This window comes from Acinetobacter sp. ANC_7511, assembly GCF_056779975.1.
Genome location: NZ_JBWYIY010000007.1, coordinates 1 through 115,343 on the forward strand (window position 1 = coordinate 1; position 115,343 = coordinate 115,343).

General features: G+C 39.5%; 99 protein-coding genes, 8 tRNA genes and 2 pseudogenes. 70 read left to right on the forward strand and 39 right to left on the reverse strand.

The annotated features are described in order from the left end of the window. Positions 1-3,181: BapA/Bap/LapF family large adhesin (locus AC1M9L_RS05870; RefSeq protein ID WP_481591591.1), on the forward strand; the 3,181-nt coding region annotated here is incomplete at its 5' end. A 110-nt stretch (positions 3,182-3,291) separates the two neighbouring features. On the opposite strand, the gene AC1M9L_RS05875 is transcribed toward AC1M9L_RS05870, so the two are convergent. The 4 genes from AC1M9L_RS05875 to AC1M9L_RS05890 all read right to left on the reverse strand — a co-directional run bounded on the left by AC1M9L_RS05875 (position 3,292) and on the right by AC1M9L_RS05890 (position 8,793). After that, the gene (locus AC1M9L_RS05875) at positions 3,292-3,990 is read right to left on the reverse strand and encodes a hypothetical protein (RefSeq protein ID WP_481591592.1); all 699 of its coding nucleotides are present in this window, start codon (positions 3,988-3,990) and stop codon (positions 3,292-3,294) included. A 46-nt stretch (positions 3,991-4,036) separates the two neighbouring features. Continuing rightward, positions 4,037-5,320 carry a ribonucleotide-diphosphate reductase subunit beta gene (locus tag AC1M9L_RS05880; RefSeq protein ID WP_035267248.1) on the reverse strand — a complete coding sequence of 428 codons (1,284 nt, stop codon included), beginning with the start codon at positions 5,318-5,320 and terminating at the stop codon, positions 4,037-4,039. A gap of 145 nt (positions 5,321-5,465) precedes the next feature. Further along, positions 5,466-5,597: a preprotein translocase subunit YajC gene (locus AC1M9L_RS05885; RefSeq protein WP_481587302.1), complete on the reverse strand. Its 132-nt coding sequence runs from the start codon at positions 5,595-5,597 to the stop codon at positions 5,466-5,468. A gap of 370 nt (positions 5,598-5,967) precedes the next feature. Beyond that, positions 5,968-8,793: a ribonucleoside-diphosphate reductase subunit alpha gene (locus tag AC1M9L_RS05890; protein WP_481589064.1), complete on the reverse strand. Its 2,826-nt coding sequence runs from the start codon at positions 8,791-8,793 to the stop codon at positions 5,968-5,970. Between the two features lie 603 nt (positions 8,794-9,396). Between AC1M9L_RS05890 and bfmR the strand changes: the two genes are divergently transcribed. Beyond that, positions 9,397-10,113: a response regulator transcription factor BfmR gene (bfmR, locus tag AC1M9L_RS05895; RefSeq protein ID WP_035267251.1), complete on the forward strand. Its 717-nt coding sequence runs from the start codon at positions 9,397-9,399 to the stop codon at positions 10,111-10,113. Between the two features lie 47 nt (positions 10,114-10,160). Further along, a complete protein-coding gene (bfmS, locus tag AC1M9L_RS05900) occupies positions 10,161-11,810 on the forward strand; it encodes a sensor histidine kinase BfmS (RefSeq protein WP_481591593.1) in 1,650 nt (549 codons plus the stop codon). Positions 11,811-11,867: 57 nt separating this feature from the next. On the opposite strand, the gene AC1M9L_RS05905 is transcribed toward bfmS, so the two are convergent. Further along, entirely contained in the window at positions 11,868-12,224 is a 357-nt protein-coding gene (locus AC1M9L_RS05905) for a hypothetical protein (protein WP_035267254.1), read from the reverse strand. A gap of 469 nt (positions 12,225-12,693) precedes the next feature. Between AC1M9L_RS05905 and ndhC the strand changes: the two genes are divergently transcribed. The 15 genes from ndhC (at position 12,694) to AC1M9L_RS05980 (ending at position 29,695) form a co-directional block, all read left to right on the forward strand. Beyond that, positions 12,694-13,242 carry an NADH-quinone oxidoreductase subunit A gene (gene ndhC, locus AC1M9L_RS05910; protein ID WP_035267255.1) on the forward strand — a complete coding sequence of 183 codons (549 nt, stop codon included), beginning with the start codon at positions 12,694-12,696 and terminating at the stop codon, positions 13,240-13,242. Positions 13,243-13,248: 6 nt separating this feature from the next. Further along, positions 13,249-13,929 carry a NuoB/complex I 20 kDa subunit family protein gene (locus tag AC1M9L_RS05915; RefSeq protein WP_035267257.1) on the forward strand — a complete coding sequence of 227 codons (681 nt, stop codon included), beginning with the start codon at positions 13,249-13,251 and terminating at the stop codon, positions 13,927-13,929. 88 nt (positions 13,930-14,017) lie between these two features. After that, positions 14,018-15,805, forward strand: a complete 1,788-nt coding sequence (gene nuoC, locus AC1M9L_RS05920; protein ID WP_035267259.1) for an NADH-quinone oxidoreductase subunit C/D — start codon at positions 14,018-14,020, stop codon at positions 15,803-15,805. 12 nt (positions 15,806-15,817) lie between these two features. Further along, entirely contained in the window at positions 15,818-16,327 is a 510-nt protein-coding gene (gene nuoE / locus AC1M9L_RS05925; protein ID WP_035267260.1) for an NADH-quinone oxidoreductase subunit NuoE, read from the forward strand. Beyond that, a complete protein-coding gene (nuoF, locus tag AC1M9L_RS05930; RefSeq protein ID WP_035267262.1) occupies positions 16,324-17,655 on the forward strand; it encodes an NADH-quinone oxidoreductase subunit NuoF in 1,332 nt (443 codons plus the stop codon). The genes nuoE and nuoF overlap by 4 nt, the downstream gene beginning before the upstream one ends. An 11-nt stretch (positions 17,656-17,666) precedes the next feature. Next, positions 17,667-20,345 (forward strand): NADH-quinone oxidoreductase subunit NuoG, encoded by a 2,679-nt coding sequence (gene nuoG, locus AC1M9L_RS05935; protein ID WP_481591594.1) that lies wholly within the window; start codon positions 17,667-17,669, stop codon positions 20,343-20,345. Between the two features lie 3 nt (positions 20,346-20,348). Next, the gene (nuoH, locus tag AC1M9L_RS05940; protein ID WP_035267266.1) at positions 20,349-21,359 is read left to right on the forward strand and encodes an NADH-quinone oxidoreductase subunit NuoH; all 1,011 of its coding nucleotides are present in this window, start codon (positions 20,349-20,351) and stop codon (positions 21,357-21,359) included. A gap of 18 nt (positions 21,360-21,377) precedes the next feature. Beyond that, positions 21,378-21,920, forward strand: a complete 543-nt coding sequence (gene nuoI, locus AC1M9L_RS05945; RefSeq protein ID WP_035267267.1) for an NADH-quinone oxidoreductase subunit NuoI — start codon at positions 21,378-21,380, stop codon at positions 21,918-21,920. Then, a complete protein-coding gene (gene nuoJ / locus AC1M9L_RS05950; protein ID WP_171076777.1) occupies positions 21,920-22,438 on the forward strand; it encodes an NADH-quinone oxidoreductase subunit J in 519 nt (172 codons plus the stop codon). Before nuoI ends, nuoJ begins: the two co-directional genes overlap by 1 nt. Further along, complete coding sequence (gene nuoK / locus AC1M9L_RS05955) at positions 22,438-22,746, forward strand: NADH-quinone oxidoreductase subunit NuoK (protein ID WP_004695395.1); 309 nt, start codon at positions 22,438-22,440, stop codon at positions 22,744-22,746. The genes nuoJ and nuoK overlap by 1 nt, the downstream gene beginning before the upstream one ends. After that, complete coding sequence (gene nuoL, locus AC1M9L_RS05960; protein WP_092766949.1) at positions 22,743-24,638, forward strand: NADH-quinone oxidoreductase subunit L; 1,896 nt, start codon at positions 22,743-22,745, stop codon at positions 24,636-24,638. Before nuoK ends, nuoL begins: the two co-directional genes overlap by 4 nt. 1 nt (position 24,639) lies before the next feature. Then, positions 24,640-26,259: an NADH-quinone oxidoreductase subunit M gene (nuoM, locus tag AC1M9L_RS05965; protein ID WP_092766950.1), complete on the forward strand. Its 1,620-nt coding sequence runs from the start codon at positions 24,640-24,642 to the stop codon at positions 26,257-26,259. A 3-nt stretch (positions 26,260-26,262) separates the two neighbouring features. Then, complete coding sequence (nuoN, locus tag AC1M9L_RS05970) at positions 26,263-27,819, forward strand: NADH-quinone oxidoreductase subunit NuoN (protein WP_035267275.1); 1,557 nt, start codon at positions 26,263-26,265, stop codon at positions 27,817-27,819. 132 nt (positions 27,820-27,951) lie between these two features. After that, a complete protein-coding gene (upp, locus tag AC1M9L_RS05975) occupies positions 27,952-28,587 on the forward strand; it encodes a uracil phosphoribosyltransferase (RefSeq protein ID WP_035267277.1) in 636 nt (211 codons plus the stop codon). A 118-nt stretch (positions 28,588-28,705) separates the two neighbouring features. Beyond that, entirely contained in the window at positions 28,706-29,695 is a 990-nt protein-coding gene (locus AC1M9L_RS05980; protein ID WP_481591595.1) for a hypothetical protein, read from the forward strand. 28 nt (positions 29,696-29,723) lie between these two features. Here the strand turns inward: AC1M9L_RS05980 and gigC are convergent, their stop codons facing one another. Beyond that, positions 29,724-30,602, reverse strand: coding sequence for a LysR family transcriptional regulator GigC (gene gigC, locus AC1M9L_RS05985; RefSeq protein ID WP_180028048.1), 879 nt, complete (start codon positions 30,600-30,602; stop codon positions 29,724-29,726). An 84-nt stretch (positions 30,603-30,686) separates the two neighbouring features. On the opposite strand from gigC, the gene AC1M9L_RS05990 reads away from it, so the two are divergent. Next, positions 30,687-31,448 (forward strand): ferredoxin--NADP reductase, encoded by a 762-nt coding sequence (locus AC1M9L_RS05990; protein WP_481591596.1) that lies wholly within the window; start codon positions 30,687-30,689, stop codon positions 31,446-31,448. Between the two features lie 99 nt (positions 31,449-31,547). Here AC1M9L_RS05990 and AC1M9L_RS05995 read toward each other — a convergent pair whose 3' ends face one another. After that, complete coding sequence (locus AC1M9L_RS05995) at positions 31,548-31,970, reverse strand: hypothetical protein (RefSeq protein ID WP_481591597.1); 423 nt, start codon at positions 31,968-31,970, stop codon at positions 31,548-31,550. A gap of 158 nt (positions 31,971-32,128) precedes the next feature. Here AC1M9L_RS05995 and AC1M9L_RS06000 point away from each other — a divergent pair, with 158 nt between their 5' ends. From AC1M9L_RS06000 to AC1M9L_RS06010, 3 genes are all read left to right on the forward strand, one after another. Beyond that, positions 32,129-32,380 carry a hypothetical protein gene (locus AC1M9L_RS06000; protein ID WP_035267289.1) on the forward strand — a complete coding sequence of 84 codons (252 nt, stop codon included), beginning with the start codon at positions 32,129-32,131 and terminating at the stop codon, positions 32,378-32,380. Positions 32,381-32,581: 201 nt separating this feature from the next. Continuing rightward, complete coding sequence (locus tag AC1M9L_RS06005; protein WP_481591598.1) at positions 32,582-34,261, forward strand: mechanosensitive ion channel; 1,680 nt, start codon at positions 32,582-32,584, stop codon at positions 34,259-34,261. A gap of 66 nt (positions 34,262-34,327) precedes the next feature. Next, the gene (locus tag AC1M9L_RS06010; protein ID WP_481591599.1) at positions 34,328-34,537 is read left to right on the forward strand and encodes a hypothetical protein; all 210 of its coding nucleotides are present in this window, start codon (positions 34,328-34,330) and stop codon (positions 34,535-34,537) included. 120 nt (positions 34,538-34,657) lie between these two features. Here AC1M9L_RS06010 and AC1M9L_RS06015 read toward each other — a convergent pair whose 3' ends face one another. Then, complete coding sequence (locus AC1M9L_RS06015) at positions 34,658-35,857, reverse strand: BaiN/RdsA family NAD(P)/FAD-dependent oxidoreductase (protein ID WP_481591600.1); 1,200 nt, start codon at positions 35,855-35,857, stop codon at positions 34,658-34,660. 102 nt (positions 35,858-35,959) lie between these two features. Next, a complete protein-coding gene (locus AC1M9L_RS06020; protein WP_481591601.1) occupies positions 35,960-36,820 on the reverse strand; it encodes a 1-aminocyclopropane-1-carboxylate deaminase/D-cysteine desulfhydrase in 861 nt (286 codons plus the stop codon). A 144-nt stretch (positions 36,821-36,964) separates the two neighbouring features. On the opposite strand from AC1M9L_RS06020, the gene AC1M9L_RS06025 reads away from it, so the two are divergent. The 3 genes from AC1M9L_RS06025 to AC1M9L_RS06035 all read left to right on the forward strand — a co-directional run bounded on the left by AC1M9L_RS06025 (position 36,965) and on the right by AC1M9L_RS06035 (position 39,222). Then, the gene (locus AC1M9L_RS06025; RefSeq protein WP_035267295.1) at positions 36,965-37,159 is read left to right on the forward strand and encodes an NF038215 family lipoprotein; all 195 of its coding nucleotides are present in this window, start codon (positions 36,965-36,967) and stop codon (positions 37,157-37,159) included. Between the two features lie 187 nt (positions 37,160-37,346). Then, positions 37,347-37,970, forward strand: a complete 624-nt coding sequence (locus AC1M9L_RS06030) for a LysE family translocator (RefSeq protein ID WP_481591602.1) — start codon at positions 37,347-37,349, stop codon at positions 37,968-37,970. 133 nt (positions 37,971-38,103) lie between these two features. Beyond that, positions 38,104-39,222, forward strand: a complete 1,119-nt coding sequence (locus AC1M9L_RS06035) for a DUF6670 family protein (protein WP_092766961.1) — start codon at positions 38,104-38,106, stop codon at positions 39,220-39,222. A gap of 61 nt (positions 39,223-39,283) precedes the next feature. On the opposite strand, the gene AC1M9L_RS06040 is transcribed toward AC1M9L_RS06035, so the two are convergent. Continuing rightward, positions 39,284-39,640 carry a hypothetical protein gene (locus AC1M9L_RS06040; protein ID WP_481591603.1) on the reverse strand — a complete coding sequence of 119 codons (357 nt, stop codon included), beginning with the start codon at positions 39,638-39,640 and terminating at the stop codon, positions 39,284-39,286. A 74-nt stretch (positions 39,641-39,714) separates the two neighbouring features. After that, the gene (locus AC1M9L_RS06045) at positions 39,715-40,683 is read right to left on the reverse strand and encodes an MBL fold metallo-hydrolase (RefSeq protein WP_481591604.1); all 969 of its coding nucleotides are present in this window, start codon (positions 40,681-40,683) and stop codon (positions 39,715-39,717) included. Between the two features lie 195 nt (positions 40,684-40,878). Here AC1M9L_RS06045 and AC1M9L_RS06050 point away from each other — a divergent pair, with 195 nt between their 5' ends. Beyond that, the gene (locus tag AC1M9L_RS06050; RefSeq protein ID WP_481591605.1) at positions 40,879-41,961 is read left to right on the forward strand and encodes a zinc-dependent alcohol dehydrogenase family protein; all 1,083 of its coding nucleotides are present in this window, start codon (positions 40,879-40,881) and stop codon (positions 41,959-41,961) included. Between the two features lie 82 nt (positions 41,962-42,043). Here the strand turns inward: AC1M9L_RS06050 and AC1M9L_RS06055 are convergent, their stop codons facing one another. Together AC1M9L_RS06055 and metG are read right to left on the reverse strand one after the other, a co-directional pair. Next, positions 42,044-43,021 carry a DUF4238 domain-containing protein gene (locus AC1M9L_RS06055; protein WP_481591606.1) on the reverse strand — a complete coding sequence of 326 codons (978 nt, stop codon included), beginning with the start codon at positions 43,019-43,021 and terminating at the stop codon, positions 42,044-42,046. Between the two features lie 60 nt (positions 43,022-43,081). Beyond that, positions 43,082-45,139, reverse strand: a complete 2,058-nt coding sequence (gene metG, locus AC1M9L_RS06060; protein ID WP_481591607.1) for a methionine--tRNA ligase — start codon at positions 45,137-45,139, stop codon at positions 43,082-43,084. Between the two features lie 184 nt (positions 45,140-45,323). Here metG and AC1M9L_RS06065 point away from each other — a divergent pair, with 184 nt between their 5' ends. Then, positions 45,324-46,130, forward strand: coding sequence for a hypothetical protein (locus AC1M9L_RS06065; protein WP_481591608.1), 807 nt, complete (start codon positions 45,324-45,326; stop codon positions 46,128-46,130). Positions 46,131-46,278: 148 nt separating this feature from the next. Next, positions 46,279-46,629, forward strand: coding sequence for a hypothetical protein (locus tag AC1M9L_RS06070; RefSeq protein WP_481591609.1), 351 nt, complete (start codon positions 46,279-46,281; stop codon positions 46,627-46,629). 39 nt (positions 46,630-46,668) lie between these two features. Here the strand turns inward: AC1M9L_RS06070 and AC1M9L_RS06075 are convergent, their stop codons facing one another. Beyond that, on the reverse strand, positions 46,669-47,007 hold the full coding sequence (locus AC1M9L_RS06075; RefSeq protein WP_481591610.1) for a hypothetical protein: 339 nt from the start codon (positions 47,005-47,007) through the stop codon (positions 46,669-46,671). 315 nt (positions 47,008-47,322) lie between these two features. On the opposite strand from AC1M9L_RS06075, the gene apbC reads away from it, so the two are divergent. The 8 genes and pseudogenes from apbC to AC1M9L_RS06115 all read left to right on the forward strand — a co-directional run bounded on the left by apbC (position 47,323) and on the right by AC1M9L_RS06115 (position 56,364). Next, positions 47,323-48,606: an iron-sulfur cluster carrier protein ApbC gene (gene apbC / locus AC1M9L_RS06080; RefSeq protein WP_481591611.1), complete on the forward strand. Its 1,284-nt coding sequence runs from the start codon at positions 47,323-47,325 to the stop codon at positions 48,604-48,606. Positions 48,607-48,748: 142 nt separating this feature from the next. Beyond that, positions 48,749-48,904, forward strand: a complete 156-nt coding sequence (locus AC1M9L_RS06085; protein ID WP_481591612.1) for a hypothetical protein — start codon at positions 48,749-48,751, stop codon at positions 48,902-48,904. A 272-nt stretch (positions 48,905-49,176) separates the two neighbouring features. Continuing rightward, positions 49,177-49,770 carry a LysE family translocator gene (locus AC1M9L_RS06090; RefSeq protein ID WP_035269555.1) on the forward strand — a complete coding sequence of 198 codons (594 nt, stop codon included), beginning with the start codon at positions 49,177-49,179 and terminating at the stop codon, positions 49,768-49,770. Between the two features lie 114 nt (positions 49,771-49,884). Then, on the forward strand, positions 49,885-50,454 hold the full coding sequence (dcd, locus tag AC1M9L_RS06095; RefSeq protein ID WP_004694514.1) for a dCTP deaminase: 570 nt from the start codon (positions 49,885-49,887) through the stop codon (positions 50,452-50,454). A gap of 218 nt (positions 50,455-50,672) precedes the next feature. Beyond that, a pseudogene (locus tag AC1M9L_RS06100) lies at positions 50,673-52,082 on the forward strand (hypothetical protein); the annotation flags it as partial. Positions 52,083-52,188: 106 nt separating this feature from the next. Then, positions 52,189-52,878, forward strand: coding sequence for a hypothetical protein (locus AC1M9L_RS06105; protein ID WP_481591613.1), 690 nt, complete (start codon positions 52,189-52,191; stop codon positions 52,876-52,878). A 25-nt stretch (positions 52,879-52,903) separates the two neighbouring features. Then, positions 52,904-55,372 (forward strand): DUF6160 family protein, encoded by a 2,469-nt coding sequence (locus AC1M9L_RS06110; RefSeq protein WP_481591614.1) that lies wholly within the window; start codon positions 52,904-52,906, stop codon positions 55,370-55,372. Positions 55,373-55,404: 32 nt separating this feature from the next. Next, the gene (locus AC1M9L_RS06115) at positions 55,405-56,364 is read left to right on the forward strand and encodes a DUF6160 family protein (RefSeq protein WP_481591615.1); all 960 of its coding nucleotides are present in this window, start codon (positions 55,405-55,407) and stop codon (positions 56,362-56,364) included. A gap of 36 nt (positions 56,365-56,400) precedes the next feature. Here AC1M9L_RS06115 and AC1M9L_RS06120 read toward each other — a convergent pair whose 3' ends face one another. From AC1M9L_RS06120 to AC1M9L_RS06135, 4 genes are all read right to left on the reverse strand, one after another. Then, entirely contained in the window at positions 56,401-58,116 is a 1,716-nt protein-coding gene (locus AC1M9L_RS06120) for a proline--tRNA ligase (RefSeq protein ID WP_481591616.1), read from the reverse strand. 94 nt (positions 58,117-58,210) lie between these two features. Beyond that, entirely contained in the window at positions 58,211-61,315 is a 3,105-nt protein-coding gene (locus AC1M9L_RS06125; protein WP_481591617.1) for an efflux RND transporter permease subunit, read from the reverse strand. Positions 61,316-61,330: 15 nt separating this feature from the next. Continuing rightward, positions 61,331-62,452 carry an efflux RND transporter periplasmic adaptor subunit gene (locus AC1M9L_RS06130; RefSeq protein ID WP_481591618.1) on the reverse strand — a complete coding sequence of 374 codons (1,122 nt, stop codon included), beginning with the start codon at positions 62,450-62,452 and terminating at the stop codon, positions 61,331-61,333. A 34-nt stretch (positions 62,453-62,486) separates the two neighbouring features. Further along, positions 62,487-63,059, reverse strand: coding sequence for a hypothetical protein (locus AC1M9L_RS06135; protein WP_481591663.1), 573 nt, complete (start codon positions 63,057-63,059; stop codon positions 62,487-62,489). 348 nt (positions 63,060-63,407) lie between these two features. On the opposite strand from AC1M9L_RS06135, the gene pilG reads away from it, so the two are divergent. The 5 genes and pseudogenes from pilG (at position 63,408) to AC1M9L_RS06160 (ending at position 70,458) form a co-directional block, all read left to right on the forward strand. Further along, positions 63,408-63,794 (forward strand): twitching motility response regulator PilG, encoded by a 387-nt coding sequence (gene pilG, locus AC1M9L_RS06140; protein WP_035269072.1) that lies wholly within the window; start codon positions 63,408-63,410, stop codon positions 63,792-63,794. Between the two features lie 18 nt (positions 63,795-63,812). Next, a complete protein-coding gene (locus tag AC1M9L_RS06145) occupies positions 63,813-64,187 on the forward strand; it encodes a response regulator (RefSeq protein WP_035269071.1) in 375 nt (124 codons plus the stop codon). Beyond that, positions 64,184-64,738 carry a chemotaxis protein CheW gene (locus AC1M9L_RS06150; protein ID WP_481591619.1) on the forward strand — a complete coding sequence of 185 codons (555 nt, stop codon included), beginning with the start codon at positions 64,184-64,186 and terminating at the stop codon, positions 64,736-64,738. The genes AC1M9L_RS06145 and AC1M9L_RS06150 overlap by 4 nt, the downstream gene beginning before the upstream one ends. Positions 64,739-65,267: 529 nt before the next feature. Beyond that, positions 65,268-66,392: pseudogene (locus AC1M9L_RS06155) on the forward strand (methyl-accepting chemotaxis protein); the annotation flags it as partial. A gap of 7 nt (positions 66,393-66,399) precedes the next feature. Continuing rightward, positions 66,400-70,458: a hybrid sensor histidine kinase/response regulator gene (locus tag AC1M9L_RS06160; RefSeq protein WP_481591620.1), complete on the forward strand. Its 4,059-nt coding sequence runs from the start codon at positions 66,400-66,402 to the stop codon at positions 70,456-70,458. A 72-nt stretch (positions 70,459-70,530) separates the two neighbouring features. Here AC1M9L_RS06160 and dapE read toward each other — a convergent pair whose 3' ends face one another. The 3 genes from dapE to AC1M9L_RS06175 all read right to left on the reverse strand — a co-directional run bounded on the left by dapE (position 70,531) and on the right by AC1M9L_RS06175 (position 72,930). Then, a complete protein-coding gene (dapE, locus tag AC1M9L_RS06165) occupies positions 70,531-71,664 on the reverse strand; it encodes a succinyl-diaminopimelate desuccinylase (protein ID WP_035269063.1) in 1,134 nt (377 codons plus the stop codon). A 138-nt stretch (positions 71,665-71,802) separates the two neighbouring features. After that, on the reverse strand, positions 71,803-71,955 hold the full coding sequence (locus AC1M9L_RS06170) for an entericidin A/B family lipoprotein (protein WP_092766976.1): 153 nt from the start codon (positions 71,953-71,955) through the stop codon (positions 71,803-71,805). Positions 71,956-72,081: 126 nt separating this feature from the next. Further along, positions 72,082-72,930 (reverse strand): DUF1853 family protein, encoded by an 849-nt coding sequence (locus tag AC1M9L_RS06175; protein WP_481591621.1) that lies wholly within the window; start codon positions 72,928-72,930, stop codon positions 72,082-72,084. A 96-nt stretch (positions 72,931-73,026) separates the two neighbouring features. Here AC1M9L_RS06175 and AC1M9L_RS06180 point away from each other — a divergent pair, with 96 nt between their 5' ends. The 11 genes from AC1M9L_RS06180 (at position 73,027) to AC1M9L_RS06230 (ending at position 75,602) form a co-directional block, all read left to right on the forward strand. After that, complete coding sequence (locus AC1M9L_RS06180; RefSeq protein ID WP_035269059.1) at positions 73,027-73,395, forward strand: YbaN family protein; 369 nt, start codon at positions 73,027-73,029, stop codon at positions 73,393-73,395. A gap of 36 nt (positions 73,396-73,431) precedes the next feature. Next, positions 73,432-73,959, forward strand: coding sequence for a cell wall-recycling L,D-carboxypeptidase ElsL (elsL, locus tag AC1M9L_RS06185; protein WP_035269058.1), 528 nt, complete (start codon positions 73,432-73,434; stop codon positions 73,957-73,959). Positions 73,960-74,171: 212 nt separating this feature from the next. Continuing rightward, positions 74,172-74,247: transfer RNA gene (locus tag AC1M9L_RS06190), tRNA-Val, on the forward strand. A gap of 22 nt (positions 74,248-74,269) precedes the next feature. Then, a tRNA-Asp gene (locus AC1M9L_RS06195) sits at positions 74,270-74,346 on the forward strand. Positions 74,347-74,395: 49 nt separating this feature from the next. Beyond that, positions 74,396-74,472: transfer RNA gene (locus AC1M9L_RS06200), tRNA-Asp, on the forward strand. Between the two features lie 22 nt (positions 74,473-74,494). After that, positions 74,495-74,570, forward strand: a tRNA-Val gene (locus tag AC1M9L_RS06205). A gap of 13 nt (positions 74,571-74,583) precedes the next feature. Then, positions 74,584-74,660, forward strand: a tRNA-Asp gene (locus AC1M9L_RS06210). 23 nt (positions 74,661-74,683) lie between these two features. Then, a tRNA-Val gene (locus AC1M9L_RS06215) sits at positions 74,684-74,759 on the forward strand. A 51-nt stretch (positions 74,760-74,810) separates the two neighbouring features. Continuing rightward, positions 74,811-74,887 (forward strand) — tRNA-Asp (locus AC1M9L_RS06220). Between the two features lie 92 nt (positions 74,888-74,979). After that, positions 74,980-75,055: transfer RNA gene (locus AC1M9L_RS06225), tRNA-Val, on the forward strand. Between the two features lie 76 nt (positions 75,056-75,131). Further along, positions 75,132-75,602 carry a DUF2750 domain-containing protein gene (locus AC1M9L_RS06230; RefSeq protein WP_035268330.1) on the forward strand — a complete coding sequence of 157 codons (471 nt, stop codon included), beginning with the start codon at positions 75,132-75,134 and terminating at the stop codon, positions 75,600-75,602. A gap of 5 nt (positions 75,603-75,607) precedes the next feature. Here AC1M9L_RS06230 and AC1M9L_RS06235 read toward each other — a convergent pair whose 3' ends face one another. From AC1M9L_RS06235 to AC1M9L_RS06255, 5 genes are all read right to left on the reverse strand, one after another. Further along, positions 75,608-76,348 (reverse strand): YdcF family protein, encoded by a 741-nt coding sequence (locus AC1M9L_RS06235; protein ID WP_481591622.1) that lies wholly within the window; start codon positions 76,346-76,348, stop codon positions 75,608-75,610. A 142-nt stretch (positions 76,349-76,490) separates the two neighbouring features. Beyond that, entirely contained in the window at positions 76,491-79,079 is a 2,589-nt protein-coding gene (locus AC1M9L_RS06240) for a PepSY domain-containing protein (protein ID WP_481591623.1), read from the reverse strand. 155 nt (positions 79,080-79,234) lie between these two features. Continuing rightward, positions 79,235-79,795, reverse strand: coding sequence for a YcxB family protein (locus AC1M9L_RS06245; protein ID WP_035268336.1), 561 nt, complete (start codon positions 79,793-79,795; stop codon positions 79,235-79,237). Between the two features lie 101 nt (positions 79,796-79,896). Beyond that, positions 79,897-82,071, reverse strand: coding sequence for a YccS family putative transporter (gene yccS, locus AC1M9L_RS06250; protein WP_481591624.1), 2,175 nt, complete (start codon positions 82,069-82,071; stop codon positions 79,897-79,899). A gap of 146 nt (positions 82,072-82,217) precedes the next feature. Continuing rightward, entirely contained in the window at positions 82,218-82,925 is a 708-nt protein-coding gene (locus AC1M9L_RS06255; protein ID WP_481591625.1) for a nitroreductase, read from the reverse strand. Between the two features lie 376 nt (positions 82,926-83,301). Here AC1M9L_RS06255 and AC1M9L_RS06260 point away from each other — a divergent pair, with 376 nt between their 5' ends. The 5 genes from AC1M9L_RS06260 (at position 83,302) to AC1M9L_RS06280 (ending at position 88,508) form a co-directional block, all read left to right on the forward strand. Next, positions 83,302-84,603, forward strand: coding sequence for a DcaP family trimeric outer membrane transporter (locus AC1M9L_RS06260; protein ID WP_481591626.1), 1,302 nt, complete (start codon positions 83,302-83,304; stop codon positions 84,601-84,603). A 511-nt stretch (positions 84,604-85,114) separates the two neighbouring features. Continuing rightward, entirely contained in the window at positions 85,115-86,362 is a 1,248-nt protein-coding gene (gene gltS, locus AC1M9L_RS06265) for a sodium/glutamate symporter (protein WP_481591664.1), read from the forward strand. 131 nt (positions 86,363-86,493) lie between these two features. After that, positions 86,494-87,489 (forward strand): patatin-like phospholipase family protein, encoded by a 996-nt coding sequence (locus tag AC1M9L_RS06270; protein ID WP_481591627.1) that lies wholly within the window; start codon positions 86,494-86,496, stop codon positions 87,487-87,489. Positions 87,490-87,642: 153 nt separating this feature from the next. Then, on the forward strand, positions 87,643-87,822 hold the full coding sequence (locus tag AC1M9L_RS06275; RefSeq protein ID WP_481591628.1) for a hypothetical protein: 180 nt from the start codon (positions 87,643-87,645) through the stop codon (positions 87,820-87,822). A gap of 170 nt (positions 87,823-87,992) precedes the next feature. Beyond that, positions 87,993-88,508, forward strand: coding sequence for an acyl-CoA thioesterase (locus AC1M9L_RS06280; protein ID WP_179998589.1), 516 nt, complete (start codon positions 87,993-87,995; stop codon positions 88,506-88,508). A 31-nt stretch (positions 88,509-88,539) separates the two neighbouring features. Here AC1M9L_RS06280 and AC1M9L_RS06285 read toward each other — a convergent pair whose 3' ends face one another. Then, positions 88,540-88,890: a hypothetical protein gene (locus AC1M9L_RS06285; RefSeq protein WP_228133271.1), complete on the reverse strand. Its 351-nt coding sequence runs from the start codon at positions 88,888-88,890 to the stop codon at positions 88,540-88,542. Positions 88,891-89,117: 227 nt separating this feature from the next. After that, positions 89,118-89,348, reverse strand: a complete 231-nt coding sequence (locus AC1M9L_RS06290; protein WP_481591629.1) for a hypothetical protein — start codon at positions 89,346-89,348, stop codon at positions 89,118-89,120. Between the two features lie 587 nt (positions 89,349-89,935). On the opposite strand from AC1M9L_RS06290, the gene AC1M9L_RS06295 reads away from it, so the two are divergent. The 4 genes from AC1M9L_RS06295 to sbmA all read left to right on the forward strand — a co-directional run bounded on the left by AC1M9L_RS06295 (position 89,936) and on the right by sbmA (position 93,312). After that, positions 89,936-90,937 carry a CobW family GTP-binding protein gene (locus tag AC1M9L_RS06295; RefSeq protein WP_481591630.1) on the forward strand — a complete coding sequence of 334 codons (1,002 nt, stop codon included), beginning with the start codon at positions 89,936-89,938 and terminating at the stop codon, positions 90,935-90,937. Positions 90,938-91,039: 102 nt separating this feature from the next. Further along, a complete protein-coding gene (locus AC1M9L_RS06300; RefSeq protein ID WP_035268360.1) occupies positions 91,040-91,570 on the forward strand; it encodes a YaeQ family protein in 531 nt (176 codons plus the stop codon). A 38-nt stretch (positions 91,571-91,608) separates the two neighbouring features. Further along, the gene (locus AC1M9L_RS06305; RefSeq protein ID WP_035268363.1) at positions 91,609-91,947 is read left to right on the forward strand and encodes an FKBP-type peptidyl-prolyl cis-trans isomerase; all 339 of its coding nucleotides are present in this window, start codon (positions 91,609-91,611) and stop codon (positions 91,945-91,947) included. A 165-nt stretch (positions 91,948-92,112) separates the two neighbouring features. Beyond that, positions 92,113-93,312, forward strand: coding sequence for a peptide antibiotic transporter SbmA (gene sbmA, locus AC1M9L_RS06310; RefSeq protein ID WP_481589098.1), 1,200 nt, complete (start codon positions 92,113-92,115; stop codon positions 93,310-93,312). A 71-nt stretch (positions 93,313-93,383) separates the two neighbouring features. Here sbmA and AC1M9L_RS06315 read toward each other — a convergent pair whose 3' ends face one another. The 3 genes from AC1M9L_RS06315 to salA form a co-directional block, all read right to left on the reverse strand. Further along, complete coding sequence (locus AC1M9L_RS06315) at positions 93,384-94,274, reverse strand: LysR family transcriptional regulator (RefSeq protein ID WP_481591665.1); 891 nt, start codon at positions 94,272-94,274, stop codon at positions 93,384-93,386. Positions 94,275-94,397: 123 nt separating this feature from the next. Beyond that, complete coding sequence (locus AC1M9L_RS06320; RefSeq protein WP_481591631.1) at positions 94,398-95,762, reverse strand: aromatic acid/H+ symport family MFS transporter; 1,365 nt, start codon at positions 95,760-95,762, stop codon at positions 94,398-94,400. Positions 95,763-95,820: 58 nt separating this feature from the next. Continuing rightward, on the reverse strand, positions 95,821-97,128 hold the full coding sequence (gene salA / locus AC1M9L_RS06325) for a salicylate 1-monooxygenase (protein WP_481591632.1): 1,308 nt from the start codon (positions 97,126-97,128) through the stop codon (positions 95,821-95,823). Positions 97,129-97,435: 307 nt separating this feature from the next. On the opposite strand from salA, the gene AC1M9L_RS06330 reads away from it, so the two are divergent. Further along, on the forward strand, positions 97,436-97,921 hold the full coding sequence (locus AC1M9L_RS06330) for a hypothetical protein (protein WP_257227585.1): 486 nt from the start codon (positions 97,436-97,438) through the stop codon (positions 97,919-97,921). Between the two features lie 137 nt (positions 97,922-98,058). On the opposite strand, the gene AC1M9L_RS06335 is transcribed toward AC1M9L_RS06330, so the two are convergent. Then, complete coding sequence (locus tag AC1M9L_RS06335; protein WP_481591633.1) at positions 98,059-98,958, reverse strand: NADP-dependent oxidoreductase; 900 nt, start codon at positions 98,956-98,958, stop codon at positions 98,059-98,061. 454 nt (positions 98,959-99,412) lie between these two features. On the opposite strand from AC1M9L_RS06335, the gene AC1M9L_RS06340 reads away from it, so the two are divergent. After that, positions 99,413-100,708 carry a hypothetical protein gene (locus AC1M9L_RS06340; protein ID WP_481591634.1) on the forward strand — a complete coding sequence of 432 codons (1,296 nt, stop codon included), beginning with the start codon at positions 99,413-99,415 and terminating at the stop codon, positions 100,706-100,708. Positions 100,709-100,754: 46 nt separating this feature from the next. Here AC1M9L_RS06340 and gatB read toward each other — a convergent pair whose 3' ends face one another. The 3 genes from gatB to gatC are packed head-to-tail and all read right to left on the reverse strand — an operon-like array spanning position 100,755 to position 104,068. Beyond that, the gene (gatB, locus tag AC1M9L_RS06345; RefSeq protein ID WP_481591635.1) at positions 100,755-102,230 is read right to left on the reverse strand and encodes an Asp-tRNA(Asn)/Glu-tRNA(Gln) amidotransferase subunit GatB; all 1,476 of its coding nucleotides are present in this window, start codon (positions 102,228-102,230) and stop codon (positions 100,755-100,757) included. Beyond that, positions 102,230-103,708, reverse strand: coding sequence for an Asp-tRNA(Asn)/Glu-tRNA(Gln) amidotransferase subunit GatA (gatA, locus tag AC1M9L_RS06350; RefSeq protein WP_481591636.1), 1,479 nt, complete (start codon positions 103,706-103,708; stop codon positions 102,230-102,232). Before gatA ends, gatB begins: the two co-directional genes overlap by 1 nt. A gap of 45 nt (positions 103,709-103,753) precedes the next feature. After that, the gene (gene gatC, locus AC1M9L_RS06355; protein ID WP_035269791.1) at positions 103,754-104,068 is read right to left on the reverse strand and encodes an Asp-tRNA(Asn)/Glu-tRNA(Gln) amidotransferase subunit GatC; all 315 of its coding nucleotides are present in this window, start codon (positions 104,066-104,068) and stop codon (positions 103,754-103,756) included. A gap of 133 nt (positions 104,069-104,201) precedes the next feature. Here gatC and AC1M9L_RS06360 point away from each other — a divergent pair, with 133 nt between their 5' ends. From AC1M9L_RS06360 to AC1M9L_RS06385, 6 genes are all read left to right on the forward strand, one after another. Then, positions 104,202-105,248, forward strand: a complete 1,047-nt coding sequence (locus tag AC1M9L_RS06360; RefSeq protein ID WP_035269793.1) for a rod shape-determining protein — start codon at positions 104,202-104,204, stop codon at positions 105,246-105,248. Positions 105,249-105,278: 30 nt separating this feature from the next. Continuing rightward, entirely contained in the window at positions 105,279-106,136 is an 858-nt protein-coding gene (gene mreC, locus AC1M9L_RS06365) for a rod shape-determining protein MreC (RefSeq protein WP_035269796.1), read from the forward strand. Then, entirely contained in the window at positions 106,123-106,617 is a 495-nt protein-coding gene (gene mreD / locus AC1M9L_RS06370) for a rod shape-determining protein MreD (protein WP_481591637.1), read from the forward strand. Before mreC ends, mreD begins: the two co-directional genes overlap by 14 nt. Continuing rightward, positions 106,605-107,171: a Maf family nucleotide pyrophosphatase gene (locus AC1M9L_RS06375; protein ID WP_481591638.1), complete on the forward strand. Its 567-nt coding sequence runs from the start codon at positions 106,605-106,607 to the stop codon at positions 107,169-107,171. The genes mreD and AC1M9L_RS06375 overlap by 13 nt, the downstream gene beginning before the upstream one ends. Before the next feature lie 51 nt (positions 107,172-107,222). Then, on the forward strand, positions 107,223-108,677 hold the full coding sequence (rng, locus tag AC1M9L_RS06380; protein WP_035269804.1) for a ribonuclease G: 1,455 nt from the start codon (positions 107,223-107,225) through the stop codon (positions 108,675-108,677). Between the two features lie 136 nt (positions 108,678-108,813). After that, entirely contained in the window at positions 108,814-108,981 is a 168-nt protein-coding gene (locus tag AC1M9L_RS06385; protein WP_171076802.1) for a PA1571 family protein, read from the forward strand. Positions 108,982-109,033: 52 nt separating this feature from the next. Here the strand turns inward: AC1M9L_RS06385 and AC1M9L_RS06390 are convergent, their stop codons facing one another. Both AC1M9L_RS06390 and AC1M9L_RS06395 read right to left on the reverse strand, forming a co-directional pair. Next, positions 109,034-110,488, reverse strand: coding sequence for a WS/DGAT/MGAT family O-acyltransferase (locus tag AC1M9L_RS06390; protein ID WP_481591639.1), 1,455 nt, complete (start codon positions 110,486-110,488; stop codon positions 109,034-109,036). A 166-nt stretch (positions 110,489-110,654) separates the two neighbouring features. Further along, positions 110,655-111,389: a phosphoadenylyl-sulfate reductase gene (locus AC1M9L_RS06395; RefSeq protein ID WP_481591640.1), complete on the reverse strand. Its 735-nt coding sequence runs from the start codon at positions 111,387-111,389 to the stop codon at positions 110,655-110,657. Positions 111,390-111,587: 198 nt separating this feature from the next. Here AC1M9L_RS06395 and thrH point away from each other — a divergent pair, with 198 nt between their 5' ends. Beyond that, the gene (gene thrH / locus AC1M9L_RS06400) at positions 111,588-112,205 is read left to right on the forward strand and encodes a bifunctional phosphoserine phosphatase/homoserine phosphotransferase ThrH (protein ID WP_035269809.1); all 618 of its coding nucleotides are present in this window, start codon (positions 111,588-111,590) and stop codon (positions 112,203-112,205) included. Positions 112,206-112,256: 51 nt separating this feature from the next. On the opposite strand, the gene AC1M9L_RS06405 is transcribed toward thrH, so the two are convergent. Then, positions 112,257-113,444 (reverse strand): OmpP1/FadL family transporter, encoded by a 1,188-nt coding sequence (locus AC1M9L_RS06405; RefSeq protein WP_481591641.1) that lies wholly within the window; start codon positions 113,442-113,444, stop codon positions 112,257-112,259. A gap of 294 nt (positions 113,445-113,738) precedes the next feature. Then, positions 113,739-115,085, reverse strand: a complete 1,347-nt coding sequence (locus AC1M9L_RS06410; RefSeq protein ID WP_481591642.1) for an OmpP1/FadL family transporter — start codon at positions 115,083-115,085, stop codon at positions 113,739-113,741. Between the last annotated feature and the right edge of the window lie 258 nt (positions 115,086-115,343).

The window sequence follows — 115,343 nt, forward strand, 5'->3', positions numbered from 1 at the left end:
TGATGCTGCAGCAGGTCTTGTACAAGAAGCGATTGATCTTAGAAATGAGAAACAAGCAGATCTAGAAGCCCTTGCAGATTCAGATGGAGATGACAAAGTTTCCCAAGAAGAATACGAAGCAGCATTAGCGGCGTTAGATGCCGCGCAAGCAGCAGTCGATGCTGCAATTGCAGAAGCACAAACAGCAATCGATAACTTAGAAGATGAGGCAGCACAAGCCGAGCTACAAGCACAGTTAGATGGTATTGAACCTTTAGTAGTACCTCTTATTACTGAAACGATAGTGCTTGCAGATAATATTGTAGAGGCTGATATTGTAATTGATCGAGGACAAGGTAGTCCTAATAACCCAGAAGCTCTAAATAGCACTGGTTTCTCAGTTGCAGCAGCAAGTTTGGATCCTGTTGTAAGTGCTGGGGTATTGGAGGGATTAATTAACTCTGAAGCAATTATTACTGTGGGTTCTAATCAAGAAAGAGATATTGAGTTCTATGCCGATGCGGGTGGAGTGTTCGCAGGGACAATGGATCTTTATGTATATAAACAAAATCCTACAACAATGGTTTGGGAACAATATGAATATATTCCGAATTGGTATGGAGGATTTGTTTTTGCGACCTCTAAGACAGAACAATATACGTTAGATGAAGGGAACTGGGCATTTGTTTTAGGCACAGGTACAGGGCTTGCGGTAACAGTTGGTTATACGCTTAGATTCACTAAAGATGTAATTTATGATTTATCTGAATTTGTGGCAAAGTCTGGGCAAGTGTCTGGTAATGTTATTCTTGATGATGATCTGTCATATGGACAAGATGTTATTCCAGAAGGCGCTGTATTAGAAAAAGTGACTTATGGAAGCGATGATTATGTATTTGGTGAGAGTGACACCATATTGATCACTACAGCTTCTGGAACAATAGAATTCAATAAGGATGGATCTTATGAGTTTAAATTAATAGAGGGGTTTAATAATTTTGGTGAAGAAGAAAAATTTACTTATCATGTAATTACTCAAAATGGTAATAAAGATTCGGCTGATCTAATCATTAAATTAAATTTAGAAAAATCAGAAGTACCATTGCAGATTGACAATACTGTAATTGTTAATGTCCAACCTCAAGAATCAAATCCAATTTATCCATCTGAGTCAGATTCTAATTACAACGCAATTGGTTTTAGTCTGATTGATTTAACATTAGGTATTCCTGATGTACTCGATGCAAGTTTACTCAGTGGCGAAGGAGTTTATGATTTCGAAGTTGAAGATAATCAAGTTAGAGAACTAAGTTTCTTTAGTAGTACAGTTGGTTTAGCTGCAGGAGTAGACTTAACTTTAGTGGTTTATAAACTAGATGAGGTGACTGGGCAATATGTCCAGGTGCATATAGAGGAAGATTGGTACAGTGTTATTTTTGGTGCTTCAGATTCAGGACGTTCAGAAAATGATTGGCTGAAGCTTACTTTTGGTGAAGGAGTGTATAAAGCAACACTTATTCCAGACGCTGCATTGGCTGTGGGTACCTTCACTGGATTATATGTCAAAAAAGATGTTGTCCTAGACTATAACAGTCCAAACGCATTTGAAGGAATAGTTTCTGGAGATGCGACTGAAGGTACTGTAGTGAGTGTGGATGATGTTGAAATTATTGAAGGACAAGAATCTGTAATCTATGGTGAGTATGGTGCATTAACGATTAGCAGTGATGGTTCATACTCTTATGAGTTAATAATTCCAGATAATACAACTGATTGGACTCCACCATATGGTCAATTCGAACGCTTTAATGTCGTCATCAAAAATGCCGATGGAAAATTAGCCATTGATGTTCTTACCATTGAAATCGCTACGCACAAAGCATCAGATGACAGCGCCCAAGTTCAGTTTGAACAATCCCATCAATTTGAAGAGTTTAATTATGCTAAATCTTCAAATACAGTTGGAGTAGGAAATTCTACACTAACAGATTCAATAGCATTTACTGTTGAGGATAATACGCTAACGGTTAACTCACTCATTAATTTTGCAGTGACGAGTTCGTCAGTTAATGGGCCAGTTACGATTACATATACGATTCTTAAAGATGGCACTCCGACTGGTGTTAAAGGCACGGTGACCGCAGGAGAATCAGGCTTAATCAGCGGTTCATCTGGAACTCCTTTATTGAGTGAAAGTCTCGAACTTGTGCCAGGTGACTATACTGTACAGTTAACAATTAACAAACCTAGTTCATCGCTAGTAAGTTGGAATGCTAGTGTAAGTGGTGTAACAATTTATCAAGATAAATTTACTGATCAATACTCTGTTAGTGATGCTGGTTCACTTTTAGAAAATGATCAAGGTAAAGATCTTGTGCAGACAATCAACATAGGTGCTTATGAGCTTTATGTAAATGATTTAAATAAGGGATCAGATAGAATCGCTGTTGAGGGCTTGTATGGAACGCTGATAGTAAATAGAGATGGAACATATTTCTACATAGCAAATGGCACAGGTATTGGCGAAGATATATTTACCTATACAACAACGTCAGTTACTGGTGCGGAAGAGACAGCTACTATCTCTATAGATGTTTCTAATCTTCAAAATGATTTAGATTTCTCAAATGTTATTCAGGCAACTACGGGTACAACACAAGGTACAGAAGAGAATAATATTATTTCCGGAACAGCAAATGATGACACGATCAATGGTAATGGTGGGAATGATGTTGTTGTTGGTGGGGCGGGTAGCGATAAATTGTATGGCGGAGATGGAAATGACACACTAATTGGTGGAATCGGTGATGATGAATTATATGGTGACACTGGTAATGACATGCTAATCGGTGGAGCTGGTAATGATAAATTATATGGTGGTTCAGGTGCCGATCTCGCTATCTTTAATGTCTTGAATCAGAATAACGGCAATGGCGGAAATGGAGTTGATACGTGGATGGATTTTGATGTATCACAGGGAGACAAGATTGATATTTCAGCCTTATTAGAAGGGCAAAATATTAACTCAGATAATCCAATAAGTAATTATATTTCATTAGTTCAAAATGGAGCAGATACATTAGTTCGAATAGATCGAGATGCTTCAGGTCTTACTTATAGCCGTACTGATTTAATTATACTTAAAGACACGGACAGCTCAACACTAGTCCTTGATGATATTCTTAAATATAATCCAATTTAGTCTGTAAAAATAAATAAAAAGGTCTCATAATGGGGCCTTTTTATATTTCATAGATTAGCATTTGAATTAAAATACTATAATTTTAGAAACACATATCAGCTAATTTAATTTCAATCATTTTTAAAATTAGTTTTTGCATTAATTGTAAATTTAATTATTTTGATTTTAAGGCGCAAATATTCAGTTTGTTCATTCATATAAAATCCTAGAATATTAAATACTATAACGATTAAAACTACTAACCAAATGATATGTAATATCCAATTTTGCTCTGAAAGTTCTAAAAGATCAGGTTTGTAAATGAGTATAAGAAGTGCCAATATTGTTGGAAATAAACCAACTTTATCTATTTGGCCGATTAAAAGCCCTATTCTTTTATCTAAACTTTCAAGTTTAGATTGGAGTCTTTCTTCAACATACTTAAGTTCAATTTCGCTATAAGCATTTAATTGATCGATTACACTTACATGATTATCAACTTCATACTCAAGTGGTTTGATGATTTCTAATTGTGGATTTTCAAAAAGTTTTTTTAATTCCTTAGATTCGTAAAATAATGTGAGTAATTGGCCAAGTATGATCGCAATTTGAGCAGATATAATAAGGATATACATGCTTATTTTGAGAATTTCTGTTTTATGGAGAAAATTAAAAATAAATCCAATACAAAAAGCGAGCATAATTAGAATAAGCCCTAAATAGATGAAGGCTTGATTGATGTTCAGTTGGGATTTTTGTATTTTTTCATGTTTTTTGAAAGATATTATTTTAAAAATTTCTTTAATTCTTTCTTTATCAAAGTTTTTCATTTTTTTCTCAAAAAAAACCCTCCGAAGAGGGTTTCATAGTAATCTATTACCAGCTTAACGCACCACCAGTTTGATAGTCTGTTACGCGAGTTTCGAAGAAATTCTTCTCTTTACGTAAGTCCATCATTTCTGACATCCACTGGAATGGATTGTTCACACCAGCAAATTGCTCAGGTAAACCTAATTGAGCTAAACGACGGTTTGCGATGAACTTCAAGTATTCTTCCATCATTGCAGCATTCATACCTAATACACCGCGTGGCATTGTGTCACGTGCATATTCGATTTCAAGCATTGTACCTTCAAGAATCATCTGAATGATTTCTTCTTGGAACTCAGCAGTCCACAAATGTGGGTTCTCAATCTTGATTTGGTTAATCATATCGATACCAAAGTTCAAGTGCATTGACTCATCACGTAAGATGTACTGGAATTGCTCAGCAACACCATTCATCTTGTTACGACGACCCATTGACAAGATTTGAGAGAAACCACAGTAGAAGAAAATACCTTCAAGAACACAGTAGAATGCGATCAAGTTGCGAAGCAAGATTTGATCTGTTTCAGGTGTGCCTGTTTTGAATGTTGGATCACTTAATTCTTGAGTGTACTTCAAGCCCCATGCAGCTTTACGCGCAACTGATGGAACTTCGCGGTACATGTTGAAGACTTCGCCTTCATCCATACCTAAAGATTCGATGCAGTATTGGTAAGCATGCGTGTGAATCGCTTCTTCAAATGATTGACGCAAGATGTACTGACGGCATTCAGGGTTAGTAATGTGTCGGTAAATCGCAAGAACCAAATTATTCGCAACCAACGAATCGGCAGTAGAGAAGAAGCCTAAAGAACGCATCACGATGGTACGCTCATCTTCAGTTAAGCCATCTTCTGACTTCCAAAGTGCGATATCGTGGTTCATGTTAACTTCTTGTGGCATCCAGTGGTTTGCACAACCATCTAGATATTTTTGCCAAGCCCATTCGTATTTGAATGGTACAAGTTGGTTCAAGTCAGCGCGACAGTTGATCATTGCTTTATCATCAACTTGAACACGTTGAGCGCCCATTTCTAACTCTTCAAGACCTGGAGCAACGTCCAAATGTTCTAAGGCGTTAGATGCTCTTGCCAACGGATCGGCTGAATTTGTTGTTCCGTTTGAACTGGTTCGAGCGGGTTGTGCAGCTGCCACACGCGTCGGTTCGTTGCGTGCATCAGATACCACTTGTGGATTAGGCGCTTTTTGCGGTTCGATGGGCGCAGACTGCTGTGCTTGTGCAGTTTGTTTCGGTTCATCATCTTCGAAATCGTCCCAACTGAGGATAGACATATCAATTCTCTCTACGTTGCTTATATCTTTTATTCAGACATCTCAACGTGAGACATCCTACTATACGCTTATATTGTGTAAGCAAAATTAAGTTTTGCCGATGTATGTACTCAATTTGTTCGTTTGAGTAGATTGAATTTCTGCACTACTTATTTTGCTTACGCTTCTGTTGTTTGCGAATGGCTAAAAAGGCATAGACCATCGGGGTGTAGAAAAAAATAAAGGCAAAGACCAGTACCGCAAGTCCTAACATATAGTTATGGGTCATATGGTGCATGGTCTTTTCCTTATACGTTTATCTATTTTTGTGCTCAGTTTCGTAATAGTGATTATGGTTAATATTGTAAGTGACATTCTGGACAGAAGAATGGCCTAAGCTATTTGAGCCATTTTTTGTGTTCTGTACCAGAGAGTCATTGCTAATATTTTTGGTTTGGGAGTTTGATAAGTAAAATCCTCCACCAATTCCAGTTAATCCTAAAACAAGACTGAAAATAGATGTTCTTAATCTATTCATTTGCTTTCTCTAAAGAAAGCATGCTGAAAGTCATTACATCTAAACCAATACAACTATTCAGACATCTGACTCAAAACATGCTGTCATGTTGATTATCATCTTTATCTCAATGTAGCTGTATAAGCTTAAATTACTGACAAGCTTCACAATCAGGATTGTCAATTGAACATGCCATTGGCACTGGCGCTGCTTGTTCGAAGCCTTCTTCTGACGCTGCTGCTTCAGGTTTAGCTTCTTGAGCAACCGCTGCCACTGGCGCTGCAACTGTCGCAGGTTTAACTGCGTTTAATGCACCTGTATTAATCGTAGATTTCTCAGCAGATGTCGCACCCAATGCACGAAGGTAATAAGTCGTCTTAAGACCACGTAACCATGCCATCTTATACGTGATGTCCAATTTCTTACCGTTTGCACCAGAGATGTAAAGGTTAAGAGATTGTGCTTGGTCGATCCATTTTTGACGACGTGATGCAGCATCAACAATCCAACGTGCTTCAACTTCAAATGCTGTCGCGAAAATTGCTTTTAACTCTTCAGGAATACGCGCAATTTTTTGTACTGAACCTTCGAAATGTTTCAGGTCATTGACCATTACAGAATCCCAAAGACCACGTTCTTTTAATGCACGAACGAGGTAAGGGTTGATGACAGTGAACTCGCCAGACAAGTTCGATTTCACATACAAGTTTTGGAATGTTGGCTCAATAGATTGAGATACACCACAAATATTTGAAATGGTTGCAGTCGGTGCAATTGCCATCACGTTCGAGTTACGCATACCATCTTTTTGGACTTTGGCACGTAACGTGTCCCAATCCAAACGTTGTGTGCGATCGACTTCAAACATGCGTTCTGGGCGAGATTTCGCAACCAGCTCAAGAGAGTCAATTGGTAAAATACCTTGATCCCACAATGAGCCTTTAAATGTTTCATACGTACCACGTTCAACCGCCAAATCACTTGAAGTTTGGATCGCGTAGTAAGAAATCACTTCCATAGACTCATCCGCAAACTCAACCGCAGCATCAGAACCGTAAGCAATTTTCATTTCGTATAGTGCATCTTGGAAGCCCATGATACCCATACCCACTGGACGGTGCTTCAAGTTTGAATTACGCGCTTGTGGAACTGCATAGTAGTTAATGTCGATAACGTTATCGAGCATACGAACCGCAGTTTTAATCGTGCGAGCAAGTTTCTCACGGTCTAATTGACCACCTTGAACGTGTTGAACAAGGTTGATTGAACCTAAGTTACATACCGCAATTTCATCCTTGCTTGTGTTCAACGTAATTTCAGTACACAAGTTAGAAGAGTGCACCACACCTACGTGTTGTTGCGGTGAACGTAAGTTACATACGTCTTTAAATGTGATCCACGGGTGACCTGTTTCAAATAACATTGATAACATTTTGCGCCATAAGTCTTTCGCACGGACTTTCTTATGAAGCATGTCTGTTTCTTTCGCAATGCTTTCGTAGTAAGCATAACGTTCTGCGAATTCAGCACCCGTTAAATCGTGAAGATCTGGTGTTTCAGACGGGGTGAATAGTGTCCATTCAGCATCTTCAAATACACGTTGCATGAACAAATCTGGAACCCAGTTTGCAGTGTTCATATCGTGTGTACGACGGCGGTCATCACCCGTGTTTTTACGAAGCTCTAGGAATTCTTCGATATCCAAGTGCCAAGTTTCAAGATATGCACATACCGCACCTTTACGCTTACCACCTTGGTTAACTGCAACTGCTGTATCGTTCGCTACTTTGAGGAACGGAACAACACCTTGCGATTTACCGTTAGTACCTTTGATGTATGAGTTCAAGGCACGAACTGGTGTCCAGTCATTACCTAAACCGCCTGCCCATTTAGACAACATTGCGTTATCACGCATAGCACCATAAATATCGAACAAGTCGTCATCAATCGTTGTTAAATAACAGCTTGATAATTGAGGACGTAATGTACCTGAGTTAAATAGGGTTGGCGTAGATGCCATGTAATCGAAGCTAGAAAGTAAGTTATAGAATTCGATTGCACGATCTTCACGGTTGTCTTCATTGAGCGACAAGCCCATAGAAACACGCATGAAGAATAATTGTGGTAATTCGAAGCGTACGCCATCAGAGTGGATGAAGTAACGATCAAATAATGTTTGAAGACCTAAATATGTAAATTGATTAGAGCGTTCAGGTTTAATGGCAGCCGCTAATTTTACAAGGTCAAAATTTAATAATTCTGGAGAAAGCAGCTCTAGCTCAACACCTTTTTTCAAGAAGGTTTCAAGCGCATCATTTTCAAGCGTGTCTTTAGATAAACCAAGAAACTCAAGACCTGTTGCAACTAAGTTGTCACGCAATAAACGTGCAGTGACATACGTATAGTTTGGTTCTTGTTCAATACGTGTACGTGTCGCCATCATCATCGTTGTAGAGATGTCTGATGCTTTAACACCGTTGTATAGGTTTTTTACAGTTTCATCGATGATCGCTTGAACATCAATGCCTTCTAAGCCTTCGCTAGCTTTTTCAATCTTCGCTTGTAAACGACTCAAATCTAATGGTTGGAGCTGACCATTTTGACCTGTGATCTGAAGAGTAGGGTGATGATGAGCACCTAACTCTTTACGCGCTTCAGCACGTTGTTCACGATAGATCACGTATGCACGCGCTACTTTTTGTTCACCTGTGCGCATTAAAGCTAATTCAACTTGATCTTGAATTTCTTCAATATGAATCGTGCCACCAGAAGGTAAACGACGCTTAAATGTATTCATCACCATCTCAGTCAGCTGAGTAATACGATCATGAATTCTGCTCGAATCTGCACTTGGTTGACCTTCAACAGCCAAAAATGCTTTACCAATTGCTACAGAGATTTTATCTGCATCAAAAGTGGCAACATCACCAGTGCGTTTAATCACTTGAAGTTGACCAGGGGTTGTATTAGCGCTCATTTCAGCGTCGCTCCATTCTCATCATTTTTATGCTTATGGACCATTTGAATCGGATACAAACTCAAAAAATGAGCTATCGCGATATTTGAGGGTAAACACAAGACTTAGTGGTTTAATGTAAATTAAGACACAAGATACGGTAAATTTCAGGGTAGATCAATATTGACATTTTGATAATTTTTTTTCTGAGTTTAACACTCAAATTTCCCTATACTTTTTCCACGTTCCGCCATTTTGTTATGTAGTCAGCGTCACAGGGTGCTAAGCATAGCAGAGACTTTTTAGAGTGCTTATAGATAAGTTTGTGGATAACTCTGAAAGTGCAAATTGCTTCTCGAAAATAATTTTTTTGAAATATTTTGTTTAAAATATCATCAAATTGATTTGTGTTTGAAAGTTTAAAGTTGATTGAAAATATTGATCGACTTGGCAAAACTATCTATTTATCAATAGTTAATAAAAAGATAACAAAAGACTACGCTCGTGTATCAGTTTCGTGAACAGGCTCTTGTTTACAATGTAAACGTGTGTATATTGCAAAACATATCGATGTAAATCTGTGAAGTTTAATCAGCAGATATCGTAACAATATAGGGGCATTCTATGAGCCAAGAAGAAAAGTTACCAAAGATTTTGATCGTTGAAGATGACGAGCGTCTTGCGCGTTTAACGCAAGAGTATTTAATTCGTAATGGATTAGAAGTTGGGGTAGAACCAGACGGTAATCGTGCAATCCGTCGTATTATCGCAGAGCAACCAGATATGGTGGTACTGGATGTTATGCTTCCTGGTGCTGATGGTCTCACCGTATGTCGTGAGGTTCGGCCACATTATCATCAACCGATTTTAATGTTGACTGCTCGTACTGAAGACATGGATCAAGTATTGGGTCTTGAAATGGGTGCAGATGATTATGTTGCGAAACCAGTTCAGCCACGTGTTCTATTAGCGCGTATTCGTGCTTTGCTTCGTCGTACAGACAAAACACCAGAGGATGAAGTTGCTCAACGTATCGAATTTGATGATTTAGTGATTGATAATGGTGGTCGTTCTGTAACCTTAAACGGTGAGCTTGTAGATTTCACAAGTGCAGAATATGACTTATTATGGTTGTTGGCATCTAATGCTGGTCGTATCCTTTCACGTGAAGACATTTTTGAGCGTCTACGTGGTATTGAATATGATGGTCAAGACCGCTCAATTGATGTTCGTATTTCTCGTATCCGTCCAAAAATTGGTGATGATCCTGAAAATCCTAAACGTATTAAAACAGTGCGTAGCAAAGGATATTTATTCGTTAAAGAAACCAACGGGATGTAATCACATCCCCGCGGTAATGCCCTCACTCCTCAGAAGGTCATACCTTAGTGTCTAAACACAGTATATTCCTGCGTATCTACGCAGGTCTCGTCATTTTGGTGGTGCTGGTTGCCATATTTGGTTATTTGCTTGTGCAAATCATCAACTATCAACGCGCGCAGGAATACCGTGAGTCATTGACTGATGGGATTTCGTACGTCATTAGCGAGGGTGTTTCAAGACAACAAACCATGCAACAAAGAATGGATTGGATATCAGATGCATCTGATTTGCTCGAACTTCCAATCTATTATCTAGAATCGAATAAAGTCGAACTTTCACGCACCGAAAAATACCGTTTAGAAAAGCGCAAAGCAGTGGTGCGGTATGACGCCAAAGAAAGTATTGCTTATGTCATTATTGGTTTAATAGATGACCCTGAGCATTTACTTTATGTAAAAGTGGATAATATCGGTGAGCGTCAAATGAAGGCCTTACCAATCTTTGTATGGGAATACTTGGTTTATTATCCAGGGCAGGAAAGGGAATATCTTGCAAAAATTAAGCAACACTTTTCTTATGATTTAAGCATTCAAAATCTGTCTGATCTCAATTTAGATTCTGAGCAAATTGGTCGTCTACGTGCGGATCAAGGGGTTATCCTGTATCAGGATAGCGCTAGCATTCGTGGTACTACGATTTCTGTCATTTCTCCAATGACGAATTCGTCGGGTGATGTATTGGTGATGGGACCAGTGCCAATGTTCAATTGGATGCCATTCCAATTGGCGGCAGGGATTACTTTGCTGAGTATGTTTATTTTGTCGCTTGGTGTGTATGGTCTGATTGTCCCAATGCAACGCAAGTTGAAGCAAGTTAACTCAGCCTTAAATGTTATGCAAAAAGGGGATATGTCCGTTCGCGTTCCTGTCGAAGGATATGATGAGTTAGCACATTTGGCAGCCAGCTATAACAGTATGTCAGATCATATACAGCGTTTAATCGAAGCTCAGCGAGAGTTAATGAGAGCTGTATCACATGAGCTACGAACGCCAGTCGCACGTATTCGCTTTGGTATGGAAATGTTGGTTGATGAAGAGGATTATGAGTATCGTCAGCAACAAGTAGAAATGATTGATAAAGACATTGAGGCTTTAAATACCCTCATTGATGAAATCATGACCTATGCTAAGCTTGAGCAAGGCATGCCTTCTATTGATTTTGAGGAAATTCGACTATACGAAGTGCTTGAGCAAGTCGCTATTGAAACTAAAGCATTAAAAACTAATAAAAATATTCAATTGCATTTGCCATCACAAGCTTTGGTGGTGGATGCGGAACGCCGTTATTTACATCGTGTAGTACAAAACTTAGTCGGAAATGCGATCCGATACTGCGATGATACAGTGCTGATTACTGGTGGGATTGATGCTCAGGGGATGGCGTATATTTCAGTTGAAGATGATGGTCCGGGGATTCCTGAAGAGGATCGTAAGCGAGTGTTTGAAGCTTTTGCTCGCTTGGATGATAGTCGTACACGTGCCTCAGGCGGATATGGTTTGGGCTTGTCTATTGTAAGCCGAATCGCCTATTGGTTTGGTGGTACGATTCAAGTGGATCAAAGTCCTAAAATGGGCGGTGCACGATTTACTATGCAATGGCCAGCCAAAAGATTTAAAAAGAAGAAGATTGTTCAAACCAGTCAAACATCAGAGTAAAGCGAGAATTAAAAAAAGCGCGATTAAGCGCTTTTCTTATAATTTATATATTGCCTTTTATTGGTAATTATTGGCATTGGGTTCAATAATGCGTTTTCCTTCCTTAAGTGCATTTAAGGCATCGGCATTGAAATCGATCAGTAAACTGTTATTGGTTGCATCAACATGATAATTGCTAATCAGTTTTTGATCGCCGTGAATGGTCTCAACTGTATATTCATCTGCGATGTTGAGTATAGCATCAAGATTAGTGGTTGTAGAGGCGAGGTCTTGGCGGAAAATTTGATAAATATCGCGTAAATCAAAAATAGCATTCGTTGCATCAGGATGTTTTTTGATATAGCTGTCTAAATGATGGACGATCAACTGAGCAAATAAAAAATAGTTAGGTTTGTGTGTGAATTCTAGACTCATAGATCTTCTCCTTATTATTTAATTGAGCATATAACGAAAATCAGCACGATTTGTATAAAGTTAATTAAAACATTGTAAGCAATTAAAATTTAAAACTTTTAAAATAGAATAAATCAAAAATAATTGAGCCATATTGGTGCAAAAAAAGCTGACCTAACACGAATGGTAAAACTAAAAAAGTGATAGTGTCTGGATTGACGCCTCTTGAATTTTTTGAATGATTATTCGGAAAAAATAATCAGTTATATCACCTTGATAACTTTCTACGATTAAATAAGGTTTTATTGACTTTAATCACCATGAAATCTGGAAAAAGGGCAAAATTCATCCTAAAGACTTAGAGGGATTGGCTAGCAACAGAAATCATAAATCAGGTACAATTGGCGGGATTAATTTTGTGTTTGGTGTATTTGAAGGCCAATACATACATTCTTTGTTAATAAATAGGCCTGCCAGGAGTTATCCCCGCATGAGTGCCATTACTCCATACGATTGGGCAATAATTGCCTTCGTGATCGGCGTTACATTTTTATGCGTCTTTATGCTCACTGTCCCGCTACTCCTAGGGGGTAAATCGTGGGGACGTGCTAAGCAAGAGCAGTTCGAGTCAGGCGTAGTTAGTGCTGGTGGAGCACGAATTCGTCTATCTGCAAAATTCTATTTGGTTGCAATCTTCTTCGTTGTGTTTGACTTAGAAGCGCTCTATCTCTATGCATGGGCTGCGTCAGTTCGTGAAGTGGGTTGGATCGGTTTTGCAGCAGCAGCTGTATTTATTTTAGTTTTACTCGTTGGCTTGATTTATGAGTTGTCTACTGGTGCATTAAATTGGGCGCCATCTGATAAGCGTAAAGCAGCAGGGATTAAACCTAAAATTGGTTCGCCAAATATGGATCTCGCAGAAATTACTCGCTTCAACTCAATTGAGGAGTTGGTGGTTGACCCTACAGGTCAAATTCCAGCGCAATCATCTGGTCGTGTAAAAGCTTCGCCAACGACTACATCATCTGATAAGGAGTAATACGGGATGAAATATACATTAACCCGTGCGAATCCGGATGCTGATCAGTATCCACTTCAAGAGCGTATCGTTGTAGAAGATCCGCTTCTACAAGAAGAAGTGAATAAGAATGTGTTCATGACTCGTTTAGAGGATTTGGCGCATACAGCAGTAAACTGGGGTCGTAAAAACTCAGTTTGGCCGTTCAACTTTGGTACATCTTGCTGCTACGTAGAGTATGCAACGACTTTAACAGGCGTGCATGACTTGTCACGTTTTGGTGCCGAAGTAATTCGTGCTTCACCACGTCAAGCGGACTTGATGATTGTTGCGGGTACATGCTTCGTCAAGATGGCACCTGTAATTCAACGCCTTTATGAGCAAATGTTAGAACCTAAATGGGTGATCTCAATGGGTGCATGCGCAAACTCTGGCGGTATGTATGACATTTACTCGGTTGTACAAGGTGTCGATAAAATCATTCCAGTGGATGTGTATATTCCAGGTTGCCCACCGCGTCCTGAAGCATTAATCCAAGCGTTGATGTTATTGCAAGACCAAATTCAATTAGAGCGTCGTCCGCTTTCTGCGGTGATCGGTGATGATCTTAAGCCAGTTTATAAGCCAAAGATGCAGCCTGAACGTGACCGTAAGAATGCTGAACGTATTGCAGTAAAACACTTACGCTCTATGGATGAAATTAAATAATCTTAACGGCAAATAATATTGATGCACCCGCTTGGGTGTAATTGTCGTTTTGGTTGAATGAATTTGTATTAAATAGGAAGCCAAGCCAATGGCTGAAACTGACATTGCTATGCCAGAATCAACTCCAGTTGATTCACGCCCAGCATTTGCAATTGTAGAAGAGCTCAAAACCAAGTTTGGTGAGAATTTCTACGTGCAAACGACTTTTGAAGACTTTCCAACAGTCTGGGTTGAGCGCTCACGTGTACAAGACGTATTAATGTTCTTGCGTACAGTGTCACGTCCTTACGTGATGTTGTTTGACTTGTCAGCGGTAGATGAGCGTTTACGTACTCACCGCGATGGGTTACCTGCGTCTGACTTCACTGTGTTCTATCACTTGTTGTCACTAGAGCGTAATACGGATATTCGTATTAAAGTTGCGTTGAATGAGTCTGATCTCAATATTCCAACAGCAACCAACATTTGGCCAAATGCCAACTGGTACGAACGTGAAGCTTACGATATGTTCGGCATTAACTTCGAAGGGCATCCAATGCTCCGTCGTATTTTATTGCCAACGTATTGGGAAGGTCATCCGTTGCGTAAAGAATATTCTGCACGTGCGACTGAATACACACCTTATCGTCAGAACCAAGCGAAACAAGATTTTGAACAAGAGCATTTACGTTTTGTACCTGAAGATTGGGGTCTAAAACGCGGTAATGCTGATGAAGACTTCATGTTCTTGAACTTGGGTCCTAACCATCCATCTGCGCATGGTGCATTCCGTGTGATCTTGCAGTTAGATGGCGAAGAAGTGAAAGACTGTGTGCCTGATATCGGTTATCACCACCGCGGTGTGGAAAAGATGGCTGAACGTCAAACTTGGCATTCATTCATTCCGTATACTGACCGCGTTGACTACTTAGGTGGTTGTGCGCAGAACATGCCTTATGTGATGGGTGTGGAGCAGATGGCAGGGATCACTGTGCCAGAACGTGCGCAATGTATTCGTGTCATGATGTCGGAACTATTCCGTATTAATAACCACTTGCTTTATATCGGTACAGCGATTCAGGATGCCGGCGGTATGACCCCAGTATTCTATATGTTCGCCGATCGTCAAAAGATCTATGACGCGATTGAAGCAATCACGGGTTACCGTATGCACCCAGCATGGTTCCGTATCGGTGGTACTGCACACGATCTTCCAAACAACTGGCAACATTTGATCCGTGAAATTTTGGATTGGATGCCTAAACGTTTGAAGGAATATCATACTGCAGCACTTAAAAACTCGGTATTTGAAGGTCGTACCCGTAATGTTGCGCAATACGATGCAAAATCTGCATTGGCATGGGGTGTAACAGGTACAGGTTTACGTGCAACAGGTATTGATTTTGACGTACGTAAATATCGTCCATATAGCGGTTATGAAAATTACGACTTCGAAGTGCCTGTAGAATACGAAGGCGATGCATATGCACGTGTGATCGTTCACTACCGTGAAATCGAACAATCTTTAAAAATCATCAAACAGTGCTTGGATAACATGCCATCTGGTCCTTATAAAGCGGATCACCCATTGGCTGTTCCACCACCGAAAGATAAGACACTACAAGACATTGAAACTTTGATTACGCACTTCTTAAGCGTGTCATGGGGTCCTGTCATGCCAGCAGGTGAAGCATCTGTTATGGCGGAAGTGGTAAAAGGTGCATCGAACTACTACTTGACTTCAGACAAGTCAACGATGAGTTACCGTACCCGTATTCGTACACCAACCTTCACGCACTTACAGCAAATTCCTTCTGTAATTAACGGCAGTCTTGTATCTGACTTAATCATTTATTTAGCGACGATTGATGTCGTAATGGCTGACGTGGATCGCTAAGGGGTACGCATTATGATGATTTTGACTGATAAAAAGCCACGTGTGAATGTCGAAGGGATTTTAACTGCGGAAGAAATCCACGAAATCGAGCATCACATTGGTCATTACCCATACCCACGTGCGGCATGTTTAGATGCGCTTAAATGTGTTCAACGTCGTAATGGTTGGGTGGATGATGCGCAAATGAATGCGATTGCGCAGATGTTGTCAATGAGCCTTGCTGATTTGGAAGGTGTGGCAACATTCTATAACCGTATTTACCGCCAGCCAGTAGGTCGCAACGTAATTTTGCTTTGTGATTCTATTGCTTGCTTCTTGATGGGTGCAGAAACTTTAGCAGAAGCATTCCAACGCGAACTCGGGATTTCATTTGGTCAAACGACTGCTGATGGTCGTTTTACTTTGCTCCCGATTTGCTGTTTAGGAAACTGTGATAAGGGTCCAACCTTGATGATTAATGAAGATACTCACGGCCTAGTAGAAGTTTCTTCAGTGAAACAGTTATTGGAGAAGTATGTATGAATACTGAACCAAAACCGATTTATGGCGACGGTAACCCAGAAACTCACCCATTAACATGGCGTTTGAGCAAGCAAGAATTTGTTCATAGTGTTGAGGACTATGAATCTCTTGAAGGGTATGAGGGTTTCAAGAAAGCACTCACAATGCCGCCTAAAGATGTATTGGAAATCATTAAAGCAGCGACTGTGAAAGGTCGTGGTGGTGCTGGTTTCCCTGCAGGGATTAAATGGTCGCTCATGGCACCAAATGACAATTCAGGTCCTCGTTACTTGATTTGTAATGCCGATGAGATGGAACCAGGTACATTCAAAGACCGTCTGTTGATGGAAAAACTTCCTCATCAATTGATCGAAGGGATGTTAATTGCAGGTTATACACTTGAAGCAACCCATGGTTATATCTTTATCCGTGGTGAATACATCGAAGCTGCGAAGTATTTGAACCAAGCTTTAGAACAAATTCGTGCCAAAGGCTACTTGGGTGAAAACATCCTTGGTTCTGGCTGGAACTTTGAACTACATGTGCATACTGGTGCGGGTCGTTATATCTGTGGTGAAGAAACTGCATTGATTAACTCGCTTGAAGGTCGCCGTGCAAATCCACGTACAAAACCACCATTCCCGCAAGTTGCAGGTGCTTGGGGTCGTCCTACGATTGTGAACAACGTAGAGACTTACAATAACTTACCAGCAATTATGCTGCGTGGTCCTGAGTGGTATATCAATTTATCTGCAGGTAAGTCGAAAGATCCTGGCACAAAAATTTATGGTGCATCAGGTAAAGTGAAATTCCCTGGTCTTTGGGAGCTTCCATTTGGTACAACTGCACGTGAAGTGATTGAAGAACATGCGGGTGGTATGCGTGATGGCTTAAAGCTTAAAGCATGGTTACCAGGTGGTGCATCAACTGACTTTTTGGCAGCTGAACACATCGATCTTCCAATGGATGCGGAAAGCATCATGAAAGCAGGTTCGCGTTTAGGTACGTGTTTGCTCATGGTGGTTGATGAAACTCAATGTATGGTTTCAGCAACACGTAACTTAGAAGAATTCTTTGCGCGTGAATCATGTGGTTTCTGTACACCATGTCGTGATGGTTTACCTTGGGCGGTGAAAGCGCTTAAAGCACTTGAAGATGGTACAGGCAAGAAAGAAGACATCGATCATTTGCAAGAGCTTACACGTAAGCTTTGGATTGGTAAGACTTTCTGTGCTCACGCTCCTGGTGCTATGGAACCACTCATGGGTGCACTCAAATATTTCCGTGGCGAATTTGAAGCAAAAGTGGTGAATGCCGCTGCTCAAGTTAGCAACGTAGAACAAGCTTAAGGAATTCGACTATGGCTACAATTCATGTCGATGGCAAATCGTATGAAGTCAATGGCTCAGAGAACTTGCTACAAGCATGCTTGTCTTTGGGTATTGATATCCCGTACTTTTGTTGGCATCCATCCTTAGGTTCTGTCGGTTCTTGCCGTCAATGTGCTGTAACTCAATACGCGAATCCAGAAGATACTCGCGGTCGTTTAGTTATGTCATGTATGACACCTGCAGCTGACAATACCTACATCTCGATTGAAGACAAAGAAGCAAAAGATTTCCGTGCATCTATTGTTGAATTCTTGATGACGAACCACCCACATGACTGTCCAGTCTGTGAGGAAGGTGGTCATTGTCACCTTCAAGATATGACTGTGATGACACAACATGACCGTCGTCGTTACCGTTTCACGAAACGTACGCATTACAACCAAGAACTTGGTTCGTTCATTGCACACGAGATGAACCGTTGTATCGCATGTTACCGTTGTGTTCGTTACTATAAAGACTACGCAGGTGGTACAGACTTCGGTGTATATGCAAACGCTTCACGTGTTTATTTTGGTCGTCCAGAATCAGGTACTTTAGAGTCTGAGTTCTCGGGTAACTTAACTGAAGTATGTCCGACGGGCGTATTCACAGACAAAACACACTCTGCACGTTATAACCGTAAATGGGACATGCAGTATGCGCCAAGCGTCTGCCAAGGCTGCTCTTCAGGTTGTAACATCTCTCCGGGTGAGCGTTATGGTGAATTACGTCGTGTAGAAAACCGTTTTAACGGTGAAGTCAACCAATACTTCCTGTGCGATAAAGGCCGTTTCGGTACGGGTTATGTGAACCGTGAAGACCGTCCACGTCAACCGCAATTCCGTTCAGGTAGCAATGTAGAGACTGTTTCAGTTGATACAGCGTTAGACACCGTGATTGAGAAAATCCAAGGCAAAAAAGTATTGGGTATTGGTTCTCCACGTGCATCTCTTGAGTCTAACTTTGCGCTTCGTGAATTGGTTGGACAAGCAAACTATTCAACAGGTATGTCTCAAAAAGAGCAAAACTTGGTTGAACTTGCTGCATCAATTATGCAAACCGAGGGTGTATATAACCCAGGTATGCGTGAAATTGAAAGCTACGATGCTGTCTTAATTCTCGGTGAAGATTTAACACAAACTGCACCACGTATGGCATTGTCAGTACGTCAAGCTGCGAAGAACAAAGCCAAAGAAATGGCTGCAGAACGCCGTACACAAGAATGGTTGGCTGAGCCAGTACAACGTATTGCTCAAGACGAAAAATCACCAATTTATATCTTGGCTGCGACTCAAACACGTTTATCTGATGTAGCTACTGGTGAAGTCGTTGCTTCTCCAAATGATATCGCACGTTTAGGTTTCGCTGTTGCTGCGGCGGTGAAAGGTGAAAGTATGACTGGTTTAGAAGAAGATGCAAAAGCATTTGCTCAAACCATTGCTGACACTTTAAAAGCTGCAAAAAAACCATTGATTATCTCTGGTACAAGCTTGCAAGAAGCTGCAATTATGGAAGCTGCTGCACAAGTTGCACAGAATCTGGGCAATGCGGGTCTAACATTGACGGTTCCTGAAGTGAACTCAATGGGCTTAGCAATCTTTGGCGGTAACAGCCTTGAGCAAGCATTTGCACAAGACTATGACACTGTCGTGATTGTAGAAAACGACCTTTATCGTCGTTTACCTGCAGTGCAAGTAGATGCTGCTTTGTCTGGTAAAGACGTGATCGTGCTTGACCATTCAGAAACTGAAACGGTGAAAAAAGCGAATATTGTTCTTTCTGCAGCGAGCTTTGCTGAAGGTGACGGTACTGTGGTATCTCAAGAAGGCCGTGCACAACGTTTCTATCAAGTATATGACCCAAGTTACTATAAACCAGAACTTGCGATCAAAGAATCTTGGCGTTGGTTACATGCCATTGAAACTGGCGTGAAAGGCAAAGCAATTTCTTGGACTGTGCTTGATGATGTCATCGAATCAGTTGCTAAGAATGTACCTGCGCTTGAAGCGATTCAAGATGTAGCACCAGATGCAGGATTCCGTGTCCATGGTCTTAAAGTGGCACGTGAACCACGTCGTTACTCTGGTCGTACTTCACTTCGTGCGCCGTTGTCTGTTCATGAGCCTAAACAGCCAACAGATCAAGACTCTGCATTAACATTCTCGATGGAAGGTTATGTCGGGAACCAAACGCCGTCAGCGTTAGTTCCATTTGCATGGTCAGCAGGTTGGAACTCGCCACAAGCTTGGAATAAGTTCCAAGAATCAGTGGGCGGTTCTTTAAAAGGTGGTGATTCAGGTATTCGTTTATTTGATCGCCTTGCGAAATTACCAGCACGCACATTCGTTGCACCAGCACCAGTTCTTGTAAATGCTGAGAGTTTCCGCCTTGTTCCAATGCATCATATTTTTGGATCTGGTGAATTCACAGTGAAAACACCTGCAATGGAGTCTCGTATTCCAGAAGCGGTATTTGCAGTGGGTGAGCAAGATGCAGCGCGCTTGAATGTGAAAGATGGCCAAAACATTACTGTGAAAGCAGGTGAGGCTTCGATCGTTCTTCCTGTTCAAGTCATTGAATATTTACCTACAGGTTATATTGGTTACCCAATTGGTCTCGCGCCAACGGTATCGTTAGCTGAGCCTGTATCAGTCGCGGTAGGAGCATAATTCATGGAACAAGAATTAATCCGTCAAACGCCGCTTTGGGCTGAGAACTGGCCAATTGCCTACTCTGTAGTTCAAGCGATTGTGATCTTGCTCGTTGTAGTTTTGATTGCTGCGTTGATGTCTTTCATTGAGCGTCGTTTACTTGGCTTATGGCAAGACCGTTACGGTCCAAACCGTGTAGGTCCTGGGGGGATGTTCCAGATTGTTGCCGACATGCTGAAAATCATGTTCAAAGAAGACTGGACACCAAAGTTTGCAGATAAATTGACTTTCCGTTTAGCTCCAGCAGTTGCAATGGCAACTGCGGTGTTATCGTTCATGGTTATCCCTGTATCACCTTATTTAGGTGTTGCAGACATGAGTATCGGTCTATTGTTCTTTATGGCAATGGCGGGTATTGCAGTGTATGCAGTTTTATTTGGTGGTTGGTCATCAAACAATAAATATGCATTACTCGGTGGTCTTCGTTCAGCAGCTCAAACGATCTCTTATGAGGTCTTTTTAGGTATTTCCTTGATGGGTGTGGTTGCAATTGCAGGCTCATTCAACATGCGTGAAATCGTAGAAGCTCAAAAAGATGTATGGTTTGTCATTCCACAATTCTTAGGTTTCCTCATCTTCGTGGTTGCAGGTGTTGCGGTAACGCATCGTCACCCATTTGACCAACCAGAAGCGGAACAAGAATTGGCGGAAGGTTACCATGTCGAATATGGTGGTATGAAATGGGGGATGTTCTTCGTTGCGGAATACGTCAACGTTGTCCTGATCTCAGCTTTGATCGTAACCTTATTCTTCGGTGGTTGGTTAGCACCATTTGGTCTAGATTTCCTACCTCCAGCATTTTGGTTCATGATTAAAACAGCATTCTTTGTGATGATGTTTGTCTTGGCACGTGGTTCATTAATGCGTCCACGTTATGACCAAGTGATGAACTTTGGTTGGAAGATTTGTTTGCCTTTAGCGTTGGTCAACTTGTTGGTGACTGGTGCTGTGATTCTGATGAATCAGGCCTAGGACAGCAGGGAGAACATTATGTATAAAATTCTAGCTGGGTTTGGGTCAATTGTACGTTCGTTGTGGATGGTATTTAGCCACGCAACACGTAAACGTGACACTATTTTATACCCTGAAGTTAAAGCTGAAGAAATCGTTCCACCACGATTCCGTGGCCGTATCGTATTGACACGTGACCCAGATGGTGAAGAGCGTTGTGTAGCTTGTAACTTGTGTGCTGTAGCTTGCCCTGTTGGCTGTATTTCATTACAGAAAGCTGAAAAAGAAGATGGTCGTTGGTATCCGGAATTTTTCCGTATCAACTTCTCTCGTTGTATTTTCTGCGGTATGTGTGAAGAAGCATGTCCTACAACTGCTATTCAGATGACACCTGATTTCGAACTCAGTGAATACGTTCGTCAAGACTTAGTTTATGAGAAAGAAAACTTGCTCATTTCTGGTCCTGGTAAATATCCAGACTATAACTTCTACCGTGTAACTGGTATGGCTGTAGCTGGTAAAGACAAAGGTCAGGCTCAGCGTGAAAGCGCACCTGTCGATGTACGGAGCTTATTACCATGATGTGGCCATTTTATTTGATGGCACTTGTGGCCATCGTTTCTACGGTTCGTGTTGTGACTAATGCGAATCCAGTACACGCACTTTTAAGCTTAATCGTTTCGTTACTTGCAGTTGCTGGTATGTTCATGATCGTTGGTGCACCATTTGCAGGTGCACTTGAGATTATTGTTTACGCTGGTGCCATTATGGTTCTTTTCGTCTTCGTTGTGATGATGTTGAACCTTGGTTCTCAAACTGTTGAACAAGAACGTAAATGGTTAACATCTGATGCTTGGGCTTACCCTGCATTGATGAGCTTTTTAATGGGTCTAGTTTTAGTTTGGACAATGACTTCAGAGCACAGCATTTCTGGTCCTTTAATGGGTACAGAAGTTGTAGGCCCTAAAGAAGTTGGTCAAGCACTCTTTACACAATATTTATTATTGGTTGAAGTTGCCGCAATGTTATTGCTTGCTGCGTTAGTTGCTGCATTCCACTTAGGCAAACGTGAACCAAGTGCAGAAGAGGAAAAAGAATAATGGGTAATATCCCTTTAGAGCATGGTTTGATTGTTGCAACCATTCTTTTTGCACTCGGTTTCTACGGTGTAATGGTGCGACGCAACCTTCTATTTATGTTAATGAGCCTTGAGATCATGATGAATGCAGCTGCGCTTGCATTTGTCCTCGCTGGTAGTGCATGGGTGCAACCAGATGGTCAGATCATGTTTATCTTGATCTTAACGCTTGCTGCGGCAGAAGCGTGTATCGGGCTTGCGATCGTCCTTCAGTTCTATCATCGCTTCCATCATTTGGATGTAGATGCTGCTAGTGAGATGCGCGGATGAGTTTATTAGCATTAACCATATTATTTCCGCTCATTGGTTTTATCCTTTTAGCGGCAGGGCGTAATAAGCTTCCTGAAATTGTAGCTGCCATTATTGGTGTGGGTTCAGTTGGTCTTTCAGCACTATGTGCATTATTGGCTGGTATGAATTTCATCAACAGCGGTGAAACATCTCAAGTGACTCACCTTTGGACTTGGTTCAGTGTGGGTGGTTTTGAGCCAGGTATTAGCTTGCACTTAGATGGTTTATCTTTACTTATGCTTGGCATGATTACGGGTGTGGGTTTCTTAATTCATATCTTTGCATCATGGTATATGCGTGGTGAAGAAGACTTTGCACGTTTCTTCTCTTACTTCAACTTATTCGTAGCAAGCATGTTATTGCTTGTGTTGGGTGACAACCTTGCGTTGTTATTCTTAGGTTGGGAAGGTGTTGGTCTGTGCTCATACTTGCTGATTGGTTATTACTACCAAAATCCAGCAAATGGTGCTGCTGCAATTAAAGCATTCACCGTGACACGTATTGGTGACGTTTTCTTACTCATCGCATTATTCTTAATTTTCCAACAATTTGGAACATTGAATATTGCTGAAATCGTTGCTGCTGCGCCTGTGGTAATGACACAAAGCTCATCGTTAACCATTTGGACTGCATTAATGTTGTTCTTGGGTGCTGCAGGTAAATCTGCGCAAATCCCATTACAAACATGGTTAGCAGACGCGATGGCGGGTCCTACACCAGTATCTGCATTAATCCATGCTGCAACAATGGTAACAGCAGGTGTTTACCTATGCTGCCGTATGTTCTCTGTATTTGAAATGGCACCAGAAGTCATGGTGTTTATCTCAATCACAGGTGCGGTAACATTATTAGTTGCAGGTTTTGCTGCACTGGTTCAAACAGACATCAAACGTATTCTTGCTTACTCTACAATGAGTCAGCTCGGTTATATGTTTATGGCTGTAGGTGCTGAAGCATACCAAGCAGGCTTGTTCCACATGCTCACTCACGCATTCTTCAAAGCGTTGTTGTTCTTGTCATCAGGTGCGGTGATTCTTGCATACCATCACGAACAAAACATTTTCAAAATGGGTGGCTTGTTCAAGCGTAATAAATTCTTATTTGCTTGTTTCGCGATCGGTGGCGGTGCCTTAGCAGCGATTCCATTCTTAACGATTGGTTTCTTCTCAAAAGACGCAATCCTGGCGGCTGTGTGGACACAAAGTCATATCGCAGGTTTACCTGTATTCAATACATTGTATTGGGTCGGTGTGGCTGGTGCATTCTTAACATCAATCTATACTTTCCGTTTAATTTGGATTGTGTTCTTTGGCGAAGAGAAAACGCCATATCACGAAATCAAAGGTGCAACTTACTGGGCTCCTTTAGCGATTCTTGCTGTCCTTTCTACAGGTTTGGCAATCGTACTTAAAGCGCCAGTCATGAGTATTCTTGATGCAGCACAAATTCCTGCATTTGTTATTCCTGAAGCGCTAGAAGCTGGTGCGCATGGTGCAGAATATGTCGCTATTGCAATCGCACTTGCTGGTTTAGCGGTTGGTGTTGTCTTATTTGCTTTTGCTTATAAAGCAGTTCAAGGTTTTGCTCGCACTTCATTGGGTGCTGGACTTGCAAATATCTGTCGTAATGCGCTTGGTTTCGATGCGTTATATGACCTCGTGTTTGTAAAACCTTACTTATTTATTGCAAAAATGATTGGTCGTGACCCGATTGATGGCGTATGGCTTGTATTGCCAGCGATTGTTAAAGGTGGTCATAGCTTCACTAGTTCACGTCAAACAGGTTCTTTGCGTGAGTACGCATCGAGCATGGCGTTCGGTATCGTGGTGATTATCATGATTCTGATCGTGACTCAGATCGTGGGGAAATAAGATGGAAAACATCAATAACTGGTATTTACCCGCGCTGATCCTCATTCCGTTCATTGCTGGTTTTATTTGTTGGGTCGTTGATAAATTAGATCAACACCTACCACGTTATATTGCACTTGTGGGTATGCTCATTACTTTGGGCATGACCGTTGCTTTATGGCAATCAGGTACCTACAGCTACCAAATTGGTGAAACTGTACCGACTTGGTCTGCAGAGTTCTATGTACCTTGGATTCAAACCCTTGGCATTAACATCCACTTAGCGGTGGATGGTCTTTCACTTCTAATGGTCGGTTTAACTGCTTTACTAGGTGTATTGGCGGTTGGCTGTTCTTGGGGTGAAATTCAGAAGAACGTTGGTTTCTTCCACTTAAACCTTTTATGGTCTTTAGGTGGCGTGATCGGTGTATTCTTGGCTGTTGATTTGTTCTTGTTCTTCTTCTTCTGGGAGATGATGCTCGTTCCAATCTACTTCTTGATTGCACTCTGGGGCCACAAAGGTGCTTCTGGTAAATCTCGTGTTTACGCTGCGACTAAATTCTTTATTTACACGCAGGTGGCTGGTCTGATCATGTTGATTGGTATCTTAGGTCTTGTGATCTACGGTTTCATGATGACAGATACAATCAGCTTCAGTTATAACCATTTACTCGCTGTTGCGAATACATTGGATGCTAACCCACAAACGTCATCAATTGCCTTTGCATTTATGATTTGTTTGTTTATTGGTTTTGCAGTCAAACTTCCTGTTTTCCCCTTGCATGGTTGGTTACCAGACGCGCACGCACAAGCACCTACAGCAGGTTCTGTAGACCTTGCGGGTATCTTAATTAAGACAGCGGCTTACGGTTTACTTCGTTTCGTCATTCCATTCTTCCCAGTTGCTTCAGCGCAGTTTGCTGATGTAGCAATCATTTTCGGTTTAATTGGTATCTTCTACGGTGCTTGGTGTGCTTTCCAGCAAACCGATATGAAACGTTTGTTGGCGTATACGTCGATTTCACACATGGGCTTTGTTTTACTTGCAATCTACGCAGGTAACATCCTGACCTTCCAAGGTCTGATGGTCATGATGTTGGCTCACGGTTTATCGTCAGCAGCATTATTCATTATGTGTGGTCAAGTGTATGAGCGTCTTCACACACGTGATTTACGCTTGATGGGTGGTATTCGTGGTCAATTCCAGTATTTACCATTCTTCTTGATGTTCTTTATTGCTGCGCTTGTAGGTATCCCTGGCTTAGGTAACTTCATTGGTGAGTTCCTCATCTTGATGGGTGCATTTGCTCAATTCCCTACATTCACGATTATTGCTGCGATCAGCTTAGTATTTGCGGGTCTATATGGTTTAATCCTGATTCATAAAGCGTTATTTGGTGTGCCAAACGAAGAGCAAAAACAACACTATGCGAACCCATTAAAAGATCTTAATGCGCGTGAGCTTGGTATTTTGTTAATTTGTGCGTTCGGTCTGTTATGGCTTGGTTTGTATCCACAAAGCTTCCTTGATATTTCAGAATCAAGTTTGGCTTGGATTGCGAATAGCTACATTCCAGTACAAGAAGTAGTTGAAGTGGTTGAACAAGCCACAACTCAACTCGAAAATGTGGAGATGCAATAAGTCATGAACTTCACACTATCATTTTCTGAGCTAATGCCATTAGCTCCTGTGATGATTGTTGCTTTAACAGCAATCATCGTAATGATTTTGACTGCAATCAAACGTAATCATAATTTGATTGCGACAGTATCTGTTATCGGTCTTAACCTTGCATTGTTGAATATTCTATTCACGTTGTTTACAGGTTCTCAGATCTCACCAAATGTCATGAACCTATTTATGGTTGATGCTTTTGGTCTGTTCTATCAAGTGATTATTTTGATTGCTGCATTGGCTTGTTGCACACTGTCACATGCATATATCGAAACCTATAAAGATAATCGTGAAGAACTTTATCTATTAATGTTGATCTCTGTTTCAGGGGCAATGTTAATGGTAACAAGTTCACACTTTGCATCATTCTTCATTAGCTTAGAGTTAATGTCGATTCCAGTGTACGGTCTGATTGCTTATACCTACCAACGCGGTAAGTCACTCGAAGCGGGTATTAAATATCTTGTACTTTCAGCAACTGCTTCTGCAATGTTGTTGATGGGTATGGCTTATGTTTACTCAGTTCTAGGTTCATTATCATTTGCGGGTCAAGTGGATGATATGTTCTGGGCGTTAACTAAGTCTCAAGATCCTCAATTGATGATGGCGCTGCAAGCTTATATTCCTCAATTTGGTGAGAAACTTACCACTGTATTTGGAATCTTAGGTCTTGGTTTAATCATCGCAGCTGTTGCATTTAAATTGTCTTTAGCGCCATTCCATAAATGGACGCCAGATGTATACGCAGGTGCTCCAGCACCAATTGCAACATTCCTTGCTACTGTAGCTAAAGTTGCAATGATTGGTTTATTCGTACGTTACTTACTGTCTTCAGGTGTAATTGGTATCGAATCGATCAAAACGATTTTGATCGTCATTGCAGTGTTATCAATCTTGATTGGTAACATGCTTGCAGTGAAACAAGTGAACTTAAAACGTATTTTGGCATACTCGTCAATTGCGCATTTTGGTTACTTATTCCTTGCTGTTGTTACGACATCTTTCTTAAGCTTAACGTCAGTAAGTTTATATGTATTAACGTATGTATTAACGACGATTGGTGCGTTTGGTGCTGTAGCGTTGATGTCTAGCCCATACAACAACAATGACGAAGCAGAATCACTTGCAGACTACCGTGGTCTATTCTGGCGTCGTCCAGTATTGACGGCAACCCTGACTGTGATGATGCTATCTCTTGCAGGTATTCCGTTAACTGCAGGCTTCATCGGTAAATTCATGCTGATCATGACAGTTGTGTCTGAAGCACATTGGTTCTTCGCTGCGATGATCATTGTGGGTTCTGGTATTGGTCTATACTATTACCTACGTGTCATGATCGTCATGTATATGACGCCACCAGACACTCCACGTATTGATGCTGATAAACATTGGGGTCAAAAAGTGGGTGGTATTATGGTATTGCTTGCTGCGCTTGCAGTGCTTGTAATCGGTGTATATCCAGATCCAGTCATTGCGATGGCAAATCAAGCACAATTGATCGCGCCATTACATATCGTTCTTCAATAGTTGATCGATTAATCTAAAAAAACTATTGTTGTTAACAAAAAAAGCCCTCATTCATTGAGGGCTTTTCTTATTTCTTATATTAAAAACATTTATAATAGACAGAATTTACATTTATGCTTCAGGTGTTCTCCCGTGCCAATCCAAGAAATTCGTCATCCGCTCATTCGTCATAAATTAGGTTTATTACGCCGTGCAGATATCAGCACGAAGAACTTCCGTGAGTTAGCGCAAGAAGTCACAATGTTACTGACTTATGAAGCAACCAAAGATTTACCTGTTGTAGATCACGAAATTAATGGCTGGAATGGCCCGGTGACAACACAGCGTATTGCAGGTAAAAAAATTACTGTTGTACCAATTTTACGTGCTGGCATTGGTATGCTTGATGGTTTCTTAAATCTTATTCCAAGTGCAAAAGTTTCTGTTCTTGGTTTAGAGCGTGATGAGGAAACATTAGAAGCACGTACATACTATAAGAAATTGGTACCTGACGTACAAAACCGTATAGCGATGATTATTGATCCAATGCTTGCGACTGGATCATCATTGGTTGCTGCTATTGATGTCCTTAAAGCGAGTGGTTGTAAAGATATCCGAGTGATGGTTTTGGTTGCAGCACCAGAAGGCATTAAACGTGTGGAAGAAGCACATCCTGATGTTGTCATTTTTACCGCAGCTGTAGACAACGGTTTAAACGAGAATGGTTATATCGTTCCGGGTCTTGGGGATGCTGGCGATAAAATTTTTGGTTCTGTACAAAAAGATTAAAATTTGATTAAATTATAGAGGAGGCTAAGGCCTCCTTTTTTATTAAGATTTTGATTCAACGATAAATTTAAAAAAACTAATTACTAAGAATCAATCTTTTTTATGCTGGGGAAATAACATGTTTTACAGGGGTGTTTTACATTCGTACGACCCTGCATTGAAAGCAGGAATTATCAAAATCAATGATCATGATTTTGATGTACATTTCGTATTGAATGACATGGCAAATTCCAGTATCGCGCCTCAAATTGGTGAGCGTGTGAAATGTATCGTGGTCGATAAAGACGACCAACGTCATGCAAAATTTATCGTGCGGTTGGACAATAAACATGCACGCGTCGAACAACCCTTGAATCAACTTTTTTATCGTGCGCACGAAGATTTAGAAGGTGAGTCTAAGAAGTTTGAACAAGAGCTAGATGAGCTGATCGAAAAGCGTCTTGCAGATCAGGAAAGTACGCTTGACTCACAAACACAAATCCAAGATTTTGAACTAAATTTTAATACACTGAGTAAAGAATCAATCGTGTTGGATGGTTCTGGTGCTGAACATCATGCAGATCAAGTTTCAGATCCAGTATCTAAAATTTCCTTAGGTGAACCTCTTGAGGAAGAGCAAATTAAAGAAATGCTCGAATCAAAGCCAAGTCGCCGTGTGCCAGTCTTAGATGAGTCAGCTGTCGTACCACTTACGAAAGTTCAACCTTTGAATGAGAGTGCGCCTGAAGAGAACGTAGATGATCATTTACCCGAGCCAACCCATGCAAAAGGGCGCCCACCAAAAGTTGTACGTAAAGAACTCCCTGATGTTAAAACGCATTTTCAATTAAAATTTAATGCGCAAAAATTCATTACGAGTTCGCGTGTTGATGAATTCGGAGCTGATAAAAAATCAAAGAAAAAAGCCAAGAAGATAAAAGATCCAAACAAGCAATTTAATCCATGGATATTTGCAAGTATTGTCCCTATTTTAGTGTTCATTAATCTGGGTGTTTGGGGATTTCAAAAATATGAGCAATACAGAGAAGAGCAAGACGCAAAAGCAAAAATTTATGCGGTAGAACAAGAACACATTATCAAAGAACAAAAGAAAGAAGCTGAGAAATAAAAAAAGCTCCAATGAGGAGCTTTTTTTATTAAGCATCACAGAATTTCATAAAGGCTTTTAAACCAGGTCCCTGATATTTTTGACGGTGTACTAACATAAATAAAGGACGTGTGAGTTGCCAGAACGGCGTTTCTAAAATCACCAGTTGCTCTTTTTCTCTTAATGGTTCAATAGCTAATTTTGAAATACATGACATGCCTAAACCACCAGCAACAATTTTCAAAATAGCTTCATTATGACCCAAAGTTAAACGAATATTGGCATTCGGTAAGTCTTGCAGGATTGCGTTGTCAAAGACTTCACGAGTCCCTGAACCTTCTTCACGTAAAATCCATTCAGCCTGTTTAAAGTCTTCAATGGTCAGAGGGCGGTCTAATTTCGCTAGGGGATGATCTGGTGAGCAACACACAGCAAGCTCATCATCACGCCAGTGGATCGATTGTAATTGAGGTAAGTGACATGAACCTTCAATAAGGGCTAAATCAAGTTGGAATTGATTAACAGCTTCAATCATTTGACGCGTATTGCCCACTTGAAGTTGCAAATGTGCTTGTGGTTGTAATTGAAGAAAATCAGCCATTAAATCAGGCATCAAATAATCACTAATGGTCAAAGTCGCCCCAATACGGAGATCAATACTTTGAAGCTCGCCTTTTGCCGCTTGTTCAAATGATTCACATCGACCTAAAATTTCAAGCGCCTGTGGAAGTAAAAAACGACCCAAGTCATTCAGTTGTAATCGTTTTCCTAAGCGATCAAATAATGGTGCACCGAGACCATCTTCAAGATCTGCTAACGCCATACTTGCAGCACTTTGTGTGAGTCGTACAGCATCACTTGCTTTAGTTACCGTACCCTCTTGAGCGACAGCTACGAAAACAGCCAGTTGGCGTAATGTCATGCGCATGAATGAAGCCTTAATGTGAAAAAATATTAATAAATTATATTGTCATGCTACCATGAGCGCAGTCTGTCATGCCACGTAGAAATTATGTCAATTGAAAAATTTAGCGTAGAAAAAGTCCTTTCTGTACATCGTTGGACCAACACTTTATTTAGCTTTACCATGACACGTCCCGCACATTTTAAATTTACCGCAGGGCAGTTCGCGCGTATTGGTTTGAAAGTTGGCGATGATTTAGTGGTACGTGCGTATTCTGTCGTTTCATCGCCTTTTGATGAAACCTTAGAATTTTTTTCAATTGTTGTACCAGATGGTGCTTTTACATCAAATTTACAACATCTCAAAGTTGATGATGAACTTTATTTGGAAAAGATTCCTTATGGATTTTTGACGTTAGCACGTTACCAGTTACCTATGCCAAATGACCTGTGGTTATTGGCGACAGGCACGGGGCTCGCACCATTTATTTCTATGTTGCAAGACTTTGAAGTATGGCAAAAATATAAAAATATTCATTTGGTTTACAGTGTGAGAACAGCAAGTGAATTGGCTTACGTAGACCGAATTCAGGAAGTTGCGGATACCTTTGGTGAGGGTCATACAGGATTTAAATTTGTGCCAATTATTACACGTGATCCAAATGCACCATTGCATGATCGATTGCCAGTATTGATCGAAAATAGAGCGTTAGAGAAAACCGTTGGTCTCGATTTTAATCCGCAAACGTCACATATCATGCTGTGTGGGAATCCCCAAATGGTTGAAGATACAAAAGAGGCACTGAAAGCCCGTGGCCTGACCATGAATCGCCGTGGTGAAGGAAATATTGCAGTAGAGAACTATTGGTAAGTCCTAATCACCCTCTCTCTTTGGGTGAGGGAATTACGGCAAAAAACCTCCATCTCGGAGGTTTTTTTCTAAATTACATAGGAATACTATGCGACATACTTAATGGACAAACATATCCATAAATTCACGAATCTCTTGAATCGCAGTATCTACATCACTCGTGAGCCAAGTCGGTTCAAATAAACCTGCATAATGTTCCAAACGATCGTGTGGAACCACTAAACGAATTGGGCATTCTTCTTCGAGTAAACGCCAAGGAATAATGGGTACTTCATTATCTAAGAAGCAAGCGATGTTACGAATGTCGATGATCATGCCGTTGACACATTCAGGAAAGGGCATCACCGAAAACTCTTCAGTGCGACGGCGGAAATACTCTAAGTCACCCCACTTCAGCACATAGCTTGGTTTCGTAAACTCAATAATTCCAATCAAATGCCCATCACGGGTATGATGCAAAGAACAGGCATGAGTGACATCTGTGTCTAAATCTAAAGAGACACTTTGTCGGCGATAGGTCATACAGATCGACAATAAAAATGAGGAGGGTGCATATTATACTCTATTTTGCATCACAGCTCATGTGCTTTGATCAGTACGAATTGATAATGTTTTTTCACACAAAACAACATGATAGATTGCTAGTATAAAAAATCATCAAAATACATAAGAGGGGCATCATGGTAGATCAATCCAATCATCCGACCCATAATGATCAAAAGAAGAAAAGTAAGATCCCAGTGTATATTCTGATTATCGTTGGTATTTTTTTAGCAGCCTTCATTTTCTATATGCTCGCTGATCGTGAACCAACACCAGGTCAAATTCCTGCTGATACGACTATTCCTGCAACTCAAGATAATGCAGATACAGCAACGGCAACAGATTCAGCAGTGGATAATACCGTTACTGCGGTCGCAAACGACCAATAAACCACTACACTTTTCATGTTTAAACCCAGCTTAGGCTGGGTTTTTTCTTGATTTGCAACAATGTGTTGTATTTATGATGCTTTGAGTTGATTAAAAAATATTCGAAATTTATGGTGTGATGACGCGATCGAAAAATGATCTAGGGAAAAGAATTAAATCAATCGTAATTCAGAACACTTAACATAAGAAGAGGCGTAACCAATGAATGATGAATATAACGGCTTCACTCGAAATGGGGGCTTTGATGCAATGTATTATTGGGAGCAATTCCAACCAATTATTGCTGCAGTGGCCATTTTACTCATAGGATGGATCATCGCTTTAATCGTTGCCGCAGGGGTTAAGAAGGTACTTGCAAAATTAAATACCAATCAAAAATTGAGTAGCGCGACAGGACATCGCTCAAATATAGAAAATATCATCTCCAGAGTCGTTTTCTGGCTGATCCTCATTATTGCTGTTATCGGTTCACTCAACGTTTTAAACCTGACCAGTGTGAGTGGTCCGTTTAGTAATATGGTTCAACAATTCTTACTATTTATCCCACAATTATTGGCTGCGGTAGCAGTTGGTTTTATTGGATGGATCGTAGCAAATTTAGTCAAAGTTGGATTAACTCGACTACTCAGTCGTACACAATTGGATGAAAAGCTCAGTCAAGACGTTGGTGTGAGCTCATTTAGCCAAAATATCAGTGAAATTGTTTACTGGCTCATTTTATTGCTGTTCTTACCGATCGTGCTGTCTATTTTGGGCTTAAATGGTTTGTTATATCCAGTTCAGAATATGGTGACTGAAGCCGTTGCATACTTGCCGAATATCTTTATGGCAGGTGTGATTTTATTTGTTGGTTACATTTTGGCAAAAATTGTACGCGGTATTGTCGAAGGACTACTTTCAAGTTTGAATGTTCAACAGCAAGCTGAAAAAATCGGAGTTTTTAAAAATTCCAATCTGCCTAAGCTATTAGGATCATTTGTATTTGCCTTAGTAATCATTACTTCACTGATTATTGCGTTTGAGGCTTTGGGTGTAGACGCGATTTCACAACCAGCAACAGCAATGTTGTATGAAATTATGAATGCAATTCCGCATATCATCGCAGCAGGTTTAATCCTGATCATTGCTTATGTGGTCTCACGTTTCGTATCTAATCTTGTAGTTGAAGTAATCGCTGGGACAGGTATTGATAACATTCCTCAAAAGCTCGATATGCAACGCTTTTTGGGTCAAACCAAAATATCAAAAGTTGTCGGTCATTTGATTGTATTCTTCACCATGCTCTTTGCGGTGTCTGAAGCTGCGAATCGTTTGGGCTTCGATCAAATTAGTGATTTGATTGCGATGTTCATTTATTTCGGAGCGAATGTACTTTTAGGTGCAGTTATCCTCGTCATTGGTTTCTGGTTAGCAAATCTTGTTGCCAATGTGGTGAAGCGTGGTGAGACCAATAGCGCACATTGGTTAGCGAATCTTGTCCGAGTACTGATCATTGGTTTAGTCGTGGCAATGGGCTTGCGTGCAATGGGAATCGCTGACTCAATCGTAAACTTAGCCTTTGGATTAACACTTGGAGCGGTTGCTGTCGCTTTTGCGCTTGCTTTTGGTCTAGGTGGTCGCCAACCTGCAGAGCGATTGTTGACTGACTTAATCGATAAAGCGAAATCTGACGCGAATAAGCCAAGACCAAATCAGCCTGAACAAGTCACTCCACCACTTACTGAGCAAATGGATGCTTCAACTGTTGCGGAAGAATATCAAGACGAAGACATTCCACCCACGCAAATTGATGTAGAGGCACCAACTCAACCATTGAATAATCCTTATGGATCTACAGGAGAGTCGGATCAAAATACACCATCAAAAAATGACCCTAAATAACATGTAAATTTGTGTCAGGATCAGTCAGCATGGTTTGGCTGATCCTCATGAAAAAGAGTAAAAATTATGAGTAAGAAATTTAATAAATTATTCGCCCCAATAGTGATTGCGGGTATCACCGTGGGTTTTTTAGCAAGCGCTTACCGCTTTGTTTTTGCAAATTCAAAAGCTACTGAAAACAACAGACTCAATACACCATCTATTGATGATGTAGTAACAGATCCAACCACACAAATGATTGATTCAACTGATACCAACGCCCAAAGACCCTCATAAATTACTTCCTTTAGAAAAGATAAATCAATAATGAAGCATTCGATTGATCAATAGGGACAATATTCAAAGAGGGCAAAGGATGCCCCCTTTAATGAAAAAATGAACAATACTCGTTGTTAATTAGACATACTCAGATGCGGCATGTGCAGATGACCAAGCCCATTGAAAGTTAAATCCACCTAAATGGCCAGTTACATCGAGTATTTCACCGACGAAGAAAAGTCCTTTTTGCTTTTTACTTTCCATTGTTTTTGAGGAAACTTCAGTGGTATCAACTCCACCTAAAGTCACCTCAGCCGTACGGTATCCTTCAGTCCCAGAAGGTTTAACTTCAAATGCATGAAGGCGCTGGGCAATCGTCTCTAACTTCTCATCACTGATATTACCGATTGATATGTCAGCTTGATCCATCCAAATCAACTGTTGCAATTCAACTACGACACTCTTGGGTAAGTGTTCAGCGAGTAAGGTGCGGAGTAACACTTTAGGTTGATTTTGTTTTCTAGTTTTAAAAAAATCCAAGAGATCAAGACTCGGTAAAAAGTCGACTTTAAAACTTTGACCCACATCCCAATAGTTTGAGAGCTGTAAAGAACTTGGACCACTTAAACCACGGTGCGTAAACAAGAGTGCTTCAGTAAAGCTATTGAGATGATTGCTTAATGTCGCTTCAACAGCATTGCCACTGAGTCGTGTCGTCACTTCTTTGAAACCATCAGAAAAAGTAAAGGGGACTAGACCTGCACGAGTCGGATAAACATAGTGTCCAAATTGTTTAGCAATCTCATAGCCAATGCCTGAGCCTCCAAGCGTCGGAATTGAGAGACCACCAGATGCGACCACGACAGATTCAACTTCAAAATAACCTAAATTGGTTGCTACTTGAAAACCGTGCTCCTCAAGGGCGTTGACGGCTTTCACCTCGCAACTGGTTTTGATGTCGACTAGACCAGTTTTGTCACATTCAGCAAGTAACATGGCTAAGATTTCTTTCGCGCCGTTGAGGGTAAAGAGCTGACCGTGTTTACGTTCTTCGTATTCAATGCCATATTCGCAGACCAAGGCAATGAAATCCCAATTGGTATAACGAGTGAGTGCTGAGATAACAAAATGCGGGTTATGTGAAATATAGTTGTCAGGCTCAACATACAGATTGGTAAAGTTACATTTACCGCCACCTGACATGAGAATTTTTTTCCCTACTTTATTGGCTTTTTCAACCACCACGACACGACGCCCACGTTGAGCAGCCATATATGCGGTCATTAAACCAGATGCACCCGCACCTATTACTAAAACATCGTATTGCTTGGAAGACATGAAAATAATCAAAAAACGAAACAGCGCAATTATAACGGTAAATTAAGATGAACTGAGCATTATCGGATTAATTCAAGCGAACAGAAGCAGAAGCAAGATCAACTAAATCGTTCGACCTTGAAGCCCGCCCGAATGAATGACTAAAACTTTAGCGTTTTTGGGGAAATAGTTTTGTTGTATAAGATAATGAATGCCAAACATCATTTTTCCTGTATAGACTTGTTCAAGTGGAATACGGTATTCATATTCAAACTTTTCAATAAATTGAATCAGTTCAGGTCGAGTTTTGGCATAGCCTCCGAAGCAATAATCATCAGTGATATGCCAGTTTTTTTTACCCGTCAGTAGTTTTACTTCATCATTCAGAAAATTGCCTTTTAACGCAGAAAATCCAATAATTTTTTGATGGTTTAAACTGCGTTCAATCAATCCTGAAATCGTACCGCCTGTTCCGACAGCACAACAAATGAAGTCAAAGGTCTGATCAGCATCTTTTAAAATTTCTTGAGTGCCCTGAATGGCAAGCGAGTTGGTGCCACCTTCTGGAATTAAATAACTTTCAGGAAAGCGTTGTGCTAAGTGAGCTAAAAACTCAGGATCATTTTTGTGTCGATATGCTTCTCGTGAGATAAAATGCAGCGCCATACCAAAACGTTCTGCGGTGGCGAGGGTGTGATTGCGGGCTGAGTTTTTGAGTTCTTCACCACGAATGATCCCAATAGACTGAAAGCCAAATTGATGCGCAGCAAACGCTGTGGCGGCAATATGATTTGAATAAGCCCCACCAAAGGTCATTACATTTTGAAAGCCTTGACGTTTTGCCTCAATAAAATTGTATTTCAGTTTATAAAACTTATTTCCAGAGATATGTGGATGAATTTGGTCTAAACGGCGAACTGTGATGTTTAAACCGTTTAAAGAAATTTCCTGATCTTGAACCTGTTGGGCTATCGTATCAAACATAGTGCGAGAATTTGGTTTTTTAAGAGTATAGCGGATTTCGAATCTTAGCTCTTACTAGGATAAATTGAAAAACAGTGAAAAAATATGTTTAAAAAATAATCAAAAGTGCTAATCTGAAAGAAAACGGAATTTTGGGAGGGTGGCATGAAGCAATCTCTATCCATTTTATTATTGGGTTTGTTTGTTTTAACGGCCTTAGGCTGTGAGCAGGATTTTCTAAACAAACCAAAAACTGAAGCACGAAGTATGATTATTGCTGGCGTACCTGTACAGGAAAGGGACTATCGTCTGTCTCCGCACGAAACTGCATATAATGAAGCACTGTCAGATGATGATTAGCATGACTTGGCTATTTTTATAAAATCAATTGTATTTAATTTATACAGCAAACTAATTCGCTAAAAATAATAAGATAAATAGTGAATAATTTTAATATTTAAAAAAATCACTCAAATAATTAGGGAAATATTCATAAGGCTTCCAAGTAGAATAACGCGATAAATCAATCATCTACTATGGAATTAATGTGGAATCAATTTGGATTTTAGGTTCGATTGCAGCAGCACTTTTACTGGGCGCAATGAGTCCGGGGCCGACTTCAATCTATGTCGCTAAAAATTCAATCGCTATTTCGCGTAAACATGGTTTATTTACTGCACTAGGAACTGGTTTCGGTGCTGCGATTTTTGGTTTATTGGCAGTATTAGGCTTACAGGCATTCTTACTTGCAGTGCCTTCAGCATATTTGGCTTTGAAAATCTGCGGTGGATTATATTTATTGTTTTTGGCATATAAAATTATTAAACATGCCAAAGATCCAATCGAAGCTGATCATTCTGCATCGCATCCGATGAGTTTACGACGTGCATTTACCACAGGCTTAATTACTCAATTGTCGAATCCTAAAATTGCCATTGTACTTGCCAGTATTTTCACAGCTTTATTACCCAAAGAGATTCCGTTGTATTTTTACTTTGTGTTACCAATGCTGTGCTTTTTTATCGATGCTGGTTGGTGCTCGTTGGTGGCGGTTGCATTATCAGCGGAAAAACCGCGTGCGGTGTATTTAAAATTTAAGAAAGTATTTGATCGTGGTGCGGGCATTGTGATGTCTGTGCTCGGATTGAAATTGATTTTTAGTGTGAAGTAGATCGCATTTTTAATCTTGTCTAACAATTTTTATGATCTGACCTGAATTCACATTTGCCAGTCCTGATCAGCTATAAAGAACTGAGGAGAGGTTGTTTAGGGTGTAAACATCTCTCATTGTTTGTGAGTTTGTTATGTATTCTCTCCTCAGTAGCCATTCAAAAAATAAAAGTCTACAACAAAAGTTCTACTATCAATTGGGTCAAATGGCCAAAAACCTTTTGGGTGCAGTAGAGCCAGAAGAACAAGCACTTTTACCACGCGAATATAATTTAGACGCGCATGTTTTTCATCGTCAATTCGCGAGTACGCATTATGGAATTATGATTCCAGATTTACCTGAGCCTTTTCGATATCTGTCCTATGCTTCTGTCATTGGTGATGTCGGTGCGAAGATAACGCATTTACCCAAGTCGATTTCTGGTCTTAGTCCTGAAAATACCGCTACTTTGGTACATGGAACAGCCTTATCGACAGATGAAGAAGCCTTCCGCATTTATAATATTCAAGACGACATTGTATTCCATCAAAAGCCATTTAAGGTTGAGTTTGGTCGAGAATCTTTCCTTGCTGAAATTGAAGGGAGTTATCATCTAGTATCTGAACGTGATGATCTGCAAGTTGATCTTTGGTTAACCCCAACGCCTGCCATTACGTGGTTTGCACATAGCATGTTATATCAGCACTTTAGTGTATTGATGCAATATGACGGTCATTTGACCCAACATGGAAAACGTGTTGAAGTTAAAGGGTTATGTACACTGGAACATTGGAAAGCAGTCTCAAGCTCAATGTTGCCGAGTCCCATTAAACCGACCACAGGATTGGTGCCGTTAGACAGTTTTAGTTATCAAGTCATCAACATAGATGATGAGTCACAATTGGTCTTGGCCTATATCGGTTTTGCAGGTGAACCTACCTATACCGCTGTGTCTTATCGCCATATTGATGGTACCTCCATCCAGTATGATGGTGAGGTTGCTTTTCAAGTCATCGCATTAAAGCCTGATCCGAAAATAACACCTGACGGTTTTGAGATGGAGGTGCCTCAGTCTTTTAGATGGATTGCGCATCATCAAGGTGAGAAAGTGTTAGATATTCTTGCGGTTGCGGATACGGAATATTGTTATGGTTTAGCCGCAGGTTATGTGAGTTCTTATCAGTGGAGTGGTTTGCTGAATGGAACTGAACGTAAGGGGCGAGGTTATGTTGAATATATCGACCGAAGACAGAACGTAAATTTAGACACCTAATTTTTGATTTAAATACGCCCATAAAAAAGCCTCTAAACGTATTAGAGACTTTTTTAAAATCTTATTTCTTACATTCAGGCTGTGAACGGTCAATTACTTGTGTACCTTCTACACGATAACCAATTTGACCAACAATGAATGCTTGATTCAATTGAGTGATCACCACATCAGAAAGAGCCACAGCGCAACGATTTTTTTCAATAGCACGATCTACAGCAGTTTTAAAGTTTGGAACCCCTAAAGGGAACAAGACAACTGGGACCTTATCTTCACCTGTTACACGTTCACCTTTCACGAACTGATTTGAGTTAAGATTGTAGTTTTTAGTTGAAGCAACTGTCATATCAGCCATACGAACTGAACTGCCTGTCGTCAATGCTGAAGTTGCTGCGATAATTGAAATTAATAATTTTTTCATTAGTTTACCCCCATTTTTAAGCGAGGGAACTTTAAAAAAAATACTTGAAATTTCAACCATTACGTGACTTTAGTTTAATCTTTAAAGTGAACCGGTATCCATTGGTAGCTTTGTCCATCTTTGGAATAAATGTGCCCAAGCCCCGGGAATGGTAAATGCGGTGCCGCAATCAGCTGTCCGTCTTTAGCATATTCAGCAAAGTGTTTTAAGCGTGTTTCTACGGCTGCTTTTGGATCAATATCGAATTCGATAGCAGTTTCGGGTTTGTCGAACTGCAAAGTATGAGAATGCACAATATCACCAATAAATACCACGTCTTGCTCAGGAGTTTTGAGTTTAAAGCTGTAATGTCCTGGGGTGTGACCAAAAGATGGTTTAAATTGCACATTACCAAAAGCTAAAGATTTGTCAGAAAAAACTTTAATTTTTTGGGCTTTTTCATACGGTGCAAGAGCAGCTTTAATCTTTTCTACTGTACCTAGGAAACCAGCTTGTTTCTCTTTTGGTAGTTTTTTAACCGTATTTGGACTCATCCAGTAATCGTATTCAGTTTTGGCAATATGCAGGGTGGCGTTTGGATAATTCGCTACGCCATTGTTTGAAATACCGCAAACATGGTCAGGGTGTAAGTGAGTGAGGAAGATACCATTCACTTGCGTAGGCTGATAACCAGATGCTTTGAGGTTGTTATAGATTGAACCTAAATGTGCGCCAAAGCAGCTAGCAGCTCCGCTGTCGACCATCAGCAGTTGGTTGCCTGTATTGATGAGAAAGGCGTTGACTGAGGTTTGTATGCCTTTGTCGTTCACCGCAGCGTATTTCTTTAGGATTTCAGTTTTATCAAAGTCGCTTAAGCCTTTAAACATAGATGGATTGAGATAGTTTGTACCATCGAGTAGGGCGGTGATTTGGGTGTTTCCGATTTGGTGATGGTAGTAGCCAGCGACTTGTTTTTGAGGTTGTACTGTTGATTCAGTAGCCTGAATACCAGAAGAAATGGTGGATAGAGATAGTGCTAGACAAGTGTATTTTATAAGTTTCATCGCTATTTATAGTCATCAGGTCGATATTTTATTTTTAGCACAATTTTTTATTTTTTTCATTTCAGCTTTTACAGCAATAAATCGCATAGGTGAATTATAAAAAGACTAATCAATGAAACATGATTAGCACACAAGCGAGATCAACTCATGGCTAGATAGAAACACAATTGGTGAAATGAAAATAAGGAAATAAAAATGTCGACGATGCGTGCAGTTGTCTATTATGGTGAAAATGATATTCGTTTTGAAGAGCGTCCAAAACCACAAGTGATTGATCCCACAGATGCTGTAATTAAAATTGTGAAAACCACGATTTGTGGGACAGATCTAGGGATTTGGAAAGGTAAAAACGCTGAAATTGAAGAAACTGCAAAACAAAAAACAGGCAGTTTTAATGGTCGTATTTTAGGGCACGAAGGCATTGGTATTGTTGAAGAGGTAGGCAGTGCTGTAAAAAACTTTAAAAAAGGTGACCGTGTCATTATCTCTTGTGTCAGCCGTTGTGGTACCTGTGAAAACTGCCAAAAGCAGTTATATGCTCATTGCCGTAATGAAGGCGGTTGGATTATGGGTTATATGATTGATGGTACACATGCCGAATATGTACGTACCCCATTTGCAGATACCTCACTGTATCCACTGCCTGAAGGCTTAAACGAAGAGGTTGCTGTTTTTCTCTCTGATGTATTGCCAACAGCACATGAAATTGGTGTGCAATATGGTGATGTAAAACCAGGTGATGTGATTGCGATTGTGGGTACAGGTCCAATTGGTATGGGCTGTTTGTTAACTTCTCAGTTCTATTCACCTTCGCAAATTATTGCCGTGGATATGGATGATAACCGTCTAGCACTAGCCAAAGAATTGGGTGCAACGCATACGATTAACTCAGGTAAAGAAGATGCTGTGAAACGTATTTTAGAGTTGACGAATGGCCGTGGTGTGGACTGTGCAATAGAAGCAGTAGGCATCGAGCCAACTTGGAATATTTGTCAAAATATTGTGAAAGAAGGCGGGCATATTGCCAACGTGGGTGTACATGGTAAGCCAGTGAATTTTGAGCTGAATAAACTGTGGATTAAGAATCTCACCATTACTACAGGTTTAGTGAATGCCAACACCACAGGGATGCTATTAAAGAGCTGTTGTTCGGGTAAGTTGCCTTTAGAAAAGCTTGCAACGCATCATTTTAAATTTGATGATTTTGAAAAAGCGTATGATGTGTTTAAACATGCTGCTGATGAAAATGCCATGAAAGTAATGATTGAAGTGGCTTAATTACTTCTAAAATTTAGTAAAAGGCTTCTTCGGAAGTCTTTTTTATTATTCTAGATGATTGCACAGCTCGCCAAAATCTTATCTATATAAAGTCCTTTTCAGTTATAGCATAAAGATATCTATTACAGTGTCGTTTAATAAGGTTGTTAACCCAATAAATCTTATTAGTATCAGAGGTTTCCTCTATAAAAACTAATTTATTAATTACATTTTCTTCAGGGTAGTTTTCTAATTCTTTTGAAATATAATCTCTTATTTGGTCACTGTAGGAATTTTCTTTGAGTATCAAATAAATATGTGGTGAAATAGGAAAAATACATTCAAACTCCTTATTATTAAAATGATCGAGCTTATAATTTATACATGGATTATCTGAAGTGATAATATTTATTTCTGTACAATTTTTAACTATATGAAGAGTATTTAAATCTTTGAGTAAAGATAAATGTAATTTTTCATTTATGATTAAGGATACATATATAGAAATGGTATACATTTCCTCATATGTTAAATCAGGATGATATTTCTTAAATTCAAAATGAGCCTTATCTAGCACCTTTCGAGTTCTAAGAAATTGTAGTGTCATATAAAATAATAACTCTTGATATTCTTTCTTATCTATATGAAGGTTCTCAGATTGAATAATTTTTGTGATGATAGGTGATGCCTTACTTTCAAAATATGAAAAATATTCTTCGATAATATTTGTTTGAAACTCTTTTATGATTTCATTCGTTTCACCATCTGTTCTAATTTTTTCATTAGGATAAATGTTCTTAACTATCTCCCATTTTAATAAAATCCGATTTATAGATTTAATAACTTTTTTATAAATTGTTGTGTTATGTGCATCTAGTATTTCTACAATATTTTCTAAAGCCCTTATAGCTTCGTAACTTAAAGGTCTAATTCTATAAAAGAATTTACTATAAGCTGTAGCATTAGTTTTGACTAGAAATGGCTTTGATTTCAAATCACAGGCAAAGATTCTATCTTGATCTTTACTCCAAGCCTTTAAATAAAATTGGCTAACATAGTGTTGTTTTTTCTTTAAATTCATAATTTCAAAATTAAAAAGCCCCACTAAAATATAGCAGGGCTCTTTATAAGTATATATATGTTAAGACACTTTATCACCCGGTTTAGCACCAGATTCAGGTGAAATCACCCAAACGCCGTCGCCATTACCCGCAGCCAACACCATACCGTTAGAAATACCAAAACGCATCTTACGTGGTGCAAGGTTTGCCACCATCACCACCAATTTGCCTTTTAAGTCTTCAGGCTTATAGAACTCACGAATACCGCTAAACACGTTACGTGGTTCAGCTTCACCAACATTTAAAGTGAGTTGTAAAAGTTTATCCGAACCTTCAACGTGAGCGGCTTCAAGAACTTCCGCTACACGTAGGTCAACTTTCATAAAGTCTTCGATACCGATAATTTCAGCTTCACCCACTTTCGGCTCAGCTTTCTTCTCTTTGGCTTTCTCTTTTTTCTTCTCAGCTTTTGGTGCTTCAGCAGGGGCAGCTAAAGAATCTTTAGATGCATCCACCATGGCAGCAACCGCTTTCGGATCAACACGTTGCATCAATGGTTGGAACAATGCAATTTCATGTGCAACCAAGATTTGCTTGCGAGATTCAAAGTTAAAGCTGTCTAATTGTAAGAACGCTTGAACTTGCTCTGCCAAAGTTGGCAATACAGGCGCAAGGTACACCGCCAATTGACGGAATAGGTTAATACCCACTGAACACACATCATGAACTTGTTGTTCTTCACCTTCAATCTTCGCTAAAGCCCAAGGCTTTTTCTCATCGATGTATTGGTTGGCTTTATCTGCAAGCGCCATGATTTCACGAATCGCGGTTGAAAATTCGCGTGCTTCATACGCGTGAGCGATCGAATCACCGGCATCGATAAAGCTTTGAACCAATTCAGGCTCTGCACATGTAGCAGACAATTTATTGTCAAATTTCGTGTTAATGAATTTCGCACAACGACTTGCGATGTTCACCACTTTACCAACAAGGTCAGAATTCACTTTTTGAACGAAATCATCAAGGTTCAAGTCAGAATCTTCAACTTTGTCAGAAAGTTTAGACGCAAAGTAGTAACGTAAATATTCAGGGTTTAAATGCTCTAAATACGTTTCCGCTTTAATGAACGTACCACGAGATTTTGACATCTTCTGACCGTTTACAGTCAAGAAACCGTTTACGAATAGGCTTGTCGGTGTACGGTAGTTGGCACCTTCAAGCATTGCAGGCCAGAACAATGCGTGGAAATACACGATGTCTTTACCAATGAAGTGATACACCTCATTTTTAGAATCTTTTTTCCAATAGTCATCAAAGCTTAAGTCAGGACGTTTAGTTTTGATGTAATTTTCAAAGCTCGACATATAGCCGATTGGCGCATCCACCCAAACATAGAAGTATTTGTTTGGAGCATCAGGGATTTCAAAACCGAAGTAAGGCGCATCACGAGAAATATCCCAATCCGACAAACCTGCTTCAAACCATTCATCTAACTTGTTGGCAATCGACACAGGTAAACGACCTTCGTCACGTGTCCATTTTTGTAGGTATTCACCAAAGTTCGGTAGTTTAAAGAAGTAGTGATCTGAAGATTTCTCAACAGGAGTCGCACCGCTCAAAGTTGATTTAGGATTTAACAATTCAGTTGCGTTATACGTTGTACCACATACTTCGCATGAATCGCCGTATTGATCTTCCGCTTTACATTTCGGGCATGTGCCTTTAATAAAACGGTCAGACAAGAACATGCCTTTTTCAGGGTCGAATAACTGGGTTACAGGACGAACTGCAATATTTCCTGCTTCACGGTTCTTAATATAAATCTCAGAAGCACGTGCTTGGTTTTCAGCGCTGTTGGTTGAGTCGTAGTGATCGAAATCAACCTTGAAGCCGGCAAAGTCACGCTCATGTTCTTTTTGCACATTGGCAATTTGCTGTTCTGGAGTAATGCCGTTGGCTTCGGCACGTAGCATAATTGCTGTACCGTGAGCATCGTCCGCGCAGACATAAGTCACGTTATGACCCATTGCACGCATCGCACGTACCCAAATATCTGCTTGGATATAACCGAGTAGGTGACCCATATGGATCGGGCCATTGGCGTATGGAAGGGCGTTAGTGACTAAGATATTACGCACGGATCTGACTCTCTCATTCGTATTTTATGCAATGGGCGATAATTTTACATGAGATAGGCGAGACTTGCATAAGCCTTTTGATGAATTCTTATTTATTAACAAAGTTAGAGCACGTGGAAAGGCTACTTTGTTACAGACTTATCAGGGATAATAGATATCCTGCTATTCACCTGAGTGTTTGACCATGTATAACGATTTTGATGATTATGAAGATGAGCAACCTGTAAAACGCATCAAATCGAATGTGCAGGGCTTACCAACTCTGGGTAAGCAAATTCTTAATCAGGCACAGGATTATCTTGATCAAATCTCACAAGGCGAACATACACTTTTAGTCAATCATTTACGTGAACTTGCCCAGCAAGATGAATATTTTAATGTGCTTGCCGATCAGTTGGATCAACCTGTCGGTTCGAAAGTTGCCAATGATGCGTTAAACCTGATGCACTTTTGGCAACAAATTCATGCTTATGAAGATGTGCAAAGTTTTAACTTACTTGATGTTATTAACACTGAAGCTTTTCAAAAAGATGTGTTGACCGCTTTCGATGCTATGCAGATCGATGAGCAGAATAAAGCCTTGCGTCGTCCTGTGATTATCGAAGCTTTTAAAATTTATAAACTCGGCTGTTATGCAGGTTGTGTGCCTTTACTCTATGCACAGTTGGAAGGGCTGTTGACAGATGTACTGATTCAACAAGCATTCTTAAAACAAAACGGCACCAAGTTTGTCGATGTTTATAAAATTGTACCGGGTTTGAAAGGCAATGAAATTAAGAGCCTTTGGCATAAATCTAAGATAGCCATTGAGCTTAATCCATACTTTGCAGAACTCGCGGCTTATAAAATGGATTCAAGCTCGAATGTGACCGCGACACGTCATAATATTTTGCATGGCACGGATGTCGAGCATTTCACACAAGCACGAAGCTTTATTTTATTTATTTGGTTGTTTTCTGCATTGAACTTTATGTCGAGTATTCGCTCCTAAATTCATCATTTTAAACTCAAAAGTTACAGCGTAGTGTTGTTCTACATCATCATGTGAGAAATTGTAGTGATTCGAAACATTTACGATGAGCACTGCAAATCTTCGATATAACTTAGATTTACTATCAAAGCGATAAAGAGGATTGAAGATGTCGAATAATAAAATTGATGACTTAAAAAACAAAGCTTCAGAACTCGGCGATGATCTGAAATTGAAGGCGAAAGAAGCTGAGCTGAAAGGCGAGAAAGCATTGGATCAAGTGAAGCATGGTGCAGCAGAAGCCAAGCTTGAAGGTGAAAAAAAACTGAATGATCTTAAACATGATACGCAGCAAAATTCTTCTGAAGCGCATTCAACTTTAGATGATTTAAAACATAAAGCGGTAGATTTAAAAGAGCAAGCAACAGATAAATTGCATGAACTGAAAGATCAAGCGAGTGAAAAATTTGCGGATCTTAAAGCAAAAGCATCAGAGAAAATTGATCAACTGAAAAAGTAAATTGATCACAAAAAAGCTCATCATCAGATGAGCTTTTTTTTAATTTTTTCTAATCCATTCGATTTTTCTAATTTCATTATTCACCACAGTAAAGGTGTAAATCAGATCATGAAATTCGTAGGTATAGCTATAAGCCATAAAACGATTTTTTCCTTCTTTCCATTCATAATTTTGTGTTGAAGTCGGCGTCTGCTTCATGTGTGAGCTTAATTTTGCATAAGAGTCACCTAAGCTGATGATTTGTCCAGAAGGAGTACGAAAACTTCGGGATTCATTGGCGGCATAGCCTAAAATTGGTAGAAGGAGCATTGTGCTCATTAAGGCAGTTATTGAGCGTGTTTTTAATTTAAGTTTCAGATTTCTTTGTTTTAAAGACATATCGAAGTGTTATCTTGGTTTTATATTCTTTTCAATTTTAATTTAAAAATTCTCTATTGTGTTGCTATTTGTTGAAAGCATGAATCACTTGCAACATGAATCAAGGCGTTTAACAGTGAAATCAAGTTTATAGCCTGTATCAATGGCAGCATTCGCAATACGCCAATAAAAATAATAAAAAAGCTGACTAATTTAGTTGGAATTCGACTAACATATTTCTAATCAAACGGGGATCAATATATTGTTGCTTAACCTTGTTGATATTTCTCGTTAAACTATTCCTTTATCAGTTTCTGTCCAGACTTGGAGTACGGTATGTCGTGGCTTTCTTCACTCAAATCTGTTTTTTCACCCTCAAAGGAGGTGAATGAAGAGGCTGTACAACACGTATTACAACACTACGTTTTGCCGAATTCTGACAATTTTTTGAAAGATCGAATCACACAGGTCAATGTTGAAGATGATGTACTACAAATTACCATTAATACCGTGCCAAGTGAAAAAGATCAGTTACAGCAAATTCACGATGAACTTGCTGATGCTTTGGAAAAGTGTGGGATTAAAGAGCTGAATATGCATGTCATTCAGCAAAAAACAGGCAGTCATGCTCAACAACAAGGTGGCTGTGGGCACAACCATGCAGCAGGTGAAAGCTGTTCAAGCAAAAAAGCCGAAGCCCCAAAATCCAATCTGCCTCCTGTTGTAGATGCATCTGCAAGCCAAGATGCGGTAAAACAAGCGAATGCGAATTACCAACCTCAACAAGAAGAAGCACCGATTCAAAAAGCTGCACCACAGCAACGTGATGTACCTAAGCATCCACGTATCCAGAACGTGATTTTAGTTTCGTCAGGTAAGGGTGGTGTAGGCAAATCAACCACTACGGTAAATTTAGCTCTGGCATTACAAAAGCTCGGGCTGAAAGTAGGTGTGTTGGATGCAGATATCTATGGTCCAAGTATCCCAACGATGCTTGGCAATGCCGGTAAAACCCCAATGATCGAGGCAGAACATTTTGTACCGTTGGATGCTTTTGGTATGGCGGTGTTGTCGATTGGTCATCTGACAGGAGATCACAATACTCCTGTGGCTTGGCGTGGTCCAAAAGCAACAGGCGCATTGATGCAACTGTTCAACCAAACCCTTTGGCCTGATCTTGATGTATTAATGATCGACATGCCACCAGGAACAGGGGATATTCAATTAACTCTGGCACAACGTATTCCAGTGACCGGTGCAGTGATCGTGACGACACCACAAAATGTCGCATTGATGGATGCGACCAAAGGTATTGAATTGTTTAACCGTGTTCAAATTCCTGTGATGGGCGTGGTGGAAAATATGTCGACACATATTTGTTCAAACTGTGGCCATGAAGAGCAAATCTTTGGTACTGGTGGTGGCGATAAGTTATCGGAACAATACGATATTCCATTACTTGGACGTTTACCATTGAATGCGAAAATCCGAGAGCATGCCGATGAAGGTAAACCATCTGTATTGATTGGTGATGATGCAGCAGATAGTTATATTGAAATTGCACAGAAGATTGCAGCTGCATTGCCTAAAGCTGAAAAAGATCAAAGTCGGATTTTCTAAGTATTTGAAAAGACTCGATGTTAAACCTGTCTAAGTCTGACTTAGGCAGGTTTTTTGTTGACCGTTCGTCGTTTTAGGATTATTTACTCTAATTTTTCTACCTAAAATATTTTGTGAAATTTCACGTTATATGGGTATAGAAATGCGTTCAATCACTGCAATGAAGATGGTTATGATTTCTCTCATTCTGTCAACGACAGCTTCTGCTGCCATTATTCCTTATGTTGATTATCCTGAAGAATTCAAAAAGAAATCTTTAAATATTCAGGTTCAAGAAGCTGAACAACAGTCAAATTAATGTTTGAACTCAGCATCACAGCGTGAATGGAATGTGATGCTGAATTTCATCGATGAAGAACGTGCTATAAGCATTTTTGCAAGAGTACATCATGTTTTTCGTTTCGATTACATTGTGTGACTTCAGAGTTATAATTTAAATGACAAACTAACCTGATGAAAAATATTACAAAAAAAATTGTGTTTCATTCTTGAGAAATTTTCACACAAATAATATTTTGCCAATTGAAATAATCCTGATTAATCTGAGCGCATTATCAGCGAGGTCATCCTATGATTTCATGGCTCTTTATTGCGTTGGTTACCACGATTTTATTCACACCCGGACCAACCAATACTTTACTTGCATCTTCAGGCATACAGGTAGGTATTAAAAAGTCATTTCGCTTAATACCCGCGGAAGCATTAGGCTATCTTATTGCCATCACTGCATGGGGATTTTTAATTGGTCGTGTCACCACTCATTTGCCAATTTTGCCAGTGATATTAAAATTATTTAGTTCATTCTATATTATCTATCTGGCCATCAAATTATGGCGCACTGCCAACGTAGAACATCAGTTGAATCAGCCCACCATCAAAGCTTCTGAATTATTCTGTGCAACTTTACTTAATCCTAAAGCTTTGCTTTTTGCATCGGCTATTTTCCCTGCTATTGTTTGGGTGAGTGTAGATTATTATATTGCGCACATGTTGATGTTTATTTTATTGATCCTACCCATCGCTTTTATTTGGACACTTATTGGGTCGCTGTTAGCCAATAATAAAATTAAATGGTTAAACCAGTCCAATATGCAAAAAACAGCATCCTTAGTCCTGATGAGTTTCTCAATTCCAATGAGTTATTCGGCATTGTTAAGTCTTTAAGATGATTCACCGCAGCAGACTGAACAGGAATACAAATCGTGGGTTATTTCCATTGACGGGGTTTTCAGTTAAAGTACAGCGCAGTAATTGAATATGTATTCTGGGAATAAATAAATGGCTATTAAGTCTGATCGTTGGATTCGCGAAATGAGCGAAAAACACGGCATGATTGAACCGTATGCAGAAAACCAAGTTCGTTTAGATGAAAATGGTCAAAAACTCATTTCATATGGCGTTTCAAGCTATGGTTATGATGTTCGTTGTGCGCGTGAGTTCAAAGTGTTCACAAACGTTCACTCTGCTATTGTTGACCCAAAAAATTTCGATGATAAAAGTTTTATCGATATCGAAGCTGACGTGTGTATTATTCCACCTAATTCATTTGCGCTTGCTCGTACAGTAGAATACTTCCGTATCCCACGTAATGTCTTGACGGTGTGTTTAGGTAAATCAACCTATGCGCGTTGCGGTATTATTGTAAACGTGACGCCACTTGAGCCTGAGTGGGAAGGTCATGTGACCTTGGAATTTTCAAATACAACCAATTTACCTGCACGTATTTATGCTGGTGAAGGTGTTGCTCAAATGTTGTTCTTTGAGTCTGATGAAGTGTGCGAAACATCTTATAAAGATCGTGGTGGAAAATATCAAGGTCAAACAGGTGTAACTTTACCTAAAACCTAAGTATTGAATTGTAAGACTTCATGCAAAAAGCAAACTCAATGAGTTTGCTTTTTTTATAAGTATTTGAAAAATTGAATTTATTCATTTATCGGAAAAAATGCCAACCCAATCGCAATTTTTTGCAAATTCTACTTCATTTATATACTATAAACTGTGATGTAATCTTAATATTAAAAGAGAAGCATGGAATTCTTCTCTGAACAATTAAAAATATAAATATGGTGCAAGGCATCGTATACGGGAAGGTCGAGATGGCACTTAATTATACGAACATATTTAATCAGACTTTACTTGCAAGTTTAATGACGCTTAATACGGTTTCGGTCTATGCATTGCAGCCTCTTTCGGATGAAAATTTAAGTGCGACGACTGGTGAGGGTGTCGCCATGATTCCTCAAGATGCTTATTTTGTTTTTCAAGGGGAAAATTCAACTGCGGCAGATTTAATGAATCGCCAAAAAGATACCGGATATATTCATCTCATTCCAGTGGGTCCTTTAACGGATGCGGCATTGGATACCAATAAAAATGGAACAGTAGGGTCAGAAGATCATTCCGTGGGTAAGGCTGATTTGTTCGTGTATGGTCTCGCATTATCTAAATCTGATAATAATCACAATACGCGCTTAGCTGCGACAGATAAAGATGCACGTATAGGATCATGGGGAACAGCAACCAATCCATGGCTACTTCGAGTCGGTACTGAAAATCAGGTTCCAAATTTTGATTTAAATAAAACATGTATAAGTAATGATCCTAGCTGTCAGGTTCCATTCTTGACGCTTGAAGCTCCATTAATGGACACAGTTCGTCCTACGGATGCAGCCAGTGGTCTTGATGCTTACAGATTGAAGATGGCCATGTGGGCGGATGCTTTTGTGCTTGATCCTTCTCGTAAAGATGGGGATCCACTACTTTACCAATTGGGTGAAAAAGCAGGAACGAGTAATGCGGATCGTGCTAATCGACTTCGTTTACAGGCCATTTGGAATAATTTTTCCATTAATGGAAGTAATATAAAAATCTTTCAAACTTTAAATGGTGCAAGTAACCAAGCAGGCATGAGTGCATTTTATAACAACACCTTGGGTGTTGCTGGACTTGTGCGTTTGAACTCAGGTGATGGTCAAAATCTGACGACGGGGAATAAAACAGCCAATATTCTCAGACTGAGTACGCGTGAGACATCAGACACTCCTAATTTACAAACCCCTGCTATCAACAATACTCTGGCACCAGTATTTGATGCCAATGAGGGTATCTTTATTCATAATTTGAATGCCAATATCGTATTGGGTTCACTCTATCAGCCTTTGATTCTAGGATCTGATGGTAAAAACTTTAGTTTGGAACTCACGCGTATTCCAAATAAACCTGAAATTTATAAAAAAATATACACAGATTATAGCAATCCAAACTCGACAGAATATGCGGGCTCAACCTGTAACTTTTATAAATGTGGTAACAATGGTTTGAATGGCTATCAAGGGACGAATGCAACACATAGCAGTATCACTATTGGAAGTACTTCTTATAACGCTGCGAATAATACTTTAAGTGCTTATAAAGGATCAGATGCAGTAGGTATAAGTTTTGGTGCAGTCAATCCAATTCCCCAAACGCCTAATGCCGCATTGCCACCGTCAAATTTTAAAAATATGGGTTCTGCGGTTATTGATGGTGTTCTTATTCAGCATATGAAAATCACCACAAAAGGATTATAGGAGAGCATTCATGAAAAATTCATTAGTCGCTGTCCTATTCATTGTTATAGCATCAATGACTTATGCTCTTGAGCCCATGTCAGATGAAGCTTTAAAAAATGTTGAAGGACAAGCTGGAGCTGATCTCTCATTAAAACTTTCTTTAAACCAAAAGTTAGTGACTGAGAATAATGTTCAACGTTATGTGTTTGATGATGCACTGTGTAAGGATGTGGAATATTGTCGTCTCGCACTTGCTGTCAATAATCGCTATATCAAAGATGGTCAAGCAAGTAGTACGGATGGTTTTAAATTATGGCTTGTTTTTAAAGGGATTCAGGGCACTCTAAATATTCAAAAGATTGGCTTGGATGGTGTAGATCTCAGCTATAAAAATGATTCTGGTACTGATCAGCTTAAAGCAGCGATGCAACTGAGCTTTGATGCATCTAAGCCAATTCAAATTCGTAATTTTGGTTTTGATGCTTTGGCTTTTGGTCAGGATAAATTTACCAGTAATGCCACCACTGAGGGTGTAGGAACAAGTCCTGCTGACTATGGTTACCTGCAAGTGACACGTTATGATTCATCTAATGCTCCTCGTTCTGCATATGACCATGGGCGAGAAACTGGTTTTATGGGTTTAAAAATGAATGGTAATTTAGCTGTTCAGGGTAAAGTCATGATGTTTGGTTGTGACGGCAGTCACCAGCGTTGTTGAAATTAAACATGCATAAGGAAATGTGATGAACAATAAAAAATATAATCACAGCTCATTGTTGGTTATGAATGCATTAAGCCTGAGTATCTTGCTTGCAAGTGGACATGCCATGGCTTTAGAAGTGATGCATGATGAAGCTTTGCGAAATGTAAATGGTCAAGATGGTGTGCATATCTCGACAACATTGACTGAAGCCAACATGGATCAGGTCTATTGGCAAGATCAAGCTGGTCGTAGCAGTAGTGGAGCAACCAATAATACATTGCAGGCAACAGCAGATAATGTCTCTATTCGAAAAAGTAATGTCTCTAATCAAACATTAGGGGCAGATATTAAAATTAATGCTGGAAGCAATGCGAACCAAGCAGGTTTAGACTTCAATGCCAGTGTGACACCTGCTTTAGTGACCATGAATAATCTCAGAATTTGTGATAACGAGAGTTCAAGCCGTTGTAGTTTTTCAATGGGTCAATTGGCTTTACAAACTACTTCGAATACTGATTTATCACTTAGAACGATTCACGGATTATTCAGCAAAGAGAATCTTAGCGAAATCGCACTAGGGATTAAAAATGCCAATATCTATTTAGGGCAGACTGACGCACGAAACCAACTCAACCAACTTGTTTTAAACAACTTCAATTTCAACTTCAAAGCACGTGGTGCCATGTTTGTGGATGAAGTTGAGGGATTGAGAATGCAGTCGAATACACGTACAGGGTCGACAGATAATGTTGCCGGTATGAGTAGTACGCCTAATGATAATTTGGGTTATGTGGATTTAAACCGTGTTGCAAATTCGGCTTCAAAAAAAGCAGGATTTATTAACACAGGAACCTATGGCAATGGTAAGTCAGGTGCTGAGGGTGAAACAACAAACTCAGGTCTAAATATTGAAGTAATGTTGAATAAGAACGTGAGTTCAAATGACCCATATGCTTTAAATAGCAATACGAATAATCCTCAAGGAGCTAAAGGTCTCATACGTGTAGGTGCCAGCGGGCGAATGGTCAATTCATCGTTGCAATTTCGTGGTACAAAAGGCAATGAAAGTGTTCTAGGAAATGCCAATAGTCCAACGGCTTCATCTAGTAATAGTGTAATTGGTGATTCTGGAATCGGATTCCGTATGAAAGCTGACTTTACCAAAGACAATGATTCAATGCTCGGAAGTGATGGACAAGCAACGACTTTAGAAATTGGTGGGGCAGGTCTAAATGCATACGGTTTTGAGTTTAGTAACTTAACAGGGTTAAGACCAAATACTCGAGCATCTTTTGACAGCGGTAATGTGTATCTCAATTTAGCCGATACAAAAACACTGCGCTTACCTGAAAACGAAGTGTTCCAAAAAAGTCGTTTTGGTAATGGAAGTTATTTAACCTTAGCAACTGATTATCAGCACCAAATTCATAATGCAGTAACAGGTGATAATCCATACAGCTTGATTGCTGCGATTCGTGGTGCTGAATTTCAGTCTATTTCCCGCCGTGGACGTTTTACCAATAGTGCAGGAACACCAGCAGCTAACTTGTTTGCGAATACAAATGTTAAAAATGAGTGGGGTTTGGCACTGCCTTTTTATAATCTGAATGCCAATCTTGCTCTATATGGAACATCAGTTCGTGCAGATCAAGCTTTTTATTACACTTTAGCAGGCTCCGATGTTGTTAAAAACATGATTGCTACAACGGGTAATACCTCAAGAATTGGTTTGTCTTTTGCAATGAGTACCTCTGGGGTAGACCGAGCTAATGGTCAAGCGCTAGGTAATAAAACCACGTCAATTTTAGTGGTTGATGGCGGTAAGGTAGGCAGTGGAGATACGGCAACATCAACAGATTACTATATGGGTTTACGTAATATTGATCTGTACGCGAAGGGCACAGGAAATATGGGCGTAGAAAATGGTAGTGTAAATGTCAGCTTGCGCGATATGTTGATTGTTCTATCAACAGAAGTTGCTGCGGGATATCTGCCAGGTACCATTTATAAAACCTGTAAATTAAATAGTGGAGCAGCAGGATGTGCTACGCGAAGTTCATCACCAGACAACAATTTTGCTTTAGCTGATGATGTGATGTTTGTGGTGAAATCACGTCTTGGTGGTGATGTTGATTTTTCTTTAATTCCAAATAATGCTGCTGAAGATGGTCAGAACTTAACTTTTGTAGGTGAATTAGAGCTGAAAGGTGACAATAACACCTTCCAAATTACCGATCCTCATAATGGTTCAACACTTGGTTTAGACCGTTTGACAGGTAAAATTGCATTTAATAATGCATTGGTTGTTAGTAAAGATCAAAATGGTGCGGGACAATTTGGTGTGAATGCTGCCTTGATGTTCAATCCTCAAAAGACAACTTCGGGTGTTTTTAGAGCAAGAGACATCAACTTCTATCCTCCAACTGTAGGTGCTGGCGCTCGTTTAGGCGAATTGGCTATTACTGGCGGTCGCTTGAATAGTGAATTGCGCATTACACCTCGAAATTAATAAGTAAATATGGAAAGTTGAGGGACAGACTCATGAATATGATAAAAACAAAACGATTCAGTTTGCTTATTTTGACCACTGCGGTGGGATTCCCGTGTTTTGCTATGCAACCATTAGATGATCAGTCTCTTTCATCTACTACTGGTCAAGATGGGATCAGCATTGGTATTGGAATGGATAAGATCGAGTTCACACAGGCTGCGATCATTGATCAAGACGGAATTAAAGATCCAATATTAGGAAAAAATTATTCACAAGCAGCTGGCTTAGTGGTCGCAGGTCCAACTGGTAATCCAATTCAGGTTCAATTTTTAGGGCATACCCCTGGTTCGTCTACAATCGATGCAAAAATTGATACAGACGGAGGCAATGGCACGCCATTTGCCAATATAGGTATCACTTTTGCGGAGCAAATTACAGGGTTTAAATTGAGTCCATTCGCACTTTATATCGCCAGCAGTAATCAGGTGTCTAGTGCTACACAAACTAAATCGATTTATAATGATCTGAAGCAATTGGTGCCTGGTGTCGCTAAAATTTTAGAAATAGGCAGTGCTGATAGAAACTTTGAAATTACATTAAATCAATCCCAACGTCCTCAGATCAATGTTCAATTAGGCAATGTGCCACAAGGCTACATGGTCCAGTTTGGAGGCGCAATTCAATCAATCTGTGGCACAGGCACAGGCTGTCCTATTTCATTTGTATCTGGTAATTCTTCTGCAAAATTCGATTTTCAGGCTAAAGCTACTGATCAAAACAATGGCTTTTCATTATCTGGTTTCCATGCAGGTGTTGCACCTTTAGGTATTTACATCGGAAATACAGGACAATCTAGTAAAATGAATGTTGGTCTCAACAATGTGATCTTGGGACGTGAGGGGGCGAGTAGTCCGACGGTCTTTAATGGTTTAGCGAATGGCTCAATGGGGAGCTTTGGGGCTATTGGTACATCTGTGAAAGATTTGAAAGTGAATATCAACGGTCTATAAAAAATCCCGCGAATAGCGGGATTTTTTATGCTCAAATTATTGGGCGATTTTAGCGAGTATTTCTTCTTTACTCAGGTTGCTTGATTCAGTATCAGAACGACCTTTGTACTCAAAAGTACCAGCATCTAAACCTTTTTCACCGATAACAATACGGTGCGGAATACCTGTAATTTCGATATCGGAGAATTTAACGCCTGGTCGTTCATCACGGTCATCTAAAAGCACGTCATAACCAGCAGCTTGAAGTTCTGTATAAAGTGCTTCAGCAGCCTCTACAGTACGAGGTGATTTATGAGCATTCATCGGAACGATTGCGACATGGAAAGGTGCAATAGCAGCAGGCCAAATAATTCCTTTTTCATCGTAATTTTGTTCAATGGCAGCCGCGACTACGCGAGTCACCCCAATTCCATAACAACCCATTGTTACAGTGAATGGTTTACCATCCTTACCTAATACTTTGCAGCCCAGAGCTTCAGAGTATTTTTGACCTAATTGGAAAATATGACCAACTTCAATACCACGTTTAATTTGAAGTACACCTTTACCATCTGGAGATGGATCACCCTCAACAACATTGCGAAGATCATAAACTTCAGTGAATTGAGCATCACGCTCCCAGTTCACACCTGTCGCATGTTTGCCTGCTTCGTTTGCACCTGCAACAAAGTCAGACAATACTGACGCTGCTCGGTCAACGATGACATTAATCCCTTTTTCGACCAGACCTTGAGGACCAACAAAACCAGCGGTTAAGCCTAAAGCACTCAGTTGTTCTTCAGTTGCAAATGTAAGTGGTGATGCAATCAGCGGATGTTTCTCAGCTTTGATTTCGTTTAGCTCATGATCCCCACGAAGGAATAGTGCTACGACAGGCGTAGTTTTACCTTCTTCAGCGATTCCTTGTACCAACAAAGCTTTGACAGACTGTTTTGCATCGGTACCTAAGAAAGCAGATACATCAGCTATAGTTTTTTGATTTGGTGTTTCAACAATTTTTAATTCTTGAGTTGGTGCAGCACGTTCACCTACAAGAATCGCTTCAGCCATTTCAATATTGGCTGCATAATCTGATTCAGTTGAGAATGCAATATCGTCTTCACCGCTTGATGCCAATACATGGAATTCATGCGAACCTGAACCGCCAATTGAACCTGTATCCGCCTGAACTGGACGGAAGTCTAAACCTAAACGAGTAAAAATACGGCAATAGGCATCGTACATCGTGTCGTAAGTTTCTTGTAATGAAGCTTGATCTGCATGGAATGAGTAAGCATCTTTCATCACGAATTCACGAGAGCGCATAACACCAAAACGAGGACGAACTTCATCACGGAATTTAGTTTGCACTTGGTAGAAATTAGCGGGTAATTGTTTATAACTTTTGAGTTCGTTACGCGCTAAATCAGTAATGACTTCTTCATGTGTAGGGCCGAGAACAAACGGGTTGTTGTGACGGTCATTAAAGCGTAAAAGTTCTGGACCATATTGCACATAGCGACCAGATTCTTCCCATAGACTTGCTGGTTGGGTCACAGGCATCAATACTTGTAGTGAACCAGCACGGTCCATTTCTTCGCGAACAATCGCTTCGACTTTATTTAACACACGTACGCCCATTGGCAACCAAGAATATAATCCTGAAGCCAATTTACGAATCATACCCGCACGAAGCATCAGCTGATGAGAGATTACTTCAGCATCACTTGGGGTTTCTCTTAACGTTGCAAATAAAAAGCGACTCGCGCGCATGGAATTTGTCCTAATAATGAGCGTTAAAGCATAAGATTATACGATAAAAAATGAGGTGAGCATTTTGAATGACACCTCATGACAATTCTCTACATTATGACATGAATTTTCGTGTTTGACGTACCATAAAATTCTTAAAGTCATCTAAGTAAGTAAAGATAACGGGAACGACAACTAAGGTCAGCAGGGTAGAGGTAATGACGCCCCCAATGACAGCATGCGCCATCGGAGCACTTTGTTCACCTCCTTCACCCAAGCCTAATGCCAATGGCACCATACCCATGACCATCGCACTCGTGGTCATCAGAATGGGTCTCAGTCGAGTTTTACCTGCAGCAATAATGGCATCAAAACGTGTCTCACCGCGATCAATAGCTTTCTTAATAAAGTCAATGAGGAGAATCGCATTCTTGGTTACTAATCCCATTAACATGATGATGCCAATAATGGAAAATAAATTCATTGTTGAGTTAAATAAGAATAATGCAAGGAATACCCCGACCAATGACAATGGTAATGAGGCCATGATCGCCGCAGGATGAATAAAACTATTGAATTGAGAGCCTAAAACAATATAGATAAATACAATAGAAAGTGTAACGGCTGTAACAGCGTACCCAATCGATTCTTCCATATCTGCGTTTGCACCTTGTGTTTCAAAACCATAGCCGGCAGGCATCTCGAAGTTATCTTGCAATGCTTTAATATCTCGACCAATATCACCTGCAGGTCGACCTGAAGTATTGGCTTCAACCATGACTTCACGTGCTAAATCACGACGGTTGATTTGAGATGCACCATAACTTTCTTGTGTGCTTGTTACGCTTGAGAGCGGAACCAAGATAGGTTGATTATTCGCATCCACTTTTTGCGATTTTAAATATAAATTATTGATGTCACTTGGAAGCGTACGTTGATCTTCAGAGAGGCGCAAATTGACATCATAGGTTTCACCTTTTTCGTCTTTCCACGTCGTTACATCATCACCAGCAAGGAGAGGGCGGATCACATTGGCAATTTGGCTGACTGATAATCCTAAATCGTTTGCCAGTACACGATTTACATGCACTTCAAGGGTAGGTTTAGGCTCTTTGAGCGAGCTTTCTAAATCGACGACACCATCAATTTTTGCCATTTCCACCATGAAGCGATCAGAAATTTTTTGTAATTCATCTAGCTCAGGTCCTTTGATGGAAATCATGACAGGCTTTTGACCACCAGACACAGTTTCATCCGCTGAAGCAATAGAGGTGAGGGTAATACCCGCCACTGTTTGTAGTCGATCACGAAACTCATTGGTTAAATCAGTCAGTGTCTGAGAGCGCTCTTGGCGAGGACTTAAACTGACTCGGATGCTTACGTGGTTTTTCCCGCGATCAGTCACCCCATTAATAACGCCGTACGTTCCTTTAACCTCTGGATGCTGTCGAATAATAGATTCAACTTGTTTTAACTTTGCCTGAGAGTATTCGAGTGAAGCATCTACGGGCGTTTCAAATTTGATCCGAATTTCACCTTTGTCTGGAACAGGTACAAACTCTGTTCCCACCATTTTTGATAGCGCGAGCGCGCCAAACAGTGAAGCAACAGCAACGATAATTGTTATAAAGCGGAATCTTAGAGCCAGTTTTAGCAGCTTCTCGTACACTTCATTTAATGAATCAAGTTTATTTGAGATCCCATTGAAAAAGCGTTTCAATGCGCTCGGTTTTTTATTTGGATGATGACGTTCAGCCCAGTGAGCTGAGAGCATTGGATCGAGCGTAAAACTGACAAACATTGAGATCAGTACGGCGGTACTCACTGTCACGCCAAATTGGTAGAAGAAACGACCGATAATACCGCCCATGAATGCAACTGGTAAGAACACCGCAACAATAGTCAAAGTGGTTGCGAGAACTGCCAGCCCAATTTCTTTGGTTCCATCTAAAGCAGCAGTCACATGATCTTTCCCCATATCAGCATGGCGGACAATATTTTCACGTACCACAATTGCATCATCAATAAGAAGACCAATACTTAAAGACAGGGCAAGAAGAGTCATCATATTGATGGTAAAACCAAAAGCCCAAATGAACGTTAATGTACCAAGTAAGGCGATTGGCAGGGTAAGGCCTGTAATAATCGTCGATCTAAATGAACCTAAAAACAGTAGAACGATGATAACCGCAAGTACACCACCTTCAATAATTGTACGGGCAACATCACCAATACTTGCTCGTATGCCTCGAGATGTATCGACAACTACTTTCAATGTTGTCCCTTTCGGGAGTTGTTGTTCTATACGGTTTAGTGTTTTATAAGCCGCATCTACAACATCAATTACATTTGAATCAGAGCTTCTGAGAATATCCAACGCGACAGCATTTTGACCGTTAATGAATGCACTCGACTCGAGTTCAGCTTGGCTGTCGTAAATTTCAGCTACTTGTTTTAAGTAGATTGGCGTGCCATTTTTACTCGCGACGATGAGATCCCCAAAGGATTGGGGATGAATTACTCTTGATTTAATTTCAACGACCAGCTCTGAATTTGACTGTTTGAGTGTGCCCCCAGGGACTTCAATGTTTTCGCCTTTTAGTGTGTTAATGACTTGATCAACGCCAACACCAAGACTTTGTAATTTTTGTGGATTAACTTCAATACGAATTTGACGCTGCGAGTCACCTAGCAGGTTAACTGTACCTACCCCACGAACAGTTCTCAATTGAGGAACAATTTTTTGATCTAAATAAGAGCTGAGCTCTCGGAGTGACATATTCTCAGACTCAAATACCACCGACATGATGGCACCTGCTGAAGGGTCATAGCGCTCAACAATAGGATCAGTAATTTCATCACGAAATTCAGCTGTCACTGGCGCAATTTTGTCTCGAATATCTTGAGCTGCAACGGTTGAAGGAACATCCAAATTAAACTCAGTGATAATTGTAGAGAGTCCTTCACTCGACTGCGATATCACTTGTTTAACACCTGAAATTGTATTGATCTGATCTTCCATCTTTTTGGTAATTTCAGATTCAACAGTTTCAGGAGAAGCACCTGGGTAAGTGGTATACACGACCACAAATGGGAAATCGACATCAGGGAATTCTTCAACTCCCATTCGTTGCCATGATGATAAGCCCAATACCATCAGGCATAGCATCATCATGATCGTAAAGACAGGATATTTCACACTGATTCGAGTTAACCACATAGTTCAGATCCTGTCTTACTTTGAAGCAATTGAGACTGTTTTATTTAAGTCATCATTATTAAACTTAATTCTACTGATGTAATCCGTTGGCTGAAGACCACTGATCATTGCAATATTCTCGTTGGGTTGTCGATCTAGAATTCGAATATTGGCTTTCTGAATTTTCTGATCACGGATGATCCACAGATAAGGTTTGCCATCTGCATCTTGAATAGTATCAAGCGGAACTTTTTGCCCCTGAATTTGTTTGTCATCTAAAATGAAACCTTCGACAAAAGCACCAATACTCAGTGAATTGATTGATTCATTCGGTTGAGCAAAAAACTCAACCTGACGACTGATTTGATCGGCCATTGGGGAAATGCGTGTTAACTTGGCAGTATAATTTTGGGTAGTCCCTTGAATTTTATATTCAATATTGTTTCCAATGTTGAGCGCATGTTGAGATTCGACAGGGAGTTTTGCTTGAATCTCTAATTTTTGTGGATCTACGATTTCAAATAGTGTTTGACCCATTGAAACGGTTTGACCAGGTTCAACTTGACGTTTGGTAATCACGCCAGAAATGGGGCTACGAATTAATCCATCAGCATCGGCTTTCAGTGCGATATCCACATTTGCTTGCTGAGCTCGTACAGTTTCGAGTTGAGCTTTATGCTCAACTTGACTTTGTTCATATTCAACCTTAGAAACAAATCCTTGATCATAAAGTCGTTTTTTTCGAGTGACCATATTTGCAGCTTGTTGTGCCTGCGCTTGTGCAGAAGCAAGATTAGCGCGAGCTTGTGCGAGTCGGGCTGCATTATCTTGATTATTTAAACGTACCAAGACTTGTCCTTTACTCACCCTTTCACCGACTTGTACAGAGACTTGACTAGCAGTGGCAGTCACTTGCGCTTGAATTGTACTTTGATTCACAGCGCGTATGGTGCCTGTGAAAGCAAATTTCAGATTTGAGACCCCATTTTCAACTTTGACTAAGTCCTGTTGTATTAATTCAATTTTTTGAGGGGTAGATGAGGTTGGCTGTACACTTTCGTCATTTTTTTGACAAGCGGCTAAAAGACAACTCGTACACAGCGTTCCTAATACGAGATATTTCTTAAACTGACTGCTGTGTCGAGTCGCATTCGGCATGTGATAATTCCTTTCCATTCAGACAAACTCTTCTTTATTCAAGAGTTTTTAAGCGCTTGATAATATTGTCGTATTGTGACTGAGTATTTCGATAGTTTGTTTGTAAAGATTCAATATTTTTTTGGATATTACTCATATTCTGTGCATTATAAGTGATTCGATCTTGTAAGTTTTTAGGGACAGGGTTCCCTTTCTTGATATAGGTCTGTTCCTGCTTTTTAAACAATATTCGATCTTGCTCCAGTTGTTGGTACTGTTGTTTTTGAAAGGTGATTTGTTGGTTGATGTTTTTCAACATATCATCACGTTTGTTCGCAGCCACTTTACTAGAACCGTAAGCGCGTTTTAAGCGTAAATCTTGTTCATGTTGTTTGGCTTGTTGCGTACGTACAGCACTTTGTTGCTGTTCTTTATCGGCATCATAAGGTCGATTTTTTTTAATCACTTGCATATTACGGTCAAGTGCTTCATAACCGTGACGAATATGCTCTGGTGTTACCGAGCTACTAATATTAGCTACGCCATTTTTATCATAATAACGATACCAAGACGGTTTGGTCACTGTGGTATTAGCAATTGCTTCACTGATACATAAACCAAATGTCATCATGATCACTAAGAATGTTTTATGATGAAGATGCTTTAACCCAATTCTTGATTTGTGCGAAAGATTAAACATTGGAATCGGCCCCCGTGATATCAATTCAATTTTTTAATTTTTGCTTTTAATAACAAGCATTTTATGTGGTTCTGGTAAATTTATAAATATAAACCGTTAAATAATTTACGCTTAATCTGATTCACCCTTAAATTCTCTGAAGCTTTGTGACACAATCTCTCCGCGAGTACTCAACTGCATTGAAAATCAATGTAATGTTATGTTAGAAAATAATGGTTATTCTCTAAATTAAGCGTTTCATTTTTCTTTAAATCTCATCTCAGGAAGGATCATTCAATGGATGATAATCTGCAAAATATTAAAGTGATGGTCATTGATGATTCAAAAACGATTCGTCGGACCGCAGAAACTTTATTACAGCGTGAAGGATATGACGTTGTAACTGCAGTAGATGGATTTGAAGCATTATCTAAAATTGCTGAAACTCGACCTGATATTATTTTTGTAGATATTATGATGCCGCGTTTAGATGGGTATCAAACGTGCGCATTGTTAAAAAACTCACAAAATTTCCAACATATTCCAGTGGTCATGTTATCCAGTAAAGATGGGATGTTTGATCAGGCAAAAGGACGAGTTGTTGGATCTGATGAATACCTCACGAAACCATTCAGTAAAGATGAGCTATTGAATGCGATTCGTAAACTTGTCGCTTCACGTTAAGTACTGGGAAAACAAAATATGACACGTATCTTAGTGGTAGATGACTCTCCAACAGAAATGTTTAGATTTAAAGAAATTCTGTCCAAAAATGGCTATGAAGTGCTAGAAGCAACCAATGGTGCAGATGGTGTTACCTTAGCGCAAGCAGAGCAACCAGATCTTGTACTTATGGATGTGGTGATGCCTGGTGTGAATGGATTTCAAGCGACACGGCAAATTGCAAGAGCTGATGTAACGAAGCATATTCCAGTTGTCATTGTCAGTACCAAAGATCAGGATACGGATCGAATTTGGGGCAAAAGACAAGGCGCTGTCGACTACCTGATCAAACCTGTAGATGAATCAAGATTACTTGATGTCATTCAGCAATATTTAAATACAGGCACAGCATGATCATTCAAGATGAAAGTGATCAACAACACTGGTTAACGCAAGCCAGTAATGCTAATTCGGCTCAAGCAAATGAGTACCGTGATGTGCAAAATCAGGACCTCTGGTCTGGTGTATGTTTTAAAGTTGAGCAGCAGCAATTTATTACCCCACTAGGTGATATTGCGGAGGTTAGCCCTTTACTGAGCATTACCTCATTACCACTTACGCCGCCGTGGTATTTAGGTTTGGCGAATTTGCGAGGTCGAGTACTGTCCGTATTAGATCTAAAGCAATTTGCTTTGAGTAAATCAACACAATTACACGCTAATGTTAAAATTTTATGTTTTAACGTGGGGCAAGACTGTGTTGGATTGCTTGTGGATGAAGTCCTTGGTGTAAAACATTATAAGAATAATACCTATAGCACCAGTTCGGATTTGATCGCAGAACCATATAGATCGTTTTGCCAAGGTTATTTTCTCGATCATTCAACACCTGTAGCTGTGCTGATGATGAGTCTGCTATATGAGCATGATTGTCTAAAGCACATGTTCACATCAAATTCAATTTAATGTCTAGTCAGCAATAGTTTTTTGGGGGAGCTGAGTGAGTTTACGGTTAAAAAAGACCAGTCGGAATGTGAATGATTCAGATTCCAACACACAGGGATGGAAAGCTTCACTTAAGTTAAAACTTGAACAGTTTTCAGAGCTGTTTGGGCAATCTGCCCAAACGAAGTCTTATTTAATCATGGCTATTATTAGCCTCGTTTGTGCTTTTCTGATTTCATTGTTTCTCATGTTTAATCTCCCGCGCACGGTGGAGCAAAGTCGTGGGGTGGGGGAACTGAAATATCTCAATCAAATGATGATTATTCAGACTCAACAGTTTGAGGATAATCCTACAGATTACACATTACAGATTCTCAAAAACTCTCAGCTTATTTTTAGTTCACAACTTGAAAATGTAAAATCAGTTTATTTTTTTAGTCCAGCTTTAAATGAAGTAGATCGACTGTGGTTAGAGTCTCAAAGCAATATCACGGAATCTCAGTTACAAAAAATTCAAGTTGCTCTCAATGAAATTCGTACAGGTTCGACGTGGTTACTGATTTTACTGTCACTTTTATTGTTGATTAGTTTATCGAGCTTCACCTTTGCAGTGATTAAACTTTTTATTTTAAGAAGCCAAGAAGATCGTTTGCGTTTAATGGAACTGGTGGATAAAGATAAGAAAAATCAAACCGCGATTTATCGACTTTTAGATGAAATTGGTGATTTAGCTGAAGGCGATTTGACCAAATATGCTGCGGTTTCTGCAGATTTTACGGGGACAATCGCGGATTCAATTAATGTAGCGATAGATCATTTGCGTGATTTGGTGATGAGAATTAATCAGGCTTCTCAACAAGTTACCCAATATATTCATCAAACTCAGCATATGAGTTCACAATTGGCGCAATCTTCAGAGCTGCAAGCTCGTGAAATCCAAAATACATCGCTTGCCATTCATGACATGGCAGACTCAATTGATCACGTTTCTGAAAATGCAGCGCAATCTGCAAAAGTTGCTCAGCGCGCGGTACTTATCGCAGCGAAGGGGGGAGAAGTGGTTGAACGATCAATAGATGGAATGGATCAAATACGAGGGCAGATTCAAGAAACATCTAAAAAAATTAAAAGACTGGGTGAATCTACTCAAGAGATTGGTAACTTTGTTGCAACCATTGAAGACATTGCAGGGCAAACGCATCTGTTGGCTTTGAATGCAGCCATTCAAGCCGCAATGGCAGGCGATGCTGGACGAGGTTTCGCTAGTGTTGCTGATGAGGTGCAGCGTTTAGCTGAACGTTCAACTGCTGCGACCAAACATATTGAGATATTGGTAAAAAATATTCAATTAGATACGCATGAGGCCGTTCGCTCTATGGAGCAAACAACTTCTGAGGTGGTTAAGGGGACTGGACTTGCTCAAGATGCAGGAGCAGCACTTGCAGATATTCAGTTGATTTCAAAACAGTTGGCTCAACTGATTGCGAATATTTCAGCATCTTCAAAAGTTCAGTCAGCCGCTGCGGGGCAAATTGCGAAAACAATGTCGCTTGTGCAAGATGTCACACGAGAAAATCATGCTTCAACCTTAGATACTGCACAATCGATAGCAGAACTCACTCAAATGGCTGATTCTTTAAGGAAATCAGTTGCAAACTTCAAATTACCTGAGTGATTGAGCCATGAAAAATAATAATCCTAATAAAATACAATTATATCTTTCAGAAGCACTCTATCGTGCATATGTCGATATGCAGCTTCCTCAGGATGAATTAAATTTTGAAGATGAGGAGCTTATTACCACCTTTGCTGAAGAGCTTAAGGAATTACTTCTAGAAATATCAGAAAATTTTCAAGTCTTATCGAATGATTTAGAACAGTTAAATATTTGGCAAGCATTGCGCCGTAATTTTCATACCTTAAAGGGTTCAGGTCGAATGCTTGGATTCAACTCAGTTTCTGAGCTTGCATGGACCGTTGAGACAATACTGAATATTAGGCTTGATCAGCAACGTTCATGGAGTCAACTGGTCCTTGAGTATGTTGAGCTGATCTCTCGTATATATCGCTACATCATTGTGCCTAGTTTAACAGTTAAACAAGCGATTCAATTAGATGTTAAACCTCTATTGCTTTTAGGTCGGCAATTAGAACATTCAAATACCATAGATCAATCATTACATCCTTTGTTGGCGATCAACGCTCATCTCACACAGCTAGATCTAGATTTCAGGATTGAATGTCATTGTTTGAGTGACTCAAATTCACTCTCAGCAGCAGCCACAATGGAGAATACTCAAATATGGGATAACGAGGTTCTGCAAAGTTTTTATGCTGAAGCTTCAGAACAATTGAAATCCCTGCAAGATATGTTGGATAAATCCAATCAACAATTTCAGGTGGATACGCTTGCACGTGTTGTCCATTCTCTCAGGGGGAGTTCTGCAATTGTTGGACTTGAGAAAATTGAAGTATTGAGTCAGTCATTCGAAAAAATAATACAACGTAATCCATCTCTTGATACCAACAATAAAGAATTGCAAGCGCTCACAACGCAGTATATTGATTTAATCCAGTATTACTTAGAAAGCTTGCAAACAACAGGTGACAACGTAACGAGACAACAACAGTTTCAGGCATTAGAGCATACTTTTTTAATCGCATTGAGAGACTTCTCAGAACAGATTATACAGGACGATCCAAATCTTGATCCGCAAGAATTACTCAAGAAAATTGTAGATTTGGGTGTAGAAGATGTTTTCCTTATCGATACCTTTGTACAAGATGGTATTTCTAACCTTGTTAGCTCTACACGTACTACTGAACGTTCGAGCTTACTGAGTCAACAACTCAGTTCAATTGCTAAATTTGCCATTCAAGTTGATTTTGATCTCCTTCGAAAAATTTCAGAAATTTTGAGTTCAATTCACTCCAACATTGCAAGAGAACCGAATTCAATTGCCTACTCAAATGTCCACCGAGTTTTACAACAAGGGCATGAAAAACTCTTAGAAATATTTGATGAACTTGCTATAGGTCAATTGGCTCAAAATAATGAGGCTTCTCAGCAACTATTAGATGATTTAAAACAACTTAATCATGAATACTTCAGTTTTTCCAATCAATCGAATTGTAGTGGTACTATAGAGCAGGAGAGCGAAGTATCTGCTCGATCCTTAGATGAAACAATTCTGACATTACTCAATATAGATTACGCACTCAAAGATTCAGCGAAAGCAAAACAGGGCTTAGATCGTGAAGTAAGTGGTTTTTTTGTCGAGGAAGCGGAAGAAATCTTGTCTCAAATAGAAGACTTGTTCAATGCATGGTTAGAGTATCAAGAAGATGCTACGTGTATCCAAAAAATTATGCGGCAATTGCACACGTTGAAAGGTGGTGCATACATGTTGCAAGCAGATTACTTTGCAAATCTAATCCATGAGCTTGAATCTTTATATCTTCAACTCATTTCAGAGCAACAAATTGATATAAAAAATTTCATTATTTTGATTAAAGCCTTACAGCAGGATTTGGTACGGCGTGTCAATATCATTAAAGTTGAGTCTGTCGATTATCCGGTGGAGCAGGCATCAAGGCTTATTCAGAGTTTAATTGAGCTTGGACATTTAAATCTTAAGGGGGGTGACTCGAAGCTGAACTTAGTACATTCGATGCAAAATGATATCACTCATCACATGTCTTCGGATTTTAGTATTCATTCAACTTTATCAGCGGACCTTGAAACCAATTTAAGTGATTTAGTCACTACGCATAATAATTCATCAAAGTTTGACTCTTCTTCCATTCAGCAAAACTCACATCAGAATGAACCATCTAACGCTAAGGAGAGTGTTTTACCGCCCCCAATGAGTGGCAATTTGCAAAAGTTTGTGCAATCTGCCGTAGCGAACGAGACACTTTCAGTCTCTACTGCTGTAATTGAAGCAACTCTTAATTTGATTGGGGAGGATTTGATTCAACGTTCGCAAGTTGAAGTAGAGTTAAAATCATATCGGTCAAATTTGGTAGAAATGGATCAAACCATTCAGCGCCTTACTTCACAATTGAGACGGATGGAAGGGGAATTAGAATCCCAAATTTTATTACAACGTAGATCACATAATTCCGCCGAGCATGGGTTTGATCCCTTAGAAATGGATCAATATTCATCACTCAATCAACTCTCTAAATCTATATCAGAGTCAACATCAGACTTGTTAGATATCAGAAACACTCTGCACGAAAAGCTTCAGTCTGCAGAAAGTATATTGATTCAGCAGGCAAGAATACAAAACAACATCCAACACTCGTTGATGCGTACTCGTGTCGTGCCATTCAAGACGATACAAATGCGTCTTGAACGCTTATGCAAGCAACTTTCGATGAATCTGAATAAATCTGTTCAGTTACAGATTGAACATGCAGACATCGAATTAGATCGTAGTATTCTTGAAAAGTTGATCACCTCACTTGAGCATATTCTGCGTAATGCGATTGATCACGGAATTGAGTCAGCAGAACAGCGGTTGAAATTAAATAAACCTGAACAAGCAGTCATGCAACTGACACTGGTGAATCATCACAATGAGCTGAGTATTTTGATCAAGGATGATGGTCGAGGAATTGATTCACAAGAGATTAAGCAAAAAGCTGTTGAATTTGGTTGGCTCAATACTGAACGGGAATATTCTGAAACTGAACTATTACAATTGATTTTTAGACCAGGCTTTACCACTGCTGCAAAATTAACAACGGTTTCAGGACGTGGTGTCGGTTTAGATGTCGTAAAAAGTGAAATACAGGCACTGGGTGGGCATGTTCATGTTACTTCGGAAAGAGGACAAGGAACTTGTTTTGAAATCAGAATTCCTAAATCTTCAATTATTACTGAAGCGTTGATGGTAAAAGTTGCAGATCAATTCTTTGCCTTACCATTACATCAAATACAACGTGTTGAAATGATTGATAGACATGATTTAAATCACGCGAAACAACAGAGTCAGTTGTTGAGGGTGCATGAAGCAAGTTATCAATTAAACGATTTGGCTGACTTCGTGTTGTTAAATCAAAATATAAAAAGAAACTCACCATATTCAGAAACCCAAAAAGTTCCAGTGATTTTGGTGAATATGCACCAGTCTCAACCTGTGGCTTTATTCGTTGATGAAGTCTTAGGAACTAATTCACAAATTATTGTGAAACAGACTGGGAGGCTGATCCATCAAATTGATTATCTCAGCGGTGTAACCATTATGGGCAGTGGAGAAATTTGCCCAATTTTAAATGTAAATCGTGTGGTTCAATATCTCACTCAGCAGGATTGGTCTGTACATCTAGAGTCGAAGCTCTCAAATTTAGAGCATGACAATGAAGCACCTACGATTTTAGTGGTTGATGATTCGGTCACAGTTCGAAAAGTGACATCTAAACTACTTGAGCGTTATGGTTACCAGATTGTCACAGCTATAGATGGTATTGAAGCACTTGAACATTTACAGCATTCAACACCTGCCTTAATGTTAATTGATGTTGAAATGCCAAGAATGGATGGTTTTGAAGTGATGCAGTGGGTGAGAAATCAACCACATCTGCAGAACTTACCTGTGGTTATGATCACTTCACGAGTGGGGGATAAGCATAAACAACATGCTCTTGAACTTGGTGTATCGGCTTATATGGGTAAACCTTTCCAAGAAGCAGTGTTGATTGAGCAGATCAATCAGCTTTTAAAACAGGATTGAAGTATTTTAAGCGAATTAAAAAAGGATGCATTCGCATCCTTTTTTATATTTCATTGGTCTTAAATTTTAATGTTATGCCAATAGCTCAATTAAGATTTTTTCATAAATTTCAGCCAAAGGTTCCAAATGTGCGATTTCAACATGCTCATTAATCTGGTGGATCGTGGCATTAAGTACTCCAAGTTCGAGTACCTGAGCTCCAGTTGGTGCGATAAAGCGACCATCTGATGTACCACCACTGGTTGATAATTCTGTTGTCGTGCCAGTCACATCCAAAATCGCTTTTTTGGCAGCATTGACGAGCTCTCCAACAGGGGTAAGGAATGGTAAACCTGATAGTGTCCACTCGATATCATACTCAACGCCGTGGCGATCTAAAATTTCATGTGTACGTGCTTTTAATTCATCAGCAGTAACTTCTGTAGAATAACGGAAGTTAAATAATAAGTTCATCGTGCCAGGCACAACATTGGTTGCACCCGTTCCAGCAGAAATATTCGAGATTTGGAAAGACGTTGCAGGGAAATACTCATTGCCTTGATCCCATTCTGTCTCACATAATTCAGCAATTGCTTTTGAGGCTGTATGAATTGGGTTAATTGCCAAATGTGGATAGGCCACATGCCCTTGCTTACCTTTCACGGTTAAATTGGCATTGAGAGACCCACGACGGCCATTTTTAACAATGTCACCTAAAGTATTCGTACTTGACGGTTCACCGACCAAACACCATGTCATTTTTTCTTGGCGTGCTTCTAAAGTTTCTACAACTTTCACTGTTCCATTGATAGATGGACCTTCTTCATCTGAAGTGATCAAAAAAGCAATCGAACCTTTGTGGTCTGGATGCTTAGCAACGAAACGTTCAGAGGCAATTACCATGGCTGCCAACGCCGTTTTCATATCTGCACTGCCACGCCCGTATAACTTTCCATCTCTAATTTCTGGGGCGAATGGATCGGAGTTCCACGCTTCTAGATTGCCTGTAGGAACAACATCAGTATGACCCGCAAAACAAAACACAGGTGATTCAGTCCCGCGACGAGCCCATAAGTTATCAACATCTTCAAAACGCATATTTTCAATGTTAAAACCAATCTTTGATAATCGATCAGCCATAATATTTTGACAGTTATGATCGACTGGAGTCACTGAAGGTTGGCGAAGTAATTGTAAGCTTAAATCGAGTGTTGCAGATTGGGTCATGGAAAGAAATCGAATTGGTCAAAGTCGAACTATCATAAAGTATGTTGAATTTGATGCAAAATATTAATCATTCAAGGGAATCAAATTTAAATAAAAAAAGCCCTATTAAAAAATAGGGCTTTTAGCTTCAACTTCGAATTAGTTGTTACGAATTTCGTTTGAAGTTTTTTCAGCAGTATTTGTTACAGTTTCCCCAGCTTTTGAAACGTCTTGTCCAAAACCTTTGAATGTATTACAACCAGTTAATACAAATGCAACTACGAATGAAGCGGCTAATACTTTTTTCATCATTATCTCCAATGATTGTAAATTATTTTGATGCTTAATCAGAATAAAAATTAATCATTTAGAAGAATATGAGAGTTTTATTATCAGAATGTTATTAATTGTATTCGATACATTTTTTTATTACACGAACTACACGTAAGGAAGCTTTAATGCTGGTTGACGGTACATATAAAACTGATTTGTCTGTACATTGTGATAAAGCCCATTGCTCCACCAATGTGCTTCATTTGAAGTCTGACTCGCATTCGGACAAATCCATTCCTGTCTTTCCAGTCGATAAAAAGATGATCGTAATTGATGTCCCCATGTGCCTATACGACGATGTGGGCTGACCCAGTTGGGTATGGTTTGAAGTTCGGTATGATACCGAAAGTAGAGTTGACCTTTCATCACCGCAATTTTTCGATCAATTTTATAAGTATTGGCTTGAGTAAATTGAAATTGCTTTTGCGTAAAATGATTGAGCTTTCTAAATAGAGTGTCGCTTCGATTTAATCCGTACCAATGTTGAAGTTGAAAGTCTTGTTCTGCTAAATAAAATTTCAGTGCAACTTCCCATTGTTCAATTTCTTGGGTGTGATGATTTAATATCACAAAGTCAATTTCACCCAAAGTATGGCGGCCGTCAATGATTTGAACACTGTGATCTAACAGCGAAAAATCAGCTTGATCGCGTTGATCATCTTGCAGCCAGAACCACATTAAATATTCAAAGCGCAAACCTAGACGCGTACTTTTAAGTTGCTGAATAAAATCAATCAGCTCTTGTGGGTTTTGATCTAGATCATGCAGTCTGGAGATATATTTTTCGTACTGAGTTTGCCAAAATTGTTCATGGTGCAATTCAAAAGGATGAACGATCGTTAATTCTTTAGGCGCAAAACGAATAATATTAGGACTTGCGATGACAAAAGCCAGTTGACGTACAATTGTATGATGAAAGTTCTGCCATGGCTCATAAAAATCAGATTGCACCATTACTCCAACTAGAATTCAAAATTGAAAATAAATTTACAATCAGACACTACCACAAAAGCATATATACTAGTGAGATTCAACTGAATGAGTTGCGGTATGAAAATCGTGTTTTGGCGGAGCTTGGTCATTATTTTTGTGACTCTAGGTTTTATTGGTGCGCTATTGCCAGGATTGCCAACCACAGTCTTTTTAATTCTTGCCGCATGGGCTGCTTCAAAAGGTTGGCCACAGGTTGATGATTGGCTACTCAATCATCCTAAATATGGACCAACACTGCGAAATTGGCGTGAGCATGGCACGGTTCCACGCAAAGCAAAATGGCTCGCCTCGATGATGATGTTGATCAGCGGTATTCTTATGCTTTATACCAATGCTCCTGATTTAGTAAAAATTTTTACGAATCTCACCATGCTAATTGTCGCGATTTGGTTGTGGTTAAGACCGGAATCAAAAAATATTGTTTAAATAAATGATTAAAAATAATTTAACCCTGAGTTTTGTATGAACCCAAATCTTGAAAGTTATACCCTAAGTCAGGCGGATATCCTGATTGATATGGCGAAACAAGTTCTATATGTACCACGTATGAAAAAAAGCTATTTGGTGTCTACTGGATTGAACGGTATAGGTGAACAGGAAAATTCAGGTAAAACACCAAGAGGATGGCATCGCATTGAACAAAAAATTGGCGATGACCACCCAATCAATGCTGTTTTTAAAGCACGTATTTGGACTGGGGAGATCTATGATGTGGAACTTGGTGAGCAATTTCCAGAACGTGACTGGATTCTAACTCGAATTCTTTGGTTAGCAGGTTTAGAACCTGGTTTTAATCAAGGGGAGGGTTGTGATACCTATAATCGATATATCTATATTCATGGTACGCCAGAGTCAGAACCTTTAGGTATTCCTAAATCACATGGATGTATTCGAATGCACAGTGCAGATGTCATTGAGCTATTTGATATATTGGACGAAGGCGCTTTAGTCTATATTTCAGAACAAGAGATCGAATTGGATCAAATTTAAATCAGAATCGTAAAATGTGTTGTGATAAAAACTTTGAATAAAAATAAAAACATATCTCTAATCAGGCAAATAATAGACAAAAAAGCGATTTTTCAAGAGAAATGATCTATTTTTTAATCATTCAAACTGAAAAACTGAGAAACCTGTAGAAAAGCGTTTGACAGTATCTGAGGATTCTCTATAATGCACCACACAAACGATGAAGTCGTAAAGGGCGCTTAGCTCAGTTGGTAGAGCGTCTGCCTTACAAGCAGAATGTCGGCGGTTCGATCCCGTCAGCGCCCACCAAGCCTTTACGTTAAGTTTTAGTGCAGCGGTAGTTCAGTTGGTTAGAATATCGGCCTGTCACGCCGAGGGTCGCGGGTTCGAGTCCCGTCCGCTGCGCCACTTTAAACTTAATAGATTGTTTGTACTTTAATAGAGATATTACATAAGTGCAGCGGTAGTTCAGTTGGTTAGAATATCGGCCTGTCACGCCGAGGGTCGCGGGTTCGAGTCCCGTCCGCTGCGCCATTTTATGTAATGACCTTATTAAGGGCGCTTAGCTCAGTTGGTAGAGCGTCTGCCTTACAAGCAGAATGTCGGCGGTTCGATCCCGTCAGCGCCCACCAGATTTTTTGTGATGCAGCGGTAGTTCAGTTGGTTAGAATATCGGCCTGTCACGCCGAGGGTCGCGGGTTCGAGTCCCGTCCGCTGCGCCATCCTAAAAATCAAAGCCTAATAAGGGCGCTTAGCTCAGTTGGTAGAGCGTCTGCCTTACAAGCAGAATGTCGGCGGTTCGATCCCGTCAGCGCCCACCATATTCAAGCTGAAAAGCTTATATGACCCTAATTGCGTAAGCAGTTGCCGTTGCAGCGGTAGTTCAGTTGGTTAGAATATCGGCCTGTCACGCCGAGGGTCGCGGGTTCGAGTCCCGTCCGCTGCGCCATTTTCTAGATCCCTTGTCTAGATATAATGGTTTAAATCAGCAAGATTTCTTTCTTGCATCTTAAAAATAGCGGTGCTATTTTTATTCCTCAAGGGCGCTTAGCTCAGTTGGTAGAGCGTCTGCCTTACAAGCAGAATGTCGGCGGTTCGATCCCGTCAGCGCCCACCATATTCTTTCTATAAAAAGTCTTTTAAGTTTCTATAATTTATATAAAATATGATGAATTCATGTTTATAATAGAATTATGAGAAATCCATACCAGCGTAAGCCTTCAAGTACCTCTATTGCCTCTACAGTTGTCTCTCCAAAAGAACAATACCAACAATTTATGGAAACAATTGTCGCTCAGGCTAAAGTTTATAGTTTATATAATGATGGTTGGGCATTGTGCTCCACTCCATCTGGTCAGCGCACGCTTGCTGTTTGGCAAAGTAAAGGAATGGCACAATTATTGGTTCGTGATAAGTGGGAAAAATATCATGTGGAGGAAATCCAACTGATACCATTTATTGAACAAGTTGTTCCTTATATTCGACAACATAATACTCACTTGTCACTGAACTTGATGCCAGAAGGTCAAAATGTTTTGGTATCGGGGCGACAATTTCTAATTGACCTAAAAGCTTATCTATACCAGTTATCGATCGATCAACCTGAAAAATTAAATAGAGAAGGGGTTCCTTCTCCTCGAAAAATCCGAATACATGATAAATAAAAAATTTAGTATTCTTTTAAGATCCAGCCACTAATATAAGCAAAATATTCTCTAAGCCATGCGTTATATCGTGTGGTTAAAGGAGTTTCAGCACTGACTGATGTGATTTGGGTATAACCTTGAAATCGGGCAATGGCTGCAGCACGTGGTGTATGAAAATCACTAGTGACAACTACAATACGACTATCTTGGTTTAAGCCTATTCTGTTTAGAAGCGGAACACTGTTTTTTAGATTGAGTTCGGTGCTGGTGCTTTGACTTTCTTCAAATATACGCTGTGGGTGAATACGATACTTGTCGATCAAATATGCTTTCATCACTGCAGCTTCAGTAATTTTCTGATCAAAACCTAAACCGCCAGTTACAATAATAGAACTACTGGAATATTGAGCGGCGATCGTTGCACCTTGGTCTAATCGAGCCTGAAGCGTTGGGGAGGGTTGGTTATAGATTAAACCACTACCCAAAATAATAATCGCATCAGGTGGTGTATTCATGATGGGGGAATGATTTGATTTAGCTAAAAAATTAAAAAAAATAGCCAAGCTGATTAACCAGATGGAAAAAATTGTCCATCCCATTTTCCAAAACAAGTTAAAGTTAGAATGATTCAAACGGTAGTGTTGGATTTTCTTATTAAAAAACAGACATACAATAATCATAATGCCAATAAATGCTGGAAGTACAGTACCTAAATGAATTTTATTTTGACTGATTAAAATGATTCCATCGATTAATAGTATCAATGCTATTAACCAAGCGAAAAATTTTAAAATCCTTATATACATTCGATGTCATCACTAGTGGGAAATGCGAAAAAGTATAGCGCATAAAAAAACCGAGCAGATTAAATAAAAATCGTGCTCGGTTTTGATCATAATAACCGTGTTAGTAAACGTCTCTACGGTAGCGACCAGCTTGTCTTAATTCATCTACAGTAGTTTCACCTAAGATTTCAATTAAGGCTAGATCAACATCGCTTGCCATACCATTGATACTGCCGCACACATAGATTACAGCACCTTGATGAATCCATTTAACGACTTCATCCGCATTTTGACGCAGAATATGGTGTACATAGACTTTTTCTGGTTGGTCTCGAGAGAACGCGAGATCAATACGCTTTAACATCGCTGTATTTTGCCAAGCTTCGATTGTTTCTTTATAAAAGAAATCATGTTCGCGTTGGCGTTCACCGAAGATGAGCCAGTTGTCAGTGTAGTCCAAACGTACGCGAGCTGAAATTAAGCTCATTAGACCTGCGATTCCTGTCCCGTTACCGATACAAATAATCGGTCGATTATCATCAATTAAATGGAATGATTCATTGGTTCGAATACGAAGTTGTACCTGACTACCAACCGCAACATGATGTGTTAACCAGCCTGAGCCTAAGCCGAGTTGCTGCTGTTCATCACGTTGTTGACGTACCACCAAGCGCATCATGCCTTGAGTTGGAATACTTGCGATCGAATATTCACGAGTAGGTAAATTTTCAAGCTGCTCAACGAGTTCCTCAGCTGTAGCAAATGGCTGAATCTCGCTATTTAAATTTTTATTCCACAGGCTTTCAACTAAGGTTTGACCTGTAGTTGCGAGAACTAAAGCCTCATCTAAGTTGTGCTGTTGTAAAAATGCTTGAATACGTTCAATGCTATTGCCGGGTTGAATTTCCGCAATATCTCCAGCTTGCCAGATCGCGTCGTGATCAGACTCAAGCTCTAAATTATAAGCTGGTTGACCCAAACTGTTTGGATTAAGCAGTGTACGTTTTTGAAGTTTCCATTGATCAAAGACTTTATCAATAGATAGTGTTGCTAATTCCAATTGAGCAGCTTGTGCAAGTGCATCTGTCCAATTTTGAATATCTTGGTTATTGGCATTGTCCACTTCAATCACATTAAAGAGGGGAGTTGCACCAGATGCATTGAACCAGTCATAAATACGATGACCAAAACTACAATAAGTGTCAGGATATTCACGTGAACCAAGTGCCATAACTGCGAATTGAGCATGACTTAGATTCAGTGGATGAGACATCAATTTCTTTTCAAAGCTTGCAGCTAAGTCTGGAGCTTCACCTGTACCGTAAGTACTCGCGACCACTAGAATTTGAGATGCTGTTTGTAGCTCATTAGTGGTCAGGCTTTGCACTGATTTAACAGTGACGGGTTGGCGTGCTGCTTGCAGAATTGAAGCTGTACGCCAAGCCAATTGCTCGGATACACCAGTTTGACTTGCATAAGCGATGAGCCAAGGTTTGGCATTTGGATCAACATCAACCACTGCTAAATTTTGCTTCGCTTCACGGGTCAATTGTTTTTGCTTGCGGCGTTTGAGGTAGAGCATCCAACCCGTCACAAAGAATAACGGCATAGCGAGTGCAGCTAACATCGCGAAGAACTGGTAAATAGGACCAAAGAAGCTGCCACGGTGTACAGGTAACATGCTGCTCATGATTTTTTCATTGAGCTTTTTGTCTTCGTACAATTCAACATCTTTCAATTGATTCGTATTTAAGTCTACAGTCGCTTTGTTACGAGCACGTTCATGTTGCGGAACAGGATCAACGAAACTCAGTTCTAATTCACCGTTTGCACGTTTAGGAATGGTGAAGGTTACGGAAGAAAATTGATTTTTAAACTGTTGATTAAAAGTAGACCAAGATTGGTTGAGCGCAAAGTGAATCTGTTCTGTTTGGAGTGATTTACGCTCTTCACGTCCTTCACGTCCTTCACGTCCTTCACGTTGAGCATTTGGTCCAGCATTTGAACCAGGACCTCCCGCTTGCATTTGGGGTTGCGGGCGCTCAACACCAAGCACTTTAAACATGCCGTTGCGCCACCAGTCATATGACCAATATAAACCTGTGCAAGCCAACATGAGATAGAAAATGGCCACCCATGTTCCAACGACTGCGTGTAAATCCCAAATAAAGTTTCGACCTTTTAATTTGGGTTTAACTGAAAACCATTGTTTGAAACTGTGTTTTTTCGGCCAACGTAGATATAAGCCACTGAGGACAAAGAAAATAAGAATCAGTGTACATGCACCGGTAATTTGTTTTCCAACTGGTCCGACTGTCAAGTTACGATGTAGTTGTTGTACGAATGCGAAGAATTTTCGACCTTTAATTTCAGGTAGTAATTCAGCACTGTAGGGATTGATCATCATGGTCAAACCACGACGTTCGCCTTCTTTCGCAACATTGATACTCGATGAGTCAGTAGGTTGAGCAGCAATTGTAATGCTATTGATTTTAAGATCAGGATGCTCCTGCTGGAAATGTTGATAAATTTCAGCTGGTGTTAATTTTGGGCGTTGTTCAGCAACAACTGTATAACTTTCCTGATTGATCAGCTTGATAATTTGCTGCTCATAAGAATATATCGCCCCAGTGACACCCATAAGTGCCAAAATAAGGCCTGCTGTTATTCCGAAAAACCAGTGTAACTGGAAAAATATTTTCTTGAACATAAGGGTCTGAGTGAATTGGAATTTTTGAATGGTGCGATTATAACCTAACTCAAAAAAAGTGGAATGTATTTGAAGATAATATTTATTCTCATTCTCATATAAAAAATTGTGATAAAAAAACCTCCAAAGTTGGAGGTTTTAATATAAAGCCGTATTTACAGTGATTTTGGCTCACCAACGCTTTCTTTTAGATGTTTACGGATGGTCTCGAAAGAGAAATTTTTGCTGTTCATTCGTTTTGGCAAGATATAAGCGCCTTGCTGACCTTTAACTTTAAAGTTCACCAAAATGAAATCTGGCGTGTTATACCACTCATAGATATCTTTCCAACCAATTGAACCTACACCTTCTTGTAGTCCCATTTTTTGACGCATCACGATACCATGAGGCTGAACACCTAATTTAATTCCAGTAATTTCTTGTACTGGAAACTCATTCATTTTACGTTTAGCGTACCATTCTAGTCCAAACTTTCGCACTAAAAAGTATGTCAGCACACAGACTAAAGCCACCCAGCAAAATACAGTAGAGTAATTTTTAATAAAAATTAGACCCAAAATTGCAAGCGCAGTAATTGCACCCATAATAGCCCAAGCTTTAGTTCCAATTTTATTTGTGCTGCGCCAGATTGCGAGTTGCGCATGGCGTTGTTCAGCTTCAGTAACCTCGTAAGGAACGGGTTGTAAAGTGTAGGCGTATAAGTTTTTTGCAGTCATAGTTTCGTTAACAAAATGTGTATATCTGAGCAGAGTTTAGCATTAAATTAATACAATCAGGGAGTATATTGTACTAATTTACTGCCTTGAAAATTCAACATTTACAGTGATGCCAATGCGCTGGATTGAGTATCATGTTCATGACTTAAACTTTGTTTTAAGGTACTCAATCGTCTTAATACACCAAGCATTAAAGAAAGTTGCTGTAAAACAATCAATGATTTATGTGAATCCTGATCATCTTTATTCAAACGTTCACGAATCGCGGACTCCAAATTTGTCAGATTGAGCTCAGGGAATTCATCTCGCAAAAAAGCACCTTGGATATCATTTAACGCTTGTTGAAGTAGTTCTAATGTTGACTGATCTTGAATTTTTTCACGGTGTGCACCTAGCGCAGCAATATAGCTGATAAATGTATGATTGAGACAGAGGAACTCAAATGCTAAAGCTTTTTGTGTTGGATCAAAATCAGGTTCTGTTGCTAATGTCGATATGAGTGATGCAACATCAGCATCACGATTATGTGCAGTGCGGCGGACTACGCGGTAGTTCAAACTGTTATTACGTCCATGATGGTACTGTTGGACGACTTCAGTAAGATACTGGCATTGAGCTTCAAGTGAACGTCTGATTGAATGGGGGAGTCGTCTGAATTTCCAATCTGGAAAAATAAAGCTCACCCCAAACCATGCCAATGCACAGCCAATTAAAGTATCTAACATTCGAGGAAATGCCGCTTGGAAACCTAAACCGTCCAAATTGAAATTAATTAAGGCTAAGATCGTAATAAAGGCAGTGGCTTGCGCATATTGCTTACTGCGTAATTCAAAAAATAGGACGCCACTCACAATTAATAATAAGAGTTGACCTTCGACAGAAGGAACGAAATACAGAATTGCAAAACCAAGAATAATGCCACCGAGTGTTCCCATGATCCTGAGTCTGAGTCGACGTTTTGTGGCGTTGAAGTTTGGTTGACTAACAAATAGGGCTGTTAACAGTACCCAATAACCGTATTCGATATTGGTGACTTGAACAAAAACATATCCGATGAAAAGTACGATGGAAACACGAATTGCATGTCGAAAGAGTACGGATTCAGGGGTTAAATTTTGTTTGATACGAGAAACGATATCTTCCCAACCTTTCAGATCGTCATCTTTAAGTTGGTTTTCTAAATGTTTAGTGCGGTCAAATTTAATATGCCGTTCAGTTTCAAGATTTCGTAATTGAGCATCGATGGCTTTTAAGTTCTGGAGTAAGGCAAAAAGAGCATTAACCCAGATAAGATCATGTTTTTGTTCATCACGGATTTTTTCTAATGACTTTCTGAGATTACTAAATGCATGTTCAAAACGTGGATTATGCTGGTAAGTTGTGCGATTTAAGATGCTTTCACTTAAATCTTTACATGCTTTTGCTTGCAGTGTAAGAATACGTTGGAAGCGAAATAAAATATCACTATGTTCAAAGGCTTTGGTTAATTGTTGATAATCAATATGTGCCGAGTCAGCTCGCTCGTGAATGTCCTGTGCAATAAAATAATATTGTAAGCTGCGACGGGTATCACTTTGACCACGATCTCCTTTTAATCGGGTAAGGAGTGTGGTTTTCATATCATTAAAGATACCTACTAATTTCCCATTTTCCAGCGACAAGCTGATCATACTTTTTTGGTAGCTATTCGCTGTCATATCCACATCAAAGAGATTGGATTTAGCAAAAAGGAAATCACCGAGTGAAGAATAGCTTTTCGAGAGTTGATCTTGAACTTGTCGATCTGGAAAAAGCAAGAAACTAAGCGTAGACAAGATCCCATACCAAATGGCACCAATCACCAAAAGACTGGGTTGCATGTACCATTCGTCAAAAATATCAACACCTAGCATGGCATAGACAGAAATTACTAAGCAACCATATGAGATGGTGGCATAACGTCTGCCTAATGAGCCTAGTAAAATGAGACCAATACAAGAGATGATCAGGCCTGAAGCAAAAAGCACAGGATATGGGAATAACAATTGAACAGAAGCTGCCGCAATAAAGAACCCAATATAGGTATAAATCAGATTCATGATACGTACTGAGAAGCGATCATCGATGTCGCTCAGCCCAGCAGCAACAACCCCTAATGTTAATGGAATCGTCATCAATTGCTGATCTAACAGATAGGGAATAAACGCGGTACCTGCGAAAGCCACAATCATCCGCAGGTTATACATGAATGAAGTATTATAGGTTGCTTTTTTAAGCTGAATCAGCCATTTGTTCAAACCAGAACCCTTTATAAATAGAGGATAGGGATAGATGAATATTAGTTGAATATTCATCTAATTTAAATTGGAATTATATGCTTGAAACTGACTGTTTGTCTGTATTAAACCACTCAAACTGGATGAGTGTTTTAATCCTTAAAAAATCAGTCTTCCAAGAAAACAGCAAACTCTTCAACTGGAACTCGAGGTGTTCTAAACGTATTTACAAGCGCATCGGTGTCGGCATAGCCTAAAGCCATTCCACAAATGAGCTCTTCGTTGGCGGGAGCTTCAAGAATATCAGTGACGATTTGATGAAAATGATTCCAGGCCGCTTGAGGGCATGTGTCTAAACCACGTGCTTTTGCTGCTAGCATAACATTTTGAATCATCATGGAAATATCCATTTTAGAGCCAATGCCCATGGCTTTATCCACGGTAAAGAAAATGCCAACAGGTGCATCAAATAATTGATAGTTTCTAAGATGTTGTGCAGCCATCTTATCCTTTTCACCTTTTTGAATGCCCAGCAATCCATAAAGTCCCCAACCATTTTCACGACGACGATCGATATACGGGGAAATCCATGTTTCTGGATAATAAGCAAAAGTCTCGTTGTATTGTTGAGCAAGTTCAGGGTTTTGATAAAGTTGCATTTGTGCATGACAAACTTGATCAATTAAACGTTGACGACGTGCGCCTGTCACCACATAGACTTTCCAGGGTTGAGTATTTGTGCCAGAAGGTGCTCTTGATGCGACTTCTAAGATTTCTTGGATAAGTTTTGTGTCTACGGGGTGATCTAAAAAGGCACGTATAGATTGGCGGCCAGTGATCACTTCATCAACGGCTTGAGTACGTTCTGTGGACATTGCAACTCCTATTTGAATAATTTTGGATGATCCATGATGTCTCTACGACTAAGGTATAATTTTGAATATGCTTTTAAATAAAGATTTTATAAATTATACAGATATAAACTTTTTTCAATTCATCATCAGAAATTGTGATTGAGAAAATTGGTTTTGACAATAAAAAACATTTAATTATGAAACATAAGTTGCTAGATTAAGTTACAACGAATACACATTATGTTACGTATTTATTTTAATCAATTCATCAAATTTTAAAAAAAGCAGTTTAGTGCATCGTTGATTATTTTAAATTAATCAAACGTTGTGATTGGGATTCAGCAGGTTGACCAAGCATATATGCACGGATGCAAGATGAAATAATTGGAGATTTTTAATGAGTCAATCAAAACATCAAACATTTTTAAAGAAAAGCTTAGCAATCGCAGTTGCAACTTTTGCATTTTCTACTGCACAAGCAGCGACTGAAAAAGATGAAATTCAAAAATTACGCCAAGAAGTTGAAGCGTTAAAAGCTTTAATTCAACAGCAACATCAAGTACAACAACAGCAACAAGTACAATTGGCTGAAGTTAAGGCTCAACCAGTAGCAGCAGCGCCTACAAACTTGAAAACTAAAGCAGGTGCTGAAGTGAATCTGTATGGTTTTGTTCGTGGGGATGCGAACTATATCATTGAAGGTGCTGATAATGACTTTAATGCTGTAAATAGCGTTGGAACGAGTAATAATCCGTTAGTTGAAGATAAATTACGTGCAACGGCTAAAACAACACGTCTTGGTTTAGATTTCAAATCTAAAGTAGAAGGGGCTGATGTTGGTGGTAAAGTAGAAGTGGACTTTGCAGGCTCAAATGAAGCACTACGTATTCGTCATGCGTATTTAACACTGAATAATTGGTTATTCGGTCAAACTACTTCAAACTTCTTGTCAAATCATGCACCAGAAATGATCGATTTTGGTACCAACATTGGTGGCGGAACAAATCGTTTACCGCAAGTACGTTGGTCTCATAAATTAGCGCCATCAACTCAATTATTTATTTCAGCTGAGGAAGGTAATAGTTCAGCAAATCAATTAAAGACTACTGTGACTAACGGAGTTCCAGATATAGAGTCATCAGATGTCAAATACCGCCTACCAACTTTGACTGCTAAAGTTACGCAAGCTTATGCAGATGGTAAATTTAATGCTTCAGCTCGTGCCTTAATTGAAAATTATAAGTCTGATAAAGCTGGTGATGATAAGACTGGTTTTGGTGTAGCGATCGGTACAAATTACCAAATTAGCGAACCACTCAAAGTATCTGCTGACGTGTCTTATGTAAAAGGGAACAGTAACTATTTATATGGCTCAAATAGTGCTTATGTTGTCGATGCAAATAACAATATTGAACAAAATGAGTTTATTGCAACGCAACTTGGTGCTACATATAAGTTTTCACCTCAGTTACGCTCAACACTGGCTTATGGCGCACACTATGCTGATGACAGCACGGGATATGCTAAAGCGAACCCAAGTGCAAATGAAACTGTTCAACAAGCATGGATTAACTTTATCTATACACCTGTGAAACCTGTTGATCTAGGTGTTGAATATATCAATGGTAAGCGTGAGACTTTCGCAGGTCAGAGCTATAATGATGACCGAGTAGGCCTAATGGCGAAATACAGCTTCTAAGCATGATCTATAAAAAAACCGAGCATAGTCTCGGTTTTTTTATTCACTTGTCATTCATCAGTTCAGACTAAAGAATGTCTGAATTTTGCTGATTGAATAAACAAAAGTAATGCGAAATATAAAAAAAAGTGCATAATGTTCGGCTTAAACAGTGAGCAGTCCTGATCATCAGGAATTTCTTAATCATTTTAAGTTCACTAAAACATATTTAAGTGTTTGTTTGAGCCATAAATCAATTGTATCTAGCAAAACGCATGTCTAAGAATAGCGTGCGTTTTGTGCTACTGATTTATTTTGAAAAGTGTATGTTTTTTATTAACAAGATTGAATCCAATGAAATCGAGGAATTAATATATTGTTACTCAATTAAAAATTTTATCTATTCTTTTAGATAATCAATATTGAATAAGGATATGTTTATTTTTGGATGTGAGATTCGAAATAAATCTTATTGATTAAAAAACAAGCATAATATGAATTAACAGTCATCTGTATTTGCTGAGAATTAATGATGGAATTTACTTTTAACGCTTCTTACACGTTAATTGCTGCAGTAATAGTTTTATTGCTTGGCCGTTTTCTTGTCAACAAAATCGACTTCTTAAAAAAATATAATATCCCAGAGCCTGTAGCTGGTGGTTTGGTTGCTGCCATAGTTTCGTTAATTGTTCACAATTTGTGGGGCTACAGCATTACCACGAGTAGTGAATTGCAAACCAGTTTCATGTTGGTGTTTTTTGCGTCGATTGGTTTGAGTGCAAACTTCGCCAAACTCAAAGAAGGTGGTATGGGACTGGTGATCTTCCTGATCTGTGTCGCATCATTTATTATCGTACAAAACTTTGTCGGTATGAGCCTTGCAACGTTACTTGGTATTGATCCACTTATTGGTTTAATTGCAGGTTCTATTACCTTAACGGGTGGTCATGGTACTGCTGGTGCATGGGGTGAGATTTTAGAAGTCGAGCATGGTATTCAAGGTGCTTTAGCACTGGGTATGGCAAGTGCGACATTTGGTTTGATTATTGGTGGTTTGATTGGTGGTCCATTAGCGAAATTATTGATTAATAAGCACCAGCTTTCATCACCAGTGACGAATACGGTTGAAAAAGACACACGTGATGCGAATGCAATTGCAAATCCGAATGATCAAGGCGAGTTTGTGCCTTTTGAAAACCGTAATCAAGTTCGTTTAATCACTGCGGATAATGCGATTACCACATTAGGTTTATTTGCTGCGTGTTTGGCATTTGCTGAATTTATGACAGGTTATAGTAAAGGCACTTGGTTTGAGCTTCCAACTTTCGTTTGGGCATTAGGTGGTGGTGTTATTCTGCGTAACATCCTCGAAGGTCTGATGAAAGTTGAAATCTTTGATCGTGCAATTGATGTATTTGGTAATGCCTCTTTATCGTTATACTTAGCAATGGCACTTCTTTCACTTAAGTTGTGGCAATTGGCTGATCTTGCAGGCCCATTGGTTGTGATCTTAACAGCTCAAACCTTAACTATGGCATTGTACGCAGCATTTGTCACTTTCCGTGTGATGGGTAAAAACTACGATGCAGCAGTTCTTGCAGCAGGTCACTGTGGTTTCGGTATGGGAGCAACACCAACAGCTGTTGCAAACATGCAGGCGATTACAAATATGTATGGTCCTTCACATAAAGCATTCCTCATTGTACCTTTATGTGGCGCATTTTTTGTTGACTTAATTAATGCAACTGTAATTCAGATGATTTTAAAATTCTTTGCTTAACATAAAATCTTCTTAATAAAATGTCATGTACAAAAAGCCCCGCATCTGGGGCTTTTTGTCATAAAAAATTCATACAGACGACTTGTCAATGATATGCTTTCATTCAGTTTTGATTTTTAATTTCTGATGCAATGAAGAAGTTTGTACTCCTGATTTCCCTCTTATCTTTGATTGGCTTACAAGGCTGTCAACAGGTTGTAACCAAAGCTCAGCTTTCAAAATCAGTGTCTACTCCTTTGGTGGATGCTTCATCTCATATCATTAAAAATAAGCATAAGAAAACTGATGCTCCGAGTATTGCATTGGTGCTCGGGAGTGGGGGAGCGCGAGGTTATGCACACATTGGTGTCATTGAAGTTTTAGAGCAACGTGGAATCAAGCCTGATTTTATTGTTGGTACCAGCGCAGGGAGTATAGTCGGGTCAATATATGCCAGTGGAAAATCAGCAAAATCGTTACGTGAAGTTGCATTAAATATGCAAGTCAATGATGTACGTGATTTTAACATTGGTATTCAAGGCTTTTTTGATGGCGCTAAGGTTGAGAACTATGTCAATAAACAAGTGGACTTTATGCCCTTAGAACAGCTTCCTATTCCAATGTATGTGGTGGCAACAGAGTTAAAAAATGGAAATTTAACAGTATTTAACTATGGTAATACTGGGCAAGCAGTGAGAGCTTCTATCTCTATTCCAAGCATGTTTATTCCAGCTAAAATTGCTGATAAGGATTATGTTGATGGTGGTTTAGTGAGTCCTGTGCCAGTCAATGTGGCGAGAGAATTAGGGGCAGATATTGTCATTGCTGTTGATATTTTGGCCCAGCCAGAGCACACGGAAACCTCGAATGTGTGGGGGATGTTTAATCAAAATATAAATATTATGCAAAATAAGATCGCGTATAACGAGCTAAAAAATGCAGATATTGTGATACAGCCAGATCTAAGAGAAAAAGCACATATCTTTGATGTTAAGGGTCGTGAAAATACGATTCAAGCAGGTATGACTGCAGCATTGAATAAAGTTAGTTTATTGGATCAGATACGTCATCGGACGATAGGACAATATGATGCTCATCAGTATCCTGCCCATGATGATAGTAAAAGAGCTGTTTGTTTAAATTGCTAAATTGAATCAGATCTTAATTGTCTCATAAAATATATATAAAAAATAAGTAAAATCATTGTTATAAATTGAATGATTGTTATATTGGGGTCATAAAAATGAGGGTTAGTACTTTATCTAACCCTTAAAAAGATGAAATATAAATTAAGGTGTAGTGTGTCAGTTTTTCAAGTTGGTCAAATTGTTTATTTAGCGTCAAATTCAGATATTACATTCGAAATAATACGAATTAACAATGATGAAACCTATGAAATCCAAGTCAAGAATCAAGCATCGTTAAAGTTAAAATACGATAATATTTCTGCTGAGATGCTTCGTTTAGTCAAAGATGAATAAATTTTAAGCAAATTTATCATAGTTTCTGAGAGTGAATGATTTCCTCTGATACTTTTAAACTATCAAGTCTTGAAATTATTGGAGTTTGTTTCTGATTTAAACATTTTATAATCAAGAAAAAAGTTATAATAGTGTATTAAATCTCCTGTCATGATTGAGTTCTAATATTTATGTCCGAATTTAACCAAGCGTTACCGCTTGCAGATGATCAGTCTGAATTAACGATGTCTGTATTAATGACGCCGGATATGGCGAATTTCTCAGGTAATGTACATGGTGGAACAATTTTAAAGCTGCTTGACCAAGTTGCTTATGCGTGTGCAAGTCGATATTCAGGTTCTTATGTGGTAACTTTATCTGTTGATAAAGTGAACTTTAAAGAACCAATCCACGTGGGTGAGTTGGTGACTTTTTTAGCCAGTGTGAATCATGTGGGGCGTACCTCAATGGAAATTGGGATCCGCGTTGAAGCACAAAATATTCAAAAACGTACGGTACGACATACCAATAGTTGTTATTTCACAATGGTCGCTGTGGATGAGAATGGGAAACCAAAACAAATTCCACCGCTAAACCTAGATAATGACTGGAAACGCTGTCGTTTTGAAGCTGCTGAGCATCGTAAAATTGCTCGTTTGAATGAAAATCATCATCCTTCTTGCAGCATATATAAGAAATCGGTTTAAGAAAAAAGACTTCACATGGTGAAGTCTTTTTTTATGGATTTTGTAGCTTGGCGAGGGTATGCCCATCGACAATCATATACCAGTTGCCTTGTGCATCCTTGTAGGGTTGACGAGTGACAATAAATTTCGTGTTGATAGGACCTAAACCTGTTTCAAATCCAGTATCTGAAAACTGTTTAATTGGAGCTGAAACGGCGGTTTTTTTACTGAGCTGATTGTTACTATATTCTATACGACCATTAGCAGTAATATTCAATTGAACACGACTGTCCGCGCTAATCCAATGTCCTACATAATCCAGTTTATCCTCTGGTAAAGGTTTGGAACATGCAACCAACCATAGGCTGAGTATAGCGATCCCAAGAAATTTCTTCATTTTCATGTTACGTGCTTAGAACTAAATTGGCTTTTTGATTAAAATATGTGATTTATATATCATTTATATCGTTTTATAAGAATTATGTATATGTGTTTCTCGTAATTTATAGCGATTTATTCAACAAAAAATAGGCATAAAAAAAGTAGAGCTGTAGCAAAGCTCTACTTTTGATCAGATCAAGCCCTCGGGGGAAGGCTTGATCTAAAATTCAGTCATTTAATCTTTTTAGATTATTGAGCAGGTTGAGCTACAGGAGCTTCAGTACCTTCTTCAGCTGCTACTTCTGTACCTGGTTGAGCAGCTGTTGGTTGACCTGCAGCAGTAGTTTCAGCATTCACTGGTTGCTCTTGAGAAGAAATCAACACTTCCTGTTTTTTTTCATCTTTTGCTTCTGTTGCAGCAAATGTTGTGAAAGCTGTGAAGGCAAGTGTAGTTGCTAATAAAGTTTTAACTAAATTCATGAGTGGCATCCTTATTCAATTCAATAAATTGGAATTTAATTTCATATCTATTGCTTTCTGAGGAGAGAAGCCGATATGAAAATAAATCCACAACATCGCGTAAAATGATAAAAGTTGAATCACGTGTAATACGTTTAATGAATCAACGAAAATCATCCTAAGTCCAGAAGCTCAATTGGGCAATCAATGCAACAAAGGGAAACATGACAGTTAACGCATAGCCAACAAAGCAATGTGTTATGTAGTATTTTTGTCTCATTGGGAGGGGGTAAGTCTTAAAAAGTTGTCAAAAAATATGTCGTTCTGGTTAAAAAAACAGCTTTATTTTAACAAAGGCTTACAGAAACTAGGGGATTTTCTGGGGGTGAAAAATTGAAGTTTTAAATCAAAATGTTCGAAATGATCTGTGAAATAGATTTACATATTTTCAATTTTGATTCAACAGTTCACTCATCCTATTTAATTCCAATCATTTAGTCTTTTGAATTCATGCATTCATATAAATTATGAGGAAAATTATCCTAGACTTGTTTTTTAGATAAATTCCGACAAGAATTCGTACACCTCTTCAAATTCAGAGATCCATTTTGAAAGTACTTGCAACTCAGTCAGTGCCTACACATATCATTACAGGTTTTTTAGGTGCAGGGAAAACCACGCTTTTACAACAACTTCTCAAATTTAAACCTAAAAATGAGCGATGGGCTGTATTGATGAATGAGTTTGGTCAAATTGGCGTTGATCAACAGTTATTGCCAAATAATGATGGCTATGAAATCAAAGAGCTATTGGGTGGATGTCTGTGTTGTACAAGTCAATTGCCAATGCAAATTGCATTGTCTCGGTTATTACAAGAATCTCACCCAGATCGGCTATTTATAGAGCCGACAGGGTTGGGTCATCCTGCACAGTTGGTTGAACAACTGACTGAACCACATTGGCAACATCTAGTTGCGATGCGTTCTGTAGTGACCGTGATTGATGGATCTCGTTTACATGACTCTGATTGGATGAGGCAGAGTTTATATCAAGATCAGTTAAAAGCGGCTCAAGTTGTGGTTGTGTCTCATGCTTCGGACATGAATGACATGGATCGAAAAAAATTGGCTGGTTTAAAACAACAATATTTAGCTTATATTCCACATTGGCTTGAAGCTGATCAAGGCAATATTCGCTTAGAACAAATTGATTATCCTTATGTGGGAATTCAGCGTTCAATGCAACCCTTATTCAAGGTTCAGCGACAGTTCAAAGCTGAGGAGGAAATGCCAGCTGTAAAGCAACTTCCATATCATTACGTCGAACAGGCTCAAGGGTATATTGTGGCAGGATGGAAGCTTCCAAAACGTTGGCAGTTTGATTTTTATGAATTATTAGACATCCTTTGTGAGCTAAAACACTGGGTACGTATTAAAGGCATCTTCAATACCAACCAAGGTTGGATGACATTCAATTTTAATCCTGATCAATTCAATTACAAATCAGGCGAAGAGAATACTGATAATAGGATTGAAGTGATAACCCAGCAGAATCAAGATTGGGAGCATTTAGAGCAATCAATTCTTAAGGCGCGAATCGATGATCAATAAAATCGTTAGATCATTCAACTCAGAATACAGACGGATTGAAAAGCATTTTCTCAATGTACGCTGAATCGGGTATGCTTAGCACCAAATTTGAGGATACCCCTTATGGCGTTAAAAGCGACGATTTATAAAGCAGATTTAAACATAGCCAATATGGATGTTCATCAATATGGCGACTATCAGTTAACGATGGCTCTACATCCGTCGGAAACGATTGAACGTTTGATGGTTCGAGTATTGGCATATGCTCGTTTTGCAGATGAGCATTTAGAATTTACTAAAGATTTATTTGAAACTGATGAGCCAGCACTTTGGCAGAAAGATTTAACAGGTCAGTTAGAAAAATGGATTGAAGTGGGTAGTCCAGACGAAGATAAAGTAAAAAAAGCGAGTGCGCGTTGTAAGGAAGTTGCGGTGGTCACTTATGGATCATCAGTGGATGAATGGTATAAGCGCAACAGTAAATTGAAAACATTGAAAAATGTGCAAATCTGGCAACTCAGTGAAAAAACAACGGCACAAATCCAAGCATTGTGCGAACGTACAATGCAACTGCAATTGAATGTGATGGATGGCGAGTGGACATTGATTTCAGATCAAGGTCAAGCTGAGATTGAGTGGACTCAATTACAGTAAGCCACTAAGATTTTAACGATTAAATTTGGAGTAAGCACATGACGGCTGAATTAGAAATTATTGACTTGGTGGTAGGTGAAGGTAAAGAGGCTGTAAAAGGTGCTTTAATTACCACTCATTATACTGGTTGGTTGGAAGATGGTACGAAGTTTGATTCATCATTAGACCGTGGTAATTACTTTGAGACTGTGATTGGTACAGGTCGTGTCATTAAAGGCTGGGATCAAGGTATTATTGGAATGAAAGTGGGGGGTAAGCGTAAACTGATTGTGCCTGCACATTTGGCTTATGGTGAGCGTAAAATGGGGAATATTATCCCAGCCAATTCTAATCTAATCTTTGAAATTGAATTGTACGATGTGAAAACTCGCGATTAATTAAAGTCGATGAAAAGCCCTGCATTGCGGGGCTTTTTTATGTTACAACAATGCTGAGCGTGCAATAGATATAACAAAAAATTTCTAAAAAACGCACCGACTCAGCAGAATTAGGATTACTATTCAGAAAATTCATTCAAACAAAATTAGGGATATAAGCGCTGAATGTTTAAGTCATTTTTTCCGAACCCAAAGTGGTTTTTTCTCTCTGTCGTCTTGTGGTTTTTTATTAATCTCGCTTTATGGTTTTTTGCGGATGGAAAACAATGGGGCGAATATTTAGGTTTTCCTCAAGGTTATGCAGAAGCTGAACTTGCGATTAATATCAGTCGTTTTTGGTCACCACAATTTTTGTGGTTCTATCTATGGTTCTTGGTGGCGACCGCCTTATTTGCACTGTTTTGGAAAATAAAATCAGACAATCCGTGGCAGCGTTGGTCAGTATGGGGATCTGCATTTATCCTATTTAATATTTGGTTAACGGTACAAGTCAGCGTTGCTGTGAATGCATGGTATGTACCATTTTGGGATTCTATTCAACAGATTTTAAATTCTGGTGGTGGTGAGGTGGATAAACTCTATGCGGAATCATGGACTTTTATCAGCTTGGCCAGTATTTCAGTGACATCAGGCGTCATCAGCGCTTTCTTTACCAGTCACTATATTTTTAGATGGCGTACAGCAATGAACGAATACTATGTTCAGCATTGGGAGAAATTACGTCATATCGAAGGTGCTTCGCAACGTGTACAGGAAGACACCATGCGTTTTGCAACGATCGTTGAGGATTTAGGGGTCGAGTTAGTCCGTGCAGTACTGATGTTAATTGCCTTTCTTCCTTTATTATTTGCATTGTCTGCGAAAGTGCCTGTTCTACCGTTTATTGGTGAGTTGCAATATTCTTTAGTATGGGCTGCGATTGGATGGGCGGTATTTGGTACTGTCTTATTAATGGTGGTGGGTATGAAACTGCCAGGATTAGAATTTAATAATCAAAAAGTGGAAGCGGCATATCGTAAAGAGTTGGTATACGGCGAAGACCATGAAAATCGTGCGCAACCTGCAACCTTAAAACAACTTTTTAAGAATATTCGTGCTAACTATTTTAAATTGTATTTCCATTATGCCTATTTCAACTTGTTTGCACGTTGGTATGGACAACTGGATAATCTCTATATGTTATTTGTGTTGTTCCCCGCGATTGCAGCAGGCCTGTTGACACTGGGATTGATCCAACAAATTATGGGTGTATTCAATCGTGTTCGTGAGTCATTCCAATACTTGGTGAGTTCTTGGAAAACGATTATTGAGCTACTTTCTATCCGTAAACGTCTAAAAGCATTTGAATCTATTTTGGATAAGTAGTGCCCATCATGGATTTAAATTATTAAAAAAAGGCTCGTATAGACGAGCCTTTTTTATGTCTGAGTGAGAACTTAGAGCGTGCTGAAAATATTTTTTAGAATCTTACAAAACCACTTACGTGCGTCTAAGTCATCCTTATGGTTATACCAGTTAACACTGACATTGAATGGGCGAACTTCAAAAGGGAGTTCAAAAATTTGGATATCCGTATGCTGCTGATAAACCTTCGCGGCTCTCGAAGGCAAAGTAACCAGAAGTTCTGAGTGTTTTACCACGTTCTGCAAAACACTGAAATGTGGGACTTCAAGCATGATCTGACGAGAATGACCAAGTTCTTTTAAACGCTGATCAATTTCAATATGACCAGTACTCGATTTGATCGCAACATGTTTTTCCGATAAATACGCGTCCATGCTGAGCTTTTGCTGTATGCGCGGATGCTCTTTTTTAGCGATACAGACATAACGTTCCTCAAACAAATTTCGAGATTCAATTTTGGGCATAATGGTGTGACTGCTATTAAAAACAGCCACATCCAAAAAGCCTTCAACCAGCCATTCCTCTACTTTTTCTGAGTGAATTTCCTCAATTTCAAGTTTGATATTGGGCGCATGTTGTTCTAAATATTCAATCAGCGAGGGAAGTAAACAAATTTCTCCTAAATCAGAAATGCCTAAACGAAATACTTTTGAAGAGGTTAGCGGGTCGAAATGCTTGGCAGAATCAATTGCCATATCAATTTTAACAATTGCTTCGTAGAAACTTGGATAAAGACTTTGTGCAAGCTTTGTGGGTTTAACACCAAACTTGTCACGTACAAAAAGCTGATCATTCAGCATTTTCCGCAGTCGATTTAAATTATAGGTGACAGAAGGTTGGCTGAGATTCAAGCGCTCTGCGGCGTGACTGATATTTTGAGTTTGATAAATAATAATAAAAACTTTAATCAGACTTAAATCGATCAACTTTACATTCCTTGTAAATATTTAGAGACAGTCGCTATATCGAATAACCACTGTAACAAAAAAAGAGAGAGTTAACTCTCTCTTTTATTTTTAATGACTTAGATGTTATTGATGAATCATTTACTCATAAGCCACGTTTTTAACGCCGTTTGCTGCGCCTGCAATTTTTTTATTGCGGAGATGGATCGCAGTCACACTGATCACTGCAATCATACAAGGGATAGATAAGGCAATGAAATTATATTGCACTGGCAAATTAAGGCTAAGTAACCATCCACATAAGATTGGACCCAAAATTGCGCCTAAACGACCTACGCCAAGTGCCATACCTAGACCTGTCGCACGTATGTTAGATGAATAATACTGTGACATATAAGCCAACAATAAAATTTGTCCGCCAATCGATGCTGCACCTGCGACTGCTACACAGAAGTAAAGCACCATGGTTGGCAAGTTATAGCTTAACAAGAATAGGGAAATTGCGCCGCTAATAAACAAGGTGCAAAGAACTTTAGGTAAACTGAATTTATCAGCAAAAAAACCACCAAAGATTGCACCCAGCATACCACCAATATTGAGCGCAAATAGGAACACTAAACTGGTTGATAGGTTGTAGCCAGCTTCCATCATCAGTTTAGGTAACCAGTTACCAAGTGCATATACCAATACCAATGCCATAAATACGCTTGCCCAGAATAGAACAGTGGTTACTCCACGACTTTCAGTAAATAAGTCTTTCACTGGTGATTTAGACGACTCTTGGTTTTCTTGATGCAGACTAATGCGCATATCAGCAGGAATTCTTAGATTTGTGTCAATTTGTTCTAAGATGTGAGCAGCTTCTTTATGCTTATTTTGACGAACCAAGTAATCGATGGATTCAGGCAATAACTTCCAAATGATTGGCAATAGAATGAGTGGAATACCTGCAATCATAAACATGATTTTCCAGCCAAATTGCGGTACTAGCCACATGCCTAAAATGGCAGAACACATTCCGCCTACAGCGTAACCACTAAACATCAATGACACTAAGGTGGAGCGTAAACGCTTAGGCGCATACTCTGTCATTAGTGTAATAACGTTCGGCATCACGCCACCAAGACCTAAGCCAGCAATAAAGCGATAGATCCCGAACTCTTGAGGATTGCTCGCTAGTCCACACATCACGGTAAAACCACTAAAAATGACAATACAAACTGCAATCAGTTTTTTACGGCTAAAGCCATATTTTTCAAGTTTGTCACTCATACTGCCAAAAATGATGGCTCCAAACATCATGCCAAAGAGGGCAAGACTTCCTAAGAAGCCCGCCGTCATTGGATCGATTGCCCATTCTTGCATGAGTTTAGGCAATGCCACACCGTAGATGACTAAGTCATAGCCATCAAAAATAATAATCAATGCACTGAGTAAGATGACTCGCCAGTGAATGGCTTTGAGTTTGGCATGATCAATAATTTCATTTGCATTTAACGTATTCATGGAGACCTCCCTGGTCAATGAATCGGTTGATAACAGTCCTGTTAATGTTTTTGCTTATTTATATGGCTTCAGCCACGAGATGTTTCTCTATTGCTTGGCCTAAGCGTTGTTGTGCAAGTTCAACGTCTTTCTCTAAATCGTGTTGCCATAACCAATCAAAACGGTGTGCCAAATGTTGACCTACACTGTCAAAGTCTGGATACAGGGGTGAATATAATTCGTAAATCTCACCAGATTCTCTTGACGTGTTTTGTACACGGATGGCACGCTCTTTGCGCAGTTGCTCATAGACATGAGAGAGTTGTGCAAGATCTTCAGTGCAAATTTGCGCAGGGTGTTGTTCCAGATGTTTGAATAATGCAGAAAGAATTAAAGCATCTTCAAGACCTTGACCAGCACCAGCACCTTGGTGTGGCAACATCGCATGTGCTGCATCACCAATCAGAATGACATTGTGTTCACTGTTCTGATAGGTCTTAAGTGGCTCAATCTCATGAAGCGCCCAGATGGTAGGTTTTTCAATCAAGTTCAGTAATTCGCGACAGCTCTCACTCCAATCCGCAAAATCAGCCAGCATTTCAGTTTTGGTTGTTGGTCGTGTCCAAGGAGTCCCTTCTGGCAGAGTTGTATTCTTGCGATCTGACTTAAAGGCAACAATATTGATTTCTTCACCTTTACGAATAGGGAAAGTTAAGATGTGTTTGTCTTTCCCCAATAACATTTGTGGGACATCTGCAAGTTCAGGATCGTGTCCAAGTTCTGCAATGACCTGTTTAAAATCTAAATATTTGATAATGCCGCGATAAGCCCATGTTCCTGAAAATTGAGGATCAACCTTTGGAAGTTGATGGGATGCCAATACATGATCACGCACAACAGAATGGATACCATCACAACCAATCACGTAATCTGCTTCAACCACTTCACCATCTTGGAAAGTTAAACGAACACCAGCGCTTGAAGCTTCAACAGATTGTACACGTTTATTGAAATGTGCATTTTGTGTAGGAACGAATGGAATAAGTGCATCTAGAAAATCAGCACGATGCACTGAAGATTGACCGACTTGAGGTGCGATTGAAGCCGATAGGTATTCATCGGTATAGCCATTACGCCATTGGAACCAGATATCTTGATAAGGCGCAGCAACTGTATCCGCAATGGCGTGATATTCTTCACCCAAGCCTAGAAGCTCAATTGCTTTAACAGCATTGGCACCAAATGAAATGCCTGCACCAATTTCTGAAAATTGTGCTGCTGACTCATATAAATGCACATCAAATTTTTTATTTTTTACCAGGTTGGTCATTAAAGCTAATCCAGCAATACCACCACCAATGAGCGCAATCTTAATTCTTCTTTCCATGATTCAATTCCGAGTTTTTTGCCCTGAATAAGATCATTACTGATTTTTAACTACTTATCCAATTTATATATTTTGGTGAAAACTATTTAAAAAATTGATAGTTTGAAATTCACGCCTATTTCCACTGGTTTTGAAGCTTTATTGTCAATATATGATCATTGATGTGCGTGATTTAGCAAATTTACTACCTAAATTTTCATGTGCTTACTTGTTTTACAGTGTATCTGTAGGGAAATGCGTTCAGGATGTGATACAACAAAAAAATAATGACAACGATGAAAATTGAGTTTAAGTGATGACATTAAAAATGAATAAAACTGCTTTACGTACACTGTGTGCATCGGCTTTGATCATGGGCGTATCGACATTTTCGAATGCGGGACCCGCTGTAGATCAATTGAGTGATTGTTTGGTCAAGTCGACGACCGCTGCTGATAAAACAACAGTACTACAGTGGACATATTCAGCATTGTCTACTCATCCTGATTTAAAAGGCTTTAGTAATGTCAGTGCTGAACAACGTACGGCATTGGATCAAAAGTTAGCGCAAGTCTTGCAACGTGTGATCGTAGAACAATGTTCAACACAGACCAAAGCGGTGATTCAAGCTGAGGGTATTCAAGCTGTTGGTGAAAGTTTCCAAGCACTGGGTCGTAGTGCAGGCGAAGAAATCATTAAAAATCCTGAAGTGAATAATCAGCTAAAAGGGGTGGTGCGTTATATTGATTTAAATAAATTGGTGACAACATTCCTTACCCCTGATATTTGGAACAAGCTTGGGATCACTCGTTAATCTCGAATTTCAATCAATCGTAACAATATACATAATTTAGCGATTGATGAATGTAGGGTAGAGCGACTCAATATCATAATTCAAACTAGAGAAAAGGCAGGATGATATCCTGCCTTTTCACATTGTACGCATAGAAATTATTTGAATAGCAGCACACTTTTACCTTGCGTATGACCCTCTAAAATGTCTCGATAGGCTTGCTGTGCTTCTGTAAAAGGATATTCACGACTGACTGTCCAATTGAAGGTGTTATTTGCAACGCCTTCGACCACATGTTTTAAATTGGAAACATTACGTTTAACCCAGACCGCTTGAATTTTAGCGGATGACAGTTTGCGTCCTGCAATCGTGCCCATAAATCCGCCATTTTTCACTGTTGACAATGAGGCTTGAGTGGCATCCTCGTTACCTGCCATATCAATCGAAGCATCAAATTGATCTGGATGGGCTTGTTTCAGACGCTCAATTAAACCTTCGCCGTACACGACAGGAATCGCCCCTAAACTGCGGATATAGTCTTGATTTTTTGCTGATGCTGTTGCCACAACTGTAATGCCACGACTCACTGCCAATTGAATGGTGATTGAACCCACACCACCTGACCCACCGTGTACCAATAAGCTTTGCATTGGACCAATTTCATCTAAAATGGTCATGGCAGTTTGAGCTGCTCCTGCAATCGAGCCTGCAATCGACCATTCTAGATTTTTCGGTTTTTTAACTAAATTTGCGATAGGCACATCAATCACTGTGGCATGGGTAAATGCTCCACCAGAACCCAACACTTCGTCACCGATTTTCCATACACTGTTTTCAGGTACTTCTACGATTACTCCAGCAAATTCAGTTCCAAAGGTTTGTGGAAGTTGCGCATGTTTGAATTCGCCTGTCATGCGACGTGCATCAATGGGGTTGATGCCTGAAGCTTTGACTTGGATGCGTGCTATGTCAGGGTTTAATGGTGGGAGTGTGTAGTCTGTAAATTCAAGGACTTCGGGTTGTCCGTAGCTTTGGGCGTTGAGTACTGTTGATTTCATGATTTGTTTCATTCTTATTGATGATGAAATCAGTATAGAAGAGTGAAAGTAAGTAAATGAAGATCGAAAAATAGAACAGTGTTTTCTGATGTTTAGATGTTTTATTTTAAAAGATGCCTCTCCTTTACGAACCTCAAAAATATATTTTGAGGATTCTCATCACTTGCGCTTCGATTTAAAAGCAATGCTTTAAATCTTGCTCAGGAGAGGGAACGTCCAATATTAAATTCATGTTGTTATATGATTCGCAACGATTTCTCCGTCTCCCTTTGGGATGAGAAGCATTGCTTCGCAAGGGGGTGAGGGCTTTAGTCACACATAAAAAAAGACTTTGAAAATTGGATATGTCCTAAGTCTTCGAGTTTGGCGATAGAAGATACTTTTTTGATGGTCATCTTATTTAATAAACAGTTCTTTGTGCTAGATTGCGTTGTAGATTTAAAGGGGGGAATAAATGAGTTATTTTTCTATAGATGAATCAGTTGAAAACATTAAAAACCCATATACTAAAGAATTGTTTAAAGAAGTTTACTCTTCCTATGCAATGGGAAACTATAGGTCTGCTACCGTGATGCTGTGGTCTGTTGTTGTAACGGATCTTGTCCATAAATTGAAAGAGTTGGATAGTGTTTATAATGATCCAAAAGCAGCACAAGTTCTTCAATATATTCAAGCTGAGCAGACTAAAGATCCTAAGTCGTCTAAGTGGGAGTCTGAAATTGTCGATAAGTTTCATAAGGAAATAAACTTTTTTGAAACTTTTGAAGTTGCTAATTTAGAACATTTACAAAAAATGAGGCATGTCTCAGCTCATCCTGTTATTACTTCAATAGACTTATTGCATTCTCCAACAAAGGAAACCGTTTATAGTTTAATAAGAAATGCTTTAGAAAGCGTATTTACGAAAGAGGCTTTATTTTCGTCTAAAATTATTGATGTTGTGTTTAAAGATTTAAATACTATTAGAGATACTTTAGTTAGTTATGAGCAAAGAGATCGTTACTTTTCTCATAAATTCCTTTCAAAAATGCCTAATGCTGTATTGTTCAAGTTTTTGAAGACATTATGGAAGTTTCTTTTTAGAGTAGATAATTCGGAAACAAGGCTCAATAAGGAAATTAATTTAGATATTTTAAATTGTATAATTAATAGAAAAGAACAGATTTTTATAGAGTTTTTAATTAAAGAAAAAGATTTTATTTCTGACCTTCAGTTAGAAGATAATTTAAAAGAAACTCTACTTAATTTTTTATTGAAGAATAGATGGTGTTTTGAATATTTTAGTGATAACTCTATTCAAACGATAACAACAATCATTGAGACAAGTGATAGTAAATTTCAATTAATCAAGTTTAAACGTATTGTTGATTACATAGATTTTTTAATTAAAAGTTCAAAAAACTATTCATTATCAAACTTTAATATTATTGAAGATGAAGCTGGTGAATATAGTTGTAAAGATAAATTCTATGACTACTGTATTGAGGGGTATTGTTTTTCAGTGTCATTTGATTCAGCTAATGAGAGGTTTGATCAATTAATCCGTCCTTATTACGAAAATTTTAGTTTTCAACAATTAAAAAACTTATCTAATAAGATTAATCACAATTCTCAGTGTTATGACCGCAGCCGTGCTAAAAGGGATCATAAATTAATTATTGAAAAAATATTAGAAAATGATCCCGATTATGATTTTACAGGTTTATATGGATTTATAGATGGAAATGAATCGCTTATATCTTCAACTTAGCATCAAAAAACCCGCTTTCGCGGGTTTTTTTTCAAAACTGATAAGATCAACCAATCAATTTCTTCATCAATTCATTCACTTGTGCAGGGTTGGCTTTACCTTTCGCTGCTTTCATCACTTGACCCACAAGACCGTTAAAGGCTTTCTCTTTACCAGATTTATACTCTTCAACCATCTTCTCGTTGGCAGCAAGCACGTCCTTAATAATTGCTTCAATTGCGCCTGTATCAGTTTCCTGTTTTAAGCCTTTTTCCGCAATAATCTCGTCCGCAGTTTTGCCTTCTTCCCACATAAAGCCGAATACTTGCTTGGCAATCTTACCGTTAATTGTGTTGTCCACAATACGCGCAATCATACCGCCAAGTTTTTCTGCAGATACAGGAGAGTCCGCCAATTCTAAGCCCGCTTTGTTTAAAGCACCTGAGAATTCACCCATCACCCAGTTCGCTGCAATTTTACCTTGTGCAGCACCGCCCGCAGCCTTAACAACTTCTTCATAAAACTCTGACATTTCACGCGTAAGCGTAAGAACGTGCGCATCGTACTCAGTTACACCAAAGTCCGCCACAAAACGCGCACGACGTGCAGCAGGAAGCTCAGGCATAGCCGCTTTAATCGCTTCGATTTGCTCATCTGCAATGATCACAGGCAACAAGTCTGGGTCAGGGAAGTAGCGGTAATCGTTCGCTTCTTCTTTAGAACGCATTGAACGCGTTTCCATTTTCACAGGGTCGAACAAACGAGTTTCTTGGTCGATGGTGCCATCCCATTCCAAGATTTCCATTTGACGTTCAATTTCAACATTGATCGCTTGTTCAATGAAACGGAATGAGTTGAGGTTTTTAAGCTCACAACGTGTACCGAAAGGTTGACCCGGACGGCGTAAAGACACGTTACAGTCGGCACGGAAAGAACCTTCTGCCATGTTACCATCAGAAATACCTAACCAACGCACAAGGGTGTGAATCGCTTTAATATAAGCAACCGCTTCTTCTACAGAGCGCATATCAGGTTCAGATACAATCTCAAGAAGTGGTGTGCCTGCACGGTTTAAATCGATACCTGACATGCCTTCAAATTGGTCATGGATTGATTTACCTGCATCTTCCTCTAAATGTGCACGAGTCACGCCAATGCGTTTAGTCGTACCATCTTCAAGTTGGATGTCGATATGACCCAAGCCAACAATCGGGTTGTCCATTTGGCTGATTTGGTAGCCTTTTGGAGAGTCAGGGTAGAAGTAGTTTTTACGTGCAAATACAGATGCTTGGTCGATGTACGCATCGATACCCAAACCAAAGCGAATGGCAAGATCAACCACTTCTTTGTTCAATACAGGCAGTACGCCCGGCATTGCCAAATCAACAAGGCTCGCTTGTGTATTTGGGTCTTGACCAAATTCAGTTGAAGAACCTGAGAAGATTTTAGATTTAGTCGCAAGTTGAGTGTGAATCTCAATACCAATAACGACTTCCCAACCATCAATCAAATTTGACTTAGGTTTTGCATTGTTCTTCGCCATTATGCATTCTCCTCAGCAATTGCAGCGCGTTTGGTGTGCCAATCAGTTGCTTGTTGGTATTGGTGCACCACAGACAACAATTGAGATTCTGACCAGTAGTTACCAATCAACTGTAAGCCAACAGGTAAATTATTTTGATCAAAACCAACAGGCGCGTTAATCGCAGGAAGACCTGCAAGGTTGACCGCGATGGTATAGATATCGCCCAAGTACATTTCAACTGGAGAAAGGTTTGCACCAATCTTATACGCCGTTGTCGGCGCAGAAGGAGCAGCAATCACATCAACAGACTCGAATGCTTTTAAGAAATCTTGTTGGATTAAACGACGTACTTTTTGTGCTTTGACATAGTACGCATCGTAATAACCTGCAGACAGCGCATAAGTACCAATCAAAATACGGCGTTGAACTTCAGCACCAAAACCTTCAGAGCGAGAACGTTTATATAAGTCCATGATGTCTTTTGGATCTTCACAGCGGTAGCCATAACGTACGCCGTCAAAACGTGACAAGTTAGAAGATGCTTCAGCAGGGGCAATCAGGTAATAGGTTGGAACATATGCCTCAGTCATGTTGAGGTCAATTTCAACAAGCGTTGCGCCCATCTCTTCCAATTTTTTTAGAGATTCTTCAACACGAGCTTTAACGTCAGCAGCTAAACCTTCAACATTAAAGTACTGTTTTGGAATACCAATGCGTAATCCTTTTATCGATGTGCCGTTCAAGTTTGCAACGTAGTCATCAGCATCTTTTTGTACAGAGGTTGAATCTTTTGCGTCATGACCTGCCATCACGTTCATAAGGTACGCACAGTCTTCTGCCGAACGTGCCATTGGACCGCCTTGGTCAAGTGATGATGCATAGGCAATCATACCGAAACGTGATACACGACCATAGGTTGGTTTTAAGCCTGTAAGGCCACAGAACGATGCAGGTTGACGAATTGAACCACCTGTATCTGTACCAGTCGCAAACGGTGCAAGGTCAGCTGCAACTGCCGCAGCAGAACCGCCTGAAGAACCACCCGGAACACGGTCAAGCGCCCAAGGGTTCGCCGTTGCACCAAAGTAAGATGACTCTGATGTAGAACCCATGGCAAATTCGTCCATGTTCAGTTTACCTAAAGTCACTAGGCCCACAGCTTTACCTTTCGCTACAACGGTTGCGTCGTACGGAGAGATAAAGTTGTCTAGCATTTTAGAACCAGCCGTGGTTTTAATGCCTTGCGTACAGAAAATATCTTTATGTGCAATAGGTAAACCAGTCAAAGTGGTTGCTGTACCTGCTTTGATCGCTGCATCAGCTGCATCAGCTTGAGCCAATGCTTGTTCAGCAGTCACAGTAACATAAGATTTGACTTGCGCATCAATTTTTTCAATACGGTTTAAATAATGTTGCGTCAATTCACGTGAAGAGAATTTAGCGGTTGCTAAACCATCGATAAGTTCACGAACCGATAAGCGATGTAAATCTGTCATGAGAAAAATTCTTAACTAAAATTTAAATAGGGCAAAACTGAACAATTATTCAATTACACGTGGAACAAGATACAAACCGTCTTGCACAGCTGGTGCAACGGCTTGATAGTCATCACGATGGTTTTGTTCAGACACAGCGTCTTCACGTAATGGCTGCGGATGGTCAAATGGGCTCTTTAATGGCTCAACACCTTCGGTATCAATGCCTTTCAAGGTTTCCATCATTCCTAAAATTTTATTCAAACTTTGAGCATATTCAGCAGATTGAGTGTCATCCAAAGACAAGCGTGCTAAGTGTGCAATGCTTGAAACGGTTTGTGCATTTAAATCTGCAGATTGCTGAGCATCTGATGCTGACATGCTGTCTCACCTAATCAGTAATAAAAATATTCAAAATATCATGCGTTATAATAAGCGATTGACTTGTCCAAAGCATCACATTTAGTTAAAGTTGCCATCTTACGTCTATATAACGTTGAACTGAGAACGACCCGTGATTCTAAAACGACTAATTGGCTTGTTTTCGCCAGATCTAGCCATAGATTTAGGCACCGCTAATACACTAATTTATGCGCCAGGACGGGGCATTATATTAAATGAACCGACTGTTGTGGCAATTCGTCACAGTGGTTCACAAAAAATAGTTGCCGCTGTTGGCTTGGATGCTAAGCAAATGCTTGGTCGTACCCCTGCGAATATTTCTGCAATTCGTCCAATGAAAGATGGCGTGATTGCGGATTTCGAAGTCACTGAGACCATGTTAAACCAATTTATTGGTAAAGTGCATGAAAAGCGTCTTTTCCCACCAGCGCCGCGTGTTGTGGTGTGTGTGCCATGTAAATCAACTTTGGTTGAGCGTCGTGCGATTCGTGAGGCTGTATTCAATGCAGGTGCACGTGATGTACGTTTAATCGAAGAACCAATGGCAGCAGCGATTGGTGCAGGCATGCCAGTTGAGCAAGCGTGTGGTTCGATGGTCGTAGACGTGGGTGGTGGTACAACTGAAATTGCAATCATTTCATTGCAAGGTTGTGTCTATGCAGACTCATTACGCATTGGTGGTGATGTATTTGACGAACAAATTATTCATTATGTTCGTAAAGCACACGGTTGCGTCATTGGTGAAACGACAGCTGAAACCATCAAAAAAGAAGTGGGTATGGCACTTCCGGATGAAGATGGCAAAGTGCTAGAAATCGAAGTTCGTGGTCGTAACTTGGCGGAAGGTGTTCCTCGCGCGATTACGGTGACTTCTGATGAAATTACTCAAGCAATCACTGATCCATTGCAAAGCATTGTCTCTGCAGTGAAATCTGCGCTTGAACAAACACCTCCTGAGTTGTCATCAGATATCGCGGAGCGCGGTATTGTATTGACTGGTGGTGGTGCGTTATTACGTAACTTAGACAAGTTATTGTCACAAGAAACAGGTTTGCCAGTAGTAGTTGCTGAAGATCCACTTTCTTGCGTAACACGTGGTGGTGGTAAAGTCTTAGAACTCTTTGACAACCCGAACCATGACATGCTGTTTGTTGGTTAATTTTCTGTAATTTAATTTAAGGACGAGGCGGTGCAACCGAATCTGTTTTCAAGACAACCGCCATCTTTTCGCTCTTTCATCATTGCAGTCATCGTGTGTTTGTTCGTGTTAATGTTTAATTGGCGTGCTCCACACTTGATTCAACCAGCAAGAGATGTCTTGTACGCGGCATACAATCCCATTTATGCCATTGCAAGTTATCCCGTTTTATCGAAAGAATGGCTCAGTCAACAAACCAAGTCTGAAGCGCAATTGCGTCGTGAGAATACTGCGATGCAGGCAGAGCTGCTTCAGGCTCAGGTTCGCCTTCAAAAACTCTCAGAACTCTCCGCTGAAAATACGCGCTTACGTGGATTATTGGATACGCCTTTGATCATTGACGGTCGTATGGAAATCTCTGAGGTGATCGGCACAGATGCTGATCCATTACGTCATATCATTATCATTAACCGCGGTGCTGCGAGCCAACTGCGTGTCGGGCAAACGGTGTTGGATGATAACGGTATCATGGGGCAGATCATCAATGTTTATCCGCACAGTAGCCGTGTCATGTTATTGTCTGATAAAGAACACTCCCTATCAGTACGTCTTGAAAACTCTGGCATGCGTGCCATTGTGTCAGGCACTGGTGATTTAGGTCGTCTGAAAATGGAATATGTACCGACCAGCGCTAACGTCAAAGTCGGGGACAAGGTGTATAGTTCAGGTTTAGGACAACATTTTCCTGCGGGTTATTTGGTCGGAACAGTGTCCAAAGTTAAGCGTGAAAATACCGGTGAGTTTGCGCAGATAGACGTGAAACCTGCAGCTCAGTTGGCCGGTGGACACCATGTAGTGGTACTGTTCTCAGACTCATTAGCCATGGAGCAACCTCATGCTCAGCGCTAAAAAAATATCATCAGTTAAAACACGTGATCCACTATGGATCATCGTGCTTTCAATCATTATTGGTTCAGTCTTGGTGGTGTATCCGCTGTCTTATTCATTGGCAGGATGGCGGCCGCTGATCATGCTGATGATTACGATGTATTGGATCTTGCTTCAACCGACATGGTGTGGTGTTTGGTTTGCTTTTGCAGTCGGATTATTTACCGATTTACTGCTTGATGCACCCCTTGGATTACATGCGTTAAGCTTCGTTTTACTAACATTTAGCATCCGTTGGTTTGTGCGTGAACGCCGTTTAATGACGTTTGGAAATACTTGGGCAATCGCTAGTGTTGCTATATTGGCACATTTGATTTACGTCCTTTTTGCACAAATTATTTCCGATATGCAATTTTCGATAACTCGTCATTGGCAGCCACTAATGAGCAGTATTTTAACTTGGCCCATCTTGTATTATTTGCTTAGAAAATGGCGAATTTAATCCTGGCGTCGAGCTCGCCTCGGCGTAAAGAACTGCTTGCACAGCTTGGACTTAAATTTGATATTTTTAGTCCAGAAATCGATGAGTCTGTACATGATGGTGAGCAAGCACATGATTATGTTCGACGTTTGGCAGAACAAAAAGCTCAGGTTGTTTTAGCACAATTTCCAGATGCGGTGGTCATTGCTGCAGATACAAGCCTCAGTTTAGATGGGCAAATTATTGGCAAACCTGACTCGAAGCAACATGCGTTTGAAATTTGGCAATCCTTGTCAGGACGTCAGCATGAAGTCCTCAGTGGCGTTTGTGTGTCTTCACAACATAAAACAATAATTACAGTAGTGAGCACAAAGGTTGATTTTCAATCACTCAGTCATCATGATATGGAAGAATATTGGTCAACTGGGGAACCTGTAGGAAAAGCAGGGGCTTACGCAATACAAGGAATCGCCGCAAAGTTCGTTCCTCGTATTGAAGGTAGCTACACCAATGTGGTGGGTTTGCCTTTACATGAAACATCACAGTTACTGAATCAAATATTGAAAAATGGTTAAGGCACTAAATTAACCTTTTAAAAAATTTTTATAATGTTTTGAGTGTTTTTTATGTCTGACGAGTTGTTGATTAACGTCACCCCAATGGAGTGTCGGGTGGCGTTAGTTGAAAATGGGACGGTCAACGAACTATTTGTTGAACGCAACGCTAAACGTGGTTTAGTCGGGAATATTTATAAAGCCAAAGTTGTACGTGTATTGCCTGGTATGCAAGCGGCATTTGTAGACATTGGCTTATCTCGTACTGCTTTTTTACATATCAATGACATGATTTGGCCTCGTAATCAACCGACGCCAAATGTATTTGATCTTCTGCAACCGGGTCAGATTCTGACAGTGCAGGTGATGAAAGATATGTTAGGCACAAAAGGTGCGCGTCTAAGTACTGATCTTTCCATTCCTTCTCGCTATTTGGTGATGATGCCTTATGGACATCATACTGGCGTGTCTCAGCGAATCGAATCAGAAGAAGAGCGTGATCGTTTACGTTCGATCATTGAGCGGATTCAAGCTGAACATAAGTTACCTGGTTCTGTCATTGTCCGAACTGCAGCAGAGGGGATCGAAGAGGCCGCTATTGCGCAAGATATGGCGTATTTGGCAAAACTTTGGGAATTTATTCAGCGCAAACAAAAAAGTGTCGTGGTTCCATCTCTTATTTTTGAAGAGCTACCACTTCCTCAACGTATCATCCGTGATCTGGCAAATGAAGATACGGTAAAAATTCAAGTCGATTCAAGAGAAGTGTTTGGCAAGCTACAAGAGTTTGTGGCTGAGTTTGTACCAAATATGGTTGATCGTCTGAAACATTACCCTGGTGAGTGTCCGATATTCGACTTATACAATGTTGAAACAGATATTCAAAAAGCACTGCAAACACGTGTTGCTTTAAAGTCTGGTGGTTATCTGATGATTGATCAGACGGAGGCCATGACCACTATTGACGTCAATACAGGCTCATATGTAGGTGGACGCTCTCTTGAGGACACCGTCTTTAAGACCAACATGGAAGCGACACAAGTCATTGTGCGTCAACTCAGACTGCGCAACTTAGGTGGAATTATCATTATTGACTTCATTGATATGCAAGAGGCCTCACACCGTGATGAAGTGCTTAAGCAATTTGAAAAAGTCTTAGAACGTGACCATGCAAAAACTAAAATCACCCAAGTGTCTGAGCTTGGCTTGGTAGAAATGACGCGTAAACGGACGCGTGAATCACTTGAGCATTTGTTATGTGAGTCTTGTCCGACGTGTCAGGGACGTGGTTATGTGAAAAGTGCCGAGACTGTTTGTTACGAAATCTTTCGAGAGATCTTAAGATATGCTCGAGATTTTGAGTCTCAGACTGACTTTACTGTCGTTGCGCATCCATCGGTTGTGGATCGATTATTAACCGTAGAAGCTGCGGCCGTCTCTGATTTAGAGCATTTTGTGAAACGTGTCATTAAGTTCCAAGTCGAAAATTTATACACGCAAGAGCAATACGATATCATTTTGAATTGAAATTGTAACAGGATATCGTTAAACACTTGTTACAACTGAGATTTTACATTCGATCTCGATTTCTCAATACTTAAGAAATCAAATCGAATAGCCAAAGACAGCGATGTTGTCTTAGCAAAGTGAGGTCAAAGTGGGTATGAATTTAACGGAACAATTAGCGGGTAGCCATCGTCAAATTGTGGATTCAAACAAAAGCGCTTGCTTGATGCTCAACGATCAAGGTCAAGAAGTTCGAGTTACACAAGCGATGGTCGTTTCTCTCTGTCAGCAATTAATCAAGCAGTGTCGTAATATTAAAAATTAAGGGGCCTTTTTAAAGCCCCTTAATTTTTTTGTAAATATCGAAATATACAGCCTTAAGCTGGTTTTTCATTTGCAACTTCTATATCCGCTACTACTTGTTTCTTTGTTACACTACGCTTAGTAGCCTTTTTCATAATCTGCGGTTTGTCATCTTCAGGTAGACCCACAATTTTTTCAAATCGTTGAATCTCATCTTCTAAATGGGTCAATAAATTTTGCATCTTAGGCAAAGCATTTCGACATGCGGTTAAACCGACTTCTAATTTATCCATATAACTGGTCATTGTGATATTCAACGCTTGACCATCAAGTACGATAGAAGCAGGGTAAAGTGCGTCCAAACGTGCACCATTCCAATATAGCGGCTCTTTAGGCCCTGGTACGTTAGAAATAACGAGGTTAAATGCCTGACGTTTAGGTGCTAAACCAGAGATGATATTTAAACCTGCAGGACCATATACGAAGGCACTATAGTTGAGAATCTGATCTGAAGTCATGCGTTTGAATTTTTGTTTCGCATTCATTACGCTACGACGAATAAGATCGAGTCGTTCTAATGGATCGGCTTTATGTGTCGCTAAGTTCGCCAGAATCATCGTAATACGATTTGACATATCTGAATCATCCGTACGAACGGAGACAGGAACCATAGCGATTAATGGTTTTTCTGGTAAAGCACTTTGACTGATTAAATATTCACGTAAAGCACCAGAGCAAATCGCGAGAACAATATCGTTAATGGTCACACCCAGTGATTTTGAAATATGGTTGAGGCGCTTAAACTCATATGACTGAGCAGCGAAACGACGCGATGAGCTGACTTTTTGATTCAGAATACTACTTGGGGCTTGGAAACTAGATACATAGTCCGGATTACGTCCCATATCCTTAAAGACAGTTTCAGACAGCACTTTGAATACACCCGGTGTAGACTGCACTTGACCTTTCAAATTAGACAATATTTGTTTTGCACGGCTTACTTTAGGTGTTTTAAGTCGCTTAGCACGCGGACCTTCGACACACCATGGCGGAACGATACTTCTAGCATTTGGATCATGAGAGAGTGATTTTTCAATTAAACGCATGCCTGCAATACCATCGACCATCCCATGATGTATTTTGAAATACATGGCGAAACGATTGCCTTCAATGCCCTCAATGATATGACACATCCATAATGGCTTAGCTCGATCAATTAATGAACTGTGCTCTTGGGAAATGTAGGTGAGTAGCTCACGAATACGACCAGGATGTGGTAGAGCAATATGTCTGAAGTGATGATCAAGATCGAATTCAGTGTCTGTGTCCCAAAACAGTCCGTTTAATTTATTATTAAACGGTGGAATTGGAATAGATTTTGAGTTGCGAATATCTGCCACTAAATCTTGAATAAAGGTTGGTGGCGCATCTTCTGGAATTTCAAATAAAAATAATCCGCCAACATGCATGGGCTGTTGTCTTTTTTCCAAAGATAAGAAAATAAAATCAAGCGGGTGTAATGGGCGCATAGTCTAGGTTTGCCTCACTGCAAATTTCTAAAATTGTTTTTTAGAATTATCAATCCAAGAGATCAGTATAGACGTATTTGTTGGAGGGGGCATAAATTTTTTTAATGAATGGTCAGTACAAAAAAGCCACTTTAAATCAGTGGCTTAAAACTTTGTGAGACAGTTTTTACTTTTTTAAATTACCTGAATGTAAACCACATTCTTTATGCGTTGCTTCTTCCCACCACCAACGACCTTCACGCTCGTGCTGATTTGGAAGTACTGGACGCGTGCATGGTTCACATCCAATTGAAATAAAACCTTTTTCATGCAATGGATTATATGGAATTTCCATCATGCGAATATAATTCCAAACGTCAGCACTCGTCCAATTCGCCAAAGGGTTGTATTTAATGAGTTGTTTACCTTCACCTGAAAAACCTAGATCAGCTTGAATCACTGGAATTTCAGTACGTGTACCCGGACTTTGATCTTTACGTTGACCCGTGATCCAACCATCAAGTGTTGCTAACTTTTTACGAAGAGGTTGAACCTTACGGATACCACAACACTCTTTATGATCATCTTGATAAAAGCTAAACAGTCCTTTTTCGTTGACCAGATTCTGAACAGCTTCAGCTTCCGGGAAACATATTTCAATGTTGATATTATAGTGCTTACGAACAGTCTCAATAAATTGATAAGTTTCTGAATGCAAGCGACCTGTATCAAGACTAAACACGCGAAAAGGTTTACCTAAATTTGCAGCCATATCAATCAATACAACATCTTCAGCACCTGAAAATGAAATGGCAATTTCACCTTTTTGATTTAAAGCTAAGGCTATAATTTCCGAAGGGGATTTATCTTCATACTCTGATGCAAGTGCATCAATTAAATCTATGCTTGGAATGGTAGTCATGAGAATCCTGGCGATATAGGCTTGGAAACAACAAGTCCTATATTAAAATATTTGATGTATATTTTAGTTGAATTCAGAGATTTATCTTATGAAATAAAAATAAATACTTATGAATAAAATAGATTTAAAAAATTACATCGATATTCAACAATCTTCGGCTATGATATTGCAAATTTTATTAATGCTGAGGGCAGTATCATGGAAATCGTTTGTCTAGATCTTGAAGGCGTTTTGGTTCCTGAAATTTGGATTAATTTTGCAAAAAAAACAGGAATTAAAGAGCTTGAAGCAACAACTCGAGATATTCCAGACTACGATGTGCTTATGACTCAGCGTTTAAACATTCTTAAACAGCATGGTTTAGGTTTAAATGACATTCAAGCTGTTATTGCAGATATGGGACCGTTTGAAGGCGCTAAGGAGTTTGTCGAGTGGGTACGTACTCATTTCCAACTCATCATTTTATCTGACACATTCTATGAATTTGCTCATCCATTGATGAAACAGTTAGGTTGGCCTACGATTTTCTGTCACAAATTAGAAACTGACGAAAATGGTATGATTACAAATTATAAACTACGTCAACCTGATCAAAAACGCAAAGCAGTGCAAGCTCTACACGGTTTAAATTTCCGTGTAATTGCTGCCGGTGACTCTTATAACGATACCACGATGCTCGGTGAAGCAGATCAAGGTTTCTTATTTGATGCGCCGGATAATGTAATTGCAGAATTCCCACAATTTCCTGCGATTAATGGTTATGCTGCATTGAAAGAAGCGATCCGCAACGCTTCTGTACGTGATATTCCAGCCTAAGTTATTACTTTAAAAAAAGGACGCTTTAGCGTCCTTTTTTTATAACAATTGTTAGAATCGATACCCGATTTTCATGCCATAACCTAATGCATAATTGTTGCTGAATTCTCCAACATTTATTCCACCCGTTTGAGCAGTTGCATCGCCTAACCAGAAATATTTAACACCAGCTTGAATAAAGCTTTGCTGTGATGGGTTGAATTGACCACCTAAGCCTACACTCCAATAACCTTCAGTTGGACCTAAAGTGGTTACAGGGTTTCCAGCTCCAGAGTCATAGCCTACAGTTGTGGTTGCTGCCCATTGATCATTAAATTTATGTGCAACACCTAAGATTGCAGAGTACTGATCATCGGAATACGAAATGAGGTCCTGTCCAACTAATCCAAGTAATTTAGGAGTAACCGTAAATTGATCCCAATGAACCCAACGCAGGTTAGCAAACGCCAAAGTGTTTGTTGCAATTCCAGACTGTAAATCAATATTTACAGATTGTGGAGTAACTGCTTCAGTTACTGCAGAGATCTTATCTAATCTATTAAACTCAGGCTTTTTTAATGCATCGGCGTAAAGTGGAAGGAGCGAGGTTTCATTCGACTGAGCTTTGTGTTTAATCTCAGAGCGATAAGTGATAGATGCTTTTAATGCAATTTTTGGAATTTGGTATGCAGTACCTGCAATCCAGCCGTAAGCTTCTTTTTGGTCTACATGGATGTTATAGCCATTTAAGACTTGGTATGCACTACCTTTTAAATTGATATCAGCTTCAACTGTTTGCCATACTGGACCAGCATAAAAATTCCAATTTTCAGTGGGTTGATAACCAATGAGTGCAGTTAAATTTTGTGTCTTAACTTCAACTGATGTACCACTTAAACTATTGCCAAATGATTGATTTTTAGCATCGTATAATGCATCTGCACCAAAAGGCTGATCGTAAATTAAACCTAAAGAAACTTGGTCAGTTATCTGTAGTTTAAGAGCAGTGTTTACAAAATAATAATCACTGCCCATATCTGTAATTTTTTCGCCTGTTAAATCCTGACCAGTGATTTTATTAATCACGGTGGAAGAACCTTTAACGGTGGGATCTAAAACAGAAATGCCAGCTTCTGCATAATTACCTGATTGGAGAAATGCTGAAATCGACTGACCTGAACGATCTAAACCTGCGGCGTAAATTGAAGTTAATGGGAGCGTAGACAATAAGACTGAGTATGAAAGTACTTTAAATTTCATGATGTTCATCCATGAATGCCATATGGCGAAAAAATTGCATGAAAAATAACATAAATAAAAAAAGAGTAAATACTCGGAAATGATTGAAATACAATCAAATTTATATTGCTTCATGATCAAATTATGAGATTAAATAATTATGTCCATGTTTTAAAAAGTATTATTGAGCAAAAAAGTAATTGTAGTTTGAGTCGTTTTCTTATTTTAAATGACGATATAACAAACAATTAATTTATACTTGTATAAAAATAAAAAAAGACCACATGATTGTGGTCTTTTTTTATTGACGAATGATTAGAATTTATAGCCGATTTTAAGACCATAAGCTAAAGCGTCATTGTCTTCAAACTTTCCTGCTGCACTATGTGCACCTGTCTGAGCATCAGCATCACCTAGCCAGAAGTACTTAACACCGCCTGCAATGAACGTTGCTGGAGTAGGGCTATATTGAAGACCTAAACCTACGTTCCAATAACCTTCTGTTGGTCCAAGTGTCGTTACAGGATTGCCTGCACCAGAGTCCCATCCAACAGATACATTACCAGCCCATTGTTCGTTAAATTTCCGACCTACGCCTGTGGTAACTGACCACTGATCTTTAGAGTAATCAACTAGATTAAATCCATCTGGTTTACCAAGAGCAGGTAATAAACTACCAGCTAATTTAGAAAGATTACCAAATTGATGAGGTTGAATTGCAAAATTTGACCAATCAACCCAGCGGATATTAGCAAATGCCACAGTATTAGCCATGATCCCAGATTGTAGATCTAAGTTAACTGATTGAGGTGTTGTAATCTTTGTTTCACCTTTAGAGCTTAGGGCTGCAAGTGCACCTGCAGGTAATCCTGGAGCCAGCAAAGTACCTAAAGGTGAAATGAGAGGAATACTTTCATTGACATTGACTTTATGATCAATTTCAGAACGATAAGTAATCGATGCTTTAAGTGCAATTTCAGGAATTTGATAAGCAGCTCCAGCTAACCATCCGAATGCATTGTCTTCAGGAATATCCGCATCATAACCATTAAATAGACTATATGCAGAACCACGAAGTTTTACGTCACCTTTAACTGTTTGATAGACAGCACCACCATAGAAGTTGAAATTTTCTGTAGGTTGATAGCCTAAAATCAGTGATAAGTTTTGAGTATCAACTTCAACAGAAGTATTGCCAGTAATAGGGGTTCCTAAAGCAATGGCAATAGGCTCTTCAGTTACAGGGTGAGTAATAACAGGAGTTCCATTTGGAGTACTTGTTACAACAGGTAGACCATTAGTTAAACTAGTTCCTGGTAAAACGCCATCAGAGATACCAGCGACAAAATTATTTTTTCCTGTATATTCTGCATCAGCACCAAAAGGTTGATCGTAAATTAAACCTACTGAAATTTTATCTGTTGCTTGGATTTTGAGTGCGGCAGAAGGGAAGTAATAATCTCCAGCCATATCACCTGTAGATGTGCCATTGGTATCTTTACCAGAAACTGAAGGATCTAAAATTGAGATGCCAGCTTCAAAGTAATTTCCTGGTTGAAGGAATGATGAAATAGATTGTCCAGAACGATCTAAAGCAGCAGCAAAAGAGCCTGATGATGCAAAACCGAGTATTACAGCAACTGATAATTTTGTTAATTTCACTTGAATTTTCCCTGATCTTCTTCAATGAATTATTTTGTATTTTCCAATTGAATTGAGGATTAGTTATCTTAAACTGATCCTAAATCTTATGTTCACAAAATAACACATTAAGAATCAGAGTAAATACTCTAAGGAAATAAATTTATAATTGAATTTTAATTCTGATAAAAATAATAGGAATTTTATTTTTTATATAAATTATTGAATTTATGAGTTATTTAATTTTGAACGACACTATCTTATGGTTAATACGTAAAT

Excerpts from the sequence above, each read along its gene's own strand:
- AC1M9L_RS05875 (WP_481591592.1), bottom strand. The coding sequence starts at position 3,990 with ATGAAAAACTTTGATAAAGAAAGAATTAAAGAAATTTTTAAAATAATA.
- AC1M9L_RS05880 (WP_035267248.1), bottom strand. The coding sequence starts at position 5,320 with ATGTCTATCCTCAGTTGGGACGATTTCGAAGATGATGAACCGAAACAA.
- AC1M9L_RS05885 (WP_481587302.1), bottom strand. The coding sequence starts at position 5,597 with ATGCACCATATGACCCATAACTATATGTTAGGACTTGCGGTACTGGTC.
- AC1M9L_RS05890 (WP_481589064.1), bottom strand. The coding sequence starts at position 8,793 with ATGAGCGCTAATACAACCCCTGGTCAACTTCAAGTGATTAAACGCACT.
- bfmR (WP_035267251.1), top strand. The coding sequence starts at position 9,397 with ATGAGCCAAGAAGAAAAGTTACCAAAGATTTTGATCGTTGAAGATGAC.
- AC1M9L_RS05905 (WP_035267254.1), bottom strand. The coding sequence starts at position 12,224 with ATGAGTCTAGAATTCACACACAAACCTAACTATTTTTTATTTGCTCAG.
- ndhC (WP_035267255.1), top strand. The coding sequence starts at position 12,694 with ATGAGTGCCATTACTCCATACGATTGGGCAATAATTGCCTTCGTGATC.
- AC1M9L_RS05915 (WP_035267257.1), top strand. The coding sequence starts at position 13,249 with ATGAAATATACATTAACCCGTGCGAATCCGGATGCTGATCAGTATCCA.
- nuoC (WP_035267259.1), top strand. The coding sequence starts at position 14,018 with ATGGCTGAAACTGACATTGCTATGCCAGAATCAACTCCAGTTGATTCA.
- nuoE (WP_035267260.1), top strand. The coding sequence starts at position 15,818 with ATGATGATTTTGACTGATAAAAAGCCACGTGTGAATGTCGAAGGGATT.
- nuoF (WP_035267262.1), top strand. The coding sequence starts at position 16,324 with ATGAATACTGAACCAAAACCGATTTATGGCGACGGTAACCCAGAAACT.
- nuoG (WP_481591594.1), top strand. The coding sequence starts at position 17,667 with ATGGCTACAATTCATGTCGATGGCAAATCGTATGAAGTCAATGGCTCA.
- nuoH (WP_035267266.1), top strand. The coding sequence starts at position 20,349 with ATGGAACAAGAATTAATCCGTCAAACGCCGCTTTGGGCTGAGAACTGG.
- nuoI (WP_035267267.1), top strand. The coding sequence starts at position 21,378 with ATGTATAAAATTCTAGCTGGGTTTGGGTCAATTGTACGTTCGTTGTGG.
- nuoJ (WP_171076777.1), top strand. The coding sequence starts at position 21,920 with ATGTGGCCATTTTATTTGATGGCACTTGTGGCCATCGTTTCTACGGTT.
- nuoK (WP_004695395.1), top strand. The coding sequence starts at position 22,438 with ATGGGTAATATCCCTTTAGAGCATGGTTTGATTGTTGCAACCATTCTT.
- nuoL (WP_092766949.1), top strand. The coding sequence starts at position 22,743 with ATGAGTTTATTAGCATTAACCATATTATTTCCGCTCATTGGTTTTATC.
- nuoM (WP_092766950.1), top strand. The coding sequence starts at position 24,640 with ATGGAAAACATCAATAACTGGTATTTACCCGCGCTGATCCTCATTCCG.
- nuoN (WP_035267275.1), top strand. The coding sequence starts at position 26,263 with ATGAACTTCACACTATCATTTTCTGAGCTAATGCCATTAGCTCCTGTG.
- AC1M9L_RS05980 (WP_481591595.1), top strand. The coding sequence starts at position 28,706 with ATGTTTTACAGGGGTGTTTTACATTCGTACGACCCTGCATTGAAAGCA.
- gigC (WP_180028048.1), bottom strand. The coding sequence starts at position 30,602 with ATGCGCATGACATTACGCCAACTGGCTGTTTTCGTAGCTGTCGCTCAA.
- AC1M9L_RS05990 (WP_481591596.1), top strand. The coding sequence starts at position 30,687 with ATGTCAATTGAAAAATTTAGCGTAGAAAAAGTCCTTTCTGTACATCGT.
- AC1M9L_RS05995 (WP_481591597.1), bottom strand. The coding sequence starts at position 31,970 with ATGACCTATCGCCGACAAAGTGTCTCTTTAGATTTAGACACAGATGTC.
- AC1M9L_RS06000 (WP_035267289.1), top strand. The coding sequence starts at position 32,129 with ATGGTAGATCAATCCAATCATCCGACCCATAATGATCAAAAGAAGAAA.
- AC1M9L_RS06005 (WP_481591598.1), top strand. The coding sequence starts at position 32,582 with ATGAATGATGAATATAACGGCTTCACTCGAAATGGGGGCTTTGATGCA.
- AC1M9L_RS06010 (WP_481591599.1), top strand. The coding sequence starts at position 34,328 with ATGAGTAAGAAATTTAATAAATTATTCGCCCCAATAGTGATTGCGGGT.
- AC1M9L_RS06015 (WP_481591600.1), bottom strand. The coding sequence starts at position 35,857 with ATGTCTTCCAAGCAATACGATGTTTTAGTAATAGGTGCGGGTGCATCT.
- AC1M9L_RS06020 (WP_481591601.1), bottom strand. The coding sequence starts at position 36,820 with ATGTTTGATACGATAGCCCAACAGGTTCAAGATCAGGAAATTTCTTTA.
- AC1M9L_RS06025 (WP_035267295.1), top strand. The coding sequence starts at position 36,965 with ATGAAGCAATCTCTATCCATTTTATTATTGGGTTTGTTTGTTTTAACG.
- AC1M9L_RS06035 (WP_092766961.1), top strand. The coding sequence starts at position 38,104 with ATGTATTCTCTCCTCAGTAGCCATTCAAAAAATAAAAGTCTACAACAA.
- AC1M9L_RS06040 (WP_481591603.1), bottom strand. The coding sequence starts at position 39,640 with ATGAAAAAATTATTAATTTCAATTATCGCAGCAACTTCAGCATTGACG.
- AC1M9L_RS06045 (WP_481591604.1), bottom strand. The coding sequence starts at position 40,683 with ATGAAACTTATAAAATACACTTGTCTAGCACTATCTCTATCCACCATT.
- AC1M9L_RS06050 (WP_481591605.1), top strand. The coding sequence starts at position 40,879 with ATGTCGACGATGCGTGCAGTTGTCTATTATGGTGAAAATGATATTCGT.
- AC1M9L_RS06055 (WP_481591606.1), bottom strand. The coding sequence starts at position 43,021 with ATGAATTTAAAGAAAAAACAACACTATGTTAGCCAATTTTATTTAAAG.
- AC1M9L_RS06065 (WP_481591608.1), top strand. The coding sequence starts at position 45,324 with ATGTATAACGATTTTGATGATTATGAAGATGAGCAACCTGTAAAACGC.
- AC1M9L_RS06070 (WP_481591609.1), top strand. The coding sequence starts at position 46,279 with ATGTCGAATAATAAAATTGATGACTTAAAAAACAAAGCTTCAGAACTC.
- AC1M9L_RS06075 (WP_481591610.1), bottom strand. The coding sequence starts at position 47,007 with ATGTCTTTAAAACAAAGAAATCTGAAACTTAAATTAAAAACACGCTCA.
- apbC (WP_481591611.1), top strand. The coding sequence starts at position 47,323 with ATGTCGTGGCTTTCTTCACTCAAATCTGTTTTTTCACCCTCAAAGGAG.
- AC1M9L_RS06085 (WP_481591612.1), top strand. The coding sequence starts at position 48,749 with ATGCGTTCAATCACTGCAATGAAGATGGTTATGATTTCTCTCATTCTG.
- AC1M9L_RS06090 (WP_035269555.1), top strand. The coding sequence starts at position 49,177 with ATGATTTCATGGCTCTTTATTGCGTTGGTTACCACGATTTTATTCACA.
- dcd (WP_004694514.1), top strand. The coding sequence starts at position 49,885 with ATGGCTATTAAGTCTGATCGTTGGATTCGCGAAATGAGCGAAAAACAC.
- AC1M9L_RS06105 (WP_481591613.1), top strand. The coding sequence starts at position 52,189 with ATGAAAAATTCATTAGTCGCTGTCCTATTCATTGTTATAGCATCAATG.
- AC1M9L_RS06110 (WP_481591614.1), top strand. The coding sequence starts at position 52,904 with ATGAACAATAAAAAATATAATCACAGCTCATTGTTGGTTATGAATGCA.
- AC1M9L_RS06115 (WP_481591615.1), top strand. The coding sequence starts at position 55,405 with ATGAATATGATAAAAACAAAACGATTCAGTTTGCTTATTTTGACCACT.
- AC1M9L_RS06120 (WP_481591616.1), bottom strand. The coding sequence starts at position 58,116 with ATGCGCGCGAGTCGCTTTTTATTTGCAACGTTAAGAGAAACCCCAAGT.
- AC1M9L_RS06125 (WP_481591617.1), bottom strand. The coding sequence starts at position 61,315 with ATGTGGTTAACTCGAATCAGTGTGAAATATCCTGTCTTTACGATCATG.
- AC1M9L_RS06130 (WP_481591618.1), bottom strand. The coding sequence starts at position 62,452 with ATGCCGAATGCGACTCGACACAGCAGTCAGTTTAAGAAATATCTCGTA.
- AC1M9L_RS06135 (WP_481591663.1), bottom strand. The coding sequence starts at position 63,059 with ATGACATTTGGTTTATGTATCAGTGAAGCAATTGCTAATACCACAGTG.
- pilG (WP_035269072.1), top strand. The coding sequence starts at position 63,408 with ATGGATGATAATCTGCAAAATATTAAAGTGATGGTCATTGATGATTCA.
- AC1M9L_RS06145 (WP_035269071.1), top strand. The coding sequence starts at position 63,813 with ATGACACGTATCTTAGTGGTAGATGACTCTCCAACAGAAATGTTTAGA.
- AC1M9L_RS06150 (WP_481591619.1), top strand. The coding sequence starts at position 64,184 with ATGATCATTCAAGATGAAAGTGATCAACAACACTGGTTAACGCAAGCC.
- AC1M9L_RS06160 (WP_481591620.1), top strand. The coding sequence starts at position 66,400 with ATGAAAAATAATAATCCTAATAAAATACAATTATATCTTTCAGAAGCA.
- dapE (WP_035269063.1), bottom strand. The coding sequence starts at position 71,664 with ATGACCCAATCTGCAACACTCGATTTAAGCTTACAATTACTTCGCCAA.
- AC1M9L_RS06170 (WP_092766976.1), bottom strand. The coding sequence starts at position 71,955 with ATGATGAAAAAAGTATTAGCCGCTTCATTCGTAGTTGCATTTGTATTA.
- AC1M9L_RS06175 (WP_481591621.1), bottom strand. The coding sequence starts at position 72,930 with ATGGTGCAATCTGATTTTTATGAGCCATGGCAGAACTTTCATCATACA.
- AC1M9L_RS06180 (WP_035269059.1), top strand. The coding sequence starts at position 73,027 with ATGAAAATCGTGTTTTGGCGGAGCTTGGTCATTATTTTTGTGACTCTA.
- elsL (WP_035269058.1), top strand. The coding sequence starts at position 73,432 with ATGAACCCAAATCTTGAAAGTTATACCCTAAGTCAGGCGGATATCCTG.
- AC1M9L_RS06230 (WP_035268330.1), top strand. The coding sequence starts at position 75,132 with ATGAGAAATCCATACCAGCGTAAGCCTTCAAGTACCTCTATTGCCTCT.
- AC1M9L_RS06240 (WP_481591623.1), bottom strand. The coding sequence starts at position 79,079 with ATGTTCAAGAAAATATTTTTCCAGTTACACTGGTTTTTCGGAATAACA.
- AC1M9L_RS06245 (WP_035268336.1), bottom strand. The coding sequence starts at position 79,795 with ATGACTGCAAAAAACTTATACGCCTACACTTTACAACCCGTTCCTTAC.
- AC1M9L_RS06255 (WP_481591625.1), bottom strand. The coding sequence starts at position 82,925 with ATGTCCACAGAACGTACTCAAGCCGTTGATGAAGTGATCACTGGCCGC.
- AC1M9L_RS06260 (WP_481591626.1), top strand. The coding sequence starts at position 83,302 with ATGAGTCAATCAAAACATCAAACATTTTTAAAGAAAAGCTTAGCAATC.
- gltS (WP_481591664.1), top strand. The coding sequence starts at position 85,115 with ATGGAATTTACTTTTAACGCTTCTTACACGTTAATTGCTGCAGTAATA.
- AC1M9L_RS06270 (WP_481591627.1), top strand. The coding sequence starts at position 86,494 with ATGAAGAAGTTTGTACTCCTGATTTCCCTCTTATCTTTGATTGGCTTA.
- AC1M9L_RS06280 (WP_179998589.1), top strand. The coding sequence starts at position 87,993 with ATGTCCGAATTTAACCAAGCGTTACCGCTTGCAGATGATCAGTCTGAA.
- AC1M9L_RS06285 (WP_228133271.1), bottom strand. The coding sequence starts at position 88,890 with ATGAAAATGAAGAAATTTCTTGGGATCGCTATACTCAGCCTATGGTTG.
- AC1M9L_RS06290 (WP_481591629.1), bottom strand. The coding sequence starts at position 89,348 with ATGAATTTAGTTAAAACTTTATTAGCAACTACACTTGCCTTCACAGCT.
- AC1M9L_RS06300 (WP_035268360.1), top strand. The coding sequence starts at position 91,040 with ATGGCGTTAAAAGCGACGATTTATAAAGCAGATTTAAACATAGCCAAT.
- AC1M9L_RS06305 (WP_035268363.1), top strand. The coding sequence starts at position 91,609 with ATGACGGCTGAATTAGAAATTATTGACTTGGTGGTAGGTGAAGGTAAA.
- sbmA (WP_481589098.1), top strand. The coding sequence starts at position 92,113 with ATGTTTAAGTCATTTTTTCCGAACCCAAAGTGGTTTTTTCTCTCTGTC.
- AC1M9L_RS06320 (WP_481591631.1), bottom strand. The coding sequence starts at position 95,762 with ATGAATACGTTAAATGCAAATGAAATTATTGATCATGCCAAACTCAAA.
- salA (WP_481591632.1), bottom strand. The coding sequence starts at position 97,128 with ATGGAAAGAAGAATTAAGATTGCGCTCATTGGTGGTGGTATTGCTGGA.
- AC1M9L_RS06330 (WP_257227585.1), top strand. The coding sequence starts at position 97,436 with ATGAATAAAACTGCTTTACGTACACTGTGTGCATCGGCTTTGATCATG.
- AC1M9L_RS06335 (WP_481591633.1), bottom strand. The coding sequence starts at position 98,958 with ATGAAATCAACAGTACTCAACGCCCAAAGCTACGGACAACCCGAAGTC.
- AC1M9L_RS06340 (WP_481591634.1), top strand. The coding sequence starts at position 99,413 with ATGAGTTATTTTTCTATAGATGAATCAGTTGAAAACATTAAAAACCCA.
- gatB (WP_481591635.1), bottom strand. The coding sequence starts at position 102,230 with ATGGCGAAGAACAATGCAAAACCTAAGTCAAATTTGATTGATGGTTGG.
- gatA (WP_481591636.1), bottom strand. The coding sequence starts at position 103,708 with ATGACAGATTTACATCGCTTATCGGTTCGTGAACTTATCGATGGTTTA.
- gatC (WP_035269791.1), bottom strand. The coding sequence starts at position 104,068 with ATGTCAGCATCAGATGCTCAGCAATCTGCAGATTTAAATGCACAAACC.
- mreD (WP_481591637.1), top strand. The coding sequence starts at position 106,123 with ATGCTCAGCGCTAAAAAAATATCATCAGTTAAAACACGTGATCCACTA.
- AC1M9L_RS06375 (WP_481591638.1), top strand. The coding sequence starts at position 106,605 with ATGGCGAATTTAATCCTGGCGTCGAGCTCGCCTCGGCGTAAAGAACTG.
- rng (WP_035269804.1), top strand. The coding sequence starts at position 107,223 with ATGTCTGACGAGTTGTTGATTAACGTCACCCCAATGGAGTGTCGGGTG.
- AC1M9L_RS06385 (WP_171076802.1), top strand. The coding sequence starts at position 108,814 with ATGAATTTAACGGAACAATTAGCGGGTAGCCATCGTCAAATTGTGGAT.
- AC1M9L_RS06390 (WP_481591639.1), bottom strand. The coding sequence starts at position 110,488 with ATGCGCCCATTACACCCGCTTGATTTTATTTTCTTATCTTTGGAAAAA.
- AC1M9L_RS06395 (WP_481591640.1), bottom strand. The coding sequence starts at position 111,389 with ATGACTACCATTCCAAGCATAGATTTAATTGATGCACTTGCATCAGAG.
- thrH (WP_035269809.1), top strand. The coding sequence starts at position 111,588 with ATGGAAATCGTTTGTCTAGATCTTGAAGGCGTTTTGGTTCCTGAAATT.
- AC1M9L_RS06405 (WP_481591641.1), bottom strand. The coding sequence starts at position 113,444 with ATGAAATTTAAAGTACTTTCATACTCAGTCTTATTGTCTACGCTCCCA.